Source organism: Paenibacillus sp. 01T443 (genome assembly GCF_056398325.1).
The window spans coordinates 1-115,343 of the sequence record NZ_JBFTPE010000006.1 but is presented as its reverse complement, the minus strand read 5'-3'; the positions used below and the strand labels follow the sequence as shown (position 1 = coordinate 115,343).

The window sequence follows — 115,343 nt, the reverse complement described above, 5'->3', positions numbered from 1 at the left end:
AAAGCTTGTATAAGCGAGAAAGAAAGACCCGAGGGGAGGACATCTTAAACAAGATATCCACTCCCGGGTCTCAGTTTAACGGTTAGACTGGTGTAGTCGTTGTTATTGATCGAGGTCCTGCTGCTTCGCTTTGTTCCTTTTGTCTTTAAGCGGCGTGCGTCCGATGAAACGTCCAAGAATCATAAATAAAGGCGAGGCTTCGAGTTCAGCCAGACTGAGCATTTCAGCCATGTTGAAAATGACCAGAAACGGAAGTAATCCAATTGCAAGAATACCGACGATAAGACCGACAGAAATATTGCGTAGCACTTTGCCAAGCGGCATACTCTCATCTCCAATCCTGCGATTCTCCTCACCATTCCATTATATGCCCCTGCAGTATCATCATTCAATCTCCCGGAAATGAAGTACCTAATTATGGAAAACATGAGGACGGCAAAAATAGGCCAGCTTGTGTCCACAAATCATAGTGAAGTATATTAAACGTTATAATACGTATCGTATTTTTTCGGGAGATTTCGGTTTTACGCGGGAAAGGAGCTTATTTTGAAGGCTAAAAGCTTGTACGACAACTACGTGAAAAATAACCTTTTCATGAAAATGATCATGCTGTTCGCGCTCATCACTACGGTTACGATCGTGACGTTTTCTTATTTTATGTTCAATGTGATGTCAGAATCGATTGTCCGCAATGAGCTTGAAAATCAGAAAAAAGCGATGGATAGCGTGAACAGCTACATGACCCGCAAATATGAATCGGTGCAATCGATCATGCTGGATGTGTATCGGAATGAATCGTTATCGCTTCATCTCGCTTATTTTCTGCAGCATCCTTTTGAGGACTATATGAAATATCAGTTGGATCAATATGCCGATGAGGCGAGTATCGATATGCCGAAGGGCTTGGAGTATTTCGAGAACAAGCTGGACAGCGATGCCGATATTGAGAATTTAATGCTGTACAGCTCGGAAAAGCAGTTTCTGTTTGCTTATAAGCAGGGGCATGTGACGCGATTAATATCAACCAATGCTTCGCGCTCTTATATTCCTGATGCGATGGCGCTGGAGAATACGATGGTGTCGGTGCCGAACGCTTGGGTTCGCGCTGCGATCGATCAACAGGAGCCTAAGCTTTATGCGATGCGCGTGCCGATAACGGACAAGAATACGTTTAAAAATTTAGGCCAGCTGCTCGTTTATTTTAATGCGGACCGTATCCAAAATACGCTGGAGAGCTATAAGGAGCAATTAAAAGGCTACATTCTCGTGTTAGGGCCAACCGGCGAAGTGCTGTTCGACTCTTCTGACCAGTATTACGGCGCCCGTTACCCCTATGCAGACAAAATAGATTCGCTCTATGACACGGCGATGCTTGAGCAGGAATCCTATGTGACGACGTTAACTCAAAACCAAGCGGGTTATATGGTGGTTGGCATAGCGCCGAAAGCTGAGGTTGCCGCAGCCTATCAAGGGCTGAAGCGCACCATTATTTTAATTAGCGCGATCTGTATCGTAACGGTGCTGCTTGTTCCGATTCTGGTTGTCATTAATTTCGCGAAACGCACCAATAAAATCATCCGGTTCATGCGAAAGGTCGAGAGCGGCGATTTGTCGGCGCGCATCCAAGACGAGAAGGAAGATGAGCTCGGGCAAATCTCAAGAAGCTTTAACGACATGCTTGGCGAGCTGACTCGCCACATTGATCGTGTCTACAAAGCGGAAATCAAGCAAAAGCACACGGAGCTGGCAGCGCTGCAGGCCAGGGTGAATCCTCACTTTCTCTACAATACGCTGGAAGTCATTCGCATGCGGGCCGTTTCGCAGGGAGCGAAGGATGTAGGTGAAATGATTTATAGTCTTTCCGTCCTGTTCAAAAGCTTCGTGCAGCCGAAAGGGGAAAATACGTTGAAGGATGAGCTTGAGACCTCTCGCCTCTATTTGGAACTGTTTCGCATCCGTTACAAGGACAAGCTGTCTTATGAAATTACATGCGATGAAAGCTTGGCATGCCGGAGGATCATGCGGATGGCGCTGCAGCCGATTATTGAAAATTACGTCGTGCATGGTCTCGAGCCCCGCAGGTCGGATAACCGGATCGGGATTAGCGTCTGGCAGACTGAGGAGCGGGTTCGGATTCAGGTGGAGGATAATGGCAGCGGCATTGAGCCTGAACGGCTGGAATCGATTCGCCTTGCGATGGACTCCCCGGAGGAAACCGGAGAATCCTTCGGCTTACGCAGCGTGCATGAACGATTAAAGCTGCTCTACGGTATGGACTACGGAATTGAAATAATGAGTACGCCAGGCGTCGGGACCATTGTTACGCTTGAGTTTCCAGTTACGGAGGACGCACAGCATGTATAGAGTGTTTTTAGTAGATGACGAGCCGTTCATTATCGAGGGCTTGTACGATATTATCGATTGGTCGGCGTTTGGTCTTGAAATCGTCGGCTCTGCGGAAAATGGGCAGGATGCGCTTGATGCGCTTAAGGAATCAGCGCCGGATATATTGCTGACAGACATTTCCATGCCGATTATGGATGGTTTAACCCTGATTCGCGAAGCAAGGGAATTTAGGCCAGATCTAAAGGTTATTATTTTAAGCGGCTTTAACGATTTTGATTATATTAAATCCGGTCTCAAGCTTGGCGTTGAAAATTATTTGCTGAAGCCGATTAACATCGACGAACTTCAGGAGACGCTGGCCAATACCATCGACAAGCTGAACACGATAAGACCGGACCGATTATTTAGCGATTATGATATTCGAATTCTTAGGGATAATATATTGTATCGCTGGTTAACCGGACGCATTGCGCCAAATGAGCTGGATGAACGCATGGATATGCTGGATATTCGTCTTGACGCGCCATATCTCGTTACTGCGGTGCTCCGGACGGAAAGCCAGTTCGAGCCATCCTATGAAGCGGCTCAAAGGCTGGCCGTGCAGGATCCTTCGATGCTGCCCTTTGTCGATATTGACGGCGATCTTGTTATCGTATTTATGATAGAAGATCCGGTTATAGGGAAAGATAAAGCAATGAGCGTGCTTGAAAATATGCAAAAACGTTTGGAGCCTAGCCCGCTGCGCATTACGATCGGAAGCGTGCAGGAGATCGGAGAAGGAGCGCCGCGCAGCTATGCCCACGCCAAGAAGGCGCAGGAGTATTTTTTGCTGCTGGATGAACCGGCTATACTCGACTACGGCATGCTTTCCGAGAAAAACGGGATTGAGCACGCGGCTGCTCAGCCGCTGGATTGGTCAGCTTATTCCAAGCTGATTAAGGCAAAGGACCTGGAGCAGCTTCATACGGTGATCGATGCTGAATTCGAGCGCTGCCAAATGCTTGAGGGAGCGACGCCTGCGTATATTCAAAGCATGGCGATTGAGCTCATGATCAGGTTCAAGATGGAGCTCAAAGAAATTAAGCAGGCGGATCAGCCGGAGCTTTACAAGGCCGGCTTTGCGCAAATCATGCAGGCAGAAACGATCGAAGGCTTAGCCGCGGTCGTCAAAGAGGCAGCGACCTTGACCGTTGACTCGCTTATGCGCGACGTGAAAAGTCCGATTATCCAGCAGCTGCTGAATTACGTGCATGAAAATTACGCGCAGGCGCTTTCCCTCAAATCGCTTAGTCAGCAATATAATATTCACCCTGTTTATCTCGGCCAATTGTTCCAGAAGGAAACGAATGAGACGTTTACCGAGTACATCAACAAATACCGCATCAATAAAGCGAAAGAAATGTTAAAGGAAACGCAGCTAAAGGTGCAGGAAATCGCGATGCAGGTAGGTTATTGGGAGACTGGATATTTCTATAAGCAATTCAAGAAATATGTCGGTATTTCTCCCACCGATTACAAAGGACTGCTCTAATGCAACACGGAGCTGTCCTTTTTTCTTTAATTTGTACAGCATACCTTTAATTTGTTCTCTATTTGAAAATCGTTACATCCGTTATTTTTAAGTTAGCCCTTAAAACGCTGTCATTGAGGGACAAGCAATAAAGTAAGCGCATGCTTACGCAAGCGGATTCTGCTTCGAAACACAACACGGGGAGGATTTAAACAATGAGTAGAAAGAAAAACAGCTTTACGCTAGCGCTTTCGCTGCTGCTGGTGATGTCAATCGTGCTAAGCGCCTGCGGAGGCAGCAAGAACGAAGGCACAGAGGGTACTGCCGAGAAACCGGTTGAACTGATTTGGTATACGATCGGTACGCCGCAAAAAGACGTTGACAAAGTTATGGCGGAAGTAAGTAAATATACAGCCGAAAAAATCGGCGTAACTGTAAAAATGAACATGATCGATTGGGGCGATTACTCGCAAAAGCTGCAGGTTATGACCGCTTCCGGCGAAGCAGTAGACATTATGTTTACGGCCTCATGGGCATTCGACTATGTACAAAACGCTAGGAAAGGCGCATTCATGCAAGTCGATGATCTGCTGAAAGAGCATGGCCAAGGCATTGTCGATACGCTTGATCCGGCATTCCTGGAAGGCTCCAAAATCGACGGCCATAACTACGGCATCCCGGCTAACAAAGAGCTGCCTGCACAAGAGGTATGGCGCTTCAACAAGCAGTTTGTCGATAAATACAAGCTGGATATCTCGAAGGTGTACACGCTTGAAAGCCTGGAGCCGCTTTTGAAAACGATTAAAGAAAACGAGCCGGATGTTTATCCGTTCGCCGTAGATAAAAACCAAATGCCTTACGTGCCTTACGACTACATCATCGAGAAGCTGCCAATGGCGGTATCGCTTGATACGACGGATTACAAAATCGTCAATGTACTGGATACACCGGAAATGAAACAAATTTTGAATACGATGCACAAATACTACAAAGCAGGCTACATTCCAACAGAAGCCGCTACGATGGATTCCATGACAGACGTTCAAACGACGGGGAAATGGTTCGCTGACCGTGCGACATCCCAGCCGTTTGCAGATAATCTTTGGTCGGCAAGCTACGGCTATCCTGTCGTATCCACGCCGGCAAGCGATGCGCTAATTTATAACTGGTCCGTAATGGGCTCAATGCAAGCCATCTCGGCTAACTCGGAGTATCCGGAGAAAGCAATGGAATTCTTGAACCTGCTGAACACAGACCCTGTGCTTCGCAACATGGTTGATTCGGGAATCGAAGGCGTTCACTACAAGAAAGCAAGCGACAATGTAATGGAAAACCTGGATGAGTCGAAAAACTATGATATGCCTACGTTCTCGCTAGGTAACGTTATGCTTACGTATTTGAACACGACAGATCCGACGAACAAGTGGGAAGAGTTCAAGAAGTTTAACGATGCAGGAACAGAAGCGCCGCTTCTTGGCTTCAACTTCGATACCTCGAAGGTAACGACGGAAATCGCGTCCGTAAACAACGTGAAGGAAGAATATTGGGCAGCGCTTATGACAGGTACGGTTGATCCTGAGACTTACCTTGCCCGCGCGAACGAGAAATTTAAAGCAGCCGGACTTGATAAAATTATGGCTGAAGCGCAGCGCCAGCTTGATGAGTGGAGAGCCGCGAACAAGTAAACAAGCGGGGGGGTATGAGGCGGATGCTTGACATTCGATTCATACCTTCTCTCATTAAATTGACAGCAGAGAGGTGATCACGTGGGAGCCTTTGGGCGATTTTTCAAGGATATTAACAAAAACAAAGCGATGCTGATTATGGTACTGCCAGCGACACTCTGGTTCATCTTCTTCTCCTACCTGCCGATGGCCGGTATGGTTATCGCGTTTAAGGAATACCGCTACAGCAGGGATGGATTTTTAGCCAGCATTATCGAGAGCAAATGGATCGGCCTGCAAAACTTTAAATTTCTGTTCAGCACGAATGACGCTTATATCATTACCCGGAATACCGTGCTCTACAACATCTTCTTTATTGTGCTGGGACTGGTCATTGCCGTTGCGATGGCGATCATGCTGGCAGAAATTACGAATAAGAAATTAGCAAAGGTTTACCAGACGGGTATGTTTCTTCCTTATTTCCTATCCTGGGTTATCGTTGGTTACTTCGTATTTAGCTTCCTTAGCATGGATCGGGGCGTCGTGAACCAAATCGCGGGTTGGTTTGGGATCGATCCGGTGAATTGGTATTCGGATCCGACATATTGGCCGATTATTATCGTGGTCGTGTTTCTCTGGAAATCAGTTGGCTACAACAGCGTAATCTATTTGGCAGCGATCATGGGCATCGACAAATCGCTTTATGAAGCGGCAATGATCGATGGCGCAAACAAATGGCAGCAAATCCGCAACATTACGATTCCGATGCTGACGCCGCTTATTACGATATTGACGCTGCTTGCGATCGGTAAAATCTTTTATGCGGATTTCGGGCTGTTCTATCAAGTGCCGCGGGATTCCGGAACCTTATACAGTGTAACGAACGTTATCGACACTTATGTATACCGCGGATTGAAATCGACTGGTGAAATCGGTATGAGTACGGCTGCAGGTCTGTATCAGTCGCTTATCGGCTTTGTTCTTGTCATTACATCGAATGGTATCGTACGTAAATTCAATAAAGACAATGCATTGTTCTAGTCATGACGGCCATACGGCCCCATGGCAGGCATTGCGAAGGGAGGAAAACCGTTGTGTCCGCTCAAACGACGAAAGGCCGCGATTTTCATAAATTGACACCCGTTTGGAATATCGCTTTTCATTCGGTAGCCGGTATTTTTGCTTTACTATGCGTATTTCCTTTTTTGTTCGTTACCGTTATCTCGTTCACAGATGAAGCAACCTTAGCCAAAAACGGATATCAGCTGTTTCCGGAAAAATGGAGCTTCGAAGCTTATACCTATTTATTCAAGGCTGGGGATCAGCTCCTTCGATCCTATGGGGTGACGATTGCGGTTACCGTGATCGGAACGGTTATCGGTGTGGTGTTTACCGCGCTTTTTGCTTATGCGATTTCGCGCCACAGCTTTAAATACCGTAACTTTTTCGCTTTTTTCGCCTTTTTCACGATGTTATTTAACGGCGGGCTCGTCCCGACTTATATTGTCGTAACGCAGCTGCTCGGACTTAAAGATTCGATATGGGCACTCATCCTGCCGCTGGCGGTCAACGCTTTTTATATTATGATTCTCCGCACGTTTTTCTCGACCATGGTGCCGGATGCGATTATCGAATCGGGTAAGATCGACGGCGCGGGCGAGTTTGGCATTTTCTTTAAGCTGGTGCTGCCTTTGTCGCTGCCCGGCCTCGCAACGATTGGTTTGTTCAGCACGCTCGGCTATTGGAACGATTGGTTCAATGCGCTGCTTTACATTAATACGCCGAATTTAGTGCCGCTTCAGTCAATGCTGATGCGGATTGAAAATAGCATGCAGTTTATTATGCAAAATTCTCAAAATGCTTCGATCAACACGGGTGTGCTGCAATCAATGCCGCAGGATACGTCCCGCATGGCAATGGTGGTGCTGGCAACCGGCCCGATCGTATTCGCATATCCGTTCTTCCAACGGTATTTCATTCAAGGCTTGACGGTTGGTGCCGTTAAGGAATAACGACGACTTTTCTTCTAAAGGAGCATACCGAACATGGAGCAATTCCGATTACCAAAAATCCCGATGCCGGAGCTGACGCTGCCGCAGGCGGTTCAAGATGTGCTGAAGGAAGCCGAGCAGAAGCTTGCGCATCGCCCGAAGCTGCTGCAATTATTCAAAAACTGTTTTCCGAATACGCTTGAAACGACGACAAAGCTGATGGACGACGGCACAACCTTCGTCATCACAGGCGATATTCCCGCGATGTGGCTGCGCGATTCCGTTGAGCAGGTGATTCATTACGTCCCTTTCACGAAGGAAGACAAGGACCTGCAGCGCATCATCGGCGGATTGATCAAACGGCATATGATGTCTATTCAAATCGATCCTTACGCGAATGCATTTAATGAAACGGCAAATGATTGGCATTGGAACACGACCGATGAGACGGAAATGTCGCCATGGGTCTGGGAGCGTAAGTTCGAGCTGGATTCGATCTGCTTCTCCATCCGCCTCGCGCATGCCTATTGGAAGGAAACCGAGCTGACGGATATTTTCGATTCCGGCTTCAAGGCGGCGATGCGCCGCATCGTTGAGCTATGGAAGACGGAACAGCGTCACTTTGAGCTGTCTCCGTACCGTTTTGTCCGGGATAACGGCATTCCGACGGATTCACTGCGCAATAGCGGCCTCGGCATGCCCGTCAACTACACAGGCATGATCTGGTCAGGCTTCCGTTCAAGCGATGACGCATGCGATTTCCATTACAACGTGCCGGACAATATGTTCGCTGTAGTAGCACTTCGCCAAATGAGAGAAATTGCGGAATGGGTATTCCGCGACATGGACTTCGTTAAGGAGCTGAAGAGGCTTGAGGACGACGTCGACCATGGTATTCAGCTGTACGGCATTTATCAGCATCCTGAATTTGGACCTATTTATGCTTATGAAACGGACGGCTTCGGCAATTATTGCCTCATGGATGATGCGGGTACGCCTGGTTTGATGTCCATTCCGTATCTCGGTTATACCACGGCTGATGATCCGATTTATCAGAATACGAGAAAGTTTGCGCTAAGCAAGCAAAATCCGTTCTATTACGAAGGAACAGCAGCAAAGGGAATCGGCAGCCCGCATACGCCGCCAGGCTACATTTGGCATATGGCCTTGTCGATGCAGGGGATTACCGCTGTCAGCAGTGAAGAAAAGCTGGCTTTGATCGATATGCTGGAGGCAACTGACGGGGATACCGGTTATATGCATGAGGGCTTCCATGCGGATGATCCAACCGTATTCACGCGCAAATGGTTCGCTTGGTCAAACAGCCTCTTCTCACAGCTGGTTTACAAGGCGATGAAGGAAGACCTGCTATGAGCATGAACACCATTATTTTTTATGATCCTTCTTTTCCTCTGACTGCTAACCTAAACGCCGACACGGAAGGACAGCTGCTTCAATTAGGGAGCGTTGTTCGCGCGGCCGGATTAGAAAAGGCGCTTCACGCAGCGGAGGGCGGAAGCTTTGTTAATATGCATGCGCCCTATTTTCCGAAAGAAGCATGGGGTGAAATCCTTGCTTTTCTAAAGCGCGGCGGTGGCCTCGTCAGTATCGGCGGAGCGCCGTTCAAGCGTCCGGTTGCTAGAAATGCAGCCGGAGCGTGGGAGGCGGAAGGTGAGCAAACCGCCTATCACCGCGAGCTTCATATCCATGAGATCTTGCCCGTAAGTGAGGCGCCGATCAAGACATTGTCTGCATTCGCGGACATTCCGCTCCTGCAAGGCAAAGAATCAATGTTCGAGGTTGCTGGTACCTGGAATCTGGTGCCACATGTGACGAAAAGCAGCGACTTGCCTCATCAAATGGGCTCAGCAGGCCCTATGGATGCGCAGCTGTATCCGCTTCTGAAGGGGATTTCCTCTGAAGGAAGAGAAGTTGCTGCTCCTGTTGTGTTATGGGAAAACACGAAGGGGAGCTTTGCGGGAGCGCGCTGGCTGTTCGTCAACCAGCCGTTAACGGAAGCGTTCTGGCAAGCGGACGGCGCCGTCGAGCTTAGCCGCTGGGCAGCATTCTGTGCGGCAGGCGTAACCGAGCTCTGGCTGAAGCCGAACTATGCTTCCTTCGAGCCGGGCGAGCGGGCGATGCTGACGCTGCAGATGCAGCAGCTTAGCCGCTATGCCGCTAAGCCCGCGCCTGCGGTCAGCTGGAGCTTCGCCCTAACGGCCGAGCACAGCAGCAAGCCTGAACAGCGCTGGACAAGCAGCCGGCAAGAAGAAGCAACCAGCAAGCAGCTGATTTTTCGCATACCTGTTGCCCTGACGGTGGAGAGTGGTTATTACGAGGTACAATGCAGAGCTGAGTCGTCAACGGGGGAAGTACGCATCCTGCGCCAAGGCTTCTGGGGCTTTGACTCCGAGCTGCTCGGGGAAGGCAGCCCGGTAACCTGCGGACGGGATTATTTCGTGAAGGACGGCCGGCCGATGCCGGTTGTCGGCATGACGTATATGACCTCGGACGTTGCGCGCAAGTTTTTGTTTTTGCCTAATGCTTCCGTGTGGGACCGTGATATGGCCCAGATGCGCAAAGCGGGCATCAATTGGATTAGAACCGGCATTTGGACGGCTTACCGGAATGTTATGCAGGTGGACGGTCATGCCTCTGAGGAGGCGCTTCGCTCGATTGACGCGTTTCTCCTGACGGCTAAGCGCCATGATTTGCAGGTAACCTTTACGTTTTTTTCGTTCACCCCGGAAACCTGGGAAGGCGAAAATCCTTATCTCGACCCGCGGAGCGTCGAGGCGCAGAAGCGTTTTATCCGGTCCATTATTTCGCGCCATACACAGTCCAAGCATGTGGACTGGGATCTAATCAATGAGCCATCTATGTTCGATCCGCCGCGGATTTTTTCCGACGGCCCAAGGTCCGCTCGCGATTCCTTCGAGAAGGCGGCCTATGCGGCTTGGCTGCAGGAGCGCCATGGTTCGGTGGAACAACTGCAAAAGCTATGGAATATGTCGCCGGAGCAGCTCCCAAGCTTTGAGTCCGCTTTGCCGCCCGAGCCGGAGGAAATCAACTTCGACGTTCAGGATATGCACCAAGGCAAGAAGGGAACGCGCTGGCTGGATTATGTGCTGTTTTCCATGGATATGCATAATCGCTGGGCAAAGCAGCTTTATGACACTATTAAAGAGGAATGCCCGGACCATATGGTTACGGTTGGGCAAGATGAAGCGCTCGGCGCGCAGAGACCTTCTCCGTTTTTCTACGGCGAGGCTGTAGACTATACGACCGTGCACTCCTGGTGGTTGAACGATCAGCTCGTCTGGGACAGCATTTTCGCCAAGACGGCGAATAAGCCTAATCTCGTGCAGGAAACCGGCATTATGTATGTGGAGACGCCGGAGGGACGCGCGAAGCGTTCGGAGGAAGAGCTTCGGAGCATGCTCGAACGCAAATATGCTTATGCTTTCGCGACGGGCGGAGCAGGCGCGGTTCAGTGGATATGGAATACGAATTTCTATATGGACAACGCGAACGAATCGCATATCGGCGCGCTGCGCGCGGACGGAACGGAGAAGCCGGAGGCAGACGTATCTTATGATTTCGGACGCTTCATGGCAGAAATCAGGGATCTGTTCAGCGGACGGGAGCTGGAGGATACGGCGGTTGTATTCCCATATTCGAATGATTTCTCCAACCGCAAGTTGGCCTTTGATGCGACAACCAAAGCTACCCGCGTTCTTGCTTATGAGCTGAATAAACCATTCCGGGGCGTGAGCGAATACCATCTGGAAGAGCTGGAAGCAAATCCAGCTAAGCTGGTTATTGTACCGAGCGCCCATAATATAGATGACGCAGCCTTGGATCAACTGCTCGGCCTCATTGAACGAACGGGAGCAACGCTCCTTATTACGGGTCCAACTAGTTTAGATGCTTATTGGAGGCCGGTCGAGCGTCATTCGGCATTGTTTGGCGCGAGAGATCTTGTCAATGTGCGGCGCGAGGAGCTGCTCAGCATCGGCAATCGTTTGCTGCCTGTTTCTTACGGCAGCCGCAGAATCGCGCAGGTTTGGAAGGAAGCAAGGATAGGTGCTGCAGAAGCCGGTGCCGAGCAGCTCATGGAGCTGCCGCTTGGCAAAGGGCGAATCCTTTGGTGCCCGCTGCCTGTAGAGCTTAACGACCGCATCGAGCCGGTATCGGCCATCTATCGTTATGCACTCGAGTCGGCTGGCTGCAACGAGGAGCTGAACTGGATCAAGGGCGGACATTTTCCAGGCGTGTACGGCCGCAAGCTGAGCTTCAATGACGGAGCACTATTCACATTCGTATCCGAGTTCAGCTTAGATGCGGAGATTGAGGTCAAGGATCCGGTAACGGGCGTTCATTACTCATTCATGCTGGAGAAGGAGCGTTCCGTGCTATTCGCGGTGGACAACAAGGGCGCGCTGCTATCGATCTACCGTCCTGATCAGGTAAGCATAACGCTCATGTCAGCTAACGAAGATTAACAAGAAGAGGTGTTCAAACATGACCCATAAAAGAACAGCCCATATCATCTCGCATACCCATTGGGATCGGGAATGGTATTTGCCATATGAGAAACATCATGTCCTGCTCGTGAAGCTAATGGATACGCTGCTTCATACGCTGGATACAGATCCAGACTTCAAAAGCTTCTATTTGGACGGTCAGACGATTATTTTGGAAGATTACCTGCAGGTGCGTCCGGAAAACCGGGAACGTCTTGAGCGCTACATTAAAGAAGGGCGTATTCCGATCGGCCCTTGGTATATTTTGCAGGACGCTTTTCTTACAAGCAGCGAGGCGAATCTTCGCAATTTACAAATCGGCCATCAGGATGCAAGCCGCTACGGAACGATTGCGAAGATCGGTTATTTTCCAGATACGTTTGGCAATATCGGCCAAGCGCCGCAAATTTTGCGGCAAGCCGGCATCGATAACGCCGTGTTCGGAAGAGGCGTGAAGCCTACCGGCTTTAATAACACTGTCGCGGATTCCGATTATGAATCCTCCTTCTCCGAGCTGATTTGGGAAGGGCCGGACGGCTCACGCGTGCTCGGCGTTCTGTTCGCGAACTGGTATTGCAACGGCATGGAAGTGCCGACTGACGAAGCAAGCGCCAAGGAATACTGGGAGCGCAAACTTGCGGAAGCAGAGAAATATGCGGCTACCGGACAGCTTCTGTTCATGAACGGCTGCGATCACCAGCCGATCCAGCAGGATTTGTCGGCTGCGCTTGCTGCGGCAAGAGAGCTCTTTCCTGAGACGGAGTTTATCCACTCCAATTTCGAAGATTACTTGGCAGCGGTCAATACTTCGCTTACCCGCGAGTTGTCCGTCGTAAAAGGCGAGCTTCGCAGTCAGCGTACAGACGGCTGGTCAACGCTCGTGAATACGGCGTCTGCCCGCGTTTATCTGAAGCAAATGAACCAGCTGGGCCAAGCGATGCTCGAGAAGGTCGCAGAGCCGCTTGCTGCGCTTGCTTATTCGCTTGGGCATGAATACCCGCATCATTTGTTTACGTATGCATGGAAAACGCTGATGCAAAACCATCCGCATGACAGCATTTGCGGCTGCAGCGTGGATGAGGTTCACCGCGAGATGGTCACCCGCTTTGATAAAAGCCGTCATATTGCGGAAGCAATTATCGACGACAGCAAAAAAACGATCGCAGACAGCGTAGATACTTCGGTATTCGAGCAGTATGGCGATCATGCGCTTCCGTTGGTGGTATTTAATACGACTGGCTGGAATCGAAGCGGTGTCGTAGAGGTCGAGCTCGACGTTGACCGCATCTATTTCCGTGACGGCATGCCGTTAGATGAAATGAATCAGAAAATGTATGGCATTGATATTACAGGCAGATTGCTTGTTGATCGTGATGGTGCGGCAATTGCCCACACGGTTGTCGATTTGGGACTTCAGTTCGGCTATGATCTGCCGGATGATAAGTTCCGTCAGCCTTATATGAGCCGCCGAGTGCGCCTATCGTTCGAAGCGGCGCAGGTGTCAGCGCTTGGTCTTGCAGCATACGCTTGGGTTCGGGGGATAGAGACGGCAGAAGAGCCGCTCGCTTCATTAGCAGCGGGAACGCAAGCTCTTGAGAACGAATGGCTTCGGGTCGATGTTGAAAACGACGGGTCGTTTAATCTAACCGATAAACGCAGCGGACAAATCTATCGTGGGCTTGGCGTCTACGAAAATACCGGCGATATCGGCAATGAATACATGTACAAACAGCCAAATGGCGAACAAACACGGACAACGAAAGGGCTGTCAGCGAGCATTCGTCTTAAGGAAAACACAGCTTTCCGGGCAGCAATCGAAATCGTGCATGAGTGGGCGGTGCCAGCTTCGGCTGATGAGCAATTCGAGATCGAGAAGCGCGAAGCGATTTATTTCCCAGACCGGAAATCACAGCGTACAGCGCATACGGTTCCGCTGACGATTCGTACTGAAATCGCATTGACCCGAAGCGGCCAAGGCGTAGAATGGAAATCCTCGTTCAATAACCAAGCGAAGGATCACCGGGTTCGGGTCTTGTTCCCGACGGATCTTACGACAGCCGTTCACCATGCGGATTCGATCTTCGAGATCGCAAAGCGTGATATCGAGCCGGCTGCAGAATGGGTTAATCCAAGCAATGCGCAGCATCAGCAGGCATTCGTTGACGTAAGCGGCGAGCTTGCAGGTCTCACGGTTGCTAATCTAGGCTTGAATGAATACGAGGTACTGCGTGATGGCCGCAATACCATAGCGATTACACTGCTGCGTTCAGTAGCAGAGCTCGGCGACTGGGGCGTGTTCCCGACGCCGGAAGCGCAATGTTTAGGCGAGCAAAGCTTCAGCCTCAGCATCATCCCTCACAACGGCGACGGTACGGAGTCAGGCGCTTATGCGGCGGCTTATCAGTTCCAAGTGCCGTGGACGGTTAGTCAGACGGGCGTGCACGAAGGAACTCTTGCTCCAAACGTTTCCCAATTTAATTGGGAAGGCAGCAGCCTAGCCTTCTCTTCGTTAAAGGTTAATGAGCAATCGGGAGATTTGATGCTTAGATGGTATAATATGCAGCCGAAAGTGAGTGAGCTTAAGCTCTCGGCAGGCGTTGCTGCTCCAGATTTGGGGCATGCTTATAAAAGCGATGTGCTTGAACAGCCAGGCGATCTTCTTGCTGGTCAAGGCCAGTCATTCTATCAAGTGCCGGTAGGGCCTTGCGAGATTCTGACCCTAGGCGTAAAGCTTAAATAAATCATGAAAAAGCCCTCTGCAAGGCTAGCGCGCAGAGGGCTTTTTGTTGTTCCTGCCTTCCGGTGGTTGTGTTTAACCGCAATACGCGATGGTCATAATGGGAAGAGACAACGGAACCGGAGACGATAGCCCATGACTAAGCCTATTCAGGAACCAACCGATGACAAACGGCAGCAGGAGTATGACGGAGTGCCTCTGGCGGCTGATATTCATGAAAATATCGAAATGATTTTACGGGATCTGGGCGGCAGCGATGATGTCGTCATCCGTGAAATAACAAGTGACAAATATGCCGAACCAGCGGCTGCGATTGCATATATTGACGGCATGTCAGATGCAGCAATTATTAATACGTATATATTTGATGTGCTAAATCGATCCTTGACGCATATGGAGACAGATCGGGACAAGCATGATGCCGAACGAAGAACGCTTGCCGAAAATCTATTATCGGGCATTGGTTCGATCCATGTCGTCTCCGAGAGAGGCGAGCTTTATCAATTCATGTTATCGGGTGAAGCCATCATCTTTCTGGCTGGCAGCGACCAGGCTTATAGAGCCGATATCCGCCAGTGGAAGGGACGCGAGGTTACAGAATCAACGAACCAGACCTCCATTCGCGGACCCCGGGAAAGCTTTACGGAAACGTTGCGGGTAAATACCTCGCTCGTACGACGGAAAATCAAGGATCCCCGGCTCTGGCTGGAGACGTTCCCGATCGGGCGAATTACAAAAACGAATGTCACGATGATGTATTTGAACGGCATCGCCAAACCATCTGTTATCGATGAAGCGCGTTCGCGCCTGAAAGCGATCGATATCGACGGCGTGCTGGAAGGCGGTTATATCGAGGAACAAATCGAGGATGCCAAATATTCGATATTCCCGACGGTTTTTAACACGGAACTGCCCGATAGCGTAGCCGCGCAGCTGCTGGAAGGCAAGGTGGCCATTCTGGTGGACGGTTCGCCGAACGTACTTATTGTACCGACTCAATTCGTCAGCTTTGTGCAATCTACAGAGGATTATTACCAGCGGGCCCTGTATTCGAGCCTGCTTCGATTACTGCGCTATATAAGCGGATTTATCTCGCTGCTGCTGCCCTCTTTGTACATTGCCATTACAACCTTCCACAGGGATATGCTCCCCACCTCCTTGCTCATCAGTCTCGCAGCGCAGCGGGAAGGGGTTCCGTTTCCGGCCTTTATCGAGGCGTTAGCAATGGAGATTACTTTTGAAATTTTAAGGGAAGCAGGGCTTCGCATGCCTCGCGCGATCGGACAGGCCGTATCGGTCGTCGGCACGTTGGTTATCGGGCAAGCAGCGGTAGAGGCAGGAATTGTGTCCGCTGCGATGGTTATTGTTGTATCGGTTACAGCGATATCGACATTTACGGTGCCGGCTTACAGCATGTCGATTCCCGTTCGTATGCTTCGGTTTGCATTCATGGTACTGGCGGCCAGCTTCGGCTTGTTCGGCATCATTATGGGGTTGTTTACGCTGCTGCTGCATTTATGTTCCCTGCGTTCCTTTGGAGAGCCCTATATGGCGCCGCTCAGCCCGTTTATCGCAGCGGAGCAGCAGGATGCGCTGATCCGATTGCCGCGCTGGCTCTCTTTTAAACGGCCGAGCAGCACGCAGAAGGGCAACCGAATCAGGCAGCAGAAGAGATAGAGGGATGCGGAAAGGAGCTTAAGCGTAATGCTGCGTAAAACAGTGCTGCTCGTCTTATGTATGTGTTTGCTTACAGGCTGCTGGAGCAGGCGTGAGCTTAATGAGTTGCTAATCGTGTTAGGCATTGCCGTTGATTGGGAGGACGGCGAATATCTGGTCTCCTATCAGGTCGTTAATCCCAGCGAAATTTCTGCTCAGAAACAAAGCGGAGACCGTCCTCCCAGCACGCTCTACCAAGGGAGAGGCAAAACGATGTTTGAAGCCGCACGTTCCTTGACTGCCGAGGCGCCGCGTAAAGTATATGCCGGACATTTGCAAATCTATGTGATCGGAGAAAAGCTCGCAAGACGGGGAATCGGTGACTTTCTTGATAACACGCTGCGGGATAACGAGGCACGAATGGATTTTAATGTCGTTGTAGCAAAAGGGGCGAAGGCCGAGGATATTTTGAAAATTTATACGCCCTTGGAGAAGCTGCCGACCCAAAACATGCTGAGATCGCTGGAAACCTCGGAAAAATCATGGGCGCCTACGGTCTCGGTTACGATGGATGAAATTTTAAGCATCCTCTCCGGAGACGGCAAAGAGCTGGCGCTTACGGGCATTCAAATCATCGGCAGCCAGAAAAAGGCGGAGTCCAAGGAAAACGTAGAAACCTTTTTGCCTCCCGGCCGCTTTCGCTATACGGGACTCGCGGCGTTCAAGAAAGATAAGCTCATCGGTTGGCTAAATGAAAAGGAGAGCAAGGGTTATACGGATATCACGAATAATCTGGAAAGCACTTCGGTGGAGCTTAAATGCAGCGGAAATAAATATATGGGGATTGAGATTACCTCATCGGATTCCCGAATTAAAATGGAAATGAACGATGGTCTGCCTGAAGCGCATATATACTTTCAGACGGAAGCGAACCTAGTAGATCGGGCATGCAAAGAGGTGAACCTTAACGATCCGGCTGAGATTGAGAAGCTTGAGCATCAGGTCGAAGGCGTGATGCAAAGCAATGCGGATGCTTCTGTAAAGCATGTCAAGAAGCTGAAGTCCGATATATTCGGGTTTGGCAGCACGCTTGGAAAGCAGCATCCGGAAATGTGGAAGAAGATGAAGAAGGGCTGGAATGAAGAAGGCTTCCAAGCGCTGAAGCTTCACTATCATATTGAGGTGCATCTCCGTAAAACAGGAACGACAGGCAATACAACGATGAAATAAGGAGCGTTCAACGGGAGGCTGCAGCAATGTCATCTTTTATTGGCGTAATGGCCATTGCCGTTTGCGCGGCATGGTGGGAGCTGCCAAAGCTTGTTGAGAAGAAGAGAAAGAAGGAAATTTTCATATTTATGGCTCTGCTGCTGCTTGGGGCCGGATTATACGGGGCTATGACGCTGAATGTTAAGCTCCCGAATCCATTTCTTCTGCTTAAAGTAGTCTTTGGCAGGTTTTCGTAAGTATGGCAATCAACGTTGAAGGAGGGACTGCTGTGAGTAAAGGTGTCGTAAGCGATAACGGTCAACTATCTTCCAGGCAATTTATGATCTTGGTCATTCTATGCACGGTAGGAGATTCTATACTGATTCTTCCTATGATTATCGCGGCAGCCTCCAAGCAGGATGCATGGCTTACGATGCTGCTTAGTCTTGTTTTGGGACTTGGTGTAGGCGTGCTGTACGGACTTCTTGCGAAAAGAATGAAGGGGCTTAGTTTGATTGCCTTCGTGCAGGACGCTCTCGGAAAAGTGGCAGGGAGCGTGGTGTGCATCCTCTTTATTATCTATTTCATATACCTGCATATCACCTTGACGAGTGAAATGTGTCAATTCATGACGACGCAATTAATGCCGGAGACACCGAATAATGCTATTTTCATCCTATTCATAGCCGTTGTAATCATTGCCTATCGGCTCGGCGTCGAAGCTTTCGCCCGAATGGGCGAGCTTTTATTCCCTGTTTTTATGCTGCTATTTATTTTTATGGTCGTATTCCTGCTGCCGCAGATCGAAGTCGACAAGCTGGAGCCGGTTTTGGCAGAGGGGATCAAACCTGTAATGAACGGTGTCCTGAGCTCGGTGACTATACCGTTTACCGAGCTGATCGTCATTCTCATGCTTGTGCCCCATTACAAAGGAATCAAGAATACGATGAAGCCGCTGCTCGCGGGGATAGGAATCGGAGGGTTGATTTTATTCGTTACGGTTTTATTATGCGTGCTGGTGCTTGGTCCGAGTGTAATGGAAAGCAAATATTATCCGACCTTTGTTCTCGCTCAGAAAATAACGGTAGGAAGTTTTTTGGAGCGAATGGAGGCTATTCTGACTTTTATGTGGGTAATAACGGTTTATTATAAAACCTTGCTCATCTTTTACGCCATTACGAAGAGCATTGAGCAGTTGTTTGGATTAAAAGAAAGCAATATGCTCACCATCCCGCAGGCAATGCTATTACTTGTAGGCTCCGTCATCGGTACGCCTAACATCGTAATCTATAACGAGATTATTAAAACCGTATGGTCTCCGTTCGATGTAACCATTTGCTTGCTGCTGCCCGCCCTGCTGTTAGGCTGGTCCTATATAAGGGGAAATCGCGAGAAAAAGGCAGTAGAACAGAATTCGTGATCGATTTACTCTTATTCCCGCTAACAGAGTCAAATGCCTGCATGCTATAATAGAGTTATACGTGTAACTTATGTGGATAGGATCAGGGTCTCCTCGGAGCGGAGGGACCCTTTTTTATTGGAAATACGGGTTGCCATACATAGCAGGAGGGGATTAGATGGCAAAAAAAGGACCGAAACGGCCTACCAGAGATGAGTTTGAGCTGGAGGAGCTGGGTGAAAGATTGGTAGAGGCTAAGCAGGAAGGCACGGAGCTGCTGCTCACCATTTGGGCAGCGGAAGAACAGGTAAGAGGCGTAATTACCACACTCGATTCCAGAACGAAGAAGGTTCATGTGGAATATATGGGAAGCGTAACAAAGGTTCCTTTTCTAGATATTATGAAGATAGAGAGTCCTTATTAATACGAATAGTTTTGAAGTAAAAAAACCTCCCTCGTTCAAGCTGAACGGCTGGGAGGTTTTTTTTACCCAACCGTCAAGCCTCGTTTGAGCAATGCGGAGTAGAGGTCTATAATGGAATAAGGCTACCGTAAGAAACACTTATTCATTCATGATGGAGGAGGATCTACATACATGTACCCAACACARCAGCATTTGGAAAATTACGCAGCGCTTGCCGTTAAGGTCGGCGTCAATGTGCAGCAAGGGCAGACGGTGGTCGTCATGGCTCCGATTACCGCAGCTCCTCTTGTGCGTCTTATTGCGTCAAAGGCATATGAAGCCGGCGCCAAAAACGTGCATGTGGAGTATAACGACGAGGAGCTATCCCTCATTAAATACAAGCAAGCGCCGGATGAGGCTTTCTCGGAATATCCGATGTTCCGCGCAAAGGCTTGGGAGGATTTCGTGGAGCAGGGCGCGGCCTTTATTACTATCTATTCGCCAAACCCCGACTTGCTTAACGATGTCGATCCGACTAGGGTGGCAACGGCTTCTAAGGCGGCATCAACCGCGCTTAGCGGCTATAGAAGCTCGCTCATGAACCATACGAATGCCTGGTCGCTGCTTTCGTATGCGACACCAGGGTGGGCAGCTAAGGTTTTCCCTGATTCCGCGCCGGAGGAAGCTGTTCAGAAGCTGTGGGAGCGGATCATCGATGCAACCCGCATTGGGCTGGAGGATCCGATTCAGGCCTGGAAGGAACATAACGCAAAGCTGCTCCAAATGGTTGAGGTGCTCAATGACAAACGCTATAAGCAGCTTCAGTACGAGGCACCAGGCACGAACCTAACCATTGAGCTGCCGGAAGGCCATATTTGGCTGGGCGGCTCCAAGGCGAATGCCAAAGGCATTTTCTTTAATCCGAATATGCCGACGGAAGAAGTATTCACCATGCCGAACAAGGATGGCGTTAACGGAACGGTTCGCAGCACCAAGCCGCTTAACTATAACGGGCAGGTCATCAACGGCTTCTCCTTGACCTTCAAGGATGGCAAAGTAATCGATCATTCGGCTGAGCAGGGCTATGAGGCATTGACTCATTTATTGAACACGGATGAAGGGGCAAGACATTTGGGCGAAGTTGCGCTTGTGCCTCATGACTCGCCAATCTCCAATTCCAATGTGACTTTCTTTAATACGCTTTATGATGAGAATGCCTCCTGCCATTTGGCGCTAGGCCAAGCTTATCCGGTTAATCTTAAAGGCGGCACCAAAATGTCACCCGAGGAGCTTCTCGCTCATGGAGCGAATAGAAGCCTTACCCATGAGGACTTCATGATCGGATCGCCGGACATGAATATCGACGGCGTGACGCAGGATGGAAACCGCGAGCCGATCTTCCGCAACGGCAATTGGGCGATTTAATATTAAGGTTAACTTTTCTAAGAAAAGGCTCTGGTTCCGCAGTTTATGCTGCCAAACCAGAGCCTTTGTCATGCAATCGCCGTTAATGACGCTTCAAAAATAAAACTTTTGCATCTCCGCCGGTACGCCATTGCGCATCAATAGCTCCGCGAGAGTCTCGCTGGCAGCGGGCGAGTCGCCCGATATCAGCAGCCGGACGGCAAATTTATTCGCTTGACGTTCGTATTTTCCCGCATTGAAAAACGATTGCTCATCCAGCCAAAAACGGTTAAAGCCCGGATGCAGCCGGTCATGCCCAAGCTCATGGGCGCATACGAACCTGCGCCAATCCTCGGGAAGCTTATCGTGAATGACGATAAAGCGGCGCCTCAGCTTTTTGAAATAGAGGCCTCTCGTTCCTTCGCCAAGATCAGCATACCGGATATGAATGCCAATGCCCTCGGCAATGGTGAACGGGTCGTTGGTCTTGAATTTCCGGATGAGCTTCAAAATCAATTTATCCATAGCAACACCTACCCTTTGGCATCATCAGGAGCATGGCCTGCCGCCTCGGTCTTTTTTTTGTGTTTATTCATTTGTTTCGCTTCCCAGAATAGCCCGGTCAGCACATCCATAACGCGTTGACGGTCATCCTTGCTCATTGGAACGCCGTCGAACATGATTTCCCCGTCTTCCTCCAGCAGCTTCTTGAAATCACGCTTATCCTTATACGTCGCCCATTCGGGAATAGTTGCTGCCGAAGCGCCTCGTCCAAGCAAGTAATCGGTCGTCGTATGTAAGATATCGGCTAGCATTTGCAAATCCTCGCTCGTTGGCGTCACGCGGTCATTCTCGATATGCCCCAGATTGGACCGGCCCATTTCGAGATGGGAGGCGACCTCCTGCTGCGTTAATCCATGTTCAACTCGCAATTGCTTAATTCTCGCTCCTAATGACATTATGAATACCCTCCATTTTCGTTAAATGGTATTTTAGATACTTGACGGTAATTAAAATACCCAATAAAATGAGTTTCATCAGATAGACTCTTATTGTTATGTACGAAGGTAAATAAAATGATAGTTTTAATACTCTTTTTTTAGTCTAATGCTTGATTTCGATAGTGTCAATACCGTGGATGCGCGATAGTTTTTTGAAGAAAGAGTATTTTAATTACCGAAAGGATATTTTTTTTGAATAAAATAAGAACATATGTTCTTATTTTGGTTGTTTTTTAAGCTCTATATACCACTTTTAATACAAATACAAACAGAAAGGATGCTGCAATCGAATGGAGAACAAGGAGATCTATTTGTCCGGCAATGAGCTTGAAACCTTTAAGAATTATCAAGAAAGTCATGACAAGCTTTTTGAGGACCGAGTCATTCAACGCTTTTTTGAAAATAAGAGCCACGTTAAGCTGCTAGTTGGTTGTATGAATGGTGATGCTGCTTGCATGCAGCAGCTGGAGGAGACCTTTCGAAAGTATTTTTTTGAATGCCGCTTTACCAAATATTTGGCGGGAACGATTCGCTTTTATACGATTGAATTGCTGCGGAATCAACAAAAATATAAGCAGCGAAACCAGCTTATTTTYGACTCGCCGGCTTCCGATAAAGGTGAAGCAACCAGGGGAGAGCTTATGCTGTCAAACCTAACCGATCAATCCTTCAGCCTCTCATACACCTCAGATCCATGCCAAATGGCAGCATCGTTTACGAATGATGACTTAACAACTATCTTTGAAACCCTCTCTGTAAAACAACGCCAAGTCGCTGCTTTAGCATACGGCCTGCGCTACCAAGACAATGAAATCGCCAAAATACTTAAAGTAAGCCCTCAAGCAATTAGCAAATCGAGAAATAAAGCATTGGAAATCATACGCTGCTCGCTTGCCGGAAAGGGGGTGAAATAATGCTGGAGACTTTAGCGATTACGCCTCTGCTTGCAGCGGTTGGGCAGGTTGGATTTCCGATTGTTCTGGCTGGTTATTTGCTTATTCGATTCGAGAGAAAAATCGAAGCTTTAACTGCCTCCATAACGGAATTGATTCATGCTGCCCGAAATAAATCAAGCGAAAGCGAGGACAGCGATGGTTAAAATGCTGTTTGATAAAGTGAAGGCGGCACAGCTGGGGGATAAGGAGTCATTAGGGCTGATCATCGAAGCCTTCACTCCGGCTATTCGACAAGCAAAGCATCAAACAAATCGAAACGAACAGGATGATGTGCAGCAAGCGATCATAGAAATGCTGATTCATAAAATACTCTCCTACGATTTATCTCAGACATTGGATTACTCTGCTTTTTGCAAGCTGAATCAATGCGAGTCAAATGCCAAGTTAAATAGGTTAGAGAGAAACGACTACAGGGAGGAGGGATATTGATACCCGGGATGCATGACCTTGAGCCAAACACCGCAGTTGGGATGCGGATTCCCGCTTTAGGCATTTGCGCATTTACTGCAAAAGCCCATACGCTTTTCTCCCTGAATCATAGGATACTATGTACGTTAACAAAAAGGAGATGACCACATGAGTTATGGAGTAGCGGGAGCAAATGTTGGACCTGGGCACTGCGCGCCTTATCCGGTTGCGGGCGTAGGCACGGGCTGCGGCGGCGGTTTTTCTAACATTGGTTTTATTCTAGTTCTCTTTATCCTACTTGTCATAATTTCTCGTTCTTGGCTGTAATTTTTCAAAAAAACACCGCGTAACGAGCTTATGGCGCTTTGAATATCAGCAGCCGTTTACGCTTGGCTATTGTATGTTCTTCAGTTTCACTAAGCGTATTTTCCCACTAACTGCAAGCATAAATAACAGCCCCAAGTGCCTGAGCGCTTGGGGCTGTTATAGCTGTGCGATAGGGACGAGCTAAGCTGGATGCAGGCTTTATTCTGTAATGGTTTTCGCGACCAAAATCAAATCCAAGATGTCGACAGCGCTGTCTTTATTGATGTCTGCGCTTTTTATTTGCTCCCAATCCGCTGCTCCTGCTTGCTTGCCGTAATGCATGACGACGAGCGCCAAATCCGATACGCTTACTTTTCCGTCTTGGTTCTGATCGGCAGGGTTGGTTACAGCTTTTGGCGATACTTGGATGTTTAGGCTGTGAGTCCCGGCGATGACTTCATGTTCTCCGTTTGACAGCACGACGGATTCAACAGTTACCTTGCCTGATACAACGCTTTGCGTCTCTTTGGCTTTGAAGGTAAGCTCTACGATCTGCTGATCGCCAGTAACCGCATTTTCCACGCCTTCGCTAGCAAGGATAAGCCGCAGCTTGCCATCCTGATCATGAATGGTATTCACGATTTGGACCTTGTCTATGAGTGAACGGCTTGATACATATTCCATGACATTCGGGTCATAGCTGAATGATAGATCCTGCGCATAAACCGAATCCGTTACCGAAAGCAAGCCAAGCTTCACTGTAAAAGCAGAGCCGGCAACGACCGCCGTATTTCCTTCCAAGACAGCAGCGGGGCCTGACTCCGCTTCCGTCTCTTCCTTCACTGCAGACGTAAGGTTGGGCAGTGCTTCTTTTCCTTCCACATTGGCAATCATAGCTTGATAAAGCGACGCGGCTGCAGCATTATTTTGACCCTGTGCGACCAGTCGTACAATGGGCTTATCCGGCATAATGAGCGAATCGGCAGCAAGCACAATTCTTGTTTTGCCATTTGCGGATTCGTTACGCAGCACGGTTACGCCAGCCTGAAGCGGCTGGATAGACTCAATAAGCGAATTCCCTGTTTCCAACTCAATGTCAATCGCTTTGGCATCCGAGCTAAGCTGGCTGACTGCAAGCTCGTAGCCCTTTAGTTCTTTTGAGGAGGAATCTACGACTTTAGTCAATTGAAGGTTAGGCGCATCCGACTTGTTTTGCTCCTTCTGAGGCACGAACATGCCGTCAATGGTCTTGGAATCCCCGATCGGCGCATCTACCTCCAGCGCAGCCAGCACCGTTGCCGCGATATCCTTTGTTGTTCCTCCCTGCAAAAGCTTTTCCTTACCCGCATCCGTTGCTACAGTCCTGCCATTGGCCGCTATAAAGACGGTTTTGGCGAGCGCAGAGTCTTGGCCATGCGCGGTAGCGCTGCCCAGTGTATGATCGGCGTTTTCGGTGCCGCCGCCATGATCGGCCGTCATTAGAATCAGCGTATCATCCAGCAGGTTTTTGCTGCTTAACGAGTCATAGATGATTTTTACGAGCTTATCTGTTTCCATTAGCTTTGCATAATAATCCTTGGTATAAAAACCGAGAGAGTGCCCGACGCCATCCACATCATCCAATTGGAAAAAAATAAGCGATGCATCGTATGCTCTGCCATCTGCCGCATATTGCGCAAATGCGTTTACGTTTGTTTTGTCGCTCGAGGAGTAGCCCTCGACGCCAAGTGAAGGCTCAATATGGCCATTAATGATATTGGCCCAGGTGGAGAAGGCGGCAAGCTTGGTCTGAGGAAATTGTTCTCTCAGTTTTTTGAAGATGGAAGGGTACTCCGACGTTTCGCTGTATACATTCGTTGCGCTGATTGTATTGTCAATTTTATGCTTGCTGTAGTCTACGCCGTTTAGCATGGCGCCCCAGTTCGGCGAAGAGACGGTCGGCAGCGTCGTTGTCACGGAATAAGAAGCGGCGCCATGCTCGATGATATTGCGCAGTGCAGGCAAATTCAGGCGGTCTCCTACCTTTTCTTTCACGGAGCTGGCTGTTTCCCAATAAGGCGCATCCTTCGATACGGAGATGCCAGCACCGTCAATTCCAATCACGACAACGCGCTTGTATGGCATATATTTTACTTTATCCGCGATAGCAGTCAGCTCTTGCGCGGATTTGCCTTGCGCCAAGGCGACATCACCGATCGTAATATGGCTGTCCTTGTTCATATCTTCTTGCGTCTTAGCATGAATTTGAACGGTTTGCGCAGGCGTATTTAGCGTTTCCTTCTCGTATTTGGCACCGCCCATATAGAAATCGGCAGAGTTCACTTGAATCGTCCCTTGTCCCCCTTTGCTTTTCGCGAAAAAGTAAACCTGAGACAGGGTAGAAGTTGCATATTCCAGCGGATTGGCGTTGCTGTATACGCTGCCGGCAGGAAGCTCCAGCTTTACAATGCCCGGTGTAGAGGTATCTGCTGAGGTTGCTTTTGTCGCGCGGGAGAACGTAAATTTGTCGCTGTCATATTTAATTTCCACGCTCACTCGGTCGATCGCGCTTGACATGGCAGGCGTACGCAGATCGAGATTTTGCCGGAATTCGGTACCCTCAGCCGTTTGCATTGCGCCTACGAAACCCAATGTGCCGGAGAATTTCTCATTGGCTTCAATTGGGGGCGCGCTGTTGAAAAGCTCCGTTACTTCTGCCGCCGTGACAGCGCGGTTCAAAATTTGAACATCATCAAGCTGTGCTTCGAGCGCAGCAGAATAATTTCCTGTGCCGTCATTGCCCAGCATCGTAGAGAGACCGGAATCAATCGTTCCCGTGCGCCCGGCAATACTGATCGCGCTGGCAATGTTGTTGTATTTGGTTCCGTTTGATGTAGATACGGCTACGGGCACGCCGTCCTTATAGAAATCAACGCGTCCGACCGTACGGTCATGAGAGACGACGATATGATGCCAGCTGCCGTTAGCGACGTTAGGAATATCGGCATCAATACGAGTTCCGCCTGCCGTGTTGTAATTCCAGCGCAGCCCTTTGTCCGTTTTGAAGGAGAGATTATAGCCGACATTTGCGCCGCTGTTCCAATCTTTGTTGGAAATAATGGAAGGGTCGGATGCCACGCCCGGGGATTTCACCCAGAATGAGAAGCTAAAGCTTTTGTCTGTCCCGAATTGCAGCTGCGAAGGCTTGCCTAGATTAATATACTGCTTGCTGGCGCTTGTTGATTTTAGGGATAAAGCCTGTCCGATTCTGCCGGCAACGTAAGTAGGGGTACCGACGACGGTCGTTGTCAGCTGGTTAGCCGAGCTGTCTGAAGCATCGTTCTCAAAGCTCAATTTAGCATGCAGGTCTCCTTCGACTACGGCTGCAAAAGCTTTATCGCTAAGCGGTACAAATCCGCCTGAAGCCGTAATGAGCGTGACTGCTGCCAGAGTGGACATAAACGCTTTTTTCATCTTCTTATTCATGAATAATAACCTCCAATTTTTTAGGGAAATGGTCTATCTTAACGAACAAAATTAGCTGTTACACTTTTATTGCTGATTAAGCATATTCTCGCATCCTTTCCACACTAGGATTAAAACAAATTGAATCGTGACTTTAAATTATGTTTTTAATTGTTTTCATGTGTTTTTGTTCTTTCTTCATCATAAAGTTGTGTTGTTAATCAGGTGTAATCGCAATATGAAGAAATTAATAAATAGGGAAGACCCCATGCTTGCCTGTTAAGTTCAAGCGGTCATCAGGTGTAGGGTGATGAATGGATGGCAACGGTGGATGTCCAGTGCTTGGTGCAGCGGAAAGCTGATTTTGCTCGTTCCTGTAAAATAAGTTGTGAACCAAGTTGTGGAGCCGTTCTGAATTAACGGTAAAATACGGCGATAAATGCAAGAGAAATTGAATCGAAGCATGATTAGAGGTAAAAATCGGCGTTAATTTAGGTTGTGAGCTTGATAATGCATGTAAACGGGAGGATTAACGCCAAAAATTCCCGTTATTTTGTTTGAGCGATCGAAATGGGAGAGATTAACGCCATATTTTACCGCTATTTTTTATTGGATTGCCAATTAGAAGCTATATAAAAGAAGAGGACAATCGAGGGGTAGGAACGATGGAGAGGTTTGGAGATGTAGGAGCTGAATGAGTAAGAGGTGCTAGGTGTGCTAGATGAGTTGGATGAGCTGGATGAGTAAGAGGTGCGAGGTGTGCTAGTTGAGTTGGATGAGCTATAGGAGTAGTAGGATATGAATGGGTGAGGGGATGAGCTGGTGGGGGCGAATGAGTTGGATAAGTTGGAGCTGCGAGGTGAGCTAGATGAGCTTGAGCTGGAGGATTGGAAGAACGAGAGGAGCTGGAGAAGCGAGGTGAGTTAGATGAGTTAGATGAGCAGGAGGAGCTGGATGAGCTGGATGAGCAAGAGGAGCTGGAGAAGCTATAAGAGCTTTAAGAGCTTTAAGAGCTATAAGAGCTTTAAGAGCTTTAAGAGCTTTAAGAGCTTTAAGAGCTTTAAGAGCTTTAAGAGCAGTAGGGCTGGATGAAATTGATGAGCGGGAGCGTTCGCCATTGTCTCCCTAGCTGCCGAAAGCAGCGGTAGCTAGGGAGCAAGGGAGACATAGCGACCTGAAGCTCATAACCCATCACCGTAGTGAAGACATGCATTACAAAACAACGCGCAACGAAATTGCGGCTTTACTGCTATCTAGGCAGCAGAGCCGCAATTTCTCTAAGCGAGCTTATTTCAAAGGTGGGACGGGGCGCATCGCATGGCGGCCGCTTGCCTGAACGATTCAGCCAGGCGTTTGCCATGCCGGCACCGTTCGCTCCCAGGATATCGGTGTACAGGTTATCTCCTACCATGAAGCAATCTTCTGCGCAAAGACCAGCCAGCGCCATGCAGTGCTCGAAAATTTTAGGCGACGGCTTGCCCCATCCAACCTCGCCTGAGATGACGATATGGCGGAAGAACGCAGATAAACCGCTAACACCCAGCAGCTTTTCTTTCTGTAGATCCGGTGTGCCGTTCGTAAGCAGCATAAGCGGATAGGCCTTACTTAATGAATGCAGTACCTCGAATGTATCTTCATATATATAAGGGCGCTTTCTTCTTTCTATAGGAAACGTTTCGGCCAGATGCACAGCCAATTCTTCGTTTTGGATGCCCAATTCCTTTAGTCCGTTTTCCCAAACCTCTTTACGAAAAAGAGGGGCTTTTTTCCTCATATACAGCAGCTCAGATGCTGTCCCATCGTCAAAGCGCGCCCACATTGCTTCCAGTGCCGTTACCTCTATGTTGGCTAAATAGGAGTTAACTGCAAGTTTCTTAAATGTGGATTGCGCTTGTATTAGGACGGCTTCCTTAAGCAGCATAGCGGGTATGCCTTCCGAGTGAGCTGCTGCCTCGCATGTGGCATCAAGAGCTTCATCTGTACTTTTTTCATCCCAAATCAGCGTATTGTCGAGATCAAAGATGATCGTATTCATCGGCCGCATCATTCCTTTGTTTTGGTTGGTTGTGTGTGTTTAGAAACAAGGAAACAATCAGTTAGCTTCCTGCAAATCTATATTAATATGAAAAACAAACTAAAAACAACGATAAAACAATTAAACACACAATCTTTACATGTGTTTGATATTCTCTTAACAAAACTCTTTTAGAATTCAAATAAGCAAAGAAACAAAGCCTCCATTCATTCATACGTTCATGAAGCATCGATAGGAGGGCACAAGGAGAATGAGGATGAAAAATGACGGATTGGCGATTAACGGTATTCGCAAGACATTTGGCAGCTTTCAAGCGCTCCAAGATGTCAACGTCCATATTCCAAAAGGAAAATTCACATGCCTATTAGGTCCAAGCGGCTGCGGCAAGACGACATTACTTCGTATTATCGCGGGTCTCGAGCAGGCGGACACAGGCTCGGTCATGCAAGACGGCAAGGATATTTCAATGCTGCCTACAGCGAAACGGAATTTTGGCATCGTTTTTCAATCCTATGCATTATTTCCGAATCTGACCGTTAGCGAAAATATTGGCTACGGCCTAAAAGGGAAGCAGCCAAAGCGCCAGATTGAAGAGCGTGTGAAGGAGATGCTCGAGTTGATCGGTTTAACGGCAATAAGGGACAGGTTTCCTGCACAGCTCTCAGGCGGGCAGCAGCAGCGTGTTGCGTTAGCTCGAGCCATTGCCTTATCACCTGACATTTTGCTGCTGGATGAACCGCTTTCCGCGCTTGACGCGAAGGTGCGGGAGAAGCTGCGCGAGCAGCTATGCGAGCTGCAGGAACGGCTTGGCATAACGACCGTTATGGTGACGCATGATCAGGAGGAAGCGCTGACGATGGCAGATCAGATCGTCGTCATGGATCATGGGCAGGTGGTGCAGATTGGTACGCCGCAGGAAGTCTACGATAAACCGAAAACCCCGTTTGTAGCTGATTTTATCGGAGCGATTAATTTCTTTCCGGCTGGAACGGCAAGGTGGAAGGGAGCCGGTCCGAACGACCTGCTGGCGATCAGGCCGGAGCATATTCAGATCGATGAAACACAAGGCTCAGCGGCTGATCAAAGGGAGGATGGAATTAGCGGCTTTGTTCAGCATGTGGAATTTCGCGGCGCTTTCTATCGCGTAAGTCTGCAGCTTGCCAATGAACTAGGCCGCCATTCGGATATGAACGTAACCGTGGACATCTCTTCGCAAACCGCTAACCGTTATGATTGGTCACGCAATAAGCTGTTTCATCTTCATATGCCGCAGGAGCGTATGCTTCATTATCCAGCGGCAGGCGCTGGGATCGTAGAGGAGTAAATGATGAAATTGAAATCAAATCAAGTATTGTCCTTACAAGCGGCGGGGCGGAGCAAGCGGAAGAAGATGGAAAGTAATTGGCTGTTAAAGCTGCTGCTGCTTGTTTTATTGCTGGCGCTTGTTACAGCGATCGTGCTGCCGCTGCTGTCGATGTTTAAACAGGCGTTCACGGATACCGAAGGCAACTGGGTGGGATTAAATCATTTTACGACCTATTTGCAGTCTAAATCACTTATCCAATCGATGCTGAACACGATTACCGTATCTACGGCAACGACGGCTATCGCCGTGCCGCTTGCCTTTGGACTGGCTTATGTATTGACCCGAACGAATATTAAAGGGAAAGGCTTCTTTAAGGCGCTTGCGATGCTGCCGTTATTCGCGCCAACGATGATGCACGGGATAGCCCTCACCTATTTGTTCGGACATCAAGGTCTCATCTCTACCGGATTATTCGGCCTTCTGCCTTTTGAATGGCGAATTTCACTTTATGGTTCGACGGGCATCATTATCTCCGAGGTCATTTACACGTTTCCGCAGGCCTTTCTTATTTTGTGCGCAGGCCTTGCGATCAGCGATTATCGCTTGTATGAAGCGGCCGAATCGATGGGAGCGAGCGGTTTGCGCAAGCTGCTGACGGTAACRCTGCCGTCCGTAAAGTATGCGCTTCTCAGCGCTGTTGTCATTTGCTTCACGCTGAGCTTCACGGATTTTGGGGCGCCAAAAGTCGTTGGCGGGCAGTACAACGTACTTGCCACGGATATATTCAAACAAGTAGTCGGCCAGCAAAACATGTCAATGGGAGCTGTCGTCGGCATCGTTCTGACGATTCCCGCCATTATAGCTTTCGTCGTGGACCGCATCGTTACGAGGAAGCAGCAGGCATACGTGACATCAAGATCCGTTCCTTATTCGGTTAAGAACAATCGGCTTCGCAATGTCCTGGCTTATGTTTATGCCATTACTCTCTCAGCAATGGTAGTTCTCTTGATGGGAGCAGTCTTGCTGGCCTCGGTTGTGAAGAAGTGGCCGTATGATATGTCCTTTACTTGGAGCAACTTTGATTTCTCGAGTGCTGCGGCAGGCGGGTTCGATCCGTTCTGGAACAGCGTGGAGATGGCGGCATGGACAGCAGTAATCGGGACGGTTGTTACCTTCATGTTCGCGTATTTAATCGAAAACGGGCGTGTCTACCGTCCTGTCAGACAAGCTGCTTATTTCTTGTCAATCCTGCCGCTGGCGCTGCCTGGTCTTGTTATAGGATTATCTTATATTTATTTCTTTAACCATCCGGCTAATCCGTTCCACTTTATTTATGGGACGATGATCATTTTGGTTTTGGCAAATGTAGTTCACTTCTACTCCGTTCCATTCATGACGGCGACTGCAACTTTGAAAATGCTGGATAAGGAGTTCGACCTTGTCTCCGAATCGATGAATGTCTCGAAGCTGCGTACTTTCGCACGCATTACGGTGCCTTTGTCGCTGCCGGCTATTTTGGAAATGGCCGTTTACTTTTTTGTAAACGCGATGGTGACGGTATCCGCGCTGATCTTCCTGTACGCTTCGGATTTAAGGCTTGCTTCGGTATCCATCGTCAGCATGGATGACGCGGGAGATACGGCGGCGGCGGCCGCGATGTCCGTACTCGTCGTGCTGCTGAATATCATCGTGCGTTTCCTGTATGAAGCGGGCACGGCAAGGCTTCGCCGCAAAATGTCAGCTTGGCAGAAACGATAAAACGGCTTTAGCAATAGCAACAATATAACGTACATTGGAGGCAATTATCTATGATTAAAACAGTGATATTGGATTGGGCAGGAACAGTTGTGGATTATGGAAGCTTTGCGCCGGTAGAGGCATTTCGCCGGTTATTCGAAGAAAGAGGCATTGAGGCATCAGCCAAAGCGATTAGGAAACCGATGGGCCGTATGAAAAAAGACCATTTGCGCGATATTTGCTCCGATCTTGAAGTAGCTGCCGCTTGGGAGGCAAAGTATGGCAGTGCTCCAAACGAAAGCGACATCGACGAGATGTATGAGAAGTTCGAGCCGATGCTCTTCTCGATTCTCCACCACTATGCGCTACCTGTTCCAGGCGCGCTTAAGTTGATCGAGAGGCTGCGGGAGCAGGGCATAAAGATTGGAACGACGACAGGTTATACGCGTCCGATGATGGATATTATCGCACCGGAAGCGGCCAAGCAAGGGTATTCGCCAGACAGCACGGTAACGCCGGACGAAGCGGCGGAAGGCCGTCCGCATCCTTGGATGATTTATCGCAATGCGGAGCGTCTTGGCACTTATCCGATGAGCCATATCGTTAAATGCGGCGATACAGAAGCGGATATACGGGAGGGGCGAAATGCAGGGGTATGGTCGGTAGGCGTTATTTTTGGCGGCAATGAAATTGGCCTGACTCAAGCGGAAACGGAGGCTTTGACCGCAGGAGAAAAGGAAAAGCTCTTTGTGGAAGTATCGGAGCGCTTGATGCATGCGGGTGCTCATTTCATCATTCGTGAAATCGGCGAGCTGGATGGCGTGATTACACATATTAACGAAAGACTGCAGGCGGGGGAATGTCCATGAAATCATTACAACAGAATGCAGCTGTAACTGAAAATCCGTATTTGCTGTTAACGCCAGGCCCTTTAACGACGACGCGCAGTGTAAAGGAAGCGATGATGAAGGACTGGTGCACCTGGGATGAGGAATATAATCGGCTCGTCGCTTCGATAAGACAACGGCTGGTGCAGCTTGCAGCGCCGACAGCGGTGGATGCATATACAGCGGTATTAATGCAAGGCAGCGGGACATTCAGCGTTGAAGCCACAATCGGCACCGCTTTGCCAAAACAAGGCGGCAAGCTGGCCATCGCGGTTAACGGCGCTTATGGCGAGAGAATCGTGCAAATCGCCGAGGTGCTCGGCATTCCGGTTGCGGTTGTGCGGTTCGATGAGCGCAGCCCGATTGATCCGGCATTATTTGATGAGGCGCTTAGAAGTGACCCTTTGATCACGCATGCAGCTATCGTCCATTGCGAGACGACGACAGGAATCCTTAACCCGCTGCCGGAAATCGCCGAAATCATCAAGCGCCGAAATGTGACGTTTATCGTTGATGCCATGAGCAGCTTTGGCGGCGTGGATTTGAACATGCATGAGCTTGGCATTGATTATTTGATAAGCAGCAGCAACAAATGCATACAGGGGGTTCCGGGCTTTGGTTTTGTGGTTGCGCGCCGTGAAGCGATTGCCGCTTGCAAAGGTCATGCGCGTTCCTTATCTCTTGATTTGTACGACCAATGGGACATGATGGAGCGTTCGAACAGCAAATGGCGCTATACGTCGCCGACGCATGTCGTGCGAGCATTTGACCAAGCGCTAAAGGAGCTGGAGCTCGAGGGCGGAATCGCTGCGCGGCAAGAACGCTACAGCAGCAATCAGAGAGTTTTGACGCAAGGAATGGAGGAAGCCGGTTTCCATGCGCTRCTGCCGCTTAAATGGCAATCGCCTATCATTACGGCATTCCGGTACCCAAGCGCCGAGTTTTCATTCGAGACCTTTTATGCAAGCTTGAAGAAGAAAGGGTTTGTGCTGTATCCAGGCAAGCTGACCTCGGAGCCTACTTTCCGAATCGGGAGTATCGGCGATGTCCATCCGACGGATATGGCAAGGCTGGTTGCGGTAATCAAGAGCATTCAAAGCTCAATTCACAAGGAGTAGGAGGAGAAACAAGATGAAGGTATTTTGCTTAGGAGGCGCGGGCCGCATTTGTATGGAGGCGGTGCTGGATCTGGTACAGTATTCAGCTTTTGAGGTCATTACGATCGGTGATTACAATCTGGAAGCGGCTGAGCAGCTTGCTGCCTCCTTGAATGATCCACGCGTAAATGTGGTTCAAGTAAACGTGCGGAACCATGAGGCGACGGTAGAGCAGCTTCGGGGCTATGATATCGTTATGGACGGCACGACGATTACGTTAAACGGCCTTTCCACCAGGTGTATTGCGGAAGCAGGCTGTCACGGCATTAATTTGAACGGCTTTGGCGAAGAGGATGCCAGTCACGAGATTTTTGTCCATCATGGGAAAATAGGCCTGCCAGGCTTCGGGATGACGCCGGGCGTTACACAAATGATGGCTATGCATGCCGCTAACCAACTGAAGGAAGTGCATGAGGTGCGCGTGAGCCATGGCTCTTATCGGCCGATTGCTTTCTCTAAGTCGATTGCGGAAACGACTGTCTATGAGTACGATCCGAATCTTCCGGGCCGCGTGGTTTATGAGAAGGGACAGTTCATACAGGTCGAACCGTTTGCCCGGCCGAGGGAAATCAAGCTTCCGGAGCCGTATGGCAAATCCATTCAATATATTATTCCGCATGCGGAAACGCGTACGCTGGCGAAGGCGCTTGAGAGCAAGAATGTCCAATTGATAGAGGTGCGCGGAACATGGCCTCAGCAAAATATGAGGCTTGTCCGCTCGTTATATGAATACGGATTTCTACGAAACGATTCGATTAAAATCGCTGGACAAGAAGTTGGCATCATGGACGCCATCGGGCAATATTTATTTGAATCGCGCGAAGGCCACGAAACGGAGCTGTACGGTTACTCCCTGCACATTGAAGTAACCGGTATATCGGCTGAGACCGGCGAAGCGTGCAGACATACGCTCACGCATACCCATCCGGCGTCAGACGGTACGGTTGCGGGCTGGGAGAAATTGCGGGCCTACACAAGAAATGTCGGAATTCCGCTTGCGATTGCGACGGAGCTAATCGCAAGCGGCCAGACGCTTTGCAAGGATCGCGCCGGCATTGTTACGCCGGAGGAAGCTTTTGAACCAAATGTCGTATTTGAGCAGCTAAGCAAGCGAGGAATAGCCATTCATGAAAAGATTGAGAGTTTAGTAGAAGTGCGTTAGAATACGGATATTAATCTAAATGGACGCTTAAGCTGAAGATGAAGGGGAAATGGCGATGTCGCTAGCCGGAGAAGAACGGAAGCAGATCATCATTAATATGCTGCAATTGAAAGGCAAGGTTCGGACGCCTGAGCTCGTACAGGCACTCGATGTATCATCGGAGACGATCCGCCGCTATTTGGAAGAGCTGGAGGATGAGCTCAAACTCAAGCGGGTATATGGCGGCGCTGTAAAAATTAACGTAGAACGCGAAGAGCCTGCTTACGTTCGGCGTGAGGTGCAGCAAGCAGAAGAGAAAAGAAGAATTGGACGGGCAGCGGCTTCTCTGATTCAAGATAAAGACGTCGTTGTGATCGACGATGGAACAACAACGCAGCAAATGATTGATTCGCTCGCTTACAAAAAACAGCTTACGGTGCTTGTATCATCTGTCTATACGTTGAATTTGCTGATCGGCTATAAGAACCGCAATATATTCGACGGTGAAATTGTTCTAATTGGTGGCCGGATTAATCCAAAGCATTACCGTACCTCGGGCACGCTGGCGATGGAGTTTATGACTAATTTCAATGTGGACAAGGCATTTATCGTAGCGGATGGCTTGCAAATCGACAGCGGCATTACGAGCTATGAGGATGAACGGGGCGTTTTGGCGAGAACATTCATGAAGCAGGCCAAGCAAACGATCGTGTTAGCGGATTATACGAAGATCGGCACGAGCCATTTCTATAAAATTGCAGATTTCAAAGAGATTGATATGATCATTTGCGACATCGCGCCTCCGCCAGCTTGGCGTTCTAAGCTGGATGACCAGGATGTCCACTGGATTGTAGCGGAATAGCACATCAAACGTAGAGCCTTCAAGTCGATCAATGACTTGAAGGCTCTTATTTTATGCAAAATTCCCAATATTAGTCACAGGGAAAAACACAAACAAAAACGAAAAACATAAAACAAAACAATTTATTTACTTGCATTTTACAGTGCGTTAAACAAACAAGCTTATAGTAGAACTAGAGAAGAAGAACAATCAAAGGGAGAGAAAAAAATGAAAAAGAGCTTGTTTATGCTTATTAGTATGATAGTTATCGTTGCAGTCTTATCCGCATGCGGCGCCAACGGAGGAGCGAACAATACGCCGGCTAGCACTTCAAATGATTCTTCGGCAGCGGCAGAAACCTCCCTCGATACGGACAGCAAAGAGCTTACCGTTTATACCGCGCTTGAGGATGATCTCATTAAGGAGTATTTGAAAACTTACAACGAAAAACACCCTGACATCAAATTAAATATCGTTCGTGATTCAACGGGCATTATTACAGCGAAGCTGCTTGCCGAAAAGGATAATCCGCAAGCTGACGTCGTATGGGGCGTTGCGGCTACAAGCCTGCTCGTGCTAGATCAAAGCGATATGCTGGAGCCTTACTCGYCGGTTGGCGTTGACCGCATTCAAACGGAATTCAAAGACAGCGCGAGCCCTGAGCACTGGGTAGGCATCGATGCATGGGAAACGGCGATTATTGCCAACACGGTTGAGCTTGAGAAAAAAGGTCTTGCCATACCGCAATCCTACGAGGATTTGCTTAAGCCTGAATATAAAGGTCTAATCACAATGCCTAACCCGGCATCCTCTGGTACAGGATTCCTAACGGTTTCCGGCCTGCAGCAGCTGCTTGGGGCAGATCAAGCCTGGGCGTATTTAGACAAACTTCATGAAAACATCGGAATTTACACGCATTCGGGTTCAAAACCGGCAAAAATGGCTGGTACTGGCGAATATCCAATTGGAATTTCCTTCGGATACCGCGGCATTAAAGAGAAAAATGACGGTTCGCCAGTTGAAGTTGTATTCCCGACCGAGGGATCAGGCTGGGACGTTGAAGCAAATGCATTGTTGAAAAAGACAAAAATTAAGAAAGCGGCGCAGGAGTTTTTGGACTGGGCCATCACGGATGACGCCATGGCAGAGTACAGCAAGAACTATCCAATCGTAGCAGTTAAGGGCGATTCCAGTGTAATACCAGAGGGTTATACAAAAAATCCGATCGAGCAGTTAATCAAATACGATCTTCAAGAAGCGGCGAAGCAGCGTGACGGTGTCCTAAATGAATGGAGCACTCGTTACGACAGCAAAAGCGAGCCGAAATCATAATCCGTATTGAAGCAAAAGGCTGGCAAGCGGTTAGTAGGCCGCTGTCAGCCTTTTATAATTTCAGTACCGAATCCATATGAATAGGAGGGCTTAAATTGATGGCAATATCGAGGAGGATCGGGGTTTTCTTAATTGCTTTTACCGTTCTTTTCGGAGCGGTATCGTTAACAGGCACTGGAAGCTCATCCTTGCTTCCGGCAACGAATGCAGCAGCTGCGAGCGCAAAGCTATCTTTGAGAGAAAGCCAGAAGCTTACGGTAGTCGGACAACCCGTGAAAGTCGTTGTGAAAGGCGAGCAATTAACCGACTTGTACGGATTTGAATTCAAGCTGAAATATGACACAGCAAAGCTGAAGTTTATGAGCGCCTCCGCGGAGTGGGAAGGAATGGCAATCTCGCCAATCGACAAGAACGGTGTCGTTACGTTTGCGCATACGAAGGTTGGAGCCTCGGCGAAAGGCGTTAGCGGTACGGCTGCTATTGCCACGTTCACGTTCGAAGCGGCGGCAAGCGGGAAAACGGGCATAGAGCTGCTCGAGGCCAAGCTTGTGGATAGCGAGGTGAAGGCTGTTCAGCTCAAAAGCGCTGCGAAGCTGGCTTTGTTAACGAGCTCATCTGCTCCTATTGCTTTTTCCGATATCAAAGGGCACTGGGCCGAATCGCATATCGGCAAAGCAGCTTTATTTGATCTGGTCACCGGGTATGAGAACGGTACCTTCCAGCCGAATGGCCAGGTTACGCGGGCGCAATTCGCAGTGATGCTGAGCCGGGCTTTCATGCTGGAGACGATGCAATCCTCTCCGGCCGATTTTAAAGATAAAGACAAGTTTCCGGGTTGGGCCGAAGCTTCCATTATGGAAGCTGTTCGCGCGGATGTCATAGACGGCTATGATGACGGTACCTTCCGCCCGGACCGCCTCATTACGAGAGCGGAGATGGCAACGATGATTATGCGGGCATCGCGTTATCCCTTGGATGAGGGTGCGACAGCGACGTTTGCAGATGCCGAGAAAATACCGGTATGGGCTAAGCCGTCGGTAGCATCCGCCGTTTCGCATAACCTGTTGAAGGGAAGAAGCGGCAATCGTTTTGAACCACAGCAGCACGCGACGCGCGCGGAAGCCGTAACGATAGTTTTATCGCTTGTTGATGCGTTGTATAAATAGCAATCTACTAATTGAATTAGGGCAACAGGAGCTGAACTGAGGATGATCATCGGAATTCCGAAAGAGATGAAAAACAATGAAAATCGAGTAGCGATAACGCCGGCAGGCGTCGAGGCCTTCGTCCATGCCGGCCATGAGCTGCGCCTTGAGACGGGTGCTGGACTTGGCAGCGGGTTTACGGATAAGGATTACCGGGAAGCTGGGGCAACCATCGTGTCTGCTGCAAGTGTTGCATGGGAGTCGGAACTTGTCATAAAAGTGAAGGAGCCGCTGCCTGAGGAGTACGCCTATTTCCGCGAAGGACTTATTCTGTTTACTTATTTGCATCTTGCAGCGGAACCGGCCCTTACAAAGGCGCTGGCAGACAAAAAGGTCATTGCGATTGCTTATGAAACAATTCAGTGCGAGGACGGTTCATTGCCGCTTCTCATTCCGATGAGCGAGGTAGCGGGACGGATGTCGATCCAGATCGGCGCTCAATTTCTTGAACGCTCCAATGGCGGGAAGGGCGTACTGCTCGGCGGAGTTCCGGGCGTTGCGCCGGCTAAAGTCGTCATTATCGGAGGGGGCATCGTAGGAGCTAACGCGGCTAAAATGGCCCTAGGACTTGGGGCAGATGTTACCTTGCTTGATATCAATCCAAACCGGCTGCGGCAGCTTGATTCCCAGTTCCAAGGGCGCCTCAGAACAGTGGCGTCAAACAGCTATACGATTGCAGAGGCCGTGAAGAGCGCGGATCTATTGATAGGAGCGGTGCTGCTTCCGGGCGCTAAGGCGCCGCTGCTTGTTACGGAAGCTATGGTGAAAAGCATGCAGCCCGGCTCCGTGATCATCGATGTGGCCATCGACCAAGGCGGCTCCATTCAGACGATTGACCGGATCACGACGCATAGCGAGCCGACGTATCTAAAGCATAACGTCGTACATTATGCGGTCGCAAATATGCCGGGAGCGGTCGCGCGAACCTCAACGATGGCGTTAACGAATGTAACGATTCCGTATGCCCTGCAAATTGCAAATCAGGGCTATAAGCAGGCAGCCTTGCGCAATAGTGAGCTGGCGAAAGGAATAAATGTCATGGATGGGATGATTACCTGCAAGGCCGTTGCAGAGGCGCACAACTCTCCCTTTGAGTGCATTGAGGCGATGTTATCTGGTCAAGTAACCATCGCAGCCAACTAAGAAAAGGTGTGGGCTGTTCCGAAAAATGAGCAGGAGCACATTTTGCACAAACGCCTATACGCTTTTCTCCTTTAATCATAGGATACTGTACCTTAACATAAAGGAGATGAACAAATGAGCTATGGAGTAGCAGGCGCAAATGTAGGACCAGGACATTGCGGACCAGTTTACCCGGTTGCAGGTGTTAGCCACTGCGGTACTGGGGTTGGCGGAGCGTTTTCAAGTGTAGGCGTTATCTTAGTCCTTTTCATTCTGCTTGTCATTATTTCCCGTTCTTTGTGCCACTGAGCGGAAAAGCTTACTTGTAAATCGGCAGCATAGCGTTTCCACTACTTGAAATAGCATAAATACCCCCAAGTGCCTGAGCCTTGGGGGTTTTGCATGCAGCAGCAGAAGCAGCAGCTATTCGCGAACCTCTGCGATGAGTTCGATTTCAACCGGCGTGTGGAAGGGGAGGTCACTTGTGCCGATTGCGGAGCGGGCGTGCCGGCCGTTTTCGCCGAACACTTCGATGAGCAAATCGGAGGCTCCATTCAGTACATATGGCTGGTCGCCGAAGCCGGGAGTGCTGTTGATGAAGCCGAGAATTTTTACGATTTTTACGACGCGGTCGAGGTCGCCCAAATGAGCCTTCATGGCGGCAAGCAGGTTAATGACGACCTGTCTGGCCGCTTCTTGCCCTTGCTCGATCGTTAGATCGGAGCCAATTTTCCCCTCGTACATCAGCACGCCGTCGATGCGGCAGTCGAAGCCGGAAGTATAAATCAAATTGCCAGTTTGATTGACCGGGATATAGGAAAACTTAGGTTTCGTGGTTTCTGGCAAAACAATACCTAGCTCAGCAAGACGTTTTTCGATGGTCGACATAGATAAACAGCTCCTTATTATTGGGTAGGGTAAGATGCGTAACGAAGTTTGTTGCCTAGTGCGTGCAGCAATGCTGCGCGCGAATGAGATGGCCTTCGCGTTTACGCGTGTGCGTGCCGTGCGAAAGCGTGAGATGGCCGGATACAATGACATGCGAGATGCCGGACGGATATTGGCGCGGCTCCTCGAAGGTAGCGGTATCCTGGATAACATCCGGGTCGAACACCGTAATGTCGGCAGCATAGCCGGGCACGAGCAGCCCTCTTTTGCCAAGCTTAAACCGCTGCACAGGAAACGAGGTTAGCTTGCGAACCGCCTGCTCAAGCGACAACACCTTGTCCTCGCGGACATATTTGGCAAAGACGCGCGGGAATGTCCCGTAGGTGCGCGGATGCGGCTTGCCGATTTCGCAGTTTAAGCTGTCGGAGGCGATCAATGACTTCTCGTAGCCGATAACCTGCTTCACATCATCATCCGACATATGGAAATAGACGATGGCGATCTGCCCGTTCTCCTCCAGCAGAAGATCCATCATACAATCAACAGGATGCTGCCCGCGCAGTTCGGCGACCTCGGCAATGGATTTGCCTTCAAGCGCTTTGTTCGCTTCCGTCTGCATAGACGAAATGATTATGCTGGACCAGCCGGTCGAGCACACGAGATTATCCCATGTGTCCTGCTCGCGGCTAAGCTCCTCTTTTATTCGCGTACGGAGCGTTTTGTCGCGGAACGCCTCAAGCGTTGCTTCGATACCGCCTTCGAGCACCCAAGGCGGCAGTACGGTCGTTAATGTCGTAGAGCCTGCGGCATAAGGATACACATCTACGGTGACGTCCATGCCGCGTGCTCTGGCAGCCTCCACGAGCTCCATCGCGTCAAGCGCCTTGCCCCAGTTCGCGCGGCCCGCTGCCTTCAAATGGCTGATATGCAGCGAGATGCCGGCCCGTTCCGCGATCCAAATGACCTCGGCAACGGAAGGCAGCAGGTTGTTGCCTTCACCGCGAATATGAGTGGACAGTAAGCCGTTGTATTTGGGCAGCACGCTGCAAAGATCGGCGAGCTCATCACGGGAGGTATAGCTGCCCGGCGCATACAATAATCCGATTGATAGGCCGATGGCACCGGCACGGAGCCCTTCTACAAGCAAGGTCTTCATGCGTTCAAGCTCGTTCTTCGAGGCAGGGCGGTTCTCAAAGCCCATCACCGCGATACGAAGCGCGCCGTGCGCAACGTAAGTGGCGATGTGCTCCGAAGGATTCGAGCGGCCGACAAAGTCCATATATTGACCGACCGTTTCCCAAGGCCACTCCCAGCTTGTGCTGCCGAGCACCGGCTGCACGTACGCTTGCAGCAGCTGGGCTTTTTCCCGAACGAAAGGAGCAGGGGCGAGCCCGCAGTTGCCGACAACCTCGGTGGTTACGCCCTGCTGCAGCTTAATTTCGCTGTGCGGATGATCGATAATCATGAGGTCGGAGTGACAGTGCCCATCGATAAAGCCGGGAGAAATAACCTTGCGGCCTACATCAATGATTTGTCCTGCCTCTTGGTCAATGCGGCCCATCGCAACGATGAGGCCGTCCTTCACCCCAACGTCGCCGTTATACCAGGGGTTACCGCTGCCATCGACGATCTTGCCGTTTTTCAAAATAAGATCGAGCATGCTGTTTAGACACCTCCTTGTCGTTATTCGAGCATACCGCGTGCGGCTACGGAAGTTTTGCGGAGCTGCCCGTCCATTTCCTTAATGTAGACGAAGCTGTGCAAATTGACCGTGCTGCAGATATGGTTTGGGATAATACGAATGACATCTCCTACCTGATAGACAGCATCAGGAGCCACGCGAATCATGCCATGCTCTTCATTCATTCGCTCCAGCACGGCATCCGGGTCTCCGGTGACATGACCGAAGCCTTTAAGAAATAAGGGAGCGATGCCTGGCTGCACATCTGTCGCGAAGGTTTTGCTGCCGCCGTCGATCACGATTAAATCATCCGCGGGCCGGCTGACAATGGTAGCGAGCACGGCGCCGGCGCATTGTTCAAGCGTGCAACTGCCAAACGCGGCCTGCATCCGGTCCTGGTAGATATAGGTGCCGGGGCGAACCTCCGTCACGCCGTCTATCTCAGCTGCGTAGATTGCCGTCGGCGAGGAACCGACGCTCACATCTTGAATCGTTATGCCGGCAGCTCTAAGGGCAGTCGCTGCCTCGGCCATTAAACGGCCTTCCTCATGACCGGCCGCTTTGATGTCGAGCGTCGAAGCACCCCCAACCATAGCGCCGCGATACGTGAAAATTCCGCTAAGCTTAATCCCGGGGAGCTCGGTGACCAGCCGGGCGATCTGCACAGCTTTGTCGATGGCAACGCCCGTGCGCCTCAGTCCGGTTTCGAGCTCAAGCCGCACCTCCAGCTCAGCGCCTTCCCGCAGCGCCGCTTCAGAAACTCTCTTCGCTCCTTCGAGACTGTCAACCCCGATGATCAGCCGGATGCCGGATCGGCTCAAGCGTGCTGCCCGATCAAGCTTGGATTTAGAAACCAGCGGATAGGCGACGAATATATCGCGAATGCCGCCGCTTGCCATCACTTCAGCCTCGGAGATTTTCGCTACCGTAATGCCAACCGAGCCCGCGGCGATTTGCCGTGCAGCCATCTCCGGCAGCTTATGTGTTTTGGCGTGGGGACGAAGCTTTACGCCAAGACGCGCAACCGCCTCCGCCATGGCTGCAATATTGCGCTCAACGACATCGCTGTCGATGACGACGCAAGGGGTTTCAAGCTCCCTTCCTTCATATAACGGCGCATGCATCCATTCGCTCATAGTCCTGTTCCTCCTTCGATATCTTCGACTTTGGATTCCTCCAAGTAGCTGTACAGCGTAAACTTTGAAATACTCAAATAGCTGCAAACCTTCTCGCCCGACTTCTTAATCAGAAAGGCGCCCTTTTGGTCGAGCAATTGTATGATTTTAATTTTATCTTCCTTCGTCATCGCTGCAGGCGGTTTGCCGACCGTCTCCTGCGCTTCTTGTATAAGCGTATCAAGCAGGTCATTCACATTGCTGACGAATGATTCCCGGACCGGCGTAAGTCCGCTTGCTGTAAGCGATTGGAGCGTTTTCTCCGCTACCATTAGATCGGTAATATCGAAGTTAATGCATATTGCTCCGATGATGGTTCCCGCATTATTTTTTACATACATGGAGGTGGAGCGGAGGATACGCCCGTCCTTCGTCTGCGTGACATAGTTATGGCGGTTATCGCCCTCCGAGGTCCCGCGCATAATTTCCAAGCCGAGATTTGTGCCGGGATCTCCGATTTTACGCCCCGTCACATGGCCATTCTCGATCGCTACAATTGTGCTGTCAACCGGCTTTGACCAATCATGGACGACAACCTCGCAATGATCACCGAACTGCGCGGTTATGCCCTTGGCCATCTCTGTCAAAAATAATAGCTCCTGCGATATGGATTCCACTTACGCTCACTCTCCCGTTTGCCTTACAGTCTTGTTGCCAACATGGTACTACGGCGGATGGGAAAAATCAAACAAAAAATCTGTTGACCTAAAAAAAAGTATGATTGGAGATGTGTTTAAACTTTTTTTAGGCATACTAATGAACAAGTTTGATATTTTAAACACGTATATGCGGCTTTAATTCTGCCCTATACATCGTTCGAGCTGGCGATTGCGATATTTGTATGTATGGCTTACGATGGCGCTTGCCGTTGTTCCGACCATCATCGCTTATCTGGCTTTTCAGGAGCAGGTGATGAAAGGAATGACCGCAGGAGCGGTTAAGGGTTTAAGAATCGGGCCCCGTCACAGGTGAAAGATTGATGCTGCTTTCACGCGCGAGACTCTCTGTCTTGGCAGAGGCATACTTGATTTTAATATGGGGCTACAGTGTACATTCTGCAACAGAATGACCGGATATAGCTGGCGCGAGAGCCTGCGCTGCAGTTTATACAGCGTATTCGCCGCTAAGATCAGCAATATCACGGCTGACGCGGATTCTAGTGTATTTTATACACTGTAAGCCAGCGGTTCAGCTGCCATGAAAGGTTTCTATTGCACAAAGTGCAGTGGAAGCCTTTTTTAACATAAAAATTTATAAGTTTTCACTTATAAATGTGCTCATCTATCTCCGCGAAACGAGCTTTTACCGCCAAAGGACGGCTGCAGCCGTTACGCTTGATAGATAAGAATTTATAAGTTTTCACTTATAAATGAGCTTATCGATCTCCGCGAAACGAGCTTTTGCCGCCAAAGGACGGCTGCATCCGTTTACGCTTGATAGATAAGAATTTATAAGATTTCACTTATAAATGAGCTTATCGATCTCCGGGAAACGAGCTTTTACCGCCAAAGGACGGCTGCAGCCGTTTACGCTTGATAGATAAGAATTTATAAGTTTTTACTTATAAATGAGCTTATCTATCTCCGCGAAACGAGCTATTGCCGCCAAAGAACGGCTGCAGCCGTTTACGTTTGTGCGAGGGCATAGTAAGGGAATGCTTATAATTGAAGATACCTGCCAAACGGGCTCATATAAAAGATGAAAGAGCGTAACTGTTACGATATAATAGAATCCATTCATCTTTTACTTAAAATACGGACATACGGGAGAAAACGCGATGACTATTCAAGAACAAAATATACCGGTTCATTTGTTGTCTGGCTTTCTTGGGAGCGGGAAGACGACGCTGCTCAGAAGATTGCTGGATTATTATACGGCGCAGGGCAAGAAGCCGGCGGTCATTATGAACGAACTGGGCGATATTAATTTGGACGGCCAGCTGGTAGGCGACGAGGTGCCGATGGCAGAAATGCTCAGCGGCTGCATTTGCTGCACGATGCGCGGCGATTTGGGTATGGAAATCAGCATGCTCATCAACGAGCATCAGCCTGATGTGATCTTCATCGAATCAACGGGTGCAGCCAATCCTATGGAAACCTTGGATGGGGTAACCGAGGCGGCGATGTACAAAGCGATTGATCTGCGCAGCGTCATTACGATTGTTGACGGACCGGAGCTGCTTGCGCGCAGCCGTGACGGTAAGGGACGCACGTTCAAGCTGATGCTGGAGCAAATAAGATGCGCCACGGTTTTGCTGCTGAATAAAGTGGACAAGCTGGAGCCTGATGAACTCGTGGAGGCGCAGCAGCAACTTAGGGAGCTTAATGCCCATGCTCAAATTATAGCGACGGTCCGCTGTGCAATAGACGATTGGAGCTGGCTCGATGCGGATCTCGCCCCAAGCGCTGCTCTCCATCCAAATCATGCGGTTGCAGCCCATCACGAACAAGAGGACGCTGCAGCTGAGCACGCCGGCGAAAGCGAGTCCTGCGCCGTACCTGGCTGCACGATTGATCACCAGACGCATGGAAACAATGAAACGGGCCATCATCATACGCATGACCATGTCATGGTTGTGACGCATTATTGGCGCAATCCCGTAAGCAGCGAAGCATTCGAGTCGCTGCTGCAGCGGCTTCCGTCTAACATTTACCGGGCGAAGGGCATCGTTACGTTTACGGATGCGCCAAGCCGCTTTCTTTTTCAATTCGCCTATAAGGAGTCGGATTTTATGCGGATCGACCCCCAAGGCCATGTCAATGATGTAGCGGTATTTATCGGTGAACATTTTTCTAAGGAATGGCTGCTGAAGGAGCTGGAGCAGCTGGAAAACGCTCATAGCAGGGAGCTGCAGGACTAGTTTCACCGTTGTAGGAATATGTCGAAAAATGCCATTAACATGTCTATTCACGTGAATGCTTGGGCAAAATAATCCAGACGGGGTTTGCTTAGCCTCGGCATGACGATTGCAATGGAAAGGTGTGGCAGCAAATGATTAGAAAATGGTTTATCCCCATCGTGTCGCTGGCCGTATTGTTTGCGGTCGCTCCCGTGTGGGCCGCGAAGTCAGTAGCGGTTTTGCCAGATGTTTCACTAACGGCACAGCATCCCGAAGAGTCCGATATGAGCAATGAGCATAAGCACCATAAGGGCAAAATGACTCGCAAGGACTTTGAGGCTTATCGACTGGAGAAGCTGAAAGAGTTAGCGACATACTTCGGTATCCAAGCCGAAGGGAAAACGGCGGAACAGCTAAAGAAGGAAGTAGAGGCTGCGAAGCTGGCTAATAAGGATAAGTGGGAAGCGTTTAAAGCAGAACATCAAGCGAAGCGTCTTGAGCATTTGCGCAATATTGCCAAGGAGCATGGCATCAAAACCGAAGGCAAGACGTCGGAGCAGCTTCGCGAGGAGCTTTTCCAGCTTCACGGGGGGAAAGGCAAGCGTCCTCATCGCCTGGAGGATCATGACCGCGCCAATGATGAAAATGAATCGAAGCAAAAGACCAAGCAAAGCGAGGTATAAGCTGGGTCATCCGAATCCGCCTGAGTCATGGACTGAGGCGGATTTTTTTGGCTGCGCGGCAAAACTGAGCAGACGATAGGCGGAAATACTTACTCAAGAAAAATAATGGAATAACTTACTAGTCAATTATAATTTAAAAAGGTTCAATCGACCCTTGTGATATCGAACAATGGTGATTTCAGTGGTTTTTTGTCGAATTATATAGTGATAAAATCCTATTTTTTCATTGTGCTGAGGATGAACTGTCAAGTATACTAGAACCACATCATAAATTGACATATTTCGTTGATTTTTGCTTTCTCCGACAACAAGGGGCTGATAGATGACATGGGAAGGTTTAGGCTAAGCATCGCTCAAAAATTAATATTTTCACTTGGCCTGCTTGTCATTCTCTCGTTTGGTCTCTTAGTATCCGCCCACCTCATTAAGCTTTATCACTCAAACCTTCGTGAAAGCGAGCTTGAAGCGCAAACGCAATCAATCGCTTACATCCATCCTTTCTCCAAAACAATGGAACAAGCTATGTCTATGCTCAATACGCTGGAAGCAACGATGCAGCTGATGGATGATCATCAGCAGCAAAACCGGGAATATATCGTTGAACTGCTGAAGTCGGTATTAGAAGATAGTCCAGAGTTATTAGGAGTATATACATTATGGGAACCAAACGCCTATGACGGCAAAGATGCGCTTTACCGTAACAAAAACAGCTATGATGATGCGAGCGGCCGTTTCATCCCATATGCGGTTCGCAAGAACGAGTTTATTGAAGTGCTGGCCACCGAGAATTACGAGAATAAGGAGCATGGGATCTTTTATCAGCTTCCGAAACTAACCAAGTCCTTCTCGCTTTTGGAACCGTATTCCTATGAGATTGACGGCAAGTCCATATTAATGACATCGCTTGTCCTGCCTATTTTGGATGACCAAGGCGATTTTTTAGGTATAGTCGGTGCGGATATTTCACTGGAATCGGTTCAGAAAAAAATTGAAGCGTTTCGTCCGCTGGGCGGGTACGCCAATATTATAACGACTGAGAATCATTATTTGGCCAACGGCAAAAATCCTGGACTGGTGAATACGCCGTATCAGTTATGGTCGAATAGCGATGAGCTGGAAGCGCTGAAGGGGACGAGTCCGCGGAAAGCCTACACGCCGGATTCGAGCGGAAACGGTACGGTATTGCGCATGTTTTATCCTATTCTTATACATAATGTTCTTTGGCATATCGAAACCGTCATTCCCAAAAAAAATATGCTGACGGACTATTATAAAAGCTTGTGGGAGTCCATACTCATCACAATCATTGCCTTGATTTTTATGACGTTTGTGATGGCGCTGCTCGTTCGCAAAATTATTTTGGTCAACATCCACAAGGTGGTGCTGGCAACCTCCGCGGTTGCTGCAGGAGAGGAGCAGCAGCTAAGCATACATACGAATGATGAATTTGAGTTTATGGCTATTCAATTCAATCATATGATTGCCCAGCGCAAGGAATCCGAACATCTTATTGAATACCAATCGACGCATGACTTAATGACCGGCTTGCCTAATCGTTATGCCTATCACCGCTACCTGGAAGGGAAAGCAACGGAGAGTCCTAAACCGCAAGGGAATTTCGTTTTGCTTTTCATTGACCTTGACCGCTTCAAAATGATAAACGATACGCTTGATCATGCGATGGGCGATCTATTGCTGCAGCAGGTAGCGGAACGGATCGTGCGGTCAGTCGGCAGCTGCGGACGCGTATTTCGGTTCGGTGGCGACGAGTATGTTGCGCTGCTGGAGGATGTAAATGACCTTCACTTTACAGCGCGCGCCGCGGAAGCTATTTTGTCGGATATTTCCGAGCCAATCGGGCTAAGGGATCGAATGTTTTATATAACGGCAAGTATAGGAATCAGCGTCAATCAGGAATGGACGCCTGCTGCGGCGGACCAGCTCGTAAAGGAAGCGGACATCGCGATGTACGTTGCGAAGAAGGAACGCAATACGTACAAGCTGTATGCTCCTTCCATGAATGACGTGACGAAGAAGGAACTGATTCTGGAGAGTAGCATGTTCAAGGCGCTGGAGCTAGGAGAGTTTATGCTCTGTTTTCAGCCTAAGGTTGAAATAGCGACCGGGAGAATTTACGGTGCGGAGGCTTTGATACGGTGGAACCACCCCGAGCTTGGGATGGTGTCTCCGCTTGATTTTATCCCTATTGCCGAGAAAACGGGTTTTATTATTCCGCTTGGCGATTGGGTGCTCTATATGGCCTGCAAGCAGATCAGCGAATGGGAGCGAATGGGCTTGTCGCAGCTTTCGGTGAGCGTGAACATGTCGATGATCCAATTCCAGCAAAAGCAAATCGTCCATACGATTGAGCGGATCATATCCGGAGCAGGCATAAGGCCGGAGCAGATCGAACTGGAAATTACCGAATCGATATTTATGGACAATCCAACGCACACGCTCAAAATCTTACATGAGCTCACTCAGCTTGGCGTCAAGCTGTCGCTTGATGATTTCGGCACTGGCTATTCCTCGCTCAGTTATTTGCAAAACATTCCGCTGCATACGCTGAAGCTCGATAAATCCTTTATCAGCGGAATCGTAAGCGATTTTAAGAAACAAATGATTTACAAGTCCGTTATCGTCATCGCGCATCATTTAAATTTGAAAGTGGTGACCGAAGGCGTAGAGACTCAAGAAGAGCTTAATGTGATCTGCAGCCATAATTGTGATGCTGTTCAAGGCTACATTTACAGTCCTCCTGTTCCGGCCAGCAAGTTTGTACAGCTGTTCATGGAACATAATATAGATGCTTAATGATCAATCCGTCTCCCCTTATACGTGGAGGCGGTTTTTTTATCGTGCCCGGCAATCCACCCGTTTGGTAAAATATTGTTTAGCGTTGATGTGTTACAAAAAGGAGGAAGGAATCGTCTTCCTTATAGCTTGAGCAAAAAAAAGCAAGGAGGTAATCGGAATGGAACATTCGGCGCCGGATTTGTTTCGTCAGCAATTTAATCAGCATTATCCTTTGGTAAGACGAAAGCTCATTGCGCTTATTCGCGATGAAGCAGCTGCTGAGGATCTCGCCCAGGAAACATTTCTAAGGTTATACCGGAATCCGCCGGATCAGCCTGAAGCAATCGGGGGCTGGCTTCACCGCGTATTAACGAGGCTGGCCTATGATTATATGGAAAAGAAGGCGCGGGAGCGCGCATTAACGGAGAAGCAGGAGCAGAGCATGCTGTCACAGCCGCAGGCCGAGCAGTCAGGCGAACAGCAGCTGCTCGATAAAGACGAGCAGGAACGGGTTCAAGGCTGGCTTGATGCCCTGCCTGAACGGGACAAGCAAATGCTGCTGCTAAGGTATGAAGGATACAGCTATGCAGAGATAGCGGAGCAGCTTAAGGTCCGGCAGCCCCAGGTCGGAATGATGCTGCGAAGAGCTGGGGATCGGTTAAAGCGGCATGCGCAGAAGGCAGAGGGCGCGTTTTCGCATGAATAGTAAATTAGAAGTCAAAACCTTTTAGGAGGAGATCAGGATGACAGCCAATGGTGATTTGAATAAGCGGGAACAAGAACAAATGTCGGCTGCATGGGCCCGTCTCGAGAAGCAGCTGCAGCAGACGGAGCAATCGCCGCTCTGGCAGCAATGGGAGACGCAAGCTCTGATAAACGAGTCTGCAAAAGGGAAGGAGAAAGAAGGTTTCACTCCAACGGGAGGAGTGCAAGCGCCGAAATCTGCAATCAGTCCGGTTCTTTCCGAGGCGCAGCAGGCTAATGCTGTTCCGCTGGGAAGACCGCGCGCAGCTTTAAATGAGGCTGAAAGCAATCCGCGTAAGGGCGGTACGGCCCGTCGCTGGCTTCGAAGAAATCTAGGCAAAACGGCAGCCGCATGCGCTGCTGCCCTGATCACGGTGGTGATCGCTACTCCGTCAACGAATGAGGCTTTGGCAGCCTGGCTGAATACGTTCCGCATGGAGCATGTGATGGTGGTAAACGAGAATGATTTGGAATCGCTTTTGAACGGCTTTATGAACGAAGGCGAGTCGCTCGAGACGAATAATCGGTTTGGCAGCTTCGAGCGGTCGTCGGAAGGAAGCTGGGAGCCGCTGACAGCAGGGCAAGCAGAAGAAAGGCTGGGCTTTTCGATACCGGCCATAACCGTTGCGGAGGACCAGACGACGGAAATTTCTTCGAGGACGGCGGAGGCGCTTACGTTTCGCTTAAACGTGGACGAAATAAACAGCGCAATGCGCAGTCTCGGTGCGGATAAGCTGCTGCCTGAATCCGTTGACGGCAAAGCGATAACCTTTCATTCAGACCAAGGGGTAAATGTGGCATATCGACCGAATGAAGGAAGCGCCTCTGAGCAAAGTGTGAATGTTTCTTATATCAAAGAGCCAAGCATAAACGTAGATTCTTCGGTAGATGTAAAAGATGCCTATGAGGCGGTTATCCGTTTCCCGGCTCTGCCCGAGCATTTGCGTAATTCGCTGCAGCAGGCTATCAGTCTGGATAAAGGCGAAATGCCGATACCGATTATTACAAATAATAAAACGGAGAAGGTTGTTATTAAAGGGGTAGAGGTTTATATGGAACAGATAGTCGGTCAAACCAACCTCCATGCCATTTGGCTGCAGGACGGACTTGTTACCAATGCGAATTTCTTCGGCTATGAGGATAAGCAGAAAATACAAGCCATCCTGGCGGAGCTGATTCGTTCATGAGTTCCTATGCGATTGAAACCAGCCAGTTAACCAAGGATTATGGTGACGGACGCGGCTGCCACGGCGTTACGTTAACCGTTAGAGAAGGGGAAGCCTTTGGCTTCCTCGGCCCTAACGGAGCTGGAAAAAGCACCATTGTGAAAATGCTCACCGGATTAATTAAGCCCAACTCAGGCAAAGCTCAAATTTACGGTCATGCTTCGCGAACGATTGAAGCAAGGCGCAGATTTGGCTATTTGCCTGAGCTTTTTCGGTATCCGGATTGGCTGACAGGCGAAGAGGTGCTTGCTTTCCATGCGAAGCTGTGCGAGCTGGACCGCATAACGGCAAAACGGCGTATCCGCCAGCTTCTAGACGAGGTAGGGATCGGCAGCCGCGGACGTGACCGGCTTAAAGGCTATTCAAAGGGAATGCAGCAGCGGCTTGGCCTCGCATGCGCGCTGCTCGGCGACCCGGCGATCCTGTTTCTGGATGAACCGGCCTCCGCGCTCGATCCGGTAGGCCGGCATGAGGTGCGGGAGCTGCTCGCTAGGCTAAGAGGACAGGGTAAAACGATTTTTCTTAATTCGCATTTGCTGGAGGATGTAGAGCAGCTATGCGATAAAGTGGCTCTGCTTAATAACGGAAGGGTGCTTGCGGAGGGCAAGCTCTCGGAGGTGATTCGCTCGCAATCTATTTGGCGCCTGCGCGTCAGCGGATATACGCCGCTCGCAGCTGAACGCATCCGTCAAATGCTTGGCATAAGCGCTGCGGTCACCTTATCGGAGACTGGAGAAGGCACGGCATGGCTCGAGCTCGAGCTCGAGAATGACGAGCAAATCGGTTTGGTGAATTATTTGCTAATTGAACTGGGGCTAACCCTGTATGAGGTAGGAAAAGTACAATCAAGGCTGGATGAGTGGTTCAGGCAAGCTGTAACGGGTCTGGAACATAGGGGGGAACGAAGATGATCGCGGTATGGGGTTTAACCTGGAAGGAGCTTATTCGCAAGCGCGTGACGCTGATGACGATCATAATGACAATACTTTTTTGGATTGCTTATTGGTTCGTTGCGGATGCGATAGCGAGCGGGGAAGTGCATGTTGCTGCTTCTATGGACCTGCTCGAAAATTTCGCCCGCAGCTCGATGATTTTGACGCTTGGCTTTTTTTTCGGGGCATTCGCAGTCGCATTCTTGGCGATTTTCAGCTCGGTTGCCGCTGTAACCGGTGAAGCGGAATCGGGTGTGCTGCAATCCGTCTTAGCTCGGCCGATTCAGCGCTGGAGATGGTTTATGGGCAGATGGCTTGGCTTTGTCAGCTATGTTGCGCTTTATGCAATCTTGTTGTTCGTTTCGATTATAGCTATCAGCTGGATCGAAACGGGTGTCCTATTTAGTCCCACCGTATTGTTAAAATCGTTGGCCTTATTCCTTGCTTCTATTCCGCTGCTTGTTACCTTAACCATGGTTGGCTCTTGCTACATTAGTCCGCTGGGAAATGGGATTTGGATGACGATGCTGTTTGGGATGGGGTGGCTTGGCAGCACGATCGGACGGTTTATGGAATCAGGTGTGAGTCGTATGAAAGAACTTCAGACGCTTGAGACAATTACGGGACTAATTAAGCTGGCTATGCCAGCAGATGCTTTGCAGCAGCGCATGCTGAGCGAGTTATTTTCCATCTCGGAGCTCAGCGGTTTGTATAATCTCAATAACGAACTAAGCATTTTCTCGATTAGCGGCGCTGCCACCAACTCCTTATTAATTTACTGCCTCATTTATACGGTTGTCATGCTGATGGTTGGTTTGCTCATGATGAGACGGAAGGATTTCTAAAAAAGACTGCCCCCTATGCAGGAGGCAGTCTTTTTTTATTATCTATGTCGTCCATTGCGAGTGGACAATTGCGCTTACGTACCAGGCTCCGTTCAATTCCTCCAACACTAGGATCAAGCTTTCCCAATCCATTCCCTCGTACTGGGCATCAAATCCGCTGAAATGATAATCCACAACATAGCTGTTCGGAAATATATCCTTGATATTGACCTTCATATTCCCTGTTCCTTTAATTTCATCGTTGCCGACGGTTTCTGCATTTAGAAAGTCTTTGTCATATACAAACTTGTCATAATACTGCTGGAAGGTGAGATCAATCGGTTCGCCGGAGCCGTCATAGGAGCCGAAGTGGTAGACGGTCGTATCCGTTAAGTCTGGAAAACTCGCAGCTGGAAAAACTTTGGCTGTAGCCGTATCAATATGAGCATAGGGTGAGAATAATAAGCCTTTATCGGGATGGATATAGGCTTTCAGGGTAGTTATATCTGATTCCTTCAGTGCTAAAATAACCGCAGCGGCAGCATCGTCCGGCGTGGCGGCTTCATCTGGTCCATTATCGTTCGTGTTGTCATTTGAGCCTGCTGCATTATCAGGTGATGGAGACGCAGGGGCATCTGTTTGTTGATTTTGATTCGTGTTCGTATTTGTTGGAACATTTCCGTTATTTTTGTCCGTCTGATTCGCATTCGTATTGCACGCCGTTAATAAAAGCATAAGCGCGACGACAGCTATTATCTTTTTCATTATTCAATCCCCCTGTTATTGGATTATAGTTGTAGCCTTGTTAACAAGTCAGACGTGAATTTTTGTCAAAAGTTGCATAGGTGCTTGTGGACTTTAATCACGTCTGTTAAACTGAAGATGTTATTTAGTAAATTTATTAACTAAACATGGAGAGTGGCATGGCGACGATAAAAGATATTGCGCAGGAGGCAGGTGTTTCGGCCGCTACGGTATCTAGGGTTTTGAACAATGATGTCACCCTGGCAGTCAGCGAGGAAACACGTTTTCGTATATTTAGCATTGCCGAGCAGCTGCAATATAAGCCGTCCAGGCTGCGAAGAATGAAAAAAGATGAGCAGCTATCTCGTCAGCAAATCGGTTTGCTGATGTGGTCAACGCTCGAGGATGAGCATGCGGATCCCTATTTCTCCTCCATTCGGAACGGAATCGAAACCCGCTGCGAGGAGCTTGGCATCAACATTGTTAAGGTGCTTCGCGGCAACAGCAAAGCGGAGATGCAGCCGGTGAACGAGCTGGATGGTGTCATTGTCGTCGGATCGATTGATGATCAAGATGTCAGCCAGCTGTATAACAACGGGAATCGTGTGGTCTTCGTGAACCATTCCGGGGATTTGGATGAGTATGACACCGTAAAGCTGCATTTCGAGCAGGCAACAAGGGCAGTCATCACGCATCTAAGAAAGCTGGGGCATGACAAAATAGGCTACATCGGCGGCAATGATTATGTGCATCGACTCAGTCGTCAATATGAAGCGACGGAGAATGCCGAGCCCCGCCGCATTTTTTTTGAGAAAATTATGCGCGAGCTGGGGCTTTATGATGAAAGCTTCGTGATGATGTCCTATTGGTCTTCGAACAGCGGGTATGAAGCAATGAATCAGCTGCTCCAGCAAAGCTCGCGGCCGACAGCTTGTTTTATTGGCAGCGATCCAATGGCAGTAGGCGCCTTGCGGGCGCTGCACGAGCACGGTCTTCGCGTTCCGGAGGATATGGCTGTAGTCGGCTTCGACGACATCGAAATTTCTGCTTACCTGAATCCGCCGCTTACTACCGTTCGCGCGCATACGGAGCATATGGGCAGATCAGCGGTGCAGCTGCTGCTTGAGCGAATCGAAGGGCGGGAGGCGGCCGTTCATATGACCATCAACACGACGCTTATCGTTAGGGAAAGCTGCGGCAGCACAACGAATTAACGCGGTATTCATTTATTCAAAACATTCGGGAGGTTATTTATTTTGGCTATTCAATATGATCAGCAGCGTTCGTTATTCCATTTGCAAGCGAAGGATACAAGCTATGTGATTCATGTTACGAAAACCGGCTATCCTGCACATATTTATTGGGGCAAAAAGCTGCGCGGCGTACAGCTGGAGCGTCTCTTTGAGCTTAAGGAAAGAGCTTCCTTTACACCAAGCACTGAGCTCGATCAGCTGGAATTGTCTCTCGACACGCTTCCGCATGAATACCCGGCTTATGGAAATTCCGATTTCAGGATGCCCGCATTTCAAGTACAGCTCCCTAACGGGTCGACTGTCTCGGATCTGCGTTATGATTCCTACAAGATCGTTAACGGGAAGCCGGCGCTAGACGGGCTGCCGGCTACGTATACGGAAAACGACGAAGAAGCCCAAACCCTTGAAATTACATTAAAGGATGAGTTAATCGGCTTGTCCGTTATTTTGTCCTACACGGTATTCGAACAATTCGACGCTATTGCCCGTTCGGCTAGAATCGTCAACAACGGTGCCGGCACGCTGCAGCTGCAGCGCGCATTCAGCATGAGTCTTGATTTTACCCATGATCGTTTTGAAATGCTTCAGCTTTCCGGCGCATGGATTCGTGAACGTCATGTTCATAAGCGCAAGCTAGTGCCGGGCTTGCAATCGGTTGAGAGCCGCAGAGGCTCAAGCAGTCATATGCAAAACCCGTTCGTTGCCTTGCTCTCAGAAGGCGCAACGGAGGATCATGGCGATGTTTATGGGGTTAACCTTGTATACAGCGGTAATTTCACAGCCGGCGTAGAAGTGGATCAATTCCATGCGGCGCGTTTGTTTATTGGAATCAATCCTTTTGACTTTAATTGGAGATTAGAGCCGGGCGAGCAGTTCCAAACGCCGGAAGCGGTTATGGTCCATTCCGAGCATGGGCTTGGCGGCATGTCGCGCAGCTTCCATGATATTTACCGTGCTCGCTTAATACGCGGAGCATTCCGTGATCAAACCCGTCCTATTCTTGTTAATAACTGGGAAGCGACGTATTTCAACTTTAACGCGGATAAAATTGAAGATATCGCGCGCGCAGGCAAAGAGCTTGGGATCGAGCTGTTCGTGCTGGATGACGGCTGGTTCGGCAAGCGTGATAACGATACTACTTCGCTTGGGGATTGGTTCGTAGACCGCAGCAAGCTGCCAAACGGTCTTGAGGATTTGGTTAGCCGCGTGAAAAGGCTGGATATGCAGTTCGGCTTGTGGTTTGAGCCGGAGATGATCTCGCCGGAGAGCGAGCTCTATAAGGCGCATCCGGATTGGTGCCTGCACATTGAGGGACGCAGACGGACGCAAGCGAGACAACAGCTTATTCTCGACTTGTCCCGCAAGGATGTTCAAGAATATATCGTGAAGTCGATCTCGGATATTCTCGCAAGCGCACCGATTACGTATGTAAAATGGGACATGAACCGCAATATGACAGAAATCGGCTCGGCGCTGCTGCCAGCAGAGCGTCAACGTGAAACGGCTCATCGCTATATGCTTGGCCTCTATTCAGTGCTTGAGCAAATTACATCCGCATTCCCGCAAATTTTGTTCGAGAGCTGCTCCGGCGGCGGCGGACGCTTCGATGCAGGTATGCTCTACTACATGCCGCAAACCTGGACAAGCGATAACTCAGATGCGGTATCCCGTTTGAAAATTCAATACGGAACAAGCATTGTTTATCCAGTAAGCTCGATGGGCGCACACGTATCTGCCGTGCCTAACCATCAGGTTGGCCGCATTACTTCATTGGAGACGAGAGGCAATGTGGCGCTCTCCGGCAACTTTGGTTATGAACTGGATCTGACGCAGTTTACCGAAGAGGAGAAGGAGAAGGTCAAAGAGCAGGTTGCACTTTACAAAGATGTGCGTCACCTCGTGCAATTTGGCGATTTTTACCGCCTGCTGAGTCCGTTCGAGGGCAATGAAACTGCTTGGATGTTCGTTTCGAAGGATAAAAGTGAAGCATTCGTTGTTTTTGTATCGGTTCTGCAGGAGCCGAATCCGAAGCTGAACCGTTTCTGTCTTAAAGGACTTGACCCGAACCGTGACTACAAGCTGCACGGAGAAGAGACAGTATACGGCGGCGATCAGCTGTTGTATGCTGGCCTTGCAACACCGCAATTTTTTGGAGACTACGCAAGCAAGGTATACCGTTTCAACGCGGTAGAATAGACGTATCTGGTTTAGAATAGAAGAAAGGGTTATCCCTAGGGTGCTAGCTTAGCTGCGCTCAGGTATAGCCCTTTTTTTGTGTCCGCAAACGGCATTCCTTAAGCTGAATTACTTGAAACACATGAGTTACGTGATGCAGCCAGTTTCGATTAAATTAACGGGAAAAGCTCCAGCTAAATTGGACTGGTTGGCTGTGGGGGTTGGGATAACAGGAATTTCTCCCGCTAATTCAATTGATTATCCCCCAAAATGACTGTTTTTCGTTATTTAAAGGGAGAATTTCCCGGTAAACTAGTAAGTTCGGCAGCTTTTGGATGCTTTAACATGAAAAATTCCCGTTAATTTAAAAACGTTCTAAATATCGACACCTTTTTAGAAAAGGGGTGTCCCCCAGGCGAATTTGTACGCTTGAAGGACGCCCCTTGTGTTGTATGTGTTTATTTCGTAGTCTAAGACATCGATGAAGAGGCCGCAGCTGCAATGATAATAACGGCAATAATAGCGTAGATAACGAGAACAATGGCTGCCCATAGCAAAGAAGCTTTAAAGTAATTTTTCTTTGTCGGGTTGCCTTCGCCGAATGCCCAAACAAACATCATAATAATGTTTACGATCGGTATGATAAGGATGAGCGTAGTGAGCATCCACTCTTTAACCGAAATAACAGGTGAAACCTGTTGATTCTGATCGTGTCCATAACCCGGCACGCCCGGATTTACATGAGGCTGCTGATAATTATCCATTTCATTCACCCCTTTTGTTTCGATATGCTGTAACCATTCATACACAAATTTATTATATATAAATTCCCAAGGTTTTCAACACCTATTTTTGTAAAATTCAGTATCATATTCTCAAAAAAATACATGCTTGTCTAGCTTTATTTTTGAAAATTCAAAAAGTTATTGTCGAATTTAGAAAATAGTCTATCAATCTATTAAACAATTATTATATATTTAAAGAATTTTTTTGTTTAATATAAACTTCCTATCCCTGTGATTGCCGTGTCCCTTCTTGACGACTCCATGTACCAATGCGGATTATTGACATCATGTTGTGATTTCTTTTAGTATCTTTTAATTATCCTTAGGCTTCCTATAATATTTAATGAAACCATGAGAATACTGGTCAATATGGTATATTGATCAAGCGGAGGAGTGGATATATTGAACAGGTAAGTTCTAGGAGCAGCTTTAACACTTGCAGTATCTATAATTAGTGCTTGCAATGCTTCTTCCGAAGATGAAAAGGGAAATTACATTATTTCAAAGGAAGAGCAATCAATCTTAGTGGCAAATGGTATTACTCGGAAAGAGGCAGAAAGCAGCACCTTTGCTGCCCTCAAAGAGAATGATGTTGAATTGATTAATTATATAGTCGAAGACTCCCAGCTTTACAATGAGCTTGAGATCGGTGAAGAAGTTATTGTAACTCCCAAAGCGAATGAAAAAGGCGAGTATATCGTAATGAAATCCTATCCCCCTCAAATTGTAGCCGGGGAGATAAGGAGGCAAAAGGATTAAATGTAATGGCGTCATCTCGAAGGAAATAATACCGAAAACGATTTAAGGAGGGCTTGTATGGGACATGATTTGAGCGGAATGAAAACGCCTGAAGGCATCAGAATGCTAGAGCAGGTTCGTATCATCACTAAGGCGTTACCTGAGGTTGTAGAGTTGATTGATGGGCATGGGCATACAACGTTCAAAGTAAAAGACAAGTCGTTTATCATCATGAGCGACTACGGCATCACTTTCAAGTCGGATTTAGAGAACCAGGAAATTATCCTGCAGCAGGAGCGATTCTTCAAGCCAAAATACATAGGGCATCGCGGCTGGGTGTCTATCAGCGACCCCAAGGACTGGGAAGAGATGGGCGTCTTGATCAAAGAAGCTTACATGCATGCGGCGCCCAAACGTCTGTTGAAGCAGTTCCAGGCAACCGAATAATCGAGGGAATATTTCTCGGCTCCTGCATTCCCTGCATAATCATAATAAAGGTGGATGTGAGATGGCAAACGCGCAGCAAGTATCCAATCGGCCCGTCGCTCTCATTACAGGAGCGTCCAGCGGTTTCGGGCTTCTAACCTCGATTCGCTTGGCGCAGGAGGGTTATCGCGTAATTGCGACTATGAGAGATATGGGAAAAAAAGAAAGCGTGCTCGCCAAGGCTTCAGAAAAAGGCGTACAAGAGCAAATTGAAATCATGAAGCTTGATATTACGGATTCCGAGAATATAGCTGATGTTGTGGAGACGGTCATTCAGCAATGGGGATCTATCGATGTGCTGGTGAATAATGCGGGTTATGCGGTCATGGGGGTTATTGAGGAGGTGCCGATGGCCGATTGGCGAGCGCAGCTGGACACTAATTTTTTTGGCATGGTCGCGGTAACGAAAGCCGTCCTGCCGCATATGCGCACCCGGGGACAAGGGAAAATCATTAATATTAGCAGTGGTGCCGGCATTATCGGCTTCTCCAATACAGGGCCTTATTCGGCCTCGAAATTTGCAATGGAGGGCTTCAGCGAGGCTTTGCGTTTAGAGCTGCTTCCATTTTCCATCCCCGTCGTACTGGTTCAGCCAGGAACCTATGATACCGGCATTTCAGCGAAACATGTCTATCGCAGTCAACCTAATTCCCCTTATAGCAAAATGATCGAGCGCTTCAAGCAATATAACCAAAAGTCGGAGCAAAATGCCCCGAATCCAATGCATGTAGCGAATACTATCGTGAAAATATGCCAATCCCGAAACCCCAAGCTTCGTTACACCTGCGGCAATGATGCCAAAATGATCTTCCTCATGAAAAAGCTGCTCCCGTGGCGAGTAATCGAATGGGTTCTCCGCAAGGCACTGCACTAATCCGCGATCATCGGTAAAATATCGAAGGGGACAAGCGGGTCCCCCTTACTTCCTTCACCCCTTCACTGCCAAGTAAGCGAGCACATTGAATTATTGTATATAGCAATAGAATATATCTATTATGAATGCGATTGACTGTATTTGAACGCAGGTGATAGACTCATCTCAACATAATACCAACAAAACCTATTTGAATTATTGAGAATTAAAATTGGATTGACGGCAAAGTTTTTTTGCATATCGATTCATTTATAAAACGAGGGGTGGAGAGTGTATGGCGGAGCAAAGGAAATTAAGATTAGGTGCAGTATTACACGGAGCCGGAGGGAATTTAGCGGGCTGGAGACATCCTGATGCCGTGGCGGACGCGAGTGTTAACTTCGCATTTTATAAGCAGCAGGCTTTAAAGGCAGAAGAGGGGAAATTTGATTTTCTATTTATCGCAGACGGGCTTTTTATTACTGAAAAATCGAATCCCCATTTCTTGAATCGTTTTGAACCGATTACGATTCTATCCGCGCTCGGCGCGGTCACTTCTAAAATTGGGCTGGTCGGTACATTGTCAACTTCCTACAGCCAGCCGTTTACGGTATCGCGGCAATTTTCTTCTCTTGATCACATTAGCGGTGGGCGAGCAGGCTGGAATGTCGTGACATCCCCTTTGGAGGGGACCGCGCTCAACTACAGTCTCTCTCTTGAAGAGCATCCGGATCATAGCAAACGCTACCGCATTGCTGCGGAATATTTGAAGGTAGCGCGAGGTTTATGGGATTCATGGGAGGATGACGCATTTGTCCGGAATAAAGAAACAGGCCAGTTTTTTGAATCAAGCAAGCTGCACACGTTAAACCACGAAGGAGAATTTTTCTCCGTCAAAGGGCCGCTTAATATCGCAAGATCAAAGCAGGGGCAGCCGGTCGTTTTCCAAGCAGGCTCCTCGGAAAGCGGAAGGAATCTGGCGGCTGCTTCAGCGGATGCTGTGTTCACGAATCACGAAACGTTAGAGGAAGCAAAAGCCTTCTATCAGGACGTGAAACGAAGAGCCGTGGAGCTCGGCCGTTCGCTTGAAGAAATTCTTATTTTCCCGGGAATCGGCGTCATCGTTGGAGAGACGGATGAGGAAGCAGAGCGCAAATATGAGCAGGTTGCTAACTTAATCAGCATCGAAAATGCGCTCGATAACTTAGGCCGGTTTTTTGAGCATCATGATTTTACGCAGTATCCGCTGGATGGACCGTTCCCCGAGCTAGGCGAACTCGGTAAAAACAGCTTTCAAAGCACAACGGACAAAATTAAACGCGAAGCGCAGGAGCAAAGCTTAACTTTGCGTCAAGTCGCTTTACGCTCTGCAACACCAAGGACGCCGTTTATCGGAACGCCGGAGAAGGTGGCTGATCTGATTCAAGAGTGGTTCGAGCAGGGAGCCATTGACGGCTTTATTATCGGAGCAGGCGTTCCGACAGGGCTGGATGAATTTGTGGAGCATGTTATTCCTGTTCTTCAGCAGCGCGGCTTGTTCCGTACGGATTATGAGTCGGATACGCTGCGAGGACATTTAGGCCTGCCTATTCCAATTAATCGTTACACGGAGCAGCGAAGCAAGCAGCCGGATTCACTTGAGCAGGACGCGGCGTCTGAAGCTGCGGCAGCACAGGCGAACGGAGCGGTTTAATCTAATCAGATAGAATGGGGAGAAATGAATATGGTGAAAAAACGAACGGGCTGGAAAACAATTATTGCGCTCACTGCAGCATTAGCATTGCTTCTGAGCGGGTGCGCAGGCACAAATAAAGCGAACAGCACAAGCGAGGGAACGGCATCAAACGTTAATGCGGGCACAAATGAAGCAGCTGCGCCAGTCAAGGGCGGTGAACTCTCCTATGCGCTTGCCACATCCCCGGATACGCTTGATCCGCATCGCAGCGGACTCGCAGTGGCGGTTCGCGCCATTCGAACAATCCATGACAGCCTTGTAGCGCTGCTTCCTGACGGCACCATTCAGCCTTGGCTGGCTACGGAATGGGAAGTATCCGAGGACGGAAAGAGCTATACCTTCAAGCTTAGGCAGGACGTTAAATTCCATGACGGTACACCATTTAACGCCGAGGCTGTGAAGTATAATTACGATCGCATTCTAAATCCGGAGACGAAGGCCGCCAACTCAGCTGCTTTGATCAGGCCTTATAAATCGTCCGAAATTATTGACGAGTACACCATTAAGTTGAATTTGGAGACTCCCTCCAACGCGTTTCTGGGCAATTTAAGCCAAGCGCTCGTCAGTATTGTTTCGCCAACGGCGGCGCAGAAATACGGAGATCAGCTCGGCAAAAATCCCGTAGGAACAGGACCTTTTAAATTCGTGAGCTGGGAAGAAAATTCTCAAATCATCGTGGAGCGCAACCCGGATTATAAATGGGCGCCGCCCCTAGTGGAAAATAAAGAAGCACCCTACCTCGATAAATTAGTCTTTAAAATCGCGCCTGAGGAGGCCACGCGGATCGGGAGCGTACAGAGCGGTCAAGTTCTCGCAGGGGAGACGATCCCGCCGCAAAATATCCTTGCGCTGGAGAAGGATGAAAAGCTCCAACTATTCAAGTCAAATACGCAGGGCCTGCCTTATACCTTATTCATTAATCAAAACAAAGCACCGTGGAATGAATTGAAAGCAAGGCAAGCGCTGCAAGCGGCCATCGATGTTGACGCGATCGTCAAAACGTTATATTTGGGCACGTACGATCGTGCATGGTCGCCGCTCACGCCGGGTACGTTTGGGTATGACAAGTCTCTAGAAGGCGGTGTGAAACCTGACATAAATAAGGCAAACGCATTGCTGGATGAGCTTGGTTATGTGAAGGGCGCGGACGGCCTGCGTACCAAAGACGGCAAAAAGCTAACCCTCCATTATGTTGATGGTTCTCCAAACCGAGAAAAAAGAAATGACATTGCCGCAATCATTCAGCAGCAGCTAAAGCAAATCGGCGTCGAGGTGGTAGTCGAAATTACAAAGGATGTCCGCACGGTCGTATTCGAGAATGCAAACTACGACATATACGGAAACAGCCAAGTAAACTCGGATCCCGAGGCGCTCCGTTCCTTCTATCATTCAGGTGCAGTCAGCGTAGGCGGAAACCAAAACCTCGCTGCTTACAAAAACGCCGAGGTAGACGGCTGGATCGATCAAGGATTGATCGAGAAGGATACCGCTAAACGCCAGGAGCTGTACGCGAACGTTCAGAAAGCAATTATCGAGCAAGCGGTCATTATTCCGATCTATGTATTCCCGTATACAATCGCCGCTTCGAAATCGGTGCAAGGCATCAAGTTTGACTCGCTCGCCTATCCGTTGTTTAATGATGCGTTTATTCAAAAGTAAGCCGGCACTTGAAGAAAAGGCAATTGTTTTTGCTGTACATTACATTCAGGAGGTAAGTCATGCTTAAAACGATTAGTATACGGTTGTTTACCTCCTTATTGGTCATACTCGGCTCGCTCGTGCTCGTTTTTGTCATTGTTTATTTGCTTCCGGGAGATCCTGTCATGTCGATGGTCGATCCAAGCACGGTTTCACCCGAGGTTCTGGCCAATTTGCGTGCGCAGCTTGGCGTGGATCGCCCGCTATATGAGCAGTTTTTTTCTTATGTTGGAAAGGTGCTGCAAGGTGATTTCGGTAAATCGATTGTGAATGACGAGCCCGTGCTGCCGAAAATCATCGAGCATTTGCCTGCGACGCTGGCTTTGACGGCTGCAAGCTGCTTCATTGCCGCGGTAGTCGGGATCTGGCTGGGCGTATTGTCGGCCATCCACCGAGATCGCTGGATTGATATTACGGCAAGAGTGGTCGGCCTATTCGGCATCTCGATGCCTACCTTCTGGTCCGGTATTCTGCTCATTCTTATCTTCTCGATTACGCTCGACTGGTTTCCTGCGATGGGCTCCGAGGGCTGGAAGACGCTCGTTCTCCCGGCGGTTGGTCTCGGTATTGTCGGGGCCGGCTTTGTCGTCAGGCTGGTTCGCAACAGTATGCTGGAGGTCATCAATGAGCCCTTCATTGTGACGCTGCGGGCAAAGGGTGTATCGGAGAAGCTTGTGATGTACCGCCATGCGCTTCGCAATGCATTGATTCCGGCTTTAACCATGATTGGCGTGCTGAGCGGCGAGCTGTTGGCGGGGACGGTTGTTATCGAGACGGTATTCTCCCGTCAAGGCATCGGCAGAGTCATATCGGATGCGCTGATGTCCAAGGATTTGCCAGTCGTGCAAGGGGTTGTCTTTTTCTCGGCGGTTATGTACGTAATCATTAATTTAATTGTGGACCTCTCTTACCGGATGATTGATCCGAGAGTAAGACGTTCGTATTAAGCAAAGGGGAGTGTGGCATGAAGGAGTCCGCGCTTGTCAAAGCGGCTTGGCCCCGAATGAGGGCAGCATGGCGTTCGGCACCTAGAACGGGAAAACTCAATGTATCTAACTTGCTCGTTTATACGGCTGGTTTTGTCATTGTTTTTATTGTTTTATGTGCCCTGTTTCCAGGTCGGATTGCGCCTTATTCACCTACTGAAATGATCATGACTGACATTATGCTGCCTCCGAGCTTCTCGCATTGGTTTGGTACCGATTATTATGGCCGTGATGTATTCAGCGTTGTCGTCTACGGCAGCCGCGATTCGCTGCTAATCGGTCTAGCCTCCGTCCTTGTCGGAGGTCTGCTCGGAGCTTCACTTGGCGCGTTGTCCGGCTTTCTCGGCGGTATTTTCGATACGGTTATCATGGGTTTTATTGAGGTGTTGATGACGATTCCGGGTATCCTTTTCGCATTGGCGATTGCGGCAGCAATGGGACCGAGCCTGTTCAACGTAGTGCTGGCCGTCGCCTTGTCCGCGGTTCCCGGATATGCAAGGGTATTTCGGGGCCAAATCATGAGCGTAAAAGGACGTCCGTTCATTACGGCGGCTAGATCGGTCGGCGCTGGCAGCCTGCGCATCTTTTTCCAGCATGTCCTTCCGAATGCGTGGTCGCCGCTGCTCGTCATGGCAACAATCGGATTAGGCACCTCCATTCTCGTAGGCTCCGGGCTCAGCTTCCTTGGACTTGGCGTAATAAAGGAAATTCCTGATTGGGGCACGCTGCTGTCGCAAGGAAGAGGATATCTGACGGTAGCCTGGTGGATGTCCACTTTCCCGGGCCTTGCCATTACGCTTCTCGTGTTATCGGTCAATCTGATGGGCGATAAGCTGAGAGACCGGATTGATCCGAAGAAAAACAGGATTTAAGGAGGAGGCATTGATTTGAAAGCATTGCTTGAAATTGAGCATTTAACCGTCAAGTTCGCCACTCCAAAAGGCTGGTTGACTGCTATTTCGGATGTGTCTTTGAGCATGAAGCCGGGCGAGACGGTATGCCTCGTCGGAGAATCCGGGAGCGGCAAGACGATTACCTCCAAATCCGTCATGCGTTTAATCGATTATGAGAATGGCATAATCGCAAGCGGCGAGATGAAGCTGGGCGGAATCGATCTTGTGCGTGCTCCTCAAAAAAATATGCGTACGCTGCGCGGCAAGAAAATGGCGATGATCTTTCAGGAGCCGATGTCTGCTTTTGATCCGGTTTTCACGATCGGCAGTCAAATGATCGAGGTCATGCTCGGGCATAAAATGAGCAGCAGGGAGAAAGCTCGGGAGCGGGCAGTGCATTTGCTCGAGCGTGTAGGCATTCCCGAGCCTGAGCTGCGAATGAAGCAATATCCAAGCGAGCTGTCCGGCGGCATGCTGCAGCGGGCGATGATTGCGATGGCGCTGGCCTGCGGCCCGGAGCTGCTCATTGCAGATGAGCCGACAACTGCATTAGATATGACGATTCAAGCACAAATCCTGCAGCTGCTGCAGGAGCTGAAGGCTGAATTCAATATGTCTATTCTGCTTATTACGCATGATATGGGCATTGCCGCGGAGATGGCCGACCGCATTATCGTCATGTATGCCGGCGAAGTGGTCGAGCAAGCGACAGCGGCCCAGCTGTTTGAGCTACCGCATCATCCCTACACGCAGGGGCTTCTCCGTTCCGTGACGACGCTTGATAGCGAGAGAGGCAGCAGGCTTTTCTCGATCGAAGGGAGCATTCCGAATTTATTCGAGCTGCCTGCCGGCTGTCGTTTTCATCCTCGATGTTCCCATGCCACGGAGAAATGCGCGAAGGAAAGCCCTCCGTTATTGGACGTGAATGAACGGCAGGCGGCCTGCTGGTACGCGAAGGAACTGGCGGAGGCGTGGGATTTGAATAACGCTAAACAGACCAGCGAGGTATGGATTGGGCAAGCTGCCGCTCCGGTCATCCGCGAGGAGGAATCAGCTTCCACAGAAAATATATTTGAAATTGAAGGCCTGCGAAAATATTACCCGCTTGGAAAAAGCTTGCTTTCCCGGCATTCCTCTGTCATTCGTGCCGTGGATGACGTCTCCTTTCAGATCCGGAAGGGGGAGACCTTCGGGCTCGTCGGCGAATCCGGCAGCGGCAAGTCTACGCTAGGCCGCGTCATTATGCAGCTGGAGAAAGCGACTTCCGGGAAGGTGAAGTTCGCAGGGCAGACCCTAACCGAGATGAGACCATCGCAGCTGCATGACGTACGCAAGGACATGCAGATGATCTTTCAGGATCCCTATGGCTCCATGAACCCGCGCTGGCGAGTAGGCGATATCATTGGGGAACCGCTGTCTATCCATACCTCGCTGAGCGCAGCCGAAAAAAAATCAAGGATTGAAGAACTGCTGCACGTGGTTGGACTTAACCCGTCCTTGCATGAGCGCTATCCGCATGAGTTCTCCGGCGGTCAGCGGCAGCGCATAGGCATTGCGAGAGCGATCGCTCTGCGGCCGTCCTTTGTGCTTGCCGATGAAGCCGTGTCTGCGCTTGACGTGTCGGTTCAGGCTCAAATCGTAAACCTGATGCAGGATCTTCAGCATGATCTCGGGCTGACTTATTTATTTATCGCACACGGGCTTCATGTCGTAAGACATATCTCGAATCGTATCGGCGTCATGTATTTAGGCCAGCTTGTCGAGATAGCGGACAGCGAGGAATTGTTTACCCATCCGGCGCATCATTATACGAAAGCGCTGATTGCCTCGATTCCTTGGCCCGATCCCAGCCGTAAGCGGGAGTTTCAAGCCATCAACGGTGAAATTCCTTCCCCCGCCCGTCCTCCTTCAGGCTGCCGCTTTCATACGCGCTGCCCGGCAGCGACCGCACGATGCAAGAGCGAACAGCCAGAGCTGAAACGAATCGATCATGAACACTGGGCAGCATGTCACTATCCGGCTTAAAGGCCGACGGCTCCGCAAACGGGGCCGTTTGGCCTTTTTGGCATGTGCATAAACAGATGTGACTATGGGACCATTGACGCACTGAAAAATGCCATGTTACGCTACCGTCATATGGAAACAATTGGAGGGATACACTTGATTGAAATTCGCTTATCGGTAGGTTATGACGAGTATGAAGAAGGGGTAAGGATGTCCAGCTTGATCGAAAAGCTGGCATCGAGCCCAGATGGCGAGAAGCTGTCTATACTAACGATTGGCGATTGGGGTCAGGCGTATGAAAATTCTCCGGATAGCTTTCTGGAAACGTTGATTAGCCATAAGGATTCTTTTCCTAACTTAACGAAATTATTTATTGGCGATATGGGCTTTGGAGAGTGTGAGGTATCTTGGATTAACCAGACGAATCTCTCGCCGCTGCTTGAAGCATTTCCTAACTTGAAATCCCTTTCCATTAAAGGCAGCCAGGAGCTGAGCCTGCAGCCTCTCGTTCACGAAAAGCTGGAGGAGCTGGTCGTCATTTGCGGCGGCCTGCCGAGATCCGTGCTAGAGGAAATAACGAGCGCGAGGCTTCCTGAGCTCAGAAAGCTGGAGCTTTATTTGGGCGTTGAGGATTACGGCTTTGACGGCGGCATAGATGATGTTCTTCCGCTGCTTCAAGGCGATCTATTTCCAAAGCTCAAATATTTGGGCTTGAAGGACAGTGAAATCCAGGATGAAATCGCGACCGCGATTGCGGATGCACCGGTTCTGGATCAACTGGATACGCTTGATTTGTCTTACGGCACTTTGACCGATGAAGGCGGAGAAGCTCTGCTGGCAAGCAATCGGATCCGCAAGCTGAAGCATCTTGATCTGAGCTATCACTATATGTCCGACGAGATGCTGCTTCGCTGGGAGCAATCGGGCTTGTCCGTAAATGTGACAGATCAGCAGGAAACGGATGAAGATGACTGGCGTTATCCATTTCTCACGGAATAATGGACAATTTCGAGAAAACGTTTCTACTCGTCGGAAATCCATCCAATAAACGGACATTGGGGCTGCAGGCTGCAAGGAGCAAGCTGGGGCTTGCGCCAGCTGTTGTGCTTCCTTATGAGCAGCTGCTCAATCGCACGCTTTACATAGGAGATGCACTAAGAAAGCACGCCGGGCAGGGGGGAATGATCCTCCGGCTTGATGCGCCTGGCGAGAATAAGGCTGTGGAGCGGGAGCTGATCGCATGGGGAGCTCCGGACCGAAGCGGCGACGATGTGCTTTGGTCTGCGGGCTCTTTGCCGCACAGCATTTCGATTTCATCGGCGGAGGCGCTTCTTCTGCCTTCCGAGCATGGCCGGTTATTTTATCCGGCACAGTGGTATCGCGGTTATTGCCGCTTCCTTGCTGCCATGCAGCGAGAGGTGAAGGCGTCCGGGATTTCCGTTTCCTGGGTGAATTCACCGGGAAGCATCGCTAATATGTTCGACAAAAGAACCTGCTGGCAGCTGCTTGAGCGCCGCGGCCTGAAGCTGCCGGCATTGCCAGCCCCAGTCGGATCCATAAAAAGCTACGAAGCGCTTCAAGCTGCCATTAAAGCGAGCGGCATGAGGCGGCTGTTCATCAAACTCGCCTGCGGCTCGGGAGCCGCAGGCGTTATCGCTTATCAGATGAATCCGCGCAGCGGCGAACAGCTTGCCATTACAACGATCGGCATGGAAGAAAGCGCTGGCGGAACCAGCTTTTATAACGCGGGGCTGCTGCGGCGTTACCGGGAGCCTTCAGATATCCGGCGAATCATCGATTGGGTTTGCCGTGAAGGCGCGCATATCGAGCGCTGGATCGAGAAGGAAAGCTTCGAGAGCAAGTCATTTGACGTACGGCAGCTCGTTGTCAACGGGGAAGCCTGCCACACTGTACTGCGGATAAGCAGCACGCCTATCACCAATTTGCATCTCCGAAACGAACGGAGCATGGATGTCGACCGGCTTCTTTCAGATGAGGTGAAGCGGGCGGTTAAGCAGACGGCGGAAGACGCGCTCCGCGCATTTCCAGGAAGCTCTTCCGCAGGGGTCGATGTACTCGTGCAAAGGGGCAGCGGCACGACCTACGCGATAGACATCAATCCTTTCGGTGATTTGCTGTATGGCGCCGAGCATGAAGGAATGAACACCTACGAGTGGCAGATGCGGCAGCTTCTGAGAAAGGAATAAGCAGGTATGCTGGATATGAACCAAATCGTGGGTACCCACGATATTTTGATGATTACGCTCGACACGCTGCGTTATGACGCAGCAAAGCTCGAAGAAGCCAATTGTCCAAATCTCTGTGCTGACGGAGGCTGGGAGAAGCGGCATACGCCGGGCAGCTTTACCTATGCGGCCCATCATGCTTTTTTTGGCGGTTTTCTGCCGACTCCGGCTAATACGGACAAAGCTACCCATGTAAGGCTTTTTCATACGAAAGATACGGGGCTCAAAACGCACCCTCATACATGGTTATTTGATGCCCCGGATCTCGTATCCGGCTTGCAGGAGGCGGGTTACCGTACGATCTGCATCGGAGGCGTCATTTTTTTTACGAAAAAGAATAAGCTGGCAAAGGTTTTGCCGAGTTATTTTCAAGAGAGCTACTGGCGGATGACCTTCGGCGTAACCAATCCCCGTTCGGCCGAGCATCAGGTGAATCACGCGCTGAAGCTGCTGGAGAAGGCCGACCCTGCCGAAAGGCTGTTTTTGTTTATGAATATTTCGGCCGTGCACGGTCCCAATCATTATTTTGTCGCCGGTGCAAAGCAGGATTCCGTGGAGACGCAGCGGGCGGCTTTACGCTATGTAGACAGTCAGCTGGGCATTCTATTTGAAGCGATGAGGTGCAGGGGCAAAACGTTATGCCTTGCGTTCTCTGATCATGGGACGGCTTATGGCGAGGATGGCTATGAAGGACACCGACTTGCGCATGAGGTGGTATGGAACGTGCCGTATCGCGAGTTTATTTTGGAATAAGGAGGGGAAGCTGCTTGCTGCAATCATCATCGTTACGATCTTCTCCCGAGCTGCGTGAGCTGGAGCAGCGCTGGACACAAGCTCCATACCGTTCGTATTTGTATTCCTACCCGCATAAGACGGCTTATCGGGAATTAAAGCCTGCGCAATCTTTAAAGGAGCTGTGGGAGCAGGATCAAACCGACTACTATTTTTTGTACATGCATATTCCGTTTTGCGGAGCCCGCTGCGGCTTTTGCAATCTGTTCACGCTTCCGGACCGCCGTACCGATGTGCATGCGCAATACGTCGATGCGCTCCAGCGGCAGGCAGAGGAATGGGCGCCATGGTTCCAAGGCCGGACGTTCTCGCGGTTTGCGATTGGCGGCGGAACGCCGACGCTCCTGGAAGCAACCCAACTGAACCGGCTTTTTGATATAGCCGAGCATACGATGGGGCTTGACCCGCTGCAGGCTTCGATCTCGGTAGAAACATCGCCGGAGACCGTAACGGAGGATCGGATGCGGGTGCTTAAGGATCGGCTGGTCGACCGTGTCAGCATGGGCATTCAAAGCTTCGTCGAGGAGGAGGCGGCAGCCATATACCGCCCGCAGAAGCCGCGTCTAGCAGAGGCTGCGCTTGAGAAGCTGCTTGACTATCACTTTCCGCTTATTAATATTGATCTGATTTACGGCTTGCCTGGGCAAACCGCCGACTCATGGCTATTTTCGCTGGAGAAAGCGATCAGCTACGGGCCGGGCGAAATTTTCATTTATCCGCTCTACACGCGGGAGAATACGATTTTAAAGCCGGAACAAATACGGAGCGCAGGGACGGATATTCGGCTTGAATTGTATCACATCGCCCGCCAGCGGCTTGAGGCGGCTGGCTATAAGCAATTTTCGATGCGGCGTTTTGCAAAGGATACGTCGTTTGCTCACAAAAACGTGCTTCCTTTCAGCTGTCAGGAGGAAGGGATGGCCGGACTTGGCTGCGGCGCGCGTTCGTATACTCGGGATGTTCATTACGCTTCGAGATACGGCGTGAGCGCAGCGGCAACAAGGACCATTATCGAGGACTACGTATCTGCCGAGAGCCATGCTGCGGCGGACTACGGCTTTAGACTAAGCGCAGCCGAGCAAAAACGCCGATTCATCCTAAAGGCGCTGCTGCACCGCGAAGGCTTGGCGCTTTCGGCGTACGAAGAGAGATTCGGAAGCGATGCGCTGGGCGAGCATTCCGAATTGCAGGAGCTGCTGAGCATTGAATTAGCCGAGCTTTCATCCGGCGTCCTTCGGCTTACAACGAGGGGCATGGCTTATTCCGATGCAATCGGTGACGAGTTTATTTCGGGTGACGTAAGGGCGCTGATGAATGGATATGTCATTCGATGAACGCGGTGCTTTATTACCGCGGAGCGCTGTCATCCTGCAATTATGACTGTCCCTATTGTCCCTTCAGCAAAACGAAGGACAGCAAGGAGACGCTGGAGAAGGATAAGCGGCAGCTGCTTGCCTTCATGGGCTGGGTTCGCGAGCAGGGAACTGCCGGACACCGGCTGTCTATTTTTTTTAATCCGTACGGAGAGGCGCTCGTGCACAAGTGGTACCGCGAGGCCATGATTGAGCTGTCCGGGCTTGCGCATGTGCGGAAGGTGGCTGTGCAAACGAATCTATCCGTGAAGCTGGATTGGACGCGGCAGCTGGCAAAGGACAAGGCGGCTTTTTGGGTGACCTACCACCCAGGCCAAACGAGTGAGGCTCAGTTTCTGAGCCAGTGCATGAAGCTCTATGAGCAAGGGATCGCGTTTAGCGTAGGCTCGGTTGGTATCCGCAGCGCTTTTGACGCGATTGCGCGGCTAAGGAGCCTGCTTCCGGAGGATGTGTACCTTTGGGTGAATGCCTTTAAAGATCGCAAAGGCTATTACACTGAAGATGAGATCAGCTATTTAACCCGGATTGATCCTTATTTCCAACTGAATATTCCCGATTACGACAGCCTCGGAAGGCGCTGCGGCGCAGGCTCCGATGTTTTTTACGTGCAGGGGGCCGGCATCGTCAAGCGGTGCTACAGCGACCGCAAGGTGATCGGACATCTCTATCGAGACGGTCTGGAGGGGCTTTCCGAAGAGCGCCCATGCGGGATGAAAAAATGCGGCTGCTACATCGGTTATATTCATATGCCGGAGCTTGCAATGGACCATGTTTACGGGGATCGCCTGCTTGAGCGGATACCGGCAGGTTTTGTGCGATAGAATGGTTATACTTATCGTGTTACGGAATATGTGCCAAATGTTAAAAAAGCTGCTGGGATAGGTGTTGAAATAACGCCTCCCGGCAGCTTTTTTCTATCGGCATGGGCATGGATCGTCTGCTTGGAAACGAAATTCCTTAATATGGTACGATGTGCATATAAAATATTTCTTAAGCTGGAGGTGCGGCTGTGTTAAAAGTGTTCATAACGGTTAAAAGCTTAGGTAAGAGAAAAAATTATCTCGACCGTTTGGCGTGGCAGCTAACGGAGCCGCCGTCGACGCTGAGGTCGTTGATTATAGATATCGTATCCGAAAATGTCCGGCAGTTTAATGAACGAAAGAGCGATGTGCCGTTTGTTTCTTTTCTAACGAAGGATGACATTGAGCTGCAGGGCGTAAACGGGAAGGTAGGCAACGGATCGCTTGATAACGACCGGAAGGCGGACGAGGAAGAGGCGGTATCGACTGCGCTGCTTGCCTTCGAGGACGGATTGTACAGGGTATTTATAAATGGCAGCGAGGCTGAGCATTTGGAAATGCCGCTTATGCTGCAGGGCGGGGACGAGCTGGCATTCATTCGGTTTACGATGCTGGCGAGATCCATGTGGTAGTACTATGCTAAGGAGGCAGTGAAGAGATGGATAGAGCGGAACAAAAGCTGTATTTTCAACAAATGAAGGATAAGGCGGCTGTCATTTCGCTTTCCGATCCGCATCAGCGGTTGGCGTTTTTGCTTATCCAACTAAGCGAGCGAGGATACAACGACTATGAAATCAATGCCGAGATCAAGGAGCAGCTGCTTATTTTGGCTTCAAGCGAGGAGCAGCCGTTGTTTGAACCGCTTGTTGCTGTAATCGATGAGCTGCTGGATGACGGATATGCGTATGTTTTTCGATATATAGCAAAGCATGCCGCAGAATATCCATACAGCACTGGTTATGCGCGCAGGCCGTTCCGAACGAAGGAGCAGCGTTTGCATCTGGACCGGCTGCTAACCAAAATGATTTCTTTATTTTATTTGCATGCACGGGATTTTTCGGTGGCGGATTATTTGGCGAAGCCAAACTACATATCAGAAAATGAGCATCAATTTCCGGCAATGGCCATTGCGGATATCATTGCATACGGAATCGACAATGGTGATGAAGCCATTATCCACGCATTAAAAGAAATAATATACGGCGATAACAACACAGCGTTATTGTCCCGGAGCATGATCTCGGGCATCTTCCTCAGCCACAGCCGCGAAGCCTACCGCATGATGGGAGAGCTCTTAGTTGCAGCAAGGCTGCAAGAAGGCTTGCGGCAAAGCATCGTCGAAGCGATGGATGAGGGTACGATTGAAGCCATGATCTACATGTTGGAGGTTGTTACCGAGCATGATCTCATTCGCTACAGCTCCGTTATTCGGGCTTTGGATGTCTGGACGGGCCTCGGACTGGAAGCTTCGAATGCTAGGGTAGCAAGGCAAAATATTGCCTATGCCGCACAGTGTCTCGCGGATCCCGCTGTTTTAAGGCAAGGGCTTGCGAGCGGTGACGTCAATGAGCTTTATATGAGTCTGTGGGCGATTGCCGTACATGAGGAAAAGCAGCTTTATGAGCAAATCAGCCTCATTATGGCGAGCGATGAAAACTATCGCAAAATCGTTGCGCAGTATATGCTGGCACAGTCGCAGAACGAGGATATTCGTTTTTTGATTGCCCAGGATTGGCTGGGCGAGCCTCATAAAGAAGTGCAATATTGGGTCGTAATGAACTATACCTTCGACTACTCCTATACTTGGGAGAGCGATCCTAAAGGAACCTACACGCGGTTGGTGTTCAGGAAATCGGTGCTCCTTGCGGAGAAAACGGTGCGAAGACGGCAATTCGAGCAATTCATGGCGATGCTGAGCGGCATGCCCTTGAAGGATAGTGAAGAAAGATCCGAGGTGTTTCATTGGGTCGGCTATACCTTCTCTACGGATACGGTTATTCGTAAGCTTCTCTATTTGACCGCTTACGATATGGATCAGGAATGGCTTGCGGAGATTTTCGCGCTGAAGGATAGGCTTAGCCATGATATGAGAGGCGAGCTGCTAAAATTTTTCATTAATGATCCCTCTAGCAGCGCCCAGCGTTCTTTTCTGATTGCATGTTTATCGGATAAAAGCATGACCAACCGCGAGCTCGCCATGCAAAAGGCGGCCGAGCTTGAGCTGAACGAGGATGAAATCGAAGCCGTGGCATTGCTGCTCAAGCTGAAGACGGGGGCGCTGCGGCAAGGGGCGATCGGTCTGCTGCTGAAGCAATCCGCTCGACAGCTCGAAGCCGTGCTCGCGATGCTGCTGCAAAGCCGAAACGAGCTTCAGCGCTTAGCGGCGCTTGAGCTGCTGACCGAAATGAAGGATGAGCCTGCTCTCGCCCAGCTCTCGGGATTCATGAAGGATGAGGTCGATTTAATCGAAGCGCCATCCGACAAAGAGCGGCTGTTAATCGCGAAGCTGAAGCAGCAGACAGTCTATACGCTCAGCAATGGACTTGGCTTGTTTAATCCGGAGGCATCACAGGAAGAGTTATCGGGGAAAGAGCAGCTCCAAATGTCCGCGCTGCAAGCGGGCAAACGCTACTTTAATTTAACGACGGAGCAAATCGGCAGCTTTATTAAAGGCTTGGCGGATCTTGTGCATCTTCATCGCGAGCATGAATACGAAACAACAGATTATTCAGGCGCAAAGGAGACACTGCTTGTTGGAGCCAAGCTTACGAGCTTGCAATGGCGATATGAGCCGAATGATGCCACGCCTACGCTGGAGCGCTATCCGCTCGCACAGGTGTGGGCGGACTATTTGGAGAAAAGCGGCTTTGGAGCGGCTGAGCTGCTGCAGCTGCATTTCTTCCGCTCTGCGGATTCTCTTTACCGGTACTATTACGGGGAGCAGGAGCGCTGGCATGCAGCTGCCTATGAGCCGGCCGAGGGCTGGCGCAAGGAGCTGCTTGATCAGCTGTATCCGATGGAGCTGCTGCGCGAGACATACTTACTAACCGAGAACGTTCCTTACCGCATGCAGGTTAATGAAATCATCAGTGCATATTTGAGAGAAAGCCGCTGGAAAGAACGGTTTGACGCAGCGGAGCATTTCCTGAGCTTGATCATGAGCTGCTTTCCGGCCGAGCGCGTGAAGGAGGAGAGCAGGCTCCTTGATTTGTTTACGGAATTTTGGAGAAAGGAGCTGCGCACAAGCAGCGATGACGATGTATCCTTTGCTCAATTATTCCGTATCTTTTATCCGTTGTATGAGATGTTTGGCTTCGAGGTTCAGCTTCTGGATACGATGGATTTTGCCCGAGCATTCAGCTTGGGCATCATCGATAAGAATGAACTGCTTAAAGAGCTTGTTGCAAGGCCGCATAGCAGCAGCCATATCAGACAGCTGACTAACCCGAAAGGCAAGCTGAATAAACAATATCCGCAGTTGAACGCGGTCAAAGAATTAATTGTGCGGCGCATATTAGAGCTGGAGCTGAATCGAGGGGATTTGACTACAGAGGTAACCCATTTGGCGACGAGCATTCAGCATGTGGAGGGCATGAACGACTTTATTGCGATTTTGAAAGGGCTGGATAAGGAAGCTTTCGTTCGCGGCTATATTTACGGATATGGCAAGGATATTACCCGGAAGGAAACGTTCAGCCATCTGCTCAAGGTATGCCATCCCAGGAATGGCGAGGACGAAGCAATGCTGCGGGAGCTGCTGCAGGATAGCGGTATTTCAGAGACAAGGCTGCTGGAAGCCGCAATGTATGCGCCGCAGTGGGTTGAGCTCGTATCAAGCTGTCTCGGCTGGAGCGGCCTGCGGAGCGCGGCCTGGTACTTCCATGCGCATATTAATGAATCGTTTTCGGCTGAGAAGGAGACGATCGTTGCTCAATATTCACCGATTGCGCCGCAGGATTTCAACGATGGCGCATTTGACATCGATTGGTTTAGGCAAGCTTATGACGAGCTTGGGGAAGAACGCTTCCGCCTGCTGTACCAATGTGCAAAATACATTTCCGCAGGAGCGAATCATCGGCGGTCGCAGCTGTTTGCGGACGCAGTGCTCGGCAGGCTGAACGCGGGCGAGCTTCAGGCCCAGGTTGCGGAGAAGCGGAACAAGGATCTTTTGCTTAGCTACAGCCTGCTGCCGTGGCGCAAGGATGGCGAGGAAACGCGTGAAGTGCTTGAGCGTTATTCCTTTATCCAGCGGTTTTGGAAGGAAAGCAAAGCATTTGGCGCCCAAAGGAGGGCCAGCGAGGAGAAGGCATCCAGCATTGCGCTCGATAATCTCGCGCGAAATGCCGGCTATGCGGATGTCATCCGCTTAACCTGGGATATGGAGGGCAGGAAGCTGGATGAGCTTTTGCATTATTTTGAGCCGCATGCACTGGATGAACTGACATCGGCACAGCTCGTCATCGATGAGTCAGGAAAGACGGATATTCGTGTTATGAAGCAGGGCAAGACTTTAAAGTCGTTGCCTGCCGCCTATAAGAAGCATGAATATATCGCTGCCCTTAAAGAAACGAAGACGGAGCTGACTGACCAGTATAAAAGGGCCCGCGCGGAGCTTGAACGCTCGATGGTGAGCGGAAGCAGCTTTACGCTGCGGGAGATCAGCAGGCTGGTTCAAAATCCGGTGCTTTTGCCGTTAGTGAATGCGCTGGTATTTAAAATAAACCAGAACTTTGGTTATTTCGATAAGGGAATGCTCGAGAGCCCGCAAGCGCAGAGCTATCAAATAACGGAAAATGATCAATTAGTGATAGCGCATCCTCTCCATCTGTATGAGAGCGGCGAGTGGAGCAGCTACCAGAAGGATTTATTTGACCGTCAGGTGAAGCAGCCGTTTAAGCAAGTTTTCAGAGAACTCTATTTGCCAACCGTAGATGAGCTTGCGAGTGGATCATTATCGAGGCGCTATGCGGGCCATCAGGTACAGCCCCGCAAAACGCTCAGCCTTCTCAAAGGGCGAAAATGGACAGTCAGCTATGAGGAAGGCCTGCAGAAGGTATTTTATAAGGAGAATGTTATAGCCAGCATTTACGCTTTAGCCGATTGGTTTTCCCCTTCCGATATTGAAAGTCCGACGCTGGAGACCGTTCGTTTCTTTGATCGAAAAACCTTGAAGGGGCTTGCGATTGCGCAGGTGCCAAGCTTAATCTTCTCCGAGGTGATGAGAGACGTCGATTTGGTTGTCAGCGTGGCTCATGTTGGCGGAGTCGACCCGGAAGCAAGTCTTACGACGATTGGCATACGAACGGCTATCGTAACCGAATCTCTGCGCCTGCTTAAGATCACAAATGTCCGCCTTGAGGGCAATCATGCTTTGATTGCGGGCAAGCTTGGGGAATACAGCGTTCATCTGGGCAGCGGTACCGTTTATAAGCAAGCAAAAGGCGCGCTCGCGATCATTCCCGTCCATTCGCAGCATCGAGGCAGATTGTTCCTGCCCTTTATGGACGAGGACCCGAAGACGGCAGAAATTTTGTCCAAAATCATGCTGCTGGCGCAGGATACGAAGCTCAAGGATCCGCAAATTTTAGCACAGCTTCAAGTATAAATAACTTGCTTCAAATATTGTCAAACAGGGTATAGTACATCATGGCGTGAATATGGAAAGGAGTGTGCAAATGATGACGCAAGCAAAGAAGGTAGCGTTTCTACTGGCCAATGATTTTGAAGATTCCGAGATGAAGAACCCTTATGATGAAATGGTGAAAAATGGCCACGAGGCCGTTATTATTAGCTTGAACAGCAACGAAGTGCTGAAGGGCAAGCAGGGATCGATCGTGTATACCTCGCATTTGGGCATTAAAGAAGCGAATGCGGATGATTACTCCGCTATTATTATTCCGGGGGGCAAATCGCCTTCCCACCTAATGGATAATGCGGCTGTGCAAGCTTTCGTACAGAAGGCTGATCAAGCCGGAACAACGATTGCGGCAATATGCCATGGTCCGCAGATCTTGGAGGCGGCTGGTCTGCTTAAGGGCCGAACGCTGACTGCCTATCCCGGTCTGTCCTCGGAGATCGAAGCAGCAGGCGGGAACTTCGTTGATAAAGAGGTTGTCGTGGACCGCAATTTCGTTACGTCCCGTACGCCGGAGGACGAGCCAGCTTTTATCCGTGAAACGATCGACAAGCTTGGCGTAAATGCTTGGTAATTTAAGGTCTAACCAAGAGTTTGCGGAATAGGGAAAAGACAAGGCTGGCTTCGGATCTAAGCGGATTCGAAGCCGGTTTTTTGTTTTTGAATAAAGGTTAGACTAGCATCAGTTGTGGGCAGAATAGCCGAATTGTCTATTGCAGTGAGGTGGGGTATACTTCAAGTTATGTACAAGCTTGGGCTTTTGCTATTGGACAATAAAGGAGGAGGAGTTACATGCAAGGTTCTACGCTAAATGAACAGGTAGACCAAGCAGGCAGACCGTCCTTACGGGTGAACCGATCTTCCCTAATTGACAACGGCATGCTGACTTTGCAAGCATGGGGAGCGGATCATATTTGCAAGGTTTGCATTGCGAACAGCGGCTCCTGCTGCCGTGATTGCCAGCATCTATCCGATGGCGTGGGGTGTCAGCTTCGAAATACGAGCTGTACCGCATGGCTCTGCGGATTTCATAAATATTTATTATACGAGGTTGGCCAATTAGAGAATTGGCAAGCGTTCTGGAGACAGGTGCCGGGTCAGGATTACCGGGAGGACTCGACGCCCGATCAGATTATAATCGATAAAGCTTTACATAAACCGGGGCAAACGATGGATCATTTGGGCGAAGCGCTTGCGGCGGATCTGCTGGATATGGCGCATTCGCATACAGAGATCGGCGTGATCCTTACACTTAGGGAGAAGCTGGATAGATACATCGATCAGTTTCAGTTGGAGGAGCATGACCAAAAGCGGAAAACCAGGATCAAAAGAAAAATAAAAGTGCTGTCGGGCGATTTTCAGCGCTTTCATCATTTATTAAATAAATACTACCAGGAGCTGACTGATGTCACAGCGCAGTAGCAAATAAAGAGGAGCCGTATAAACCGGCTCCTCTTTTATTTAATAGATAAGAAGTTTTCACTTATAAATCTGCTTCTATTTCTCCGCGAAACGAGCTTTTGCCATGGAGGATGACATCAACCGTTTGCGTTTGTTTACTTTAAAAACTCTAGCAGCTCATTATTAAATCTAACTGGCTCATCATAGAGCATGCCGTGGCCGCTTTGCTCGAACGTGACGAGAGTTGAGCCATCGATGCTGTTCAGCATCTCCTTGGCAAATTCCGGCGGGCAAATCTTGTCGAGCATCCCGTGGAAAATCGTTGTATTTGCTTTAATTTGCAGTAAATCCGCCCTGAGATCTTCATCGCGCAGCGATTCGAAGGTGCGAACGGTCCCCCAGGCTGATGCCTCTAGGCCAAGCAGCTGGAGCCAATCCTTAAACGGATCGGATATCGGATGCTGTGCGGTATTCGCGAGAAAAATCTCGCCAAAGCCCCGAAGCATCTCGGGCCGGTCTTTCTTGGCGGCAGCGATTTGCTCATTGGCTTTCTCCTGCTTCATGCCAAGCGGGTAATCGTCCCGCTGCGTGAAGGAAGGAGCGGCTGCGCCAAGAAGAGCAAGCTTTTGAATGCCATAGCCGCCATGGCGCGCCATGTAACGGACGGCAATGGCACCTCCTACAGAGAAGCCTACCAGAAAGGCATGCTCCAGCCTCAGATAATCGATGACCGCTTTCACGTCATCCGCTAGTCGATCATAGTCGTATCCGCCTGCCGGAGCGCTGGATTTGCCAAAGCCGCGTTGGTCAATTCCGATGCAGCGATAGCCCTGCACTGACAGCAGGGTGAACTGATATTCAAACATTCGGCTGTTCAGCGGCCAGCCGTGCAGGAAGATAACAGGGATGCCGGTGCCAATATCCTCAACGTAGAGTTTAACTTTTCTCTCAACCTCAATATAATGTCCCATAGTATCGCTCCTCTTCGCGGTTATTGTTTATTCTTACCCAATTAAGCAGCTTTTGAAAAATAAATCTTTTTACTTCGTATGAAGGAGTAGAATGGTGACAAGAGATTGGAGGTTAAAGCATGTTTTCTTGGTTAAGAATGGCGGTTATTATTATCGTTACTATCTTTCTGACGCGGTTCATCCCTTTTTCGGCCTTTTTTCAAAATGTGAATACATTGGCCCATGAGCTTGCCCATGCAGTCGTAACCTTGCTGCTTAAAGGCAGCGTCATGCATATTTATTTGTACGCGGATCAGAGCGGGGTAACCTATACTTCCTATACGAACAACTGGATGTTGATTCCGATTGCGCTTGCCGGGTACATGGGCTCCGCATTGTTCGCGCTGCTGCTTTTCTATCTCCATGCGCGAGGGAAAGGGCGCTTCGGCTTAGCTTGCGTTGCCATAGCTGCGGGCGCGGCGCTCGCGCTATTCGTGCGCAATAACTATGGCATGGCATGGAGTGCCGGCTTTACGGCATTAACGGCCTTTATTTATTTTGCCGCACCAAGCTGGCTTCGAAGCGGTTATTATTTACTGATTGCTTTTATTTGCTTGGTGGAGTCTATCATTAGTCCATTTATTTTGCTTTATCTTGCTGTCACTGACCCTGCGTCAGCAGGTGATGCAACCAGCTTAAGCCAATCCACATTCGTGCCGGGGTTTGTATGGGCGGCCTTGTTTTGCGGATTTTCGCTTTGGTGCGCCAAAATAGCCGTTGGTCATTTGTTTAGACGAAGCGGGTCAGGGATACAAATAAGTAAATAGACAAGGGAGGATGTGAGAAAATGTCAAAAAGCTATAAGCTGCCTGAGCAGAAACAGGTGGCATTATCCGATATTGATCCGAAAGATACGGGGCGATTTAATAATAGGGAAGAAGTCATGCAGGAAATAAAGGAGCTTGAGCTGGAGCTGCAGGAGCTGCAGGAGAAGCTGGTCGCGAGTAAAGAGCATGCGGTTTTGTTTATTTTTCAAGGGATGGATTGCAGCGGAAAGGATGGAGTCATCAAAAAAGTGTTTGCCGGACTTCATCCGCAGGGCATATCCGCCCATAGCTTCAAGACGCCGTCGGAGGAGGAGGCTCGGCATGATTTTTTGTGGAGAGCGCACCGTGCTGTACCCGCCCTGGGACAGATCGCGGTCTTTAACCGTTCTTATTATGAGGAAGTGCTGATTACAAGAGTCCATGGCGAGGTGACTGACGAGCAGGCGAAGAAGCGGTTTAAGCATATCAACCATTTTGAGAGGATGCTGTCGGACAGCGGCGTTAAAGTGGTCAAAATCTTCCTGCATATTTCGAAGGAGTTTCAGCTCGAGAAGCTGATCAGCCGGATCGAGGACACGAGCAAAAACTGGAAATTCGATTCTTCCGACCTGAAGGAACGGAAAGCTTGGAACCAGTATAGCGAGCTTTACGAGGAGCTGTTCGAGAAATGCAGCAAGGCTGCGCCCTGGTATGCTGTACCCTCCGACAACAGGTGGTACCGCAATTATGCCGTATTGCGCATCGCCGTGGACGTGCTGCGAAGCCTTGATTTAGAGGAGCCGCCCGCCAATCCTGAGCTTCAGCCGCTGCTTGCGAAGCTCAAGACGGAAGAGGCTTAGGAAGCGGAGCGAATAAGAGGAAGCGAACTGAAAAGGGGCTTTCCCGTTCATCTAAGATGAATGGGAAAGCCCCTTGCTTATTTTAAATAAAGGCTAGCTGCCGCTATTCTTTTTTTGGAGAAGCCGCTTCAGCTCTTCATCGACGCGCGCTCTGCGCTGCTCCTGCTGTTGATCATGGCCTTGCAGGTCAGAATCCAGCCCGTACCGTCCTTTGGCAAGCTCAATTTCCGCTTCACGTTCCATTAGTTTCTGTTCAATTCTGTCAAAGCCTCTAGAAGCGGAGCTTTCATGCCAAGGAGCCGATGAATTTCCGGGTGCCTTGGATGTCTGCTGCATACGGGCGACTAACTCCGTTCGCTTTCCTTGCAGCCGTGTTTTTTCTTCCTTCAATGCCTGAGCACGCAGCCCAAGCTCAATTGCTGCTTGCTCCGAGAACTTCATCAGCTTAAGTGTTTCTTCCATTTGGTCCAAATAAAGAAGCTTCGCCTCAAGCGCAACGCGGGCTTCTGACTCTCGTTCCTCGGCCGCTGCTTGCTCAGCTTTTTTCTCATAGTAATGAGCTTGCTCTTTCAGCTCGGCGAGCTTTGCCTGCAATATCCGCTCCTGCGCCTGCTGCCGCACAGCTTCACGTTCGGTGCTCGCTATTTCCTCTTCCAGATCTCTTAAATATTGATTAAGCATGGTAACCGGATTTTCGAACTTGTCGAGCATCTCATTCGTCGCGGCCTTCGTCATGCTGACTACACGTTGTAAAATTCCCATTCTATCATCTCTCCCCAAATTGGTTTTAAATATAAAATTTATAAGCTTTCAACTTAACTAGATTCTTATCGTTCACCGCGAAACGAGCTTTTACGCCAATGGTCCGCGACAACCGTTTACGCTTGGTATCGGTCAGTGAATCTGAAATCATTGTTTAGGGCTTTCGGTACAAACAGCGTGGCGATGAAATACGCCAAAAGGACAGCTCCAAAGCTGAAGAATGCGGCAATGACGACCAGCAGCCTTACGATGGTAGAATCAATGCCCAGCCATTGTCCGATACCTCCGCAGAGACCGGTTAGCTTGCTGTCCGTAGTTGAACGAAATAATTTTTTCATATTTATCATCCTTTCCTTGTGCTCATCTATGTCTTTATTCTAGAGCGTGCATCAGAATTCCGTAACGGTCCGGGGTCTGTTTTGGGAACTAGGCTTAAGGCGGGCCTTAGTGCGACAAACGACGGGGAAAGAAGTGGAAAGATTATAGATTACAGTTTGGATATATAATGGCAATTGGCCAATTTCCTTTACAGCCTTTCAACTATCCACTACTATGAATCTAGCTTAAATAGAGAAATATTAGTAGTAATGGGAGGAAAGGCTAATATGAATAGACGTTTCTATGATAAAAAAGCAGTTATTTTGCTTATCGCTTTTGTCATGTGTTTACCAACCTTCGTGGTTCCAATCTCCGTAAACGCGGAGGCAGCTCAACCTGTCGGTTCCTATTTGGCAGAGCGCTGGAGCAACAGCATTGAGGGGGGAGTGGCCGCAAAGCCGGTTATTGCTGCGGACGGCACGCTGTACATCCTGTCTGAGAAAGGAAAGCTCTATGCTTTTAACCCTGCCGGCAAGCAGCTGTGGACCGCTGAAGTTCGTTCGATGAGCGGTGAGACCTATGAACAGGAAGGTCAGCTCGAACTTGGAGCAGACGGAGTCGTTTATGTAGGTTCAAGCGGAAATTTATACGCATTTCAGGCAGACGGCGTAAAGAAATGGGAATATGAAACATCATACCCGCGCTTTCAAAAGATTGCGGTTCAGCGTAACGGCTTGATCTATATTCTATTAAGCAACAGTTCGGAACATATGATTGTTTTGCGTTCGGACGGTAAACTTGCATCTGAACGGAAGGATGTCTCTGCACTGGTAGAGTATCAGGGTTTAACGGAGGATAAGGTCTACATAGTATCCACAAAAAGATCGGTTAAAACGATTGGAGGAAAGTTGATCTTCGAATCAGTCTGTTACGCTGAGGAGCTGAACCAAGACGGTTCGGTGCGCTGGAAGTTTAACTTGAACAGTTCATTTTATAATACCTCAACCGATGAGAAGGGCAATCTGCTCGTGTTTACGGAGCCTTTTGTACAAGAGGAGCCATCATCCCCTTTCTATAATGATGGTTCAAGGAAACCGACAGAGGTGAAGGTAATCGGCGATGGCTTAATGAAAAGGAGCTATTCGCTGACCGGCAGAACATTTGCTCCACTGCTGTTTGATGATCAACAAAACGTTTTTATCGTAACGAAAGATGCAGCGATCTCCAAATACGATAGCCAAGGGAAACTACTTTGGAGGCTGCCGATCAACGAAGAAGCTAATGTATTGGAAAATGGTACTGCCATGCATTTGGATGAGGATGGTTCTCTGCTTTTCTACAGCGCTCTTTCAGGCTATGAAACGTCAAAGGATGGAAAAATCCAGTACAGCACGCCCTACAAGCCGCAGCTGCTCCGGATAAGCCAAGAAGGTAAGCTTATCTCCTCCTCTCAGAGAGAACACTACACGCCGGCTGTTTGGTTGGAGAACGGCATGCTTTTATCGACAGGGTATAACGAAATCGCACTGTCAGACTCGCAAATGAGCCACCCTGTTGAATACCAGACGAATGACGCTTTTTATTACAAGTATGTGGATTCGAATACTATATACGTTGGAACAAGGGACGGGAGGGTATCCGGTCTTGAAATTAAAGAGGTCTCGAACAAAGGAGAAGTTGTTTCCATATCCTTCGGTAACGTATATCCGATTTTTGAACCCAAAAGAACATATTCCCTTCAAGCTGTCGTAAAGTGGTCGGACGGGAAAGAGCAAACGAATCCCAAAGGCATCATCTATCGCAGCAGCAATGAAAAAATAGCATTTTTCGACGCAACAGGCTTTCATACGTTAGGAGCCGGCAAAGTGGAGCTGACTGCTGAATATCTTCAATTGAAGGCAACAATCAAGGTGGAGGTAAGCGGGCAGCAGAAACCGGATCAGTCATCAGTCACCTATAACGCTAAAGCTGTGAAAAAATGGGGCTATGCTCTGCCAGGGTTGGAAAACAATAAAACTGCAATATATCAAGCTCCGCTCATTTCAGAAGACGGAACGGTCTATGCTACTAGCAGACAAGGAAAGCTCACGGCTATAAGCGCGGCAGGTGAACTCCTATGGCAGCAGGATATGAAACAGCTCGTGCTCGCGAAGCCAGTTATCGGACCGGATGGAAGATTGTATATCGGAACGGAAAACGGACAGCTAACGTCCTTCGACCCGCTCAGCGGCAAGGAACTGCTGAATAGTACGGCTGCGGCTAATTACCACAGCACTATGCTAGGCTGGGACCGCTCCGGTACTAGATATACGGGATTCACAAATAATATCTCTACTAGAACCGGAAGTGTTACGAGCGCTGTCAGCCAGCTTCAGGCAATAGATAAAGCGGGTGCCGTCCTGTGGACTGTATCATTAAATGGAGAAATTACGCACTCGGAGTCGGTTCTTAACGGCGTAGAAGACACGCTGTATGTCGTCACAACGCGAAGTGAAAGGATCGGCGGCGAAACTACGATGATACCGGGAGTTTTATATAGTACTCGCAGTCTTGGCACGCTGCATGCCATTGATGCTTCATCAGGAAGCGTACGCTGGAAGCACGAACTGGGAAGCTCCGATTCTAGATTTTATAAACCAAAGCTGCTTCAGGATGGGACCATCGTTGCAGCAAGCTCGGAAGGCACCATAAATGCAGTAGATACAAATGGACAACTGAAGTGGAAGAAAAATTTGAAAGCTTTCACTTACGCAGAGCCATTTCTAAGCAATGAGAAGCTTGTTATTTTTCAATCCGGTACGACTGAAGGCATGACGGAGGGTGAAGCTCCGTTTCGTTTCATGAACTTGAAGGCATCCCCGAAATTTATTAATCAGCGCGAGAATGAATGGCTTCTAACGCTATCCGATAATAGTTTCGCTAATAGCAGCCGTCATTCTGTTGCATCCTATGATACAGCGGGCAAATTATTGTGGCAAATCCCGTTAGTAGGAGATAAGACGACTGCGAGCGGCATTACCAATGATCTTCATGTAGCGGTAATCGATGCAGCGAGCGAGCTGAGTCTATACGAAATTCGAGTTACCCGGTCCGACGAGAGTGTTTTTTTCGACATGAAAAAGCACTGGGCGAAGACCGCCGTGGAGGAACTTGCGGAAGCCGGCGTTGTGACCGGTTTTGCAGATGGCACCTACCGTCCTGATACTCAGGTAACCAGGGAACAGTTCCTTGCCATGCTTTCGAAGAAACTGAAAACGCCTCAGAAAGCAGCCCATTTATCCTATACGGATGTTTCCAAAACACGTTGGTCAAGAGCCGTAATTGAGTCGGCCTTAGCAAACGGCTGGATTGATGGCAAAAGCTACGGCAACCAATTTAAGCCAGCGCAACCGGTCACGAGGGAAGAGGTAGCCGTTTGGACGGCTAAAGCACTGAAACTGCCAGAAAAGGCCAATGCTTTGGTTAAGGTTACCGATAGGTCTTCCATCCAAGCATCAAACCTTGGCTTGGTCGGCGCAGTAATCGATTCCGGCATCATCAAGGGTTATAAGGACGGGAGCTTCAAACCGAAGGATACTTTGACCCGCGCAGAGGCAGCATCTCTTTTGTTCCGAATTAAAAGCTAACTGATAAGTAAGCTTGTAAAAAGATTATGTCGGTATCCCTCTTAAGAGGGGCTATCCCAACAGGCCACAAGCCTTGAGGGGCAGCCTCTTTTCTTTGTTTAAAGACTATGGCTTGCAGTAGCTTGTCAAACTAGTCCGCATAATTGGTCAAGTCCCCTCATAGACATGTTATCAGCCAGTAAAAAACAATGTGCAGAGGGGATGATTACATGCGTCGCATGACATGGACCGCGGCAATATTATTATGTTTTTCATTAGTATTAGCAGCTTGCGGAACGAAGGACGCCGAGTCCGTGGTTAAGGAGCTCGACAAAGTAGTAAACAGCATGGAGAGCTACCAAGGAAGCGGTACGATGACGCTGCGGACGGGACAGCAGCCACTTGAGTATAAGGTGGAGGTATCCTATCAAAAACCGCAATACTACCGGATCAAGCTGACGAATGAAGAGAAGGACATTACACAAATCGTGCTTCGCAATGACGACGGGGTATTCGTTCTCACGCCGAAGCTGAATAAAGTTTTCCGCTTCCAAAGTGATTGGCCGCAAAACCAAGGCCAGGTGTACTTGTACCAAACGCTCGTTCAAAGCATACTCGTAGATAATTCCCGGCAGTTTGTAATCGACGAGGACAACTACGTATTTGATGTAATGGCTAATTATAATAACGGCTCGCTTGCCCGACAAAAAATTTGGCTCAATAAAACGGACTACAAGCCGGTTCAGGTAGAGGTCAGCGATACGAATGCAGCCGTAATGGTCGAAGTCAAATTTGATACGTTCGATTTTGGACCGAAATTTGATAAAGCCGTATTCGAGACAGAAGCGAATATGAAGGCAACGCCATCCAGCCAATCTACAGAAGAACCAACCATGACGCAACCTGATGATGACAGCGTAAATAATTCTGCAGATAATACAACAGAAAATACGGATGCTAATGCAAATGCAGAGGGTAACACAGACACAGACGCAGGTACAGATACAGATACAGATTCCAATGCGAATACTGCAACAGATAGCAACAATCCGGATAATAGCGGGAATAAAACAGATAATAACAGCGCTGTCGATGGTGACGATCAAACGAACAACAGTGGAAATGCAGCCGAGAATGAGGGCGACGATGCAGCAACCGGCGCTAAACCGGATGAGACAGCTGATTTTACCGCAATGAAGCCATCGTACTTGCCGGATGGTGTTGAGGAGCCGGAGTTAGTTGACATTGTGTTTGGCGGCAACCCAGGTTTGATGCTTCGCTATTCGGGCGATTACAGCTACACGCTTATTCAAACGGAGCCAAAAGACCAGGCCGCTTCAATCGTTCCTGGTATGATGGTGGATCTCGGATTTACAATGGGGCAGCTAAGCGGCGATGAGCAGCTGACGCTGGTTTGGACCTATGAGGGCCATCAATTCCGCCTCACCAGCGCGAATCTTCCTGAATCCGAAATGATTAAGGTGGCGCAGTCGGTACAGGGCGAAATAGGGAAATAAAACGGATAAACAGACGATTTTCCAAGACGTACTAGCCATTTTCAGGTATCGTTTCATTGACAGTCTCAGCAGCAAGGTTTAACATTATTCCTATTGATGTTTGCTGCTCGGACTGTTGTGGCTGCCAGATAAGGGGAAGGTGAACGGCTTGGATTCGTATTATCGCCCGACTAGGGTTGAATTGTCACTTGATGCATTAAGACATAATTTACAGGCTTTTCGAAATGCAATTCCGCAGGAATGCAGACTCATGGCCTCTGTTAAAGCGAATGCTTACGGTCATGGGGCGGTAGAGATAGCTCGGGAAGCTGAACGATTTGGCGTAGACTATTTAGGTGTAGCTTTTCTGGATGAAGCATTGCAATTGCGTAGGGCAGGCATCCAAACCCCGATTCTTGTACTTGGATTCGTGGCAGCGGATGCTTTGTCTGTCGCAAGGGACCATGATGTTACGATAAGTCTCTTTCGCGAAGATATTATCGAAGCGGCTGCAAAGCTGCCGCCTGACAGCAAAGGCCGCAAACTAAAAGTACATGTAAAAATGGATTCCGGCATGGGCCGGCTTGGCGTAATCGGAAAGGATGCGGTCCTGTCCTTTATCCAGAAAGCCATGCAGGTGCCTCAGCTTGAAGTTGAGGGTTTATTTACTCATTATGCGCGTGCAGATGAGGCAGATAAAAATTACACGATGATGCAATACGACAGATTTCGTGAAGTAGCAGAATATGTGGAGCAGCAAGGCTGGCCAATTCCTATTATTCATGCAGCGAACAGCGCTGCGGGAATTGACACACCGCAATGGACGGGAGGTATGCTGCGCCTTGGTGTTAGCATGTACGGCTTATATCCGTCTGATGAGGTGAATCAGCAGCGCATTGCGCTAGAGCCGGTGATGACACTTAAGACGGAAGTCGTTATGGTAAAAACAGTGCCGGCGGGCTGGGGAATCAGCTATGGTACGCGATATGTTTCGGAAGGGGAAGAACGTATCGGAACACTGCCTATTGGGTATGCAGACGGGTATAGCCGTATGCTTACGGGTAAAGCCCATGGACTTGTACGCGGTGTGAAGCTGCCGATTCGGGGTACGATATGTATGGATCAATGCATGATTGCGCTTGATGCTGCAGTTTCGGAGACAGAGATGCCTGTTGAACCGGGTGAAGAGGTCGTGCTTATAGGCCGACAAGGCGATTCGGTTATAACAGTGGAAGAAGTGGCAAAGCAGCTCGACACGATAAACTATGAAGTAACTTGTATGCTTGCTGCGCGTGTACCTCGTATTTATGTAAACGACGGCCGTGTTACAGCCATTCAAAACCCCATAGCTCAGACATAATTCGGATTGGTAATTGTTTCTTTTTACAATTTTTCGTATATGAAGAGGATTTTCGCCAAATATCACGAATGTAGTAATGAAGATGATCAATAAAGGCTATACATGAAAACATACAGCATATTTGATATACGGCTATCATAGATATGTTGAAGTATAGCGACGGCAATATATTGTCATAATGTGTACTAAGGTTATGGAAAAGTTTTGGGGGTGCGAGTTCGGTGGCCAATGTACAAAATACCAAAAGAATCATGATTAGCCTGCCAGATCATTTGCTGGAGGAGGTTGACGGGATTGTAGCCAAGGAAAACTCCAACCGCAGCGAATTTATTCGGCAAGCCATGAAACTGTATTTGGTGGAGCGCAAAAAACGTCAAATCCGAGAATCCATGCAGCGCGGGTATATGGAAATGGCGAAAATAAACCTGAACATGGCCTCGGAAGCTTTTCAAGCGGAGGAAGAAGCAGATCATACGTTAGGCCGTCTCGTTAGCGGGGTGTAGAGGTTGATTGTAAAACGTGGTGATGTTTTTTTTGCGGATTTATCGCCTGTCGTCGGATCGGAGCAGGGCGGAGTTCGCCCCGTACTGGTCATTCAAAATGATATCGGAAACCGATTCAGTCCAACGGTCATCGTTGCTGCGATAACGGCACAAATCCAGAAGGCGAAGCTGCCTACCCATGTTGAAATGGATGCAGCAGCTCATGGCTTTGACCGCGACTCCGTTGTGCTTCTCGAGCAGATTCGTACCATTGATAAGCAAAGATTAACGGATAAAATTACGCATTTGGATGATGAAACGATGCGTAAGGTGGACGATGCTTTGTTAATAAGCGTGGGATTAATTGATTTTTAATGAGTGAAGGCTATTTAGCATTTTGAAGGGGCAGCCTTCAGCTGAATGCCTTTTTTTGTCGCCTTTTACTGGATTTTGTTGAATTCGGAAAAATAATGATAGACAAATGAAAGTTGTATTTGCTATTATGAACTCAATTAGTTTTGCAAACCTATATATGAGCACTATTATGCGAAGAACGCACGCAGTACGCCTTAGATGGCTGCTGGTGCGTTCTTTTTTTTATGCTCAGAGGGGAGTGGCGATGAAGAAGAGAAGGAATGCCATTATCAGTCTGACAGCCGCAGTGCTTTCTGCCAGCTTAGTTTACGGCATGTACGAGCTGCAGCGCATTCAGATTGAAAAAGAGAAGACGGTAGCTGTCCTCGTACCGAAGCGCTTTATTGGGGCAGGAGAGCGGCTTAAGGAAAGTGATCTTGAGTATAAAATGGTTCCGCAGACCGCTTATATTCCGGACATGATCATTAAGCTGGAGCAGGCTGCCGGGAAGGAAACGATTATTCCTCTGGGCAAGGGGGAGCCGCTTTTGCTTTGGAAGGTCGACGATTTTTATTTACAGCCCAGACGAACGGAATCTACCTTTCAAATTCCGAAGGAGTACATCCGTTCCATTTCGAACGGAATTAGGGCAGGGGACAAGGTACAGCTTTTTGTTTCGGGAGAAGGGGCGCCCTCTGATCGACTCTTCACTCAAGCGGTAACCGTAGCCTCGGTGAAGTCATCGGGTAACGTCGAGATTGATAATATCGAGAACCCGAATTTATTTTCACGGGCAGAGGGCAATAAAGAGCAAATGTACGCATCCAGGCGCGAAGCAAACGGAATGATTGATTATTTGAATTTAAATTTAACGGAGGAGCAATGGCTCCAGTTGGACGGCTTGTGTAAGGGAGGCACTTTGAAGCTAGTCGTTGCCTATAGTCCGGAATCGCTTGACTTGGAGATGGGCGAGGGGGCTGATTGAAGGTGAATGGAACATTGGCGCCACATGCTGTTTTTATTGGCACAACCCCTAATATCGGAACGACGGCAGCGGCTTTTGCTGCTGCCTATCGGATGGGAGAAGCAAGCGGCAAGCCGATTGGATTTTTATGCCTTAACCTCAAGAGTGCGAAGATTCATCGCTATCTCGGCGTTGACGAGCCGCTTGCCACGCTGGACAAGCTGCGTCCGGAGCTGCGTTCCTATACGTTGACGCCGGATAAGCTGCGCAGAGCCGCATATCCTGTACCGAGTCAGCCGAATGTGCAGGTACTGTTCGGCAATCTCTTGAGAGACCAAGCCGAGTATTTTACGCCGGAAGAAGCGGATCACTTGCTGACAATCGCAGAACAAACCTTTGCGTTTGTTGTCATCGATGTTGGCGCTTATTGGGACAATGCTGCGACGATTTGCTCGGTTCGAAGGGCAGGCTCACGTATTCTCGTCACCACGCCAGCCTTGTCCCATTTTCAAGAAGATGGCAGACGCTGGATTGGACAGGTTTCGCCTTTATTCGGGATTGCTCCCGAGCAGTACGATTCAGTCATCATCAATGGACCATGGAGAAATGGAGGTTATCAGATGAAGCATATTTGTAAAGAGCTTGGCACAACGGCACTCGGTCAGCTGCAATTAAGCGAGCCTGTCTTTAGCCAATTGGATAACGGTACGTATGCGGGGTGGCTGAAAACGGATATTGAGGGCAGGCAAACGATGAAAGAGCCGGCGAATACAATCATGCGGCGGCATGGAATCCGAAGCATGGCGACATCCATAGCTGTGCAGCCATGGTATCGCAAGCTGCTTTCCCATCGCAATGGTACAAGCTCGTGACCGGGCAGCAAAATCGGTTCTCACCCTCTGATTTTGCTGCCCAAATGCAATCGGAGCGGGAGAAACGTGATCAAGAGCCGGCTGCGCCTTACCAGGCAGCAGATGCACAAGGAGAATTCGCGAGCCTAGCGGATGATATCCGATCTTATTTAAGCACTCCGCACGGGCTGAGTGAAGAAGACCGCAGGCAATATAGCGAGACACTCAATCGTGCAGTGCTAGGGTATTCGCAGGAGCGGGAGCAGGTGCTGGCGGTCATTACGGATCGGCTGATCCGGCTGCGTATCCACAGTACAGCAAATGTACAGCATCCTTATCAAACGTTAGCCGAGGCTTTGTTCGCGGAGGTCATTGGACTGAATGTATTGGAATTAGTGCTCGCAGATAAGGACGGCTTGGAGGAGATACAGGTTGTGGGCGTACAGATCTTCATTGTGAAAAATGGTATTACGGAGCCTTCCGCTTATCGCTTTGACAGTATCCGCGAGGTAGAACGAATTCAGCAAAATTTGGTTTTGTACAATAATGACCGCATTAATCCGCGGAAGCGTTGGGCAGAAGTCATGCTGCGGGACGGATCACGCGTAACGATGACGGGATTTGGTTTTACAGCTAGCCCGACCTTGACGATTCGCTTCTACACCGTGCGCAGCTTTAGTCTGGAGACGCTGGGCAAGCCGGCTTACAATACGTTGAACGAACGGATACAGGACATACTCAAGGCGATATTGGCTGCACGATTTAATATCGTTATCATTGGTCCAACGAATTCAGGCAAAACCAATCTGATGAAGGCGCTGATTGCAGAGCTTCCCGATGAAGAACGGATTATTACGATCGAGGGGCGATTTGAGATGATGCTCGGGCGGGACTTCCCAAGCAAAAACGTGGTGGAATATATGACAGATGAAGAGGATAGCTATCATCGTTCGGATCAGGCCTTCAAACTCGCGCTTAGGCAATCTCCTCAGCGTATCATTCATGCCGAAATTCGAGACTTAGACGCGAACATCTACGTTCGTGCTTGTACCCGAGGACATTCAGGAAGCATGACAACCGTGCATGCGAATAGGCTGGAGGATGTTCCGGAGGCCATAACCGATATGTGCATGCTTGATGGCAGAGGCATGAATGCTGAACGGCTGGCAAAACGCATCACGCAATATGTGACGGAGATCGGTATTGAAATGAGCTACCTGCGAGGGCGACGAGTCATTAGCCGCATTGGTGAGCTGTGCTGGGAAGATGGACAAGCGCATGTGAGGGACTGGGTGCGGTTCGATGAGGCGATAGGTAAATGGCTGTTCCCGGTGCCGCCATCCGAGGCTGCTGCTTGCCGGCTGGCTGCGGGAGGCGTCCGTCATGAATGATCTATCTGCCGCAGCGCTGGCCGGGTTATTATTTTGCTTTATATATATCGCCATATTTAATCTGCTCCTGCTCTGGTCGAGGGAGCAGCAGCTAGTCAGCAAGCTGACATATCGAACAAATAGCAGCTTGCGTATACGGGCAGCGGAACGCTTTAAGCGGTATGAATGGCTTCACCGGCATTTGTCTGATTTGCTGGAAACGCTGCGTTTGCAAGTAACACCGGCTTCCTTCGTGTATATATCCGGTTTGCTGTTACTGGCCGGTATCGCTGCCGGCGGCATTTTCTTTCAAAGCATCAAAGGGACATTGTTGTTTGGCATATTATTAGGTTCATTGCCCTATACAGTTCTAAGGACGCTGCTCGTTCACCGTCGCATGCAAACGCAAATGGATTTTTTGCCTGCGGTAGAGCTTTTTTATCAATGCTATCTCGTAACAGGCGAGCGGCAAGTACGGGTAGCGCTGCAGCGCACGGTTGAGGAGCGAAGATTGCTAGGTCCGATGCAATCGGTATTCGAGCAGCTGTATCGCAATTTGTCTGTACGAGGCGATGACGAAGCCAGCCTGAGACTGCTTGCTTCATCGCTAGGTCATTTGTGGGCGGATTATTTCGTTCATATTATACGAGTGGCGCTTGTGGAGGGAGTATCTGTAACGGATAGCTTAAAGGAGCTCCTGACCGATATGCGTAAAGCAAGACGCGCTAATGAGCAGGAGCGCAATCGGCTGTTGGAGATACGCGTAGCTAATTTTTCACCGATTTTGTTCCTCGCTTTATTTATCGGAATCAATCTGCGGTACAACAAGGATAACGCCTACTATTATTATGTCGTTGATGCAATGGGCCGGGACATGCTGCTCAATGCGGCAGTGCTGATTTTTGCGTCATTCCTGATGGGGTTATGGCTTTCTCGCAAAAAAATGTGAAAGGAGACCGTGAATGCCGGCGTGGACAGAGGGAACGTTTAGGTTTGCGTTATTAATTGGTCAGTGTATATTCGGAACGGCAGCGATTTATGCGTTTCTGCAGCTTTGGCCCGAGCGCCCTGCCAGGTGGAAGCATCTGACTGTCGTAACCGGTTGGCGTACGAGACAGGTGCCGGATAAATGGCTGCGCCTGGCCCTTGTTTCAAGGCAGCAGGCCTCCTTTATGGAAAGGGAGCTCCTGCTTGCCGGCTGCGGAATAACGGCAGACGCAGCTTGGTATGTTCTGGCAAGGCGAGCGCTATTTTTCTTAATTGGCGTGTTGATTATGATTGTTGCTGTATGGCATAGGCGACTAGATGCGTATATGCCAATCACCTATGTCGGTCCCGGCTTACTTTTAATTATGCTGTTGATTTATATCGACTTGGAATGGCTGCGCTCTATTCGGAGAATGCGAGCGCTGCAGGTGACCAAAGAAATTTTTGTGATCAGCAAGCAGCTTCTTTACTTATCGGACTCGTCGCTCCATATTCATGCGAAGCTGCTTCGCTGTATCCCTTTTACTAGGGCGATACGCATTGATTTAGAGCGTCTTCTCGCCGAATGGTATCACGATGCGTCAGGTGCTCTTCAGCGTTTTAAGCAACGATTGGGGACGGAAGAGGGCTTAAGCTTTGTTGAAACACTCGATGCGCTTCGTTTGCACGAGAGCCCGCAATATTATGAGCTGCTCCGCGTAAGAATCGAAGATTATAAGGAGAAAATCGACCTGGCCAAAGAAAGCCGCAAGGAATCCACCTCCTACATTTTATTTGTTATCGCGGGCATACCGATTTTGTATACCTTCCAGATCTTTATTTACCCTTGGGTAAGGGAAGGACAGAAGCTATTTCAATCCCTTAATTAAAATCATTCATTAGCGGAAGGAGGTGACAGCATGCGCAACATATTGATGACCGTAATGATGCTTGTGGTCGTGATCGTCCTGTTCAACACGATTATCGCCCAGGATACGACGGGAACAAGCAGTCAAATCGAGACGCAAGGAACATCGGCAAACACACGAATCAGTCAGATGCTTCCGTAATAACTCTGAGCTATATTGGTCAATCCTGGCGGAGGTGTTTATTTTGCGTGGAATACTAATCTCGATGCTGCTGCTAATCACTGTACTCATTTGCTATCAGGCTTTCGCCGAGGGCGACACAGGCTTGAAGCAGCAAATGGATGGCGCCGGCAGCTCGATCAGCACGCACATCCGAGGCATGAGCCCGTGAAGCAAATCTTAATATTTGTCCTGTTTGCCGCGCTAATGTGCTGGCTCATGTTCTCTCCGATCTATAAGCATGTCCTTATTGTCAGACAAGCGGTTTTGCAGCAAGAGGTTGATTATTTACTGGAAATAGGGGCGAGCGGAACCTATGGCTATATCAGTGAAGATATGCAAGAGCAGTCTAGGCAGCGCTTGGCTCGCTTTGGAATGCGGCCAGACGATATTATATTTGAGCTGGCTGCGACAAGCGGCCTTGCAGCGACGAATCCTAATGCGCCGCTGCTGCGAGGGACAGGAATATCGTTAACGATGAGCTACCCCTACGAGGATTTATTTGAAATTGATCGCTTAATTGGCTTGACGCCACCTCTCCCGAATGAGCGGATGCGGGCGTTTGGCATGAAAATGAGCGAATATGTGCCATAAACGGAGGAAGCGGGTGAATCGATGTACAAGCTGCTGCTTATCGTCGTTATGATGTCGATCTGGCTTTCGATTCATCTGCTGCAGGTAGAGGAAGAGCTTGCCATGAAAACCTTGTTTCAAGGCAAGCATGCTGTCAATCGAGCAGCGCATGCGGCGGCACAGCAGCTTGATATGGGGGCGCTTGGGGAAGGGATACTTTCCCTTGCACCCGATAAGGCCGCAGCTGCGGCAGCTTTGTATTTACAGGAAAATTTGCAGCTGGATGAAAGCGGCACGCCGCTTCCGGGATCTTTTTTGAAGCAGCCGGTTGAGCTGGTCCTGTTTAAGATTGTAAATGCTGACGAGACCTTTCCGTATACGTATAAGAATGAGGCTTATGATTATGAGGTAACTTTAAAGCGGCCGGGAGTCGTGATCATTGTTCATATGGTTTATCCACGCGCCTTTCAGGTATTGGATCCCATTGAATGGAATATTAAGGGGGCGGCTGAGCTCGTCGCAGGTTGACGAAAAATGGGAAAATTGGTGTAATAAGAGGAGGGTTTTAAAATATAAGAAAGTATAAAATTCAACCTTATACGTTGCTTATATTTCACCGCGAAACGAGCTTTTGCCGCCAAGGACGGCATCAGCCGTTTACGCTTGGTATAGGAGTTGATTGTTAAATGATGGATATTGTGGCTGATGTTCCGGCTGAGCTCATTAATCAGCGAATTGGAAGTTTGCAGGCCGTTATGCAAGCGGAGGGCATTGATGCGTTTCTTCTTACTCAAAATGTTGATCTTTATTATTTTAGCGGATCGATGCAAAATGGATACTTGTTTGTTCCAAGCACCGGCGATGCTACCTTTTACGTTCGGCGCAGTGTTCAGCGTGCCAAGCTGGAGACCGCGGTTCAGGTAGCAGAGCTAGGTGCTTTTCGGCGATTTGGGGAAACGCTGGCACAGCAATACGCGTATTTATTCGGTAAAGGAGCGGGTCTGCGAATTGCAGCAGATCTGGATGTGCTGCCGGCACAGCTTTACTTAAAGCTGGCTGAACTGCTTGGTTCCCCTGCGCATTGCGAAATGGTGGACGGTACCGCCCACATTCGCAAAATACGCATGATAAAATCGGCATGGGAAGTGAGCCGAATCGAGGCGGCCGCAGAAGTTGTAGCGGAAGCGCTCAGCGCTTCGCTGCATGTGCTGAGAGAAGGGATCAGCGAGCTGGAATGGATGGCCCGCGTTGAATACGAGCTTCGTATACGTGGTCACATCGGCTTAATGCGCATGCGCGGCTACAATCAGGAGATTACGACCGGTATGGTCATTTCGGGAGCGGCAGCGGCTGTCCCGACGTATTTTGACGGGCCTGCAGGCGGGCTTGGTCTTGGAGCGGCTTCGCCCCAGAGCGTAAGCCGCTCGATTATTAAGCGGAACGAGCCAATAATGATTGATATTGGCTGCTGCGTGGATGGTTATGTAATCGATCAGACTCGTACGGCAGTTATTGGAAAGCTGCCTGCGGCGCTCCAGCATGCCTATGAGGTATCGGAGTCGCTGATGGCTTTGACCGAGAAGCTGATGGTTCCCGGCACGGCCTGCTCAAAGCTTTACGAGGCTGCTCTTGAAGGCTGCGCGGCAGCCAAGCTGACTGAGAACTTTATGGGTTTTGGCGCAGATCAAGCGAAATTTCTGGGACATGGCATCGGACTGGAAATTGATGAATGGCCGGTGCTCGCCAAGGGCTTTCACACGCCGCTGGAGCCGGGAATGGTTATTGCGGTTGAACCGAAATTCACTTTTCCGGGCCAGGGCGTGGTAGGGATTGAGAACAGCTACCTCATCACAGAACTGGGGTCAAGAGCGCTGACTCGTACCAAGCCAGAGCTTATAGTGCTGCCGTAAATAAGAGGAGGAGATTCATCCATGGATCGGGAGCTAACAAGAAGGCTGCATCGGGATTATATTACGGTTTACCGTATTAGCGAGCTTATTTCGAATGGTATTTTTCTTGCTTTGATAATTGCTTATTTCACCTGTGCGTTAATTTGGGAATGGACGTTAGTACCTGGATGGATCGCACTGTCCGTATTTATTATTTCACTTGTGTTGTTTACTTGGATTATTCCGCAAATGAAATATACGCGTTTTCAATATGAGCTGTTTGAAGATGAGCTGGAAATCCAATCCGGCCTTGTCTTTTTGAGCAACGTGCTTGTCCCGATGGTTCGCGTGCAGCATGTCGAGCTTGAAAGCGGACCGCTTATGCGCAAATATGATTTAGCCAGCGTTTCCATTGTAACGGCCGCAACTACGCATCGGATTAGCGGTCTTAAGCTAGCGGAGGCGCAGCAGTTGAAGCGGCAAATCGGCGTCTTGGCTAAGGTGGATGATCAAGATGAATAATCGCCGCACGCTTCATCCCATTTATATATTGTTTGGCCTGTTGAATACGATCCGCGGCTTCATTCCTTTTATATTAATCGGATTATTGAAGGGAACGGATTTTGCAGGACTGGAATGGTACTGGTATGCGGGCGCCGGTGTGCTCTCATTGATCATTCTTGCCTTCAGTTATCTAGAATGGATGCGCTTCGGCTTCTGGCTGGAGAGCGATCGGATTATTATTCGCAAAGGCTGGCTGTTTAGGGATGAGAAGACGATTTATTATACTCGCATCCATTCGGTTAACGTAGAGCAGCCTCTTATTCAGCGCATACTCAAAGTAGCGCAGGTGAAGATTGAGACACCTGGCGGCAACAAGAAGGCAGACGGTATTTTGCCAGCGCTGGCCCTTAAAGAAGCGAACGCTATTCAGCACATGCTCAAAAAACAAGCCTCGGCGGTTGTTCAGCCGGAAACTCAAGCAGATTCAGTTAGCATAGACAACCAGAATCAAGCAGCTGATTCGCGGGTGGTAGTCAAGATAAACCATAAGCAGCTCGCGCCAGAAACTGCAGACGAAGAGGTCTCGCATAAACCCTCATTTACGCTGCATGCGGGACAGCTGCTTCAGGCAGCCGCAACCTCAATGAATTTCGGGCTCGTTGCGGCTTTTATGGCGGGTTTGTATTCTTTTGCAAATGATATTATTAATCAGCTGCTGCCGGATCATTTTTTCGAAACGGTCGTAGAGGACTCTACGAACCTAATGCCAAGCTATTTCATTATTGTATTTATTGTCATCGCAGGAATAGGCTTTGCATGGCTGCTCTCCATTGTTTTGTATGTGTTTAAATACAGCGGCTTTTCTGTCAAAAGAGACGGCATGCAAATTTCCGTTTCGTACGGTCTGCTTGAGAAGAAGTCTTTTGTGTTTGACCCCAAAAAGGTGCAGGCTGTCATCGTTAACGAAGGACTGCTAAGGCAAGTTTTCGGTTATGCAGAAATTCAGCTTCAAATTGTGTCTTCAGACAAGAAGGAACAGCTTATGCTGCATCCCTTTTTAAAGCGTTCCGATATTCAAAAGGTGTTGGATGATTTTGTGCCGCAGGTGAAGCATTCCCCGGTGAAAGCCTTGGCAGGAGCCCCAAAGCGCGCGTTCCTTTATTATGTTAGAGTCGAACTGCTGCTGGTGCTTTTGTTATGCGCAGCTGCTGCATTCTTTCTGAAAGAAGACGGGTTATGGTTTTTGCTGCTCGTACCGACTGTCGTTTGGTGGAGAAGAAGCTGCCATCTCGCGGCCGGCGTCAGCTTGGATGATGGACAGCTCACGCTTCGCAGGCGATTCTTATCGAGAACCACTTATTTGATTCGGCGTCCGCAAATTGTAACGATGCGGGTGAACCGCTCCATTGGACAACAGCGCAAGCAGCTGCTAACCTTGTCGGTTCGAGCGATGGGGAGTCCCTTTGAATACAGAGTGAAATGCCTTGACCGCGCAGATGTAGAGCCTGTTTGGCGATGGTACAGCCGCAGTCAAAGCAGATAATAGAAAATTGAATACTTTTCAACAGCTGCAGAAGTGCTTTCGCTTCCGCAGTTTTTTTATCGTGTAAAAAAATTTTGAAGTGAAATGAACGAATACAAGAAGCTATCCGTCTAAGCTGTATAAACGAACATAGTAAGGGAGGTCCAGCGCTCGTGCATGACGAGACGAAGCTGATTAAGCAGGCGGTTCGCGGAGACACCCGAGCGCTCTCTGAGCTGCTGCGGCAGCATTATTCTTTTTTATATCAATATTTGCTTAAAGTAACGATGCACAAAAGCCGTGCGGAGGATGTCACGCAGGAGACGATGCTGAAAGCGATTGAGAAAATAGCGACGTTTCAGGGGAAAGCGAAATTTTCGACTTGGCTCATTACGATCGCTTCGAGAATCGTTATTGACCGTATACGCCGAAGCGAGCTGGAACGGCATTGGCTAAAAGAGGAGCAATCGCTTAGGTCTATACGCTACGATACTTTGCAGCGAGGAGAGGAATGGACGGAAGCGCTGGAAGCATTAGGCCAGCTAAGCAGCGATATTCGGATTCCGGTGCTGCTCAAATATTATTACGGCTATGCGCAGGAGGAAATTTCCATGATGCTGGACATTCCCGTTGGGACTGTAAAATCCAGGCTGCACAATGGTTTAAAGCAATTGCGAAAGGAGCTGACAGAGCATGAAGAAGCCTAAAGAGGAGTTAGATGATCAGCAGTGGTTCAACGATCAGATCAAGAACACAATCACGCGGTTTGATGCTTCGCATAGGCCGGATGTTCCTGAGCTGCAGCAATTCGAGGTATTTGTGGATAGGCATAAGCAGGAAACGAAGAAAAAGCTGCGAAAAGAGCTGATGCTCTTGTGGGCTGCAGCTTGCTTTATATTCGCCTTAATGCTTTGGATGATTGATCGTAATTGGATATGGTTTGCTATTCTTCAAGCCGTTGTTGCAGCATGCGGAATTGGTTATGTCAGCTTAACGTTCGGCTTAAGGAAGGTGCGCGAATGGAAGAACTGAAGGTTATGCCGATTTGGTTTTGGGTTTTGCTCATTATTGTCTTAATTGCACAGTCAACCTGGTTATTTATAGACGCGCGAAAGCGGGAAAGCATGCCATGGTTGTGGGGGATATGGGGTTTAATACAAGTGCCTATGCCGCTTATCTTTTATTTCCTCATTGTTCGAAGCGGCTGGTTTAAGCGCGTGAGACGCAAGGATAATAAGTGATGCGCTGAGCGTTGATATGAAAGAGGGGGTTATTATATGAAGGAAGAGATCGTATTATCTGAAATCTTACCTATTATTGCGCCGATCATCGTTATTCAGTTGATTCTAATGACCGTTGCATTGGTTCTATGCGCAAAGGCGGAGAGCACGCGCGGTCCTAAATGGATTTGGGTTCTGACCATCATATTTGTTAATCTATTTGGGCCGATTGCTTTCTTTATTGCCGGAAGGAGGAATGAGGGATGACGGAGCTTCTCCAGGTAAGGGGCTTAACCAAAACCTTTGGTACGTTTAAGGCGGTTGCAGGCATTGATTTTTCCATAACCGAAGGGCACTGCGTTGCGCTGCTTGGTCCTAACGGGGCAGGGAAGACAACGACGATACGAATGATTACGGGATTGCTAAAGCAGACAGCGGGCCAAATGGTTTTCCAGGGCTCTGTTCAAGCTGGCAAGCATCGCGAGCTAATCGGCTATTTGCCGCAATCCCCTAGCTTTTATCCTTGGATGACAGGCTACGAATATATCGTCTACGCTGGGAAATTATGCGGCCTAAGCTCCGCTTCCGCTCAAAAACGAGCAAAAGAGCTGGTAGAACGGGTCGGAATTTCCGGTGCTGCTAAGAGACGCATTGGCTCCTATTCGGGAGGAATGAAGCAGCGGCTGGGCCTTGCTCAAGCACTCGTCCATCAGCCCAAGCTGCTCGTTATGGATGAGCCGGTCTCCGCGCTGGATCCGCTCGGGCGCAGAGAGGTGCTTGAACTGCTGCGAGATCTGAAGCAAGAAACGACGGTGCTCTTCTCGACGCATGTTTTGCATGATGCGGAGGATCTGTGCGATGACGTCATTATCATTCGAGACGGACAGGTCGCGCTGCAAGGGTCGATCGAGACCATTCGGAAAGAACATCGTAAACCGATTATCGAGCTGCAGCTCGAAAGGGACACTCACTCGGAGCGTTGGTTATCCTCTTTTATAGAAAGAAGTAATCTCGAGACAAAAACAGGGAAAAAGACTAGTTTATTCGAAGCGGCCGAGCTGCAAAACAGGACAGGCCGTTTTACCGTTAACGACGTAGACGCTGCAAGGAGCTGCCTGCTGGAGGAGCTGTCGCGAGAGCAAGTCAAGTTCAGCAGCCTGGCCGTGGGCCATACCTCATTAGAGGACTTATTCATGAAGGTGGTGAGCTCATGAGAAGCGAAACGATGGAACGCATAAGCCTAAGTCTACCTCAAGCGCCCTTATCCTCAGGTTTTTACCGTTACATGGTCATGGTTCAAAAAGAGCTGCTAGAGCTTGTACGGAGCTACAAGTTATTATGGGTGCCGCTTATCTTTGTTTTGCTAGGCATTATGCAGCCGGTGTCGACTTATTACATGCCCGTCATCTTAGAGCATGCCGGAAGCATGCCGGAAGGAACGGTTATTGAAATTCCAAAGCCGCTGGGCGCGGAGGTGTTAGCGCAAACGCTTCAACAATTCGGTACGCTGGGCGTACTTGTGCTCGTGCTCGCCTGCATGGGCACGGTATCTGGTGAGCGTAATAGCGGCGCGGCATCGCTCATTCTTGTGAAGCCGATTTCTGTACTTTCCTACATCGGCTCCAAATGGACGTCTATGCTGCTCCTTGCCTGGGGTTCGCTTACCGCAGGATATTTGGCCTCATGGTATTATACTGGACTGCTGTTCGGCGAGGTTCCATTCTCAGGTGTGTTAAGCAGCCTGCTTGTGTACGGTTTATGGCTTTCCTTTGTTATGGCGATAACTCTTCTTTTCAGCTCATTGCTCCGGAGTCCGGCCGCGGCTGCTTTTTCAACGCTTGGCGGAGCAGTTGCGCTGTCCTTGTTGGCAGGCCTCTTCCCTAAATTTATGGGATGGAGTCCTGGTTCGTTAAGCGGCTTCGCTTATGAATCTGTTGTTACGGGTATAGCAAATACTAGTCGATTCGGCTGGGTGATAGCTTCCACAATAGTATGCATAGCAGCGGCAGTAAGCGTTTCTGCAGCATTCCTTCGAAAAAGTTCGGCTGTTGATTAAAAAAATGTCAGTCTATTAACTCTCTTCGATTGGACACCGCTATCATTTTTTAGTAGGATAGTAGTGAAAGAATCAGCGGCGAAGAAACGGGAGTTGAAGACGATGCTACAGCTAGGCACAAAGGTCGTCATTGTGGCTGACCAATATGAACAAAACCTTCCCATTGGGGAACATGGTTATATAATAGCGTACGATCGAAACGCAGATAATGTCTTTGATTATGTGCTGCGGGTTCCTTCGGCGAATCGCAATTTCCTCATTCCAGATGAGGACGTCGAGCTTGAAGAGGTGCTCATTCAAGATGAGGTTGACCGCATTGAGCGTGAGGCTCTAATTGATTTTGCACTCGCTACGCATAACGAGGAATTATTTAAGCGGATTATGAACGGCGGGAATGAAACGGAACCGGAACAGGACAATACGGCCAAGGAACCTCTCAGCCCTGCAGACTTTATTCGGCAAGTAAATTTAAAGGCTTGGATTTAAATCGCAGCTGCATATAGCGGGCTGTTCTGCATGTCACTTGCTGACTGCGGAACAGTCTTTTTTTTGTTGAGTAAATGGAATCGGAAGAGCTTAGGGGCGTTGTTTGCCGTTTTCATTGATGTTCGCCATGTAAGTGAGATATAATAGGAAGAATGATTACAGGAATAGGAAAGGAAGAATACCTGATGAGCATTACGCCCAAGGATGTAGAGCATGTCGCCAGGCTGGCGCGGTTAGAGCTTTCCGATTCGGAGAAGGACCAGTTTACGGAGCAGCTCAATGCGATTTTGAAATATGCAGAAAAGCTAAACGGCTTGGACACGGACAATGTTGATCCGACCAGCCATGTGCTTCCGATTACGAACGTTATGCGTGCGGATGAGAATCGGCCGTCGCTGCCAATCGAGAAGGTTTTGCTGAATGCGCCTGATGATGAGGATGGACAATTTAAAGTACCTGCGGTACTTGAATAATAAGAATGGGTTTTATTTGAAGGGAGGAACTACTGTTGGCACTGTTTGATTTGCGCCTGCAGGATGTACATAACAAGCTTAACAATAAGGAACTATCCGTTTCTGAGCTGGTTAGCGCATCATATGCGAGAATTGCGGAAACCGAGCCTGCTATTAAGGCTTTTATCACATTGAACGAAGAAAATGCACGCTTGCAGGCTTCCGAGCTGGACAAGCAGCAGCAAGAAGGCGGCGAACGCGGTTTGCTGTTCGGTTTGCCGGCGGGAGTAAAGGATAACATCGTTACGGAAGGCCTGCTTACGACCTGCGCAAGCCAGTTTTTAAGCAATTACAATCCGATTTATGATGMAACGGTAGTTCGCAAGCTAAAGTCAGCCCAATCCGTAACGATTGGCAAGCTGAACATGGATGAATTCGCGATGGGCGGTTCCAATGAGAATTCGAGCTATTACCCGACACGCAATCCATGGAACACAGAGTATGTTCCGGGCGGATCAAGCGGCGGCTCAGCAGCATCGGTTGCAGCGGGTCAGGTATACTTCTCGCTTGGTTCCGATACAGGCGGTTCCATTCGTCAGCCGGCAGCATACTGCGGCATCGTGGGACTTAAGCCTACTTACGGGCTTGTTTCGCGCTTTGGCCTCGTGGCTTTTGCATCTTCACTGGACCAAATCGGTCCGCTTACCAAAAATGTAGAAGACTCCGCTTATGTGTTGCAAGCAATTGCTGGTTATGATGCGGGCGACTCTACTTCTGCGAACGTGGAGATTCCTGATTATACATCTGCGTTGACCGGAGATGTCAAAGGCTTACGCATCGGCGTACCAAAAGAATACCTCGGAGCGGGTATTGATCCGCGTGTGAAAGAAGCGGTGCTTCAAGCTCTAGCGGTATATGAATCATTGGGCGCAACATGGGAAGAGGTTTCGCTTCCGCATACGGAGTATGCGATTGCGACCTACTATTTGCTTGCTTCCTCGGAAGCATCCTCGAATCTGGCTCGTTTTGACGGCGTACGCTATGGCGTTCGTGCTGAAAATCCGGAAAACCTGATCGATTTGTATAAGAAATCACGCAGCGAGGGCTTCGGCGCGGAAGTGAAGCGCCGGATAATGCTCGGTACGTATGCGCTTAGCTCTGGATATTACGATGCTTATTACTTGAAGGCGCAGAAAGTACGGACGCTGATTAAACAGGATTTTGATCAAGTGTTCAGCCAATATGATCTGATTATCGGACCTACGGCACCTACGCCGGCATTCCGTATTGGGGAGCAAGTTGGGGATCCGTTAACGATGTATTTAAACGATATTTGTACAATACCGGTTAGCTTGGCAGGGGTTCCTGCTATAAGCGTACCGTGCGGTACGGCTGACGGCTTGCCGATCGGTCTGCAAATTATCGGGAAAGCGTTCGACGAGTCGACGGTGCTGCGCGCCGCTCATGCGTTCGAGCAGCACACGGAGCATCATAAACAACGTCCGCAGCTATAAGCGGTCATATATACGTTTACGGAAGGGATCGATACGAATGTCTGAACCGAACAAATACGAGACGGTTGTCGGGCTGGAAGTCCATGTCGAGCTGCATACGAATAGTAAGATTTTTTGCGGCTGCTCGACGGCTTTCGGCGCGCCGCCGAATACCCATACCTGTCCAGTATGTCTTGGGCATCCCGGCGTTTTGCCGGTATTGAACCGTCAAGCGGTTGAATACGCGATGAAGGCAGCAATGGCACTTAACTGCCAAATTGCAGATATTAGCAAGTTTGATCGAAAAAACTACTTTTACCCGGATTCGCCTAAGGCTTACCAAATATCGCAATTCGATCAACCGATCGGCGAGCATGGCTGGATCGATATCGAGGTAAATGGCGAAACAAAGCGAATCGGCATTACTAGGCTGCATCTTGAAGAGGATGCAGGAAAGCTGACTCACGTAGATGGCGGTTACGCCTCACTTGTCGATTTCAACCGTGTCGGTACGCCGCTAATCGAGATCGTGTCAGAACCGGATATCCGCACACCAGAAGAAGCGAAGGCTTATTTGGAGAAAATCAAAGCGATCATGCAATATTGCGATGTGTCTGATGTGAAAATGGAAGAAGGCAGCTTGCGCTGCGACGCGAACATCAGCTTACGTCCTTACGGACAGAAGGAATTTGGAACGCGGGCTGAGCTGAAGAACATGAACTCTTTCCGCGGTGTTCAGCGCGGACTTGAATATGAACAGTTCCGCCAAGCGGAAATTCTTGATGGCGGCGGCGAGGTTATCCAAGAGACGCGTCGTTTTGACGATGCGCTTGGGAAATCGTTCTCGATGCGCGGCAAGGAAGAAGCACATGATTACCGCTACTTCCCGGATCCAGATCTCGTGCAGCTGCACATCAGCGAGGAATGGAAGCAAAGCATTCGTGCAACGATTCCGGAATTGCCAGATGCGCGCAAAGCAAGATATTCGGCTGATTACAGCCTGCCAGCTTACGATGCCGAAGTTATTACTTCAACTAAGAAGCTTGCTGATTTCTTTGAGGAAAGCTTATCCTACACCAAGGATGCCAAAACCGTTTCGAACTGGATTATGGGCGATCTGCTTGGCTACTTGAATGCGAATGGCCAGGAAATTTCCGATGTGAAAATAACCGGACAAGGCTTAGGCGAAATGATCGGATTGCTTGAGAAAGGCACGATCAATGGTAAAATTGCCAAGACCGTATTCAAAGCGATGCTCGAATCCGGCAAGCTGCCACAGCAAATTGTCGAGGAGCAAGGTCTCGTTCAAATTAGCGATGAAGGTGCCGTACTGCAGATCGTGGATCAGATTATAGAAGCGAATCCGCAATCTGTCGAGGATTACAGAGCAGGCAAAGATAAAGCGATTGGTTTCCTGGTTGGCCAGATTATGAAAGCCTCCAAAGGGAAAGCTAATCCTGCACTTGCAAATAAGCTGTTAATTGAACGCTTGAAATAAGCGCAACCATACGTAAAGACGCGGTTCATCATCCGATGAATCGCGTCTTTCTTTTTGACCAATACTCGGTTTAGAAGACCTGTATGCTCCATTTGCTGCATACAATTATGTTACAATAGCGATTATGGAAAGGTCGGGATCGCAATGGAATTACATTCACTAAACAATCCTTGGAATATAAGTGAGCTTCATATTCTGCTAAGATTGATGCTTGCACTGCTGTTAGGAGGTCTCGTCGGATTTGAACGTGAGCAATCCAATCATGCGGCAGGACTCCGAACCAACATATTGGTTTGTTTAGGTTCTTGCTTGCTCATGCTGCTCTCTATGTATGGCTTTTCGGCTTTTGTCGATGAGCCGAATGTAAGGGTTGACCCCGCTCGTCTTGCTGCAGCTGTCATCACAGGGATTGGTTTCCTCGGGGCAGGTACAATATTGTTTACGGGCAAGTCGATAACAGGCTTGACCACCGCAGCTTCGCTTTGGGTCGTATCCGCGATTGGGTTAGCTGTAGGAGCGGGCTTTTATTTCGCTTCTGCAACCGCGACAATTATGGTGCTCGTCACGCTATGGGCTTTTAATAAGCTGGAGAAAAGGTATATTAGTGCGAAGAAGGAACATTTGATTAAAATAAAATCGAATGATTTGTCTCAAGCCATGATGGATATCAACAGCTTGCTGACAGATCGGAAAATCGTTATGAGAAAAATGCTGCTGGAGGAGTGCGAGGCTGATGAAAACGGCGGACAGGTTATGCTGCAACTCTATATTACGCTGCCAAAATCAGAAGCGCTGCTCGTTCTTCTCGATAGTATAAAGCATTTGGAGGGTGTACGTTGGGTCAGCTCAGAATAAAACGGATGAAAAACAGACTGCTCACTGTATTATTCGCGTTCCTGATGCCAGGAGCAGGACATATGTATACGGGGCAGCATCCGAAGGGATTAGTGCTTATTGCGGCTTTTTGGCTGGATTTGACAGCCATTGTGCGATTAGCTGATTCTGACGGCGGAAGACATTTACTGTTGATTGTTTATCTAGGCATCATGCTTCCAATCTTTTATTTTATAAGCGTATTCGATTCCTTGCAGAGCGCTGAGGCATTAAATCATAAACCAGTTGCGTTAAATCTCACGCACGGTGTTTTACTTTTAGCATCGGGAAGCATTATGCTTATTTTGGTAAGGCCCCCGCAGGCACTTTTGCCCTGGATGAATGAGCTTGCGGAGCTCTGCGTGGGTCCATTCATTATGATGACATCAATTATGCTGCTGTTACGTTCACGGAAAGGGTCGGTATCTATGTTTAAGCTAGGTCGTTTTACGGCTGCAGTACTTGTCCTCACCGTAGGAATATTGCTTTTGCTCGATCAAATTAATGGAAGAAATGATATTTCGCTACTTGGACAATGGTGGCCGGTCATATTTATCATATTAGGCCTTGAAATCATAATATTCAGCTTAAAATTTAAAGGAGCGGAGAAGAAGCTTAGATTAGATGTTGCAGGCGGAATGATTGCTTTAGTCATAACACTGACCGCATATGTCGTAACGCAATACGCAGATATTCCTTTTCGGTGGCTGGATCAATTTAATGTTGATCTAAACGGAGCGGCCGAATATGGAGAAGAAAAGGGCTTCCGTTACGATAAGGCAGTTATCAAAGTTCCCTTGGATGAAGCGGCATCACTCATTCGTATCGTTAATCCAAATGGACAAGTAACCGTTCGTACGGGTGACGTGCAGGAAATTGAGCTTTTGACGGCCGTATGGGTCGATGTCGCCGAAAAGACGGAAGCGGATGCCATAGCTGAGCAGTCAACGGTAAAAGTCAATCCCGGTGCGGAGGTTACCTTGGAGGCGAAAAGTCAGTCTTATGGAGCAAACGGCAGCAGAAAGCCTAGAATGAATATGATTATCACCGTGCCAATGTCTCTTTCTGATCAAGTGCAGGTGGAGGAAGAAGCTACGGAGACGCCGTTGCAACCGGACTTGAATAGTGTACTCGATGCGGCAAAAGAGAAGAGCCTGGAGATGCCATTTCCTATCGCTGAAGAAGAAGTAGATTCGAATATGCAGTTGGCAACGGATACAAATTCGGACGAGGAGACTGAGCCGACGCCTGAGACGACAGAGGAACCGAAGCCAGCTTTGAAGCTGAGCGTGGAATCAGATAACGGCTCCGTTGAAGTAAAGGAATTGGCTCTGCCGGGCGGCTTAGACATCCGAAGCAACAGCGGGATTATTTCTGTAAGCAACATTAACGGCGCATTAACCGTTAAAGGTAATAATGGAAGTATTACCGTTAACGGGATATCCGGTGATTCCAGCCTGGAGACGAAGAACGGTACGATTGCTGCAGCGAATATCAAAGGAAAGCTTTTTGCTAATACGCTGAATGGAAGCTTGGAAATCAAAGATATTAAAGGAAACATCGAGGCCGAAACGAAAAATGGTAAAATTAAAATGGACGGAGCTGGTGCTTCCGTAAAAGCGGATACGCTTAATGGCAGTATTGAGCTAAGCAGCGATACGGTTGGCGGCGATTGGGATCTGGACAGCTCAGTTGGCGAAGTAAAGCTCACGATGCCAGTGTACGGACATTTTACAGTGTACGGATCGGTAACTTTCGGTAATATTACAACGGAGCTGCCGCTGGAGGTAAGTAAGAAAACCATACGCGGAACAATAGGCGAGGGCACATTTCGAATTCAAATTAATGCAACGAACAGCATTGCGATCAAACAATTTGGGCGTTCCTAAAAAGGCGCTTTCATTGACAAACTCTTAAATTAGAACGTACAATAGCTGTAACTACTAAGGAAAGAAAGGCGTGAGGGGAATGGGAGCCAGCGTTAACTTAGCACTTGAGCAACTGAAGATGAATGGCGTCCGAATGACCCCGCAACGTCACGCCATATTAAGCTACTTGATGGACTCCATGTCCCATCCGACCGCAGATGAAATTTATAAAGCGCTCTCTCCAATTTATCCAAGTATGAGCGTGGCTACAATATATAATAATCTGCGTTTATTTGTAGAAGCTGGATTAGTGCGTGAGCTGACTTATGGCGATGATTCTAGCCGTTTTGATTCGGATTTATCCGATCATTACCACGCCATTTGCAAAAATTGCGGTTCAATCGTGGACTTTGATTATCCGCCGCTGCTTGAGGTGGAGCGTGCCGCTTCACGGGTGACGGGTTTTGTAGTTGAAGGCCACCGGATGGAAATATACGGGATATGCTCGACATGCAACACCACGTCAACGAAATAATTTACGCAAAGCCAAAAAAAAAAAGAACGTGCCGGGGAGCGCTTCAACGCTAATCTGCACGTTTTTTATTGAGACATAACAATTTTTAATTTTTCGCTTAGGAATCTGCTTATATATGAGAGAGTCGACTCCCATTGTTGTTATAAGACCATGACAAACGTTTAAGCTTGCCAGGAGAATACAGAAAGCATGTAGGAGAGTGATGACTTGGAAACGATTTATAACCGAGCGCCGCGCCCAAGAGGAAACCGAGGTGCCCGGAGCATAGTTTTTTTATTTTTGGCGGGAGTGTTGGCCGTATTTTGCTGGTACGGATATATGCGCTATATTCCAAACAACGAAAAGGCAGATCCGGAATATCAATCCGAGTTTCCGATTCTCATTCGTGGCGTAGAGGCCGAGCTGGGAGCAATTATTGAAAATAACGAAGTAAAGCTGCCTCTCCCCGTTCTCGAGCAGGTGCTTGGTCAGGACAAGCCTATCCGATATGAGCCAGATTCGGGCTCCATTATTTTAACCACGGCAAATAAAGTTCTGCATCTCAAAACAGATTCTTTATCGGCCACGATTAATCAAAAGCCTTATAATTTAACGATTACCGCTGAAAAAACGGGAGAGACGGTATACATCCCAGCAGCACCTCTAAAGGAACTATACGGGTTACATGTTGAATATAAGCAAGAAACGGGTACTGTAACTCTGTTATCCGAAGGGGATTCAATCCAATTAGGAGAAGCAGTAACAGAGAAGGACGCGGCTATACGTACCGAAGCAACGATCCGAGCACCCTTTTTACAAAAAGTGTCCCAAGGTCAATCGTTTAGAATTTGGAAGGAGCAGGATGGTTGGCTGCTAGTCCAGAGCAACGATGGTCTGACTGGCTACATGAATAAAAATGATGTGAAGCTGACGGACATCAGCCAAATTCCTTCTAAAGCTGAGGAGACCCCCTTCATCGCTTGGAAGGTGCTCGGAAACAAAATTAATATGACATGGGAAGCCGTTTACGACCGGAAGATCGATTCGGCTAAGATCCCTGCCATGCAAGGCTTGAATGTGGTTAGTCCAACATGGTTTGCGTTAGCAGATGATAAAGGAACGATTAAAGGCAAGGCTGATCCGGCTTACGTGAAATGGGCTCACAAGCAAGGCCTGCAAGTTTGGGCATTGTTCAGCAATGACTTTGAACCAGAGCGTACGTCAAAAGTGTTGGCTACAGCAGCATCGCGATTTTCAATGATCCAACAGCTGATCGGTTTCGCGCAGGTTTATGGACTGCAAGGGATTAATGTGGATTTTGAAAATGTACACACCTCGGATAAAGCCAATTTTGTGCAGTTTATCCGTGAGCTTACACCGCTATTGCACGAACAGGGTCTGGTTGTTTCGGTTGATGTAACGCCAAAATCGAATAGTGAGATGTGGTCGTTGTTTCTAGACCGTGCAGCCTTAGGCGGAATTGTCGACTATATGATGGTCATGGCTTACGACGAGCATTGGGCGTCAAGTCCGAAGTCAGGCTCGGTTGCTTCTCTGCCTTGGACGGAGAGCTCGGTGCTGCGCATCATGCAGGAGGATGGTGTTCCTTCTAATAAGCTCATACTCAGCATGCCATTATATACACGCATATGGACGGAGAAGAAGGGTGCAGATGGTAAGATCACTGTCTCTTCAAAAGCAGTCGGTATGGAGCGTATCAAGGAAATTATTAATGAGAAGAAACTAAAGCCTGTGTTTGATGCAGCAGCGGGTCAAAATTACGTGGAATATAAGGAAGACGGAAATTTAACTCGAATTTGGATCGAGGACGATGTTTCCATTAAAGCTCGTGTTGCCCTGGTGCGGAAATATGATTTGGCAGGCGTAGCAACCTGGCAGCGAGCATTCCAAACCCCGTCCATTTGGAAAACAATCGACAATGCTATTAAGCAAAAGCCATAATACATTCTATTTTAATGATGCGAACGAAAAACGCCTCCTTCTCTGTATGCAACAGGGAAGGAGGCGTTTTTAGTTTATTTCGAACCGAAGCGTCTGAGAATTAAACCTGCTGTTCAGACGGACTGTGCGTCGCTTGTGCGGGATCGAGCGTCAGCATGGTTTTGCAATACATACAACGGTCAGTCTTGCCGAGCATTTTCGTTGGCCGGCTGCATTCCGGGCACTGCAGCATGGTCGCGCTCGTTGACATCATACCAGCCCAGAAATAAACTGCTACGCTAATGAGCAACGAAATCATGCCGATTACCATGAAAATAGCTGCGATAATTTTTCCGGCTTGTCCCCAAAATACGATGCCAGCAGTGCCTAGTATCATTACGCCCATACCAACCAGGGTAAAGACAAGCCCCCAAAGACGGAATTCATTAATTTTGGCCGACTTAAAAAAGAACTTTTTCATTCGTTCAAACCCTTCCTATGACTAATGACTTATTAAAATGGGACTGTTTTCTGAGTTAGTAAGCAGGAATGTGCCTCTAACCTGTCGAAAAAGAATAAAACTGTAGAATATTATTATAGCTCAATAAAATGTGATTAGCTATATGGAGGAACCGGTGGAACATATAAAAGCGCACTTCGCAAGCAGCTATCAAGATGAACCTAGTGTTGTCGGTTTAGCTGTAATAGAAAACCCTTATTCTTATAATCCATTAATTGATGGATTAGATTTATTATTACTCGTTGTGAAAAATGATGAGCATGCATTTAATGAAACGGAGCATGTTCAACTCGAGGGTCAGCGCGTGATGATACGAACCATTGATTCAGCTGGCTTGAACGAATGGTTGTCCGGCGGAGAAAATCGCAATATTATTGAGTGGCTAGTTCGGGGGGAGATCTTGTTGGATCGCGACGGCTATTTAAGCGATGTTCGTGAACGTCTGCTTCAATTTCCTGATGCTATGCGGGAGCAAAAGCAGTTTTCGGAATTTGCCGGTTTCTTAAGAACGTATTTGCAAGCGAAGCAAGACTTGTTGGACGGTAATCTGCTTGATGCATACAGTCATGTGTTAACTGCCCTTAACCATTGGGCTCACATTGTTCTTATAGAAGAAGGCCGGCATCCTGAGCTTACGGTATGGAAGCAGCTGAAGCGGGTTCATCCTGGAATATACAAGCTTTATGAAGAGCTAACGGTTAGTCCGGAAACGTTGGAACAAAGAGTACAATTAGTTATGCTCGGCTGTGAGTTCTCTGTAATGACAAAAATGAAAACAAGCTGCGTTTTGTTGTTCAATATACTGAGAAGTCGCGAGGAGCCTTGGAGTATAGCAGAGCTGCAATCACATCCCTCCATTAATGTATTGCATGTCGATTTATCGCTTGTTCTTCAGAAGCTGGTGAAGAGAGAGTATATACGCGAAGTTGCTGTAATGCATGAGTTAGGGGATATTGGTGCACTGGAGCTGCGCTACATGATGACTGAGAACGAGATGTAGGAACTTATAGATGATTATAAAAAGCGTTAGTTAGGCCGTATTTATCAGGTCTAACCAGCGCTTTTTGTTTTCAAAAGAAATACTGCAAAACATGCTTGACTTATATGGAGGACAGATGATATATTAGTACTCGCCGCTTTTACAGGTTACATGATCGAAAAACGACAAGTTAAAAAGAATGTCGAATAACGAAAAAAAGTACTTGCAAAGAGATGGGCGAATGTGATATATTATAAAAGTCGCCGATACGAAATACGCGGTTGACACGAAAGAAAAGATTGCTCTTTGAAAACTGAACAACGAGTAATAACTGCCCTTAYGATCCTAACGGATCGTTAGAAAAGCGATAAAAAGTAATGAGCATTTCAAACACCAATTTGGAGAGTTTGATCCTGGCTCAGGACGAACGCTGGCGGCGTGCCTAATACATGCAAGTCGAGCGGAYCTTGTCCTTCGGGACAAGRTTAGCGGCGGACGGGTGAGTAACACGTGGGTAACCTGCCTGTAAGACTGGGATAACATTCGGAAACGAATGCTAATACCGGATACGCAGCTTGGTCGCATGACCGRGCTGGGAAAGATGGAGCAATCTAT

Annotated in this window: 103 protein-coding genes, 1 rRNA gene and 1 pseudogene; 90 read left to right on the top strand and 15 right to left on the bottom strand. The window is 49.0% G+C overall.

Annotated elements, in window-relative coordinates; genetic code table 11:
- Positions 1-102 precede the first annotated feature (102 nt).
- Positions 103-324, bottom strand: coding sequence for a hypothetical protein (locus AC1DLI_RS11375; RefSeq protein WP_477602565.1), 222 nt, complete (start codon positions 322-324; stop codon positions 103-105).
- A gap of 222 nt (positions 325-546) precedes the next feature.
- Between AC1DLI_RS11375 and AC1DLI_RS11370 the strand changes: the two genes are divergently transcribed.
- The 14 genes from AC1DLI_RS11370 to AC1DLI_RS11305 all read left to right on the top strand — a co-directional run bounded on the left by AC1DLI_RS11370 (position 547) and on the right by AC1DLI_RS11305 (position 20,866).
- Entirely contained in the window at positions 547-2,364 is a 1,818-nt protein-coding gene (locus AC1DLI_RS11370; RefSeq protein WP_477602563.1) for a cache domain-containing sensor histidine kinase, read from the top strand.
- Entirely contained in the window at positions 2,357-3,877 is a 1,521-nt protein-coding gene (locus AC1DLI_RS11365) for a response regulator (RefSeq protein ID WP_477602561.1), read from the top strand. The genes AC1DLI_RS11370 and AC1DLI_RS11365 overlap by 8 nt, the downstream gene beginning before the upstream one ends.
- Positions 3,878-4,071: 194 nt before the next feature.
- Positions 4,072-5,541 (top strand): ABC transporter substrate-binding protein, encoded by a 1,470-nt coding sequence (locus AC1DLI_RS11360; protein WP_477602559.1) that lies wholly within the window; start codon positions 4,072-4,074, stop codon positions 5,539-5,541.
- An 81-nt stretch (positions 5,542-5,622) separates the two neighbouring features.
- On the top strand, positions 5,623-6,561 hold the full coding sequence (locus AC1DLI_RS11355) for an ABC transporter permease (protein ID WP_477602557.1): 939 nt from the start codon (positions 5,623-5,625) through the stop codon (positions 6,559-6,561).
- A gap of 53 nt (positions 6,562-6,614) precedes the next feature.
- Positions 6,615-7,532: a carbohydrate ABC transporter permease gene (locus tag AC1DLI_RS11350; RefSeq protein ID WP_477602555.1), complete on the top strand. Its 918-nt coding sequence runs from the start codon at positions 6,615-6,617 to the stop codon at positions 7,530-7,532.
- A gap of 33 nt (positions 7,533-7,565) precedes the next feature.
- Positions 7,566-8,885, top strand: a complete 1,320-nt coding sequence (locus tag AC1DLI_RS11345; RefSeq protein ID WP_477602553.1) for a glycoside hydrolase family 125 protein — start codon at positions 7,566-7,568, stop codon at positions 8,883-8,885.
- Entirely contained in the window at positions 8,882-12,016 is a 3,135-nt protein-coding gene (locus AC1DLI_RS11340) for a beta-galactosidase (RefSeq protein WP_477602551.1), read from the top strand. Before AC1DLI_RS11345 ends, AC1DLI_RS11340 begins: the two co-directional genes overlap by 4 nt.
- A gap of 19 nt (positions 12,017-12,035) precedes the next feature.
- Positions 12,036-14,777 carry an alpha-mannosidase gene (locus AC1DLI_RS11335; RefSeq protein ID WP_477602549.1) on the top strand — a complete coding sequence of 914 codons (2,742 nt, stop codon included), beginning with the start codon at positions 12,036-12,038 and terminating at the stop codon, positions 14,775-14,777.
- Positions 14,778-14,909: 132 nt separating this feature from the next.
- A complete protein-coding gene (locus tag AC1DLI_RS11330; RefSeq protein WP_477602547.1) occupies positions 14,910-16,451 on the top strand; it encodes a spore germination protein in 1,542 nt (513 codons plus the stop codon).
- A gap of 27 nt (positions 16,452-16,478) precedes the next feature.
- On the top strand, positions 16,479-17,660 hold the full coding sequence (locus AC1DLI_RS11325; RefSeq protein ID WP_477602545.1) for a Ger(x)C family spore germination protein: 1,182 nt from the start codon (positions 16,479-16,481) through the stop codon (positions 17,658-17,660).
- Positions 17,661-17,686: 26 nt separating this feature from the next.
- Complete coding sequence (locus AC1DLI_RS11320) at positions 17,687-17,896, top strand: hypothetical protein (RefSeq protein ID WP_477602543.1); 210 nt, start codon at positions 17,687-17,689, stop codon at positions 17,894-17,896.
- Between the two features lie 32 nt (positions 17,897-17,928).
- A complete protein-coding gene (locus tag AC1DLI_RS11315) occupies positions 17,929-19,059 on the top strand; it encodes a GerAB/ArcD/ProY family transporter (RefSeq protein ID WP_477602541.1) in 1,131 nt (376 codons plus the stop codon).
- A 157-nt stretch (positions 19,060-19,216) separates the two neighbouring features.
- Positions 19,217-19,462, top strand: a complete 246-nt coding sequence (locus AC1DLI_RS11310; RefSeq protein ID WP_308996342.1) for a YolD-like family protein — start codon at positions 19,217-19,219, stop codon at positions 19,460-19,462.
- A gap of 171 nt (positions 19,463-19,633) precedes the next feature.
- Positions 19,634-20,866 carry an aminopeptidase gene (locus AC1DLI_RS11305; protein ID WP_477602538.1) on the top strand — a complete coding sequence of 411 codons (1,233 nt, stop codon included), beginning with the start codon at positions 19,634-19,636 and terminating at the stop codon, positions 20,864-20,866.
- A gap of 93 nt (positions 20,867-20,959) precedes the next feature.
- On the opposite strand, the gene AC1DLI_RS11300 is transcribed toward AC1DLI_RS11305, so the two are convergent.
- Together AC1DLI_RS11300 and AC1DLI_RS11295 are read right to left on the bottom strand one after the other, a co-directional pair.
- Positions 20,960-21,370: an ImmA/IrrE family metallo-endopeptidase gene (locus tag AC1DLI_RS11300; protein WP_308996344.1), complete on the bottom strand. Its 411-nt coding sequence runs from the start codon at positions 21,368-21,370 to the stop codon at positions 20,960-20,962.
- An 8-nt stretch (positions 21,371-21,378) separates the two neighbouring features.
- The gene (locus AC1DLI_RS11295) at positions 21,379-21,804 is read right to left on the bottom strand and encodes a helix-turn-helix domain-containing protein (protein WP_477602536.1); all 426 of its coding nucleotides are present in this window, start codon (positions 21,802-21,804) and stop codon (positions 21,379-21,381) included.
- Between the two features lie 332 nt (positions 21,805-22,136).
- Between AC1DLI_RS11295 and AC1DLI_RS11290 the strand changes: the two genes are divergently transcribed.
- From AC1DLI_RS11290 to AC1DLI_RS11275, 4 genes are all read left to right on the top strand, one after another.
- The gene (locus tag AC1DLI_RS11290; protein WP_477602534.1) at positions 22,137-22,760 is read left to right on the top strand and encodes a sigma-70 family RNA polymerase sigma factor; all 624 of its coding nucleotides are present in this window, start codon (positions 22,137-22,139) and stop codon (positions 22,758-22,760) included.
- On the top strand, positions 22,760-22,945 hold the full coding sequence (locus tag AC1DLI_RS11285) for a YvrJ family protein (protein WP_477602532.1): 186 nt from the start codon (positions 22,760-22,762) through the stop codon (positions 22,943-22,945). The genes AC1DLI_RS11290 and AC1DLI_RS11285 overlap by 1 nt, the downstream gene beginning before the upstream one ends.
- Positions 22,938-23,231 (top strand): helix-turn-helix domain-containing protein, encoded by a 294-nt coding sequence (locus AC1DLI_RS11280; protein ID WP_477602530.1) that lies wholly within the window; start codon positions 22,938-22,940, stop codon positions 23,229-23,231. The genes AC1DLI_RS11285 and AC1DLI_RS11280 overlap by 8 nt, the downstream gene beginning before the upstream one ends.
- A gap of 147 nt (positions 23,232-23,378) precedes the next feature.
- The gene (locus AC1DLI_RS11275; protein WP_477602528.1) at positions 23,379-23,537 is read left to right on the top strand and encodes a sporulation protein YjcZ; all 159 of its coding nucleotides are present in this window, start codon (positions 23,379-23,381) and stop codon (positions 23,535-23,537) included.
- A 198-nt stretch (positions 23,538-23,735) separates the two neighbouring features.
- Here AC1DLI_RS11275 and AC1DLI_RS11270 read toward each other — a convergent pair whose 3' ends face one another.
- Together AC1DLI_RS11270 and AC1DLI_RS11265 are read right to left on the bottom strand one after the other, a co-directional pair.
- A complete protein-coding gene (locus AC1DLI_RS11270; protein ID WP_477602526.1) occupies positions 23,736-26,981 on the bottom strand; it encodes a LamG-like jellyroll fold domain-containing protein in 3,246 nt (1,081 codons plus the stop codon).
- Positions 26,982-28,209: 1,228 nt separating this feature from the next.
- Positions 28,210-28,995, bottom strand: a complete 786-nt coding sequence (locus AC1DLI_RS11265) for an HAD family hydrolase (protein ID WP_477602524.1) — start codon at positions 28,993-28,995, stop codon at positions 28,210-28,212.
- Positions 28,996-29,251: 256 nt separating this feature from the next.
- Here AC1DLI_RS11265 and AC1DLI_RS11260 point away from each other — a divergent pair, with 256 nt between their 5' ends.
- The 10 genes and pseudogenes from AC1DLI_RS11260 to AC1DLI_RS11215 all read left to right on the top strand — a co-directional run.
- Positions 29,252-30,319 carry a putative 2-aminoethylphosphonate ABC transporter ATP-binding protein gene (locus tag AC1DLI_RS11260; RefSeq protein ID WP_477602906.1) on the top strand — a complete coding sequence of 356 codons (1,068 nt, stop codon included), beginning with the start codon at positions 29,252-29,254 and terminating at the stop codon, positions 30,317-30,319.
- A 3-nt stretch (positions 30,320-30,322) separates the two neighbouring features.
- Positions 30,323-32,059: a putative 2-aminoethylphosphonate ABC transporter permease subunit gene (locus tag AC1DLI_RS11255; protein ID WP_477602522.1), complete on the top strand. Its 1,737-nt coding sequence runs from the start codon at positions 30,323-30,325 to the stop codon at positions 32,057-32,059.
- Between the two features lie 50 nt (positions 32,060-32,109).
- Entirely contained in the window at positions 32,110-32,907 is a 798-nt protein-coding gene (gene phnX / locus AC1DLI_RS11250) for a phosphonoacetaldehyde hydrolase (protein WP_477602520.1), read from the top strand.
- Positions 32,904-34,043 (top strand): 2-aminoethylphosphonate--pyruvate transaminase, encoded by a 1,140-nt coding sequence (phnW, locus tag AC1DLI_RS11245; protein ID WP_477602518.1) that lies wholly within the window; start codon positions 32,904-32,906, stop codon positions 34,041-34,043. Before phnX ends, phnW begins: the two co-directional genes overlap by 4 nt.
- 13 nt (positions 34,044-34,056) lie before the next feature.
- On the top strand, positions 34,057-35,244 hold the full coding sequence (locus AC1DLI_RS11240) for a saccharopine dehydrogenase family protein (RefSeq protein WP_477602516.1): 1,188 nt from the start codon (positions 34,057-34,059) through the stop codon (positions 35,242-35,244).
- Between the two features lie 55 nt (positions 35,245-35,299).
- Positions 35,300-36,085: a DeoR/GlpR family DNA-binding transcription regulator gene (locus AC1DLI_RS11235; protein ID WP_477602514.1), complete on the top strand. Its 786-nt coding sequence runs from the start codon at positions 35,300-35,302 to the stop codon at positions 36,083-36,085.
- 207 nt (positions 36,086-36,292) lie between these two features.
- Positions 36,293-37,396, top strand: coding sequence for a putative 2-aminoethylphosphonate ABC transporter substrate-binding protein (locus AC1DLI_RS11230; RefSeq protein WP_477602512.1), 1,104 nt, complete (start codon positions 36,293-36,295; stop codon positions 37,394-37,396).
- Between the two features lie 98 nt (positions 37,397-37,494).
- The gene (locus tag AC1DLI_RS11225; protein WP_477602510.1) at positions 37,495-38,562 is read left to right on the top strand and encodes an S-layer homology domain-containing protein; all 1,068 of its coding nucleotides are present in this window, start codon (positions 37,495-37,497) and stop codon (positions 38,560-38,562) included.
- A 42-nt stretch (positions 38,563-38,604) separates the two neighbouring features.
- A complete protein-coding gene (ald, locus tag AC1DLI_RS11220) occupies positions 38,605-39,744 on the top strand; it encodes an alanine dehydrogenase (protein ID WP_477602508.1) in 1,140 nt (379 codons plus the stop codon).
- Between the two features lie 195 nt (positions 39,745-39,939).
- A pseudogene (locus AC1DLI_RS11215) lies at positions 39,940-40,032 on the top strand (YjcZ family sporulation protein); the annotation flags it as partial.
- Between the two features lie 114 nt (positions 40,033-40,146).
- On the opposite strand, the gene AC1DLI_RS11210 reads toward AC1DLI_RS11215, so the two are convergent.
- From AC1DLI_RS11210 to AC1DLI_RS11195, 4 genes are read right to left on the bottom strand one after another with little or no spacing between them, the layout of a single operon-like run.
- The gene (locus AC1DLI_RS11210; RefSeq protein ID WP_477602506.1) at positions 40,147-40,611 is read right to left on the bottom strand and encodes a RidA family protein; all 465 of its coding nucleotides are present in this window, start codon (positions 40,609-40,611) and stop codon (positions 40,147-40,149) included.
- Between the two features lie 55 nt (positions 40,612-40,666).
- Positions 40,667-42,271, bottom strand: coding sequence for an N-acyl-D-amino-acid deacylase family protein (locus AC1DLI_RS11205; protein ID WP_477602504.1), 1,605 nt, complete (start codon positions 42,269-42,271; stop codon positions 40,667-40,669).
- Positions 42,272-42,294: 23 nt separating this feature from the next.
- Positions 42,295-43,428, bottom strand: a complete 1,134-nt coding sequence (locus AC1DLI_RS11200; protein ID WP_477602502.1) for an alanine racemase — start codon at positions 43,426-43,428, stop codon at positions 42,295-42,297.
- Entirely contained in the window at positions 43,425-44,084 is a 660-nt protein-coding gene (locus AC1DLI_RS11195; RefSeq protein ID WP_477602500.1) for a helix-turn-helix transcriptional regulator, read from the bottom strand. The genes AC1DLI_RS11200 and AC1DLI_RS11195 overlap by 4 nt, the downstream gene beginning before the upstream one ends.
- Positions 44,085-44,304: 220 nt before the next feature.
- On the opposite strand from AC1DLI_RS11195, the gene AC1DLI_RS11190 reads away from it, so the two are divergent.
- The 8 genes from AC1DLI_RS11190 (at position 44,305) to AC1DLI_RS11155 (ending at position 53,532) form a co-directional block, all read left to right on the top strand.
- Positions 44,305-44,439 (top strand): hypothetical protein, encoded by a 135-nt coding sequence (locus tag AC1DLI_RS11190; protein WP_477602922.1) that lies wholly within the window; start codon positions 44,305-44,307, stop codon positions 44,437-44,439.
- A gap of 805 nt (positions 44,440-45,244) precedes the next feature.
- Complete coding sequence (locus AC1DLI_RS11185; protein WP_477602498.1) at positions 45,245-46,327, top strand: CobW family GTP-binding protein; 1,083 nt, start codon at positions 45,245-45,247, stop codon at positions 46,325-46,327.
- Positions 46,328-46,458: 131 nt separating this feature from the next.
- Positions 46,459-46,989 carry a hypothetical protein gene (locus tag AC1DLI_RS11180; protein ID WP_477602496.1) on the top strand — a complete coding sequence of 177 codons (531 nt, stop codon included), beginning with the start codon at positions 46,459-46,461 and terminating at the stop codon, positions 46,987-46,989.
- A 327-nt stretch (positions 46,990-47,316) separates the two neighbouring features.
- Positions 47,317-49,803, top strand: a complete 2,487-nt coding sequence (locus AC1DLI_RS11175; RefSeq protein WP_477602494.1) for a bifunctional diguanylate cyclase/phosphodiesterase — start codon at positions 47,317-47,319, stop codon at positions 49,801-49,803.
- A 160-nt stretch (positions 49,804-49,963) separates the two neighbouring features.
- Complete coding sequence (locus AC1DLI_RS11170) at positions 49,964-50,491, top strand: sigma-70 family RNA polymerase sigma factor (RefSeq protein ID WP_477602492.1); 528 nt, start codon at positions 49,964-49,966, stop codon at positions 50,489-50,491.
- A 37-nt stretch (positions 50,492-50,528) separates the two neighbouring features.
- Positions 50,529-51,716, top strand: a complete 1,188-nt coding sequence (locus AC1DLI_RS11165) for a hypothetical protein (RefSeq protein WP_477602490.1) — start codon at positions 50,529-50,531, stop codon at positions 51,714-51,716.
- Positions 51,713-52,666: an ABC transporter ATP-binding protein gene (locus AC1DLI_RS11160; RefSeq protein ID WP_477602488.1), complete on the top strand. Its 954-nt coding sequence runs from the start codon at positions 51,713-51,715 to the stop codon at positions 52,664-52,666. Before AC1DLI_RS11165 ends, AC1DLI_RS11160 begins: the two co-directional genes overlap by 4 nt.
- On the top strand, positions 52,663-53,532 hold the full coding sequence (locus AC1DLI_RS11155) for an ABC transporter permease subunit (RefSeq protein ID WP_477602486.1): 870 nt from the start codon (positions 52,663-52,665) through the stop codon (positions 53,530-53,532). Before AC1DLI_RS11160 ends, AC1DLI_RS11155 begins: the two co-directional genes overlap by 4 nt.
- Before the next feature lie 42 nt (positions 53,533-53,574).
- Here AC1DLI_RS11155 and AC1DLI_RS11150 read toward each other — a convergent pair whose 3' ends face one another.
- Positions 53,575-54,276 (bottom strand): YxeA family protein, encoded by a 702-nt coding sequence (locus AC1DLI_RS11150; RefSeq protein ID WP_477602484.1) that lies wholly within the window; start codon positions 54,274-54,276, stop codon positions 53,575-53,577.
- Between the two features lie 158 nt (positions 54,277-54,434).
- Here AC1DLI_RS11150 and AC1DLI_RS11145 point away from each other — a divergent pair, with 158 nt between their 5' ends.
- Both AC1DLI_RS11145 and AC1DLI_RS11140 read left to right on the top strand, forming a co-directional pair.
- Positions 54,435-55,469, top strand: a complete 1,035-nt coding sequence (locus tag AC1DLI_RS11145) for a LacI family DNA-binding transcriptional regulator (RefSeq protein WP_477602482.1) — start codon at positions 54,435-54,437, stop codon at positions 55,467-55,469.
- Between the two features lie 42 nt (positions 55,470-55,511).
- On the top strand, positions 55,512-57,704 hold the full coding sequence (locus tag AC1DLI_RS11140) for an alpha-galactosidase (protein ID WP_477602480.1): 2,193 nt from the start codon (positions 55,512-55,514) through the stop codon (positions 57,702-57,704).
- A 449-nt stretch (positions 57,705-58,153) separates the two neighbouring features.
- Here the strand turns inward: AC1DLI_RS11140 and AC1DLI_RS11135 are convergent, their stop codons facing one another.
- Entirely contained in the window at positions 58,154-58,447 is a 294-nt protein-coding gene (locus AC1DLI_RS11135; RefSeq protein ID WP_477602478.1) for a hypothetical protein, read from the bottom strand.
- Positions 58,448-58,915: 468 nt separating this feature from the next.
- Between AC1DLI_RS11135 and AC1DLI_RS11130 the strand changes: the two genes are divergently transcribed.
- The 17 genes from AC1DLI_RS11130 to AC1DLI_RS11050 all read left to right on the top strand — a co-directional run bounded on the left by AC1DLI_RS11130 (position 58,916) and on the right by AC1DLI_RS11050 (position 80,129).
- The gene (locus AC1DLI_RS11130) at positions 58,916-59,227 is read left to right on the top strand and encodes a DUF3221 domain-containing protein (RefSeq protein WP_477602904.1); all 312 of its coding nucleotides are present in this window, start codon (positions 58,916-58,918) and stop codon (positions 59,225-59,227) included.
- A 57-nt stretch (positions 59,228-59,284) separates the two neighbouring features.
- Positions 59,285-59,653 carry an MmcQ/YjbR family DNA-binding protein gene (locus tag AC1DLI_RS11125; protein ID WP_477602476.1) on the top strand — a complete coding sequence of 123 codons (369 nt, stop codon included), beginning with the start codon at positions 59,285-59,287 and terminating at the stop codon, positions 59,651-59,653.
- A 61-nt stretch (positions 59,654-59,714) separates the two neighbouring features.
- Positions 59,715-60,566: an SDR family oxidoreductase gene (locus tag AC1DLI_RS11120; RefSeq protein WP_477602474.1), complete on the top strand. Its 852-nt coding sequence runs from the start codon at positions 59,715-59,717 to the stop codon at positions 60,564-60,566.
- A 274-nt stretch (positions 60,567-60,840) separates the two neighbouring features.
- Positions 60,841-62,238, top strand: coding sequence for an LLM class flavin-dependent oxidoreductase (locus tag AC1DLI_RS11115; RefSeq protein ID WP_477602472.1), 1,398 nt, complete (start codon positions 60,841-60,843; stop codon positions 62,236-62,238).
- A 30-nt stretch (positions 62,239-62,268) separates the two neighbouring features.
- Complete coding sequence (locus tag AC1DLI_RS11110) at positions 62,269-63,939, top strand: ABC transporter substrate-binding protein (RefSeq protein ID WP_477602470.1); 1,671 nt, start codon at positions 62,269-62,271, stop codon at positions 63,937-63,939.
- A gap of 59 nt (positions 63,940-63,998) precedes the next feature.
- A complete protein-coding gene (locus AC1DLI_RS11105; protein WP_477602468.1) occupies positions 63,999-64,925 on the top strand; it encodes an ABC transporter permease in 927 nt (308 codons plus the stop codon).
- A gap of 17 nt (positions 64,926-64,942) precedes the next feature.
- Complete coding sequence (locus AC1DLI_RS11100; protein ID WP_477602466.1) at positions 64,943-65,836, top strand: ABC transporter permease; 894 nt, start codon at positions 64,943-64,945, stop codon at positions 65,834-65,836.
- 15 nt (positions 65,837-65,851) lie between these two features.
- The gene (locus AC1DLI_RS11095; protein ID WP_477602464.1) at positions 65,852-67,882 is read left to right on the top strand and encodes an ABC transporter ATP-binding protein; all 2,031 of its coding nucleotides are present in this window, start codon (positions 65,852-65,854) and stop codon (positions 67,880-67,882) included.
- Positions 67,883-68,020: 138 nt separating this feature from the next.
- Entirely contained in the window at positions 68,021-68,860 is an 840-nt protein-coding gene (locus tag AC1DLI_RS11090) for an STM4015 family protein (protein ID WP_477602902.1), read from the top strand.
- The gene (locus tag AC1DLI_RS11085; protein WP_477602462.1) at positions 68,860-70,068 is read left to right on the top strand and encodes an STM4014 family protein; all 1,209 of its coding nucleotides are present in this window, start codon (positions 68,860-68,862) and stop codon (positions 70,066-70,068) included. The genes AC1DLI_RS11090 and AC1DLI_RS11085 overlap by 1 nt, the downstream gene beginning before the upstream one ends.
- 6 nt (positions 70,069-70,074) lie before the next feature.
- A complete protein-coding gene (locus tag AC1DLI_RS11080) occupies positions 70,075-70,860 on the top strand; it encodes an STM4013/SEN3800 family hydrolase (RefSeq protein WP_477602460.1) in 786 nt (261 codons plus the stop codon).
- Positions 70,861-70,874: 14 nt separating this feature from the next.
- Positions 70,875-72,233, top strand: coding sequence for an STM4012 family radical SAM protein (locus AC1DLI_RS11075; RefSeq protein WP_477602458.1), 1,359 nt, complete (start codon positions 70,875-70,877; stop codon positions 72,231-72,233).
- Complete coding sequence (locus AC1DLI_RS11070; RefSeq protein WP_477602456.1) at positions 72,230-73,093, top strand: STM4011 family radical SAM protein; 864 nt, start codon at positions 72,230-72,232, stop codon at positions 73,091-73,093. The genes AC1DLI_RS11075 and AC1DLI_RS11070 overlap by 4 nt, the downstream gene beginning before the upstream one ends.
- A gap of 188 nt (positions 73,094-73,281) precedes the next feature.
- Positions 73,282-73,704, top strand: coding sequence for a hypothetical protein (locus tag AC1DLI_RS11065; protein WP_477602454.1), 423 nt, complete (start codon positions 73,282-73,284; stop codon positions 73,702-73,704).
- 26 nt (positions 73,705-73,730) lie between these two features.
- Complete coding sequence (locus tag AC1DLI_RS11060) at positions 73,731-78,677, top strand: DUF5724 domain-containing protein (RefSeq protein WP_477602452.1); 4,947 nt, start codon at positions 73,731-73,733, stop codon at positions 78,675-78,677.
- A 70-nt stretch (positions 78,678-78,747) separates the two neighbouring features.
- Complete coding sequence (locus AC1DLI_RS11055) at positions 78,748-79,281, top strand: type 1 glutamine amidotransferase domain-containing protein (RefSeq protein WP_477602450.1); 534 nt, start codon at positions 78,748-78,750, stop codon at positions 79,279-79,281.
- 218 nt (positions 79,282-79,499) lie between these two features.
- Positions 79,500-80,129, top strand: coding sequence for a hypothetical protein (locus AC1DLI_RS11050; protein ID WP_477602448.1), 630 nt, complete (start codon positions 79,500-79,502; stop codon positions 80,127-80,129).
- 134 nt (positions 80,130-80,263) lie between these two features.
- Here the strand turns inward: AC1DLI_RS11050 and AC1DLI_RS11045 are convergent, their stop codons facing one another.
- Positions 80,264-81,079 (bottom strand): alpha/beta fold hydrolase, encoded by an 816-nt coding sequence (locus AC1DLI_RS11045; protein ID WP_477602446.1) that lies wholly within the window; start codon positions 81,077-81,079, stop codon positions 80,264-80,266.
- A 119-nt stretch (positions 81,080-81,198) separates the two neighbouring features.
- Here AC1DLI_RS11045 and AC1DLI_RS11040 point away from each other — a divergent pair, with 119 nt between their 5' ends.
- Together AC1DLI_RS11040 and AC1DLI_RS11035 are read left to right on the top strand one after the other, a co-directional pair.
- Positions 81,199-81,885 (top strand): M50 family metallopeptidase, encoded by a 687-nt coding sequence (locus AC1DLI_RS11040; RefSeq protein ID WP_477602444.1) that lies wholly within the window; start codon positions 81,199-81,201, stop codon positions 81,883-81,885.
- A gap of 20 nt (positions 81,886-81,905) precedes the next feature.
- On the top strand, positions 81,906-82,724 hold the full coding sequence (locus AC1DLI_RS11035) for a PPK2 family polyphosphate kinase (RefSeq protein WP_477602442.1): 819 nt from the start codon (positions 81,906-81,908) through the stop codon (positions 82,722-82,724).
- Between the two features lie 93 nt (positions 82,725-82,817).
- Here AC1DLI_RS11035 and AC1DLI_RS11030 read toward each other — a convergent pair whose 3' ends face one another.
- Positions 82,818-83,486 carry a PspA/IM30 family protein gene (locus AC1DLI_RS11030; protein WP_477602440.1) on the bottom strand — a complete coding sequence of 223 codons (669 nt, stop codon included), beginning with the start codon at positions 83,484-83,486 and terminating at the stop codon, positions 82,818-82,820.
- A 116-nt stretch (positions 83,487-83,602) separates the two neighbouring features.
- Positions 83,603-83,824, bottom strand: coding sequence for a PspC domain-containing protein (locus tag AC1DLI_RS11025; protein WP_308999812.1), 222 nt, complete (start codon positions 83,822-83,824; stop codon positions 83,603-83,605).
- 267 nt (positions 83,825-84,091) lie between these two features.
- Between AC1DLI_RS11025 and AC1DLI_RS11020 the strand changes: the two genes are divergently transcribed.
- From AC1DLI_RS11020 to AC1DLI_RS10870, 31 genes are all read left to right on the top strand, one after another.
- The gene (locus AC1DLI_RS11020; RefSeq protein ID WP_477602438.1) at positions 84,092-87,430 is read left to right on the top strand and encodes an outer membrane protein assembly factor BamB family protein; all 3,339 of its coding nucleotides are present in this window, start codon (positions 84,092-84,094) and stop codon (positions 87,428-87,430) included.
- A 209-nt stretch (positions 87,431-87,639) separates the two neighbouring features.
- Positions 87,640-88,926 carry a LolA family protein gene (locus tag AC1DLI_RS11015; protein WP_477602436.1) on the top strand — a complete coding sequence of 429 codons (1,287 nt, stop codon included), beginning with the start codon at positions 87,640-87,642 and terminating at the stop codon, positions 88,924-88,926.
- Between the two features lie 148 nt (positions 88,927-89,074).
- Positions 89,075-90,265, top strand: coding sequence for an alanine racemase (gene alr / locus AC1DLI_RS11010; protein WP_477602434.1), 1,191 nt, complete (start codon positions 89,075-89,077; stop codon positions 90,263-90,265).
- Between the two features lie 221 nt (positions 90,266-90,486).
- Positions 90,487-90,768 (top strand): CopG family ribbon-helix-helix protein, encoded by a 282-nt coding sequence (locus AC1DLI_RS11005; protein WP_028609437.1) that lies wholly within the window; start codon positions 90,487-90,489, stop codon positions 90,766-90,768.
- Between the two features lie 3 nt (positions 90,769-90,771).
- A complete protein-coding gene (locus AC1DLI_RS11000; RefSeq protein ID WP_028609438.1) occupies positions 90,772-91,122 on the top strand; it encodes a type II toxin-antitoxin system PemK/MazF family toxin in 351 nt (116 codons plus the stop codon).
- 244 nt (positions 91,123-91,366) lie between these two features.
- Entirely contained in the window at positions 91,367-92,086 is a 720-nt protein-coding gene (locus AC1DLI_RS10995) for an SAF domain-containing protein (RefSeq protein WP_477602432.1), read from the top strand.
- A 2-nt stretch (positions 92,087-92,088) separates the two neighbouring features.
- Positions 92,089-92,937, top strand: a complete 849-nt coding sequence (locus AC1DLI_RS10990) for a CpaE/TadZ family protein (protein ID WP_477602430.1) — start codon at positions 92,089-92,091, stop codon at positions 92,935-92,937.
- The gene (locus AC1DLI_RS10985) at positions 92,892-94,307 is read left to right on the top strand and encodes an ATPase, T2SS/T4P/T4SS family (protein ID WP_477602428.1); all 1,416 of its coding nucleotides are present in this window, start codon (positions 92,892-92,894) and stop codon (positions 94,305-94,307) included. Before AC1DLI_RS10990 ends, AC1DLI_RS10985 begins: the two co-directional genes overlap by 46 nt.
- A complete protein-coding gene (locus AC1DLI_RS10980) occupies positions 94,300-95,235 on the top strand; it encodes a type II secretion system F family protein (RefSeq protein WP_477602426.1) in 936 nt (311 codons plus the stop codon). The genes AC1DLI_RS10985 and AC1DLI_RS10980 overlap by 8 nt, the downstream gene beginning before the upstream one ends.
- A 13-nt stretch (positions 95,236-95,248) precedes the next feature.
- Positions 95,249-96,142 carry a hypothetical protein gene (locus AC1DLI_RS10975; RefSeq protein ID WP_477602424.1) on the top strand — a complete coding sequence of 298 codons (894 nt, stop codon included), beginning with the start codon at positions 95,249-95,251 and terminating at the stop codon, positions 96,140-96,142.
- 30 nt (positions 96,143-96,172) lie between these two features.
- Positions 96,173-96,322 carry a hypothetical protein gene (locus AC1DLI_RS10970; RefSeq protein ID WP_308999969.1) on the top strand — a complete coding sequence of 50 codons (150 nt, stop codon included), beginning with the start codon at positions 96,173-96,175 and terminating at the stop codon, positions 96,320-96,322.
- A gap of 43 nt (positions 96,323-96,365) precedes the next feature.
- Positions 96,366-96,512 (top strand): hypothetical protein, encoded by a 147-nt coding sequence (locus AC1DLI_RS10965; protein WP_477602422.1) that lies wholly within the window; start codon positions 96,366-96,368, stop codon positions 96,510-96,512.
- Positions 96,509-96,934 (top strand): hypothetical protein, encoded by a 426-nt coding sequence (locus tag AC1DLI_RS10960; RefSeq protein ID WP_477602420.1) that lies wholly within the window; start codon positions 96,509-96,511, stop codon positions 96,932-96,934. Before AC1DLI_RS10965 ends, AC1DLI_RS10960 begins: the two co-directional genes overlap by 4 nt.
- A gap of 21 nt (positions 96,935-96,955) precedes the next feature.
- Positions 96,956-97,441 carry a hypothetical protein gene (locus AC1DLI_RS10955; RefSeq protein ID WP_477602418.1) on the top strand — a complete coding sequence of 162 codons (486 nt, stop codon included), beginning with the start codon at positions 96,956-96,958 and terminating at the stop codon, positions 97,439-97,441.
- A gap of 161 nt (positions 97,442-97,602) precedes the next feature.
- Positions 97,603-98,823: a M24 family metallopeptidase gene (locus AC1DLI_RS10950; protein WP_477602900.1), complete on the top strand. Its 1,221-nt coding sequence runs from the start codon at positions 97,603-97,605 to the stop codon at positions 98,821-98,823.
- Between the two features lie 21 nt (positions 98,824-98,844).
- Entirely contained in the window at positions 98,845-99,324 is a 480-nt protein-coding gene (locus AC1DLI_RS10945) for a PH domain-containing protein (RefSeq protein ID WP_477602416.1), read from the top strand.
- Entirely contained in the window at positions 99,317-100,849 is a 1,533-nt protein-coding gene (locus tag AC1DLI_RS10940; protein ID WP_477602414.1) for a PH domain-containing protein, read from the top strand. The genes AC1DLI_RS10945 and AC1DLI_RS10940 overlap by 8 nt, the downstream gene beginning before the upstream one ends.
- A gap of 152 nt (positions 100,850-101,001) precedes the next feature.
- Positions 101,002-101,535, top strand: coding sequence for an RNA polymerase sigma factor SigY (gene sigY, locus AC1DLI_RS10935; RefSeq protein WP_477602412.1), 534 nt, complete (start codon positions 101,002-101,004; stop codon positions 101,533-101,535).
- Positions 101,522-101,860 (top strand): YxlC family protein, encoded by a 339-nt coding sequence (locus AC1DLI_RS10930; RefSeq protein ID WP_477602410.1) that lies wholly within the window; start codon positions 101,522-101,524, stop codon positions 101,858-101,860. Before sigY ends, AC1DLI_RS10930 begins: the two co-directional genes overlap by 14 nt.
- Positions 101,848-102,069: a sigmaY antisigma factor component gene (locus AC1DLI_RS10925; protein ID WP_308999977.1), complete on the top strand. Its 222-nt coding sequence runs from the start codon at positions 101,848-101,850 to the stop codon at positions 102,067-102,069. Before AC1DLI_RS10930 ends, AC1DLI_RS10925 begins: the two co-directional genes overlap by 13 nt.
- Before the next feature lie 36 nt (positions 102,070-102,105).
- A complete protein-coding gene (locus tag AC1DLI_RS10920) occupies positions 102,106-102,315 on the top strand; it encodes a PLD nuclease N-terminal domain-containing protein (protein WP_477602407.1) in 210 nt (69 codons plus the stop codon).
- Positions 102,312-103,262, top strand: coding sequence for an ABC transporter ATP-binding protein (locus AC1DLI_RS10915; RefSeq protein ID WP_477602405.1), 951 nt, complete (start codon positions 102,312-102,314; stop codon positions 103,260-103,262). The genes AC1DLI_RS10920 and AC1DLI_RS10915 overlap by 4 nt, the downstream gene beginning before the upstream one ends.
- Positions 103,259-104,104 carry an ABC transporter permease gene (locus AC1DLI_RS10910; RefSeq protein WP_477602403.1) on the top strand — a complete coding sequence of 282 codons (846 nt, stop codon included), beginning with the start codon at positions 103,259-103,261 and terminating at the stop codon, positions 104,102-104,104. The genes AC1DLI_RS10915 and AC1DLI_RS10910 overlap by 4 nt, the downstream gene beginning before the upstream one ends.
- 102 nt (positions 104,105-104,206) lie before the next feature.
- Positions 104,207-104,590 (top strand): ATPase, encoded by a 384-nt coding sequence (locus AC1DLI_RS10905; RefSeq protein WP_308999981.1) that lies wholly within the window; start codon positions 104,207-104,209, stop codon positions 104,588-104,590.
- Between the two features lie 185 nt (positions 104,591-104,775).
- Positions 104,776-105,063, top strand: a complete 288-nt coding sequence (gene gatC / locus AC1DLI_RS10900) for an Asp-tRNA(Asn)/Glu-tRNA(Gln) amidotransferase subunit GatC (RefSeq protein WP_308999982.1) — start codon at positions 104,776-104,778, stop codon at positions 105,061-105,063.
- A 35-nt stretch (positions 105,064-105,098) separates the two neighbouring features.
- Positions 105,099-106,556: an Asp-tRNA(Asn)/Glu-tRNA(Gln) amidotransferase subunit GatA gene (gene gatA, locus AC1DLI_RS10895; RefSeq protein WP_477602400.1), complete on the top strand. Its 1,458-nt coding sequence runs from the start codon at positions 105,099-105,101 to the stop codon at positions 106,554-106,556.
- A 37-nt stretch (positions 106,557-106,593) separates the two neighbouring features.
- Positions 106,594-108,033 (top strand): Asp-tRNA(Asn)/Glu-tRNA(Gln) amidotransferase subunit GatB, encoded by a 1,440-nt coding sequence (gene gatB / locus AC1DLI_RS10890; protein WP_477602398.1) that lies wholly within the window; start codon positions 106,594-106,596, stop codon positions 108,031-108,033.
- Between the two features lie 144 nt (positions 108,034-108,177).
- Positions 108,178-108,888: an MgtC/SapB family protein gene (locus tag AC1DLI_RS10885; RefSeq protein WP_308999985.1), complete on the top strand. Its 711-nt coding sequence runs from the start codon at positions 108,178-108,180 to the stop codon at positions 108,886-108,888.
- The gene (locus tag AC1DLI_RS10880; protein ID WP_477602396.1) at positions 108,870-110,795 is read left to right on the top strand and encodes a DUF4097 family beta strand repeat-containing protein; all 1,926 of its coding nucleotides are present in this window, start codon (positions 108,870-108,872) and stop codon (positions 110,793-110,795) included. Before AC1DLI_RS10885 ends, AC1DLI_RS10880 begins: the two co-directional genes overlap by 19 nt.
- Positions 110,796-110,874: 79 nt before the next feature.
- On the top strand, positions 110,875-111,309 hold the full coding sequence (gene perR / locus AC1DLI_RS10875; RefSeq protein WP_308999987.1) for a peroxide-responsive transcriptional repressor PerR: 435 nt from the start codon (positions 110,875-110,877) through the stop codon (positions 111,307-111,309).
- Between the two features lie 207 nt (positions 111,310-111,516).
- Positions 111,517-113,250, top strand: a complete 1,734-nt coding sequence (locus tag AC1DLI_RS10870; RefSeq protein ID WP_477602393.1) for a glycosyl hydrolase family 18 protein — start codon at positions 111,517-111,519, stop codon at positions 113,248-113,250.
- 100 nt (positions 113,251-113,350) lie between these two features.
- Here the strand turns inward: AC1DLI_RS10870 and AC1DLI_RS10865 are convergent, their stop codons facing one another.
- Complete coding sequence (locus AC1DLI_RS10865) at positions 113,351-113,710, bottom strand: YgzB family protein (RefSeq protein WP_308999989.1); 360 nt, start codon at positions 113,708-113,710, stop codon at positions 113,351-113,353.
- A 154-nt stretch (positions 113,711-113,864) separates the two neighbouring features.
- Between AC1DLI_RS10865 and AC1DLI_RS10860 the strand changes: the two genes are divergently transcribed.
- Both AC1DLI_RS10860 and AC1DLI_RS10855 read left to right on the top strand, forming a co-directional pair.
- Positions 113,865-114,749 carry a nucleotidyltransferase-like protein gene (locus AC1DLI_RS10860; RefSeq protein ID WP_477602391.1) on the top strand — a complete coding sequence of 295 codons (885 nt, stop codon included), beginning with the start codon at positions 113,865-113,867 and terminating at the stop codon, positions 114,747-114,749.
- A 374-nt stretch (positions 114,750-115,123) separates the two neighbouring features.
- A 16S ribosomal RNA gene (locus AC1DLI_RS10855) occupies positions 115,124-115,343 on the top strand; the annotation flags it as partial.

Coding starts and splice junctions, on each gene's coding strand:
- AC1DLI_RS11375 (WP_477602565.1), bottom strand. CDS start 324: ATGCCGCTTGGCAAAGTGCTACGCAATATTTCTGTCGGTCTTATCGTC.
- AC1DLI_RS11365 (WP_477602561.1), top strand. CDS start 2,357: ATGTATAGAGTGTTTTTAGTAGATGACGAGCCGTTCATTATCGAGGGC.
- AC1DLI_RS11360 (WP_477602559.1), top strand. CDS start 4,072: ATGAGTAGAAAGAAAAACAGCTTTACGCTAGCGCTTTCGCTGCTGCTG.
- AC1DLI_RS11345 (WP_477602553.1), top strand. CDS start 7,566: ATGGAGCAATTCCGATTACCAAAAATCCCGATGCCGGAGCTGACGCTG.
- AC1DLI_RS11340 (WP_477602551.1), top strand. CDS start 8,882: ATGAGCATGAACACCATTATTTTTTATGATCCTTCTTTTCCTCTGACT.
- AC1DLI_RS11335 (WP_477602549.1), top strand. CDS start 12,036: ATGACCCATAAAAGAACAGCCCATATCATCTCGCATACCCATTGGGAT.
- AC1DLI_RS11330 (WP_477602547.1), top strand. CDS start 14,910: ATGACTAAGCCTATTCAGGAACCAACCGATGACAAACGGCAGCAGGAG.
- AC1DLI_RS11325 (WP_477602545.1), top strand. CDS start 16,479: ATGCTGCGTAAAACAGTGCTGCTCGTCTTATGTATGTGTTTGCTTACA.
- AC1DLI_RS11320 (WP_477602543.1), top strand. CDS start 17,687: ATGTCATCTTTTATTGGCGTAATGGCCATTGCCGTTTGCGCGGCATGG.
- AC1DLI_RS11310 (WP_308996342.1), top strand. CDS start 19,217: ATGGCAAAAAAAGGACCGAAACGGCCTACCAGAGATGAGTTTGAGCTG.
- AC1DLI_RS11300 (WP_308996344.1), bottom strand. CDS start 21,370: ATGGATAAATTGATTTTGAAGCTCATCCGGAAATTCAAGACCAACGAC.
- AC1DLI_RS11295 (WP_477602536.1), bottom strand. CDS start 21,804: ATGTCATTAGGAGCGAGAATTAAGCAATTGCGAGTTGAACATGGATTA.
- AC1DLI_RS11285 (WP_477602532.1), top strand. CDS start 22,760: ATGCTGGAGACTTTAGCGATTACGCCTCTGCTTGCAGCGGTTGGGCAG.
- AC1DLI_RS11280 (WP_477602530.1), top strand. CDS start 22,938: ATGGTTAAAATGCTGTTTGATAAAGTGAAGGCGGCACAGCTGGGGGAT.
- AC1DLI_RS11275 (WP_477602528.1), top strand. CDS start 23,379: ATGAGTTATGGAGTAGCGGGAGCAAATGTTGGACCTGGGCACTGCGCG.
- AC1DLI_RS11270 (WP_477602526.1), bottom strand. CDS start 26,981: ATGAATAAGAAGATGAAAAAAGCGTTTATGTCCACTCTGGCAGCAGTC.
- AC1DLI_RS11265 (WP_477602524.1), bottom strand. CDS start 28,995: ATGAATACGATCATCTTTGATCTCGACAATACGCTGATTTGGGATGAA.
- AC1DLI_RS11260 (WP_477602906.1), top strand. CDS start 29,252: ATGAAAAATGACGGATTGGCGATTAACGGTATTCGCAAGACATTTGGC.
- phnX (WP_477602520.1), top strand. CDS start 32,110: ATGATTAAAACAGTGATATTGGATTGGGCAGGAACAGTTGTGGATTAT.
- AC1DLI_RS11240 (WP_477602516.1), top strand. CDS start 34,057: ATGAAGGTATTTTGCTTAGGAGGCGCGGGCCGCATTTGTATGGAGGCG.
- AC1DLI_RS11235 (WP_477602514.1), top strand. CDS start 35,300: ATGTCGCTAGCCGGAGAAGAACGGAAGCAGATCATCATTAATATGCTG.
- AC1DLI_RS11225 (WP_477602510.1), top strand. CDS start 37,495: ATGGCAATATCGAGGAGGATCGGGGTTTTCTTAATTGCTTTTACCGTT.
- ald (WP_477602508.1), top strand. CDS start 38,605: ATGATCATCGGAATTCCGAAAGAGATGAAAAACAATGAAAATCGAGTA.
- AC1DLI_RS11210 (WP_477602506.1), bottom strand. CDS start 40,611: ATGTCGACCATCGAAAAACGTCTTGCTGAGCTAGGTATTGTTTTGCCA.
- AC1DLI_RS11205 (WP_477602504.1), bottom strand. CDS start 42,271: ATGCTCGATCTTATTTTGAAAAACGGCAAGATCGTCGATGGCAGCGGT.
- AC1DLI_RS11200 (WP_477602502.1), bottom strand. CDS start 43,428: ATGAGCGAATGGATGCATGCGCCGTTATATGAAGGAAGGGAGCTTGAA.
- AC1DLI_RS11185 (WP_477602498.1), top strand. CDS start 45,245: ATGACTATTCAAGAACAAAATATACCGGTTCATTTGTTGTCTGGCTTT.
- AC1DLI_RS11180 (WP_477602496.1), top strand. CDS start 46,459: ATGATTAGAAAATGGTTTATCCCCATCGTGTCGCTGGCCGTATTGTTT.
- AC1DLI_RS11175 (WP_477602494.1), top strand. CDS start 47,317: ATGGGAAGGTTTAGGCTAAGCATCGCTCAAAAATTAATATTTTCACTT.
- AC1DLI_RS11170 (WP_477602492.1), top strand. CDS start 49,964: ATGGAACATTCGGCGCCGGATTTGTTTCGTCAGCAATTTAATCAGCAT.
- AC1DLI_RS11165 (WP_477602490.1), top strand. CDS start 50,529: ATGACAGCCAATGGTGATTTGAATAAGCGGGAACAAGAACAAATGTCG.
- AC1DLI_RS11160 (WP_477602488.1), top strand. CDS start 51,713: ATGAGTTCCTATGCGATTGAAACCAGCCAGTTAACCAAGGATTATGGT.
- AC1DLI_RS11155 (WP_477602486.1), top strand. CDS start 52,663: ATGATCGCGGTATGGGGTTTAACCTGGAAGGAGCTTATTCGCAAGCGC.
- AC1DLI_RS11150 (WP_477602484.1), bottom strand. CDS start 54,276: ATGAAAAAGATAATAGCTGTCGTCGCGCTTATGCTTTTATTAACGGCG.
- AC1DLI_RS11145 (WP_477602482.1), top strand. CDS start 54,435: ATGGCGACGATAAAAGATATTGCGCAGGAGGCAGGTGTTTCGGCCGCT.
- AC1DLI_RS11135 (WP_477602478.1), bottom strand. CDS start 58,447: ATGGATAATTATCAGCAGCCTCATGTAAATCCGGGCGTGCCGGGTTAT.
- AC1DLI_RS11125 (WP_477602476.1), top strand. CDS start 59,285: ATGGGACATGATTTGAGCGGAATGAAAACGCCTGAAGGCATCAGAATG.
- AC1DLI_RS11120 (WP_477602474.1), top strand. CDS start 59,715: ATGGCAAACGCGCAGCAAGTATCCAATCGGCCCGTCGCTCTCATTACA.
- AC1DLI_RS11115 (WP_477602472.1), top strand. CDS start 60,841: ATGGCGGAGCAAAGGAAATTAAGATTAGGTGCAGTATTACACGGAGCC.
- AC1DLI_RS11110 (WP_477602470.1), top strand. CDS start 62,269: ATGGTGAAAAAACGAACGGGCTGGAAAACAATTATTGCGCTCACTGCA.
- AC1DLI_RS11105 (WP_477602468.1), top strand. CDS start 63,999: ATGCTTAAAACGATTAGTATACGGTTGTTTACCTCCTTATTGGTCATA.
- AC1DLI_RS11100 (WP_477602466.1), top strand. CDS start 64,943: ATGAAGGAGTCCGCGCTTGTCAAAGCGGCTTGGCCCCGAATGAGGGCA.
- AC1DLI_RS11085 (WP_477602462.1), top strand. CDS start 68,860: ATGGACAATTTCGAGAAAACGTTTCTACTCGTCGGAAATCCATCCAAT.
- AC1DLI_RS11080 (WP_477602460.1), top strand. CDS start 70,075: ATGCTGGATATGAACCAAATCGTGGGTACCCACGATATTTTGATGATT.
- AC1DLI_RS11070 (WP_477602456.1), top strand. CDS start 72,230: ATGAACGCGGTGCTTTATTACCGCGGAGCGCTGTCATCCTGCAATTAT.
- AC1DLI_RS11060 (WP_477602452.1), top strand. CDS start 73,731: ATGGATAGAGCGGAACAAAAGCTGTATTTTCAACAAATGAAGGATAAG.
- AC1DLI_RS11055 (WP_477602450.1), top strand. CDS start 78,748: ATGATGACGCAAGCAAAGAAGGTAGCGTTTCTACTGGCCAATGATTTT.
- AC1DLI_RS11050 (WP_477602448.1), top strand. CDS start 79,500: ATGCAAGGTTCTACGCTAAATGAACAGGTAGACCAAGCAGGCAGACCG.
- AC1DLI_RS11045 (WP_477602446.1), bottom strand. CDS start 81,079: ATGGGACATTATATTGAGGTTGAGAGAAAAGTTAAACTCTACGTTGAG.
- AC1DLI_RS11040 (WP_477602444.1), top strand. CDS start 81,199: ATGTTTTCTTGGTTAAGAATGGCGGTTATTATTATCGTTACTATCTTT.
- AC1DLI_RS11035 (WP_477602442.1), top strand. CDS start 81,906: ATGTCAAAAAGCTATAAGCTGCCTGAGCAGAAACAGGTGGCATTATCC.
- AC1DLI_RS11030 (WP_477602440.1), bottom strand. CDS start 83,486: ATGGGAATTTTACAACGTGTAGTCAGCATGACGAAGGCCGCGACGAAT.
- AC1DLI_RS11025 (WP_308999812.1), bottom strand. CDS start 83,824: ATGAAAAAATTATTTCGTTCAACTACGGACAGCAAGCTAACCGGTCTC.
- AC1DLI_RS11020 (WP_477602438.1), top strand. CDS start 84,092: ATGAATAGACGTTTCTATGATAAAAAAGCAGTTATTTTGCTTATCGCT.
- AC1DLI_RS11015 (WP_477602436.1), top strand. CDS start 87,640: ATGCGTCGCATGACATGGACCGCGGCAATATTATTATGTTTTTCATTA.
- AC1DLI_RS10995 (WP_477602432.1), top strand. CDS start 91,367: ATGAAGAAGAGAAGGAATGCCATTATCAGTCTGACAGCCGCAGTGCTT.
- AC1DLI_RS10985 (WP_477602428.1), top strand. CDS start 92,892: ATGGTATCGCAAGCTGCTTTCCCATCGCAATGGTACAAGCTCGTGACC.
- AC1DLI_RS10980 (WP_477602426.1), top strand. CDS start 94,300: ATGAATGATCTATCTGCCGCAGCGCTGGCCGGGTTATTATTTTGCTTT.
- AC1DLI_RS10975 (WP_477602424.1), top strand. CDS start 95,249: ATGCCGGCGTGGACAGAGGGAACGTTTAGGTTTGCGTTATTAATTGGT.
- AC1DLI_RS10970 (WP_308999969.1), top strand. CDS start 96,173: ATGCGCAACATATTGATGACCGTAATGATGCTTGTGGTCGTGATCGTC.
- AC1DLI_RS10955 (WP_477602418.1), top strand. CDS start 96,956: ATGTACAAGCTGCTGCTTATCGTCGTTATGATGTCGATCTGGCTTTCG.
- AC1DLI_RS10950 (WP_477602900.1), top strand. CDS start 97,603: ATGGATATTGTGGCTGATGTTCCGGCTGAGCTCATTAATCAGCGAATT.
- AC1DLI_RS10945 (WP_477602416.1), top strand. CDS start 98,845: ATGGATCGGGAGCTAACAAGAAGGCTGCATCGGGATTATATTACGGTT.
- AC1DLI_RS10940 (WP_477602414.1), top strand. CDS start 99,317: ATGAATAATCGCCGCACGCTTCATCCCATTTATATATTGTTTGGCCTG.
- AC1DLI_RS10930 (WP_477602410.1), top strand. CDS start 101,522: ATGAAGAAGCCTAAAGAGGAGTTAGATGATCAGCAGTGGTTCAACGAT.
- AC1DLI_RS10925 (WP_308999977.1), top strand. CDS start 101,848: ATGGAAGAACTGAAGGTTATGCCGATTTGGTTTTGGGTTTTGCTCATT.
- AC1DLI_RS10920 (WP_477602407.1), top strand. CDS start 102,106: ATGAAGGAAGAGATCGTATTATCTGAAATCTTACCTATTATTGCGCCG.
- AC1DLI_RS10915 (WP_477602405.1), top strand. CDS start 102,312: ATGACGGAGCTTCTCCAGGTAAGGGGCTTAACCAAAACCTTTGGTACG.
- AC1DLI_RS10910 (WP_477602403.1), top strand. CDS start 103,259: ATGAGAAGCGAAACGATGGAACGCATAAGCCTAAGTCTACCTCAAGCG.
- AC1DLI_RS10905 (WP_308999981.1), top strand. CDS start 104,207: ATGCTACAGCTAGGCACAAAGGTCGTCATTGTGGCTGACCAATATGAA.
- gatC (WP_308999982.1), top strand. CDS start 104,776: ATGAGCATTACGCCCAAGGATGTAGAGCATGTCGCCAGGCTGGCGCGG.
- gatB (WP_477602398.1), top strand. CDS start 106,594: ATGTCTGAACCGAACAAATACGAGACGGTTGTCGGGCTGGAAGTCCAT.
- AC1DLI_RS10885 (WP_308999985.1), top strand. CDS start 108,178: ATGGAATTACATTCACTAAACAATCCTTGGAATATAAGTGAGCTTCAT.
- perR (WP_308999987.1), top strand. CDS start 110,875: ATGGGAGCCAGCGTTAACTTAGCACTTGAGCAACTGAAGATGAATGGC.
- AC1DLI_RS10865 (WP_308999989.1), bottom strand. CDS start 113,710: ATGAAAAAGTTCTTTTTTAAGTCGGCCAAAATTAATGAATTCCGTCTT.